Annotated in this window: 126 protein-coding genes, 1 tRNA gene and 1 pseudogene (2 of these 128 running past the window's edge); 102 read left to right on the top strand and 26 right to left on the bottom strand. The window is 71.2% G+C overall.

All coding sequences use genetic code 11. The features are described from left to right. The 42 genes from BAY60_RS26685 to BAY60_RS26485 all read left to right on the top strand — a co-directional run. Positions 1–600 carry the 3' portion of a VG15 protein gene (locus BAY60_RS26685; RefSeq protein ID WP_112284033.1) on the top strand. Its footprint begins 330 nt before the window's first position, so only the last 600 of its 930 coding nucleotides appear in the window; the start codon falls outside the window, past its left edge; it ends in the stop codon at positions 598–600. 45 nt (positions 601–645) lie between these two features. Then, positions 646–1,332: a phage scaffolding protein gene (locus tag BAY60_RS26680; RefSeq protein ID WP_112284031.1), complete on the top strand. Its 687-nt coding sequence runs from the start codon at positions 646–648 to the stop codon at positions 1,330–1,332. A gap of 58 nt (positions 1,333–1,390) precedes the next feature. Beyond that, positions 1,391–2,185: a major capsid protein gene (locus BAY60_RS26675; protein ID WP_245992824.1), complete on the top strand. Its 795-nt coding sequence runs from the start codon at positions 1,391–1,393 to the stop codon at positions 2,183–2,185. Positions 2,186–2,193: 8 nt separating this feature from the next. Then, complete coding sequence (locus tag BAY60_RS37350; RefSeq protein WP_170160567.1) at positions 2,194–2,454, top strand: hypothetical protein; 261 nt, start codon at positions 2,194–2,196, stop codon at positions 2,452–2,454. 15 nt (positions 2,455–2,469) lie between these two features. After that, the gene (locus BAY60_RS26665; protein ID WP_112284028.1) at positions 2,470–3,063 is read left to right on the top strand and encodes a hypothetical protein; all 594 of its coding nucleotides are present in this window, start codon (positions 2,470–2,472) and stop codon (positions 3,061–3,063) included. Next, a complete protein-coding gene (locus BAY60_RS26660; RefSeq protein WP_112284026.1) occupies positions 3,060–3,458 on the top strand; it encodes a DUF6093 family protein in 399 nt (132 codons plus the stop codon). The genes BAY60_RS26665 and BAY60_RS26660 overlap by 4 nt, the downstream gene beginning before the upstream one ends. After that, a complete protein-coding gene (locus BAY60_RS26655) occupies positions 3,458–3,829 on the top strand; it encodes a hypothetical protein (RefSeq protein ID WP_112284024.1) in 372 nt (123 codons plus the stop codon). Before BAY60_RS26660 ends, BAY60_RS26655 begins: the two co-directional genes overlap by 1 nt. After that, a complete protein-coding gene (gp17, locus tag BAY60_RS26650; RefSeq protein WP_112284023.1) occupies positions 3,826–4,239 on the top strand; it encodes a tail completion protein gp17 in 414 nt (137 codons plus the stop codon). The genes BAY60_RS26655 and gp17 overlap by 4 nt, the downstream gene beginning before the upstream one ends. A gap of 227 nt (positions 4,240–4,466) precedes the next feature. Beyond that, positions 4,467–4,955: a phage tail tube protein gene (locus BAY60_RS26645; protein ID WP_112284021.1), complete on the top strand. Its 489-nt coding sequence runs from the start codon at positions 4,467–4,469 to the stop codon at positions 4,953–4,955. A 90-nt stretch (positions 4,956–5,045) separates the two neighbouring features. Then, positions 5,046–5,648 (top strand): hypothetical protein, encoded by a 603-nt coding sequence (locus BAY60_RS26640; protein WP_112284019.1) that lies wholly within the window; start codon positions 5,046–5,048, stop codon positions 5,646–5,648. Positions 5,649–5,686: 38 nt separating this feature from the next. Continuing rightward, positions 5,687–5,938, top strand: a complete 252-nt coding sequence (locus tag BAY60_RS26635) for a hypothetical protein (protein ID WP_112284017.1) — start codon at positions 5,687–5,689, stop codon at positions 5,936–5,938. A gap of 9 nt (positions 5,939–5,947) precedes the next feature. Beyond that, positions 5,948–8,785, top strand: coding sequence for a hypothetical protein (locus tag BAY60_RS26630; protein ID WP_112284015.1), 2,838 nt, complete (start codon positions 5,948–5,950; stop codon positions 8,783–8,785). A gap of 2 nt (positions 8,786–8,787) precedes the next feature. Next, positions 8,788–11,589, top strand: a complete 2,802-nt coding sequence (locus BAY60_RS26625) for a hypothetical protein (protein WP_112284014.1) — start codon at positions 8,788–8,790, stop codon at positions 11,587–11,589. Next, positions 11,586–12,170, top strand: coding sequence for a hypothetical protein (locus BAY60_RS26620; protein WP_112284012.1), 585 nt, complete (start codon positions 11,586–11,588; stop codon positions 12,168–12,170). Before BAY60_RS26625 ends, BAY60_RS26620 begins: the two co-directional genes overlap by 4 nt. A 147-nt stretch (positions 12,171–12,317) precedes the next feature. Then, positions 12,318–12,857 (top strand): hypothetical protein, encoded by a 540-nt coding sequence (locus BAY60_RS26615; RefSeq protein WP_146771085.1) that lies wholly within the window; start codon positions 12,318–12,320, stop codon positions 12,855–12,857. 8 nt (positions 12,858–12,865) lie between these two features. Next, a complete protein-coding gene (locus BAY60_RS26610) occupies positions 12,866–13,249 on the top strand; it encodes a hypothetical protein (protein WP_112284009.1) in 384 nt (127 codons plus the stop codon). Positions 13,250–13,285: 36 nt separating this feature from the next. Beyond that, complete coding sequence (locus tag BAY60_RS26605) at positions 13,286–13,576, top strand: hypothetical protein (protein ID WP_112284007.1); 291 nt, start codon at positions 13,286–13,288, stop codon at positions 13,574–13,576. A gap of 340 nt (positions 13,577–13,916) precedes the next feature. Further along, a complete protein-coding gene (locus tag BAY60_RS26600; protein WP_245992823.1) occupies positions 13,917–14,585 on the top strand; it encodes a hypothetical protein in 669 nt (222 codons plus the stop codon). A 68-nt stretch (positions 14,586–14,653) separates the two neighbouring features. Beyond that, the gene (locus BAY60_RS37345; protein ID WP_170160566.1) at positions 14,654–14,821 is read left to right on the top strand and encodes a hypothetical protein; all 168 of its coding nucleotides are present in this window, start codon (positions 14,654–14,656) and stop codon (positions 14,819–14,821) included. Positions 14,822–15,038: 217 nt separating this feature from the next. Beyond that, a complete protein-coding gene (locus BAY60_RS26590) occupies positions 15,039–15,680 on the top strand; it encodes a deoxynucleotide monophosphate kinase family protein (protein ID WP_112284000.1) in 642 nt (213 codons plus the stop codon). A gap of 35 nt (positions 15,681–15,715) precedes the next feature. Next, complete coding sequence (locus BAY60_RS26585) at positions 15,716–16,273, top strand: hypothetical protein (protein WP_112283999.1); 558 nt, start codon at positions 15,716–15,718, stop codon at positions 16,271–16,273. 147 nt (positions 16,274–16,420) lie between these two features. Next, positions 16,421–17,221: a hypothetical protein gene (locus tag BAY60_RS26580; protein WP_112283997.1), complete on the top strand. Its 801-nt coding sequence runs from the start codon at positions 16,421–16,423 to the stop codon at positions 17,219–17,221. 60 nt (positions 17,222–17,281) lie between these two features. Next, the gene (locus BAY60_RS26575; protein WP_112283995.1) at positions 17,282–17,989 is read left to right on the top strand and encodes a recombination directionality factor; all 708 of its coding nucleotides are present in this window, start codon (positions 17,282–17,284) and stop codon (positions 17,987–17,989) included. A 9-nt stretch (positions 17,990–17,998) separates the two neighbouring features. Further along, positions 17,999–18,083: transfer RNA gene (locus BAY60_RS26570), tRNA-OTHER, on the top strand. A 73-nt stretch (positions 18,084–18,156) separates the two neighbouring features. Then, on the top strand, positions 18,157–18,321 hold the full coding sequence (locus BAY60_RS37340) for a hypothetical protein (protein WP_170160565.1): 165 nt from the start codon (positions 18,157–18,159) through the stop codon (positions 18,319–18,321). Continuing rightward, on the top strand, positions 18,318–18,503 hold the full coding sequence (locus BAY60_RS26565; protein WP_112283993.1) for a hypothetical protein: 186 nt from the start codon (positions 18,318–18,320) through the stop codon (positions 18,501–18,503). Before BAY60_RS37340 ends, BAY60_RS26565 begins: the two co-directional genes overlap by 4 nt. Continuing rightward, positions 18,500–18,802 carry a hypothetical protein gene (locus BAY60_RS26560; protein ID WP_112283992.1) on the top strand — a complete coding sequence of 101 codons (303 nt, stop codon included), beginning with the start codon at positions 18,500–18,502 and terminating at the stop codon, positions 18,800–18,802. Before BAY60_RS26565 ends, BAY60_RS26560 begins: the two co-directional genes overlap by 4 nt. A gap of 172 nt (positions 18,803–18,974) precedes the next feature. Then, positions 18,975–19,559: a PDDEXK family nuclease gene (locus tag BAY60_RS26550; protein WP_146771084.1), complete on the top strand. Its 585-nt coding sequence runs from the start codon at positions 18,975–18,977 to the stop codon at positions 19,557–19,559. A 31-nt stretch (positions 19,560–19,590) separates the two neighbouring features. Continuing rightward, positions 19,591–22,179 carry a phage/plasmid primase, P4 family gene (locus BAY60_RS26545; RefSeq protein WP_112283987.1) on the top strand — a complete coding sequence of 863 codons (2,589 nt, stop codon included), beginning with the start codon at positions 19,591–19,593 and terminating at the stop codon, positions 22,177–22,179. Between the two features lie 124 nt (positions 22,180–22,303). Then, positions 22,304–22,444: a hypothetical protein gene (locus tag BAY60_RS37335; protein ID WP_170160564.1), complete on the top strand. Its 141-nt coding sequence runs from the start codon at positions 22,304–22,306 to the stop codon at positions 22,442–22,444. After that, on the top strand, positions 22,445–24,274 hold the full coding sequence (locus tag BAY60_RS26540; RefSeq protein WP_112283985.1) for a DNA polymerase: 1,830 nt from the start codon (positions 22,445–22,447) through the stop codon (positions 24,272–24,274). Between the two features lie 14 nt (positions 24,275–24,288). After that, the gene (locus BAY60_RS26535; RefSeq protein ID WP_112283984.1) at positions 24,289–24,999 is read left to right on the top strand and encodes a hypothetical protein; all 711 of its coding nucleotides are present in this window, start codon (positions 24,289–24,291) and stop codon (positions 24,997–24,999) included. Next, the gene (locus tag BAY60_RS37330; RefSeq protein WP_170160563.1) at positions 24,996–25,151 is read left to right on the top strand and encodes a hypothetical protein; all 156 of its coding nucleotides are present in this window, start codon (positions 24,996–24,998) and stop codon (positions 25,149–25,151) included. Before BAY60_RS26535 ends, BAY60_RS37330 begins: the two co-directional genes overlap by 4 nt. 537 nt (positions 25,152–25,688) lie before the next feature. Next, the gene (locus BAY60_RS26530) at positions 25,689–26,093 is read left to right on the top strand and encodes an HNH endonuclease signature motif containing protein (RefSeq protein WP_146771083.1); all 405 of its coding nucleotides are present in this window, start codon (positions 25,689–25,691) and stop codon (positions 26,091–26,093) included. Between the two features lie 13 nt (positions 26,094–26,106). After that, a complete protein-coding gene (locus tag BAY60_RS26525) occupies positions 26,107–26,418 on the top strand; it encodes a hypothetical protein (RefSeq protein ID WP_112283980.1) in 312 nt (103 codons plus the stop codon). A 194-nt stretch (positions 26,419–26,612) separates the two neighbouring features. Then, positions 26,613–27,500 carry an RNA polymerase sigma factor gene (locus BAY60_RS26520; RefSeq protein ID WP_112283978.1) on the top strand — a complete coding sequence of 296 codons (888 nt, stop codon included), beginning with the start codon at positions 26,613–26,615 and terminating at the stop codon, positions 27,498–27,500. Between the two features lie 653 nt (positions 27,501–28,153). Beyond that, positions 28,154–28,405: a hypothetical protein gene (locus tag BAY60_RS26510; RefSeq protein ID WP_112283975.1), complete on the top strand. Its 252-nt coding sequence runs from the start codon at positions 28,154–28,156 to the stop codon at positions 28,403–28,405. Further along, the gene (locus BAY60_RS37625; protein ID WP_211330475.1) at positions 28,402–28,914 is read left to right on the top strand and encodes a DUF1353 domain-containing protein; all 513 of its coding nucleotides are present in this window, start codon (positions 28,402–28,404) and stop codon (positions 28,912–28,914) included. The genes BAY60_RS26510 and BAY60_RS37625 overlap by 4 nt, the downstream gene beginning before the upstream one ends. After that, positions 28,907–29,425, top strand: coding sequence for a 3'-5' exonuclease (locus BAY60_RS26500; protein WP_112283973.1), 519 nt, complete (start codon positions 28,907–28,909; stop codon positions 29,423–29,425). Before BAY60_RS37625 ends, BAY60_RS26500 begins: the two co-directional genes overlap by 8 nt. Next, positions 29,422–29,745, top strand: coding sequence for a hypothetical protein (locus BAY60_RS26495; RefSeq protein WP_112283971.1), 324 nt, complete (start codon positions 29,422–29,424; stop codon positions 29,743–29,745). Before BAY60_RS26500 ends, BAY60_RS26495 begins: the two co-directional genes overlap by 4 nt. After that, complete coding sequence (locus BAY60_RS26490; RefSeq protein WP_112283969.1) at positions 29,738–30,154, top strand: hypothetical protein; 417 nt, start codon at positions 29,738–29,740, stop codon at positions 30,152–30,154. Before BAY60_RS26495 ends, BAY60_RS26490 begins: the two co-directional genes overlap by 8 nt. Beyond that, positions 30,147–30,410, top strand: a complete 264-nt coding sequence (locus tag BAY60_RS26485; protein WP_112283967.1) for a hypothetical protein — start codon at positions 30,147–30,149, stop codon at positions 30,408–30,410. Before BAY60_RS26490 ends, BAY60_RS26485 begins: the two co-directional genes overlap by 8 nt. Here BAY60_RS26485 and BAY60_RS26480 read toward each other — a convergent pair. Beyond that, entirely contained in the window at positions 30,403–30,687 is a 285-nt protein-coding gene (locus BAY60_RS26480; RefSeq protein ID WP_112283966.1) for a hypothetical protein, read from the bottom strand. The two genes, BAY60_RS26485 and BAY60_RS26480, sit on opposite strands and share 8 nt — an antisense overlap. Before the next feature lie 114 nt (positions 30,688–30,801). On the opposite strand from BAY60_RS26480, the gene BAY60_RS26475 reads away from it, so the two are divergent. The 10 genes from BAY60_RS26475 to BAY60_RS37320 all read left to right on the top strand — a co-directional run bounded on the left by BAY60_RS26475 (position 30,802) and on the right by BAY60_RS37320 (position 34,697). Continuing rightward, positions 30,802–31,065, top strand: a complete 264-nt coding sequence (locus BAY60_RS26475; RefSeq protein ID WP_112283964.1) for a hypothetical protein — start codon at positions 30,802–30,804, stop codon at positions 31,063–31,065. A 56-nt stretch (positions 31,066–31,121) separates the two neighbouring features. Beyond that, on the top strand, positions 31,122–31,562 hold the full coding sequence (locus BAY60_RS26470; RefSeq protein WP_112283962.1) for a hypothetical protein: 441 nt from the start codon (positions 31,122–31,124) through the stop codon (positions 31,560–31,562). A gap of 48 nt (positions 31,563–31,610) precedes the next feature. Then, positions 31,611–31,991: a hypothetical protein gene (locus tag BAY60_RS26465; RefSeq protein WP_112283960.1), complete on the top strand. Its 381-nt coding sequence runs from the start codon at positions 31,611–31,613 to the stop codon at positions 31,989–31,991. A gap of 72 nt (positions 31,992–32,063) precedes the next feature. Further along, entirely contained in the window at positions 32,064–32,237 is a 174-nt protein-coding gene (locus BAY60_RS37325) for a hypothetical protein (protein WP_170160562.1), read from the top strand. A 31-nt stretch (positions 32,238–32,268) separates the two neighbouring features. Beyond that, positions 32,269–32,826 (top strand): hypothetical protein, encoded by a 558-nt coding sequence (locus tag BAY60_RS26455; RefSeq protein WP_112283957.1) that lies wholly within the window; start codon positions 32,269–32,271, stop codon positions 32,824–32,826. An 82-nt stretch (positions 32,827–32,908) separates the two neighbouring features. After that, positions 32,909–33,124, top strand: a complete 216-nt coding sequence (locus tag BAY60_RS26450; RefSeq protein ID WP_112283955.1) for a hypothetical protein — start codon at positions 32,909–32,911, stop codon at positions 33,122–33,124. Positions 33,125–33,176: 52 nt separating this feature from the next. Continuing rightward, on the top strand, positions 33,177–33,854 hold the full coding sequence (locus tag BAY60_RS26445) for a DUF2637 domain-containing protein (RefSeq protein WP_112283953.1): 678 nt from the start codon (positions 33,177–33,179) through the stop codon (positions 33,852–33,854). A gap of 98 nt (positions 33,855–33,952) precedes the next feature. Continuing rightward, complete coding sequence (locus BAY60_RS26440) at positions 33,953–34,297, top strand: hypothetical protein (RefSeq protein ID WP_147239499.1); 345 nt, start codon at positions 33,953–33,955, stop codon at positions 34,295–34,297. Continuing rightward, positions 34,294–34,473: a hypothetical protein gene (locus BAY60_RS26435; RefSeq protein ID WP_112283950.1), complete on the top strand. Its 180-nt coding sequence runs from the start codon at positions 34,294–34,296 to the stop codon at positions 34,471–34,473. Before BAY60_RS26440 ends, BAY60_RS26435 begins: the two co-directional genes overlap by 4 nt. A 59-nt stretch (positions 34,474–34,532) precedes the next feature. Beyond that, on the top strand, positions 34,533–34,697 hold the full coding sequence (locus tag BAY60_RS37320) for a hypothetical protein (RefSeq protein ID WP_170160561.1): 165 nt from the start codon (positions 34,533–34,535) through the stop codon (positions 34,695–34,697). A 61-nt stretch (positions 34,698–34,758) separates the two neighbouring features. Here the strand turns inward: BAY60_RS37320 and BAY60_RS37315 are convergent, their stop codons facing one another. Together BAY60_RS37315 and BAY60_RS26430 are read right to left on the bottom strand one after the other, a co-directional pair. After that, a complete protein-coding gene (locus tag BAY60_RS37315; protein ID WP_170160560.1) occupies positions 34,759–34,935 on the bottom strand; it encodes a hypothetical protein in 177 nt (58 codons plus the stop codon). Positions 34,936–35,431: 496 nt separating this feature from the next. After that, positions 35,432–35,632: a hypothetical protein gene (locus BAY60_RS26430; RefSeq protein ID WP_112283948.1), complete on the bottom strand. Its 201-nt coding sequence runs from the start codon at positions 35,630–35,632 to the stop codon at positions 35,432–35,434. A 37-nt stretch (positions 35,633–35,669) separates the two neighbouring features. On the opposite strand from BAY60_RS26430, the gene BAY60_RS26425 reads away from it, so the two are divergent. The 5 genes from BAY60_RS26425 to BAY60_RS26410 are packed head-to-tail and all read left to right on the top strand — an operon-like array spanning position 35,670 to position 39,367. Next, entirely contained in the window at positions 35,670–36,137 is a 468-nt protein-coding gene (locus BAY60_RS26425) for an NUDIX domain-containing protein (RefSeq protein WP_112283946.1), read from the top strand. A 10-nt stretch (positions 36,138–36,147) separates the two neighbouring features. Further along, on the top strand, positions 36,148–36,285 hold the full coding sequence (locus BAY60_RS37310) for a hypothetical protein (protein ID WP_170160550.1): 138 nt from the start codon (positions 36,148–36,150) through the stop codon (positions 36,283–36,285). Beyond that, the gene (locus BAY60_RS26420) at positions 36,282–37,541 is read left to right on the top strand and encodes a four-carbon acid sugar kinase family protein (RefSeq protein WP_245992822.1); all 1,260 of its coding nucleotides are present in this window, start codon (positions 36,282–36,284) and stop codon (positions 37,539–37,541) included. The genes BAY60_RS37310 and BAY60_RS26420 overlap by 4 nt, the downstream gene beginning before the upstream one ends. Continuing rightward, positions 37,538–38,581, top strand: a complete 1,044-nt coding sequence (gene pdxA, locus BAY60_RS26415; protein ID WP_112283945.1) for a 4-hydroxythreonine-4-phosphate dehydrogenase PdxA — start codon at positions 37,538–37,540, stop codon at positions 38,579–38,581. Before BAY60_RS26420 ends, pdxA begins: the two co-directional genes overlap by 4 nt. A gap of 9 nt (positions 38,582–38,590) precedes the next feature. After that, positions 38,591–39,367, top strand: a complete 777-nt coding sequence (locus tag BAY60_RS26410) for a DeoR/GlpR family DNA-binding transcription regulator (RefSeq protein ID WP_112283943.1) — start codon at positions 38,591–38,593, stop codon at positions 39,365–39,367. An 11-nt stretch (positions 39,368–39,378) separates the two neighbouring features. On the opposite strand, the gene BAY60_RS26405 is transcribed toward BAY60_RS26410, so the two are convergent. The 6 genes from BAY60_RS26405 to BAY60_RS26380 all read right to left on the bottom strand — a co-directional run bounded on the left by BAY60_RS26405 (position 39,379) and on the right by BAY60_RS26380 (position 47,161). After that, a complete protein-coding gene (locus tag BAY60_RS26405) occupies positions 39,379–40,908 on the bottom strand; it encodes a helix-turn-helix domain-containing protein (RefSeq protein ID WP_245992821.1) in 1,530 nt (509 codons plus the stop codon). Beyond that, positions 40,905–41,972 (bottom strand): S-methyl thiohydantoin desulfurase family protein, encoded by a 1,068-nt coding sequence (locus BAY60_RS26400; RefSeq protein ID WP_112283942.1) that lies wholly within the window; start codon positions 41,970–41,972, stop codon positions 40,905–40,907. Before BAY60_RS26400 ends, BAY60_RS26405 begins: the two co-directional genes overlap by 4 nt. 121 nt (positions 41,973–42,093) lie before the next feature. Beyond that, entirely contained in the window at positions 42,094–43,194 is a 1,101-nt protein-coding gene (locus BAY60_RS26395; RefSeq protein ID WP_112283940.1) for an S-methyl thiohydantoin desulfurase family protein, read from the bottom strand. Beyond that, positions 43,191–44,261 (bottom strand): S-methyl thiohydantoin desulfurase family protein, encoded by a 1,071-nt coding sequence (locus BAY60_RS26390; RefSeq protein WP_112283939.1) that lies wholly within the window; start codon positions 44,259–44,261, stop codon positions 43,191–43,193. Before BAY60_RS26390 ends, BAY60_RS26395 begins: the two co-directional genes overlap by 4 nt. A gap of 4 nt (positions 44,262–44,265) precedes the next feature. Then, entirely contained in the window at positions 44,266–45,816 is a 1,551-nt protein-coding gene (locus BAY60_RS26385; RefSeq protein WP_112283937.1) for a hydantoinase/oxoprolinase N-terminal domain-containing protein, read from the bottom strand. A 13-nt stretch (positions 45,817–45,829) separates the two neighbouring features. After that, on the bottom strand, positions 45,830–47,161 hold the full coding sequence (locus BAY60_RS26380) for a purine-cytosine permease family protein (RefSeq protein ID WP_112283935.1): 1,332 nt from the start codon (positions 47,159–47,161) through the stop codon (positions 45,830–45,832). Between the two features lie 152 nt (positions 47,162–47,313). On the opposite strand from BAY60_RS26380, the gene BAY60_RS26375 reads away from it, so the two are divergent. Continuing rightward, the gene (locus BAY60_RS26375; RefSeq protein WP_112283933.1) at positions 47,314–47,994 is read left to right on the top strand and encodes an acetate uptake transporter family protein; all 681 of its coding nucleotides are present in this window, start codon (positions 47,314–47,316) and stop codon (positions 47,992–47,994) included. 39 nt (positions 47,995–48,033) lie between these two features. On the opposite strand, the gene BAY60_RS26370 is transcribed toward BAY60_RS26375, so the two are convergent. Further along, positions 48,034–51,120, bottom strand: coding sequence for a glycosyl hydrolase 115 family protein (locus BAY60_RS26370; RefSeq protein WP_112283931.1), 3,087 nt, complete (start codon positions 51,118–51,120; stop codon positions 48,034–48,036). 194 nt (positions 51,121–51,314) lie between these two features. Between BAY60_RS26370 and BAY60_RS26365 the strand changes: the two genes are divergently transcribed. The 8 genes from BAY60_RS26365 to BAY60_RS26330 all read left to right on the top strand — a co-directional run bounded on the left by BAY60_RS26365 (position 51,315) and on the right by BAY60_RS26330 (position 57,286). Beyond that, positions 51,315–52,088, top strand: a complete 774-nt coding sequence (locus tag BAY60_RS26365; protein ID WP_170160559.1) for an SDR family oxidoreductase — start codon at positions 51,315–51,317, stop codon at positions 52,086–52,088. After that, complete coding sequence (locus BAY60_RS26360; RefSeq protein ID WP_112283930.1) at positions 52,085–52,993, top strand: SDR family oxidoreductase; 909 nt, start codon at positions 52,085–52,087, stop codon at positions 52,991–52,993. Before BAY60_RS26365 ends, BAY60_RS26360 begins: the two co-directional genes overlap by 4 nt. Then, on the top strand, positions 52,993–53,745 hold the full coding sequence (locus tag BAY60_RS26355; protein WP_112283928.1) for an enoyl-CoA hydratase family protein: 753 nt from the start codon (positions 52,993–52,995) through the stop codon (positions 53,743–53,745). Before BAY60_RS26360 ends, BAY60_RS26355 begins: the two co-directional genes overlap by 1 nt. Positions 53,746–53,750: 5 nt before the next feature. Further along, complete coding sequence (locus tag BAY60_RS26350; RefSeq protein ID WP_112283926.1) at positions 53,751–54,617, top strand: CoA transferase subunit A; 867 nt, start codon at positions 53,751–53,753, stop codon at positions 54,615–54,617. After that, positions 54,614–55,354: a CoA-transferase subunit beta gene (locus BAY60_RS26345; RefSeq protein ID WP_112283924.1), complete on the top strand. Its 741-nt coding sequence runs from the start codon at positions 54,614–54,616 to the stop codon at positions 55,352–55,354. The genes BAY60_RS26350 and BAY60_RS26345 overlap by 4 nt, the downstream gene beginning before the upstream one ends. An 8-nt stretch (positions 55,355–55,362) precedes the next feature. Continuing rightward, complete coding sequence (locus tag BAY60_RS26340) at positions 55,363–56,415, top strand: NAD(P)H-dependent flavin oxidoreductase (protein ID WP_112284625.1); 1,053 nt, start codon at positions 55,363–55,365, stop codon at positions 56,413–56,415. Positions 56,416–56,515: 100 nt separating this feature from the next. Continuing rightward, positions 56,516–56,821, top strand: a complete 306-nt coding sequence (locus BAY60_RS26335; RefSeq protein ID WP_112283922.1) for an imine reductase family protein — start codon at positions 56,516–56,518, stop codon at positions 56,819–56,821. Positions 56,822–56,854: 33 nt separating this feature from the next. After that, on the top strand, positions 56,855–57,286 hold the full coding sequence (locus tag BAY60_RS26330; protein ID WP_112283920.1) for a PPOX class F420-dependent oxidoreductase: 432 nt from the start codon (positions 56,855–56,857) through the stop codon (positions 57,284–57,286). Between the two features lie 79 nt (positions 57,287–57,365). Here BAY60_RS26330 and BAY60_RS26325 read toward each other — a convergent pair whose 3' ends face one another. From BAY60_RS26325 to BAY60_RS26315, 3 genes are read right to left on the bottom strand one after another with little or no spacing between them, the layout of a single operon-like run. Then, positions 57,366–58,517, bottom strand: coding sequence for an acetyl-CoA C-acetyltransferase (locus BAY60_RS26325; RefSeq protein ID WP_112283919.1), 1,152 nt, complete (start codon positions 58,515–58,517; stop codon positions 57,366–57,368). A 10-nt stretch (positions 58,518–58,527) separates the two neighbouring features. Next, positions 58,528–59,298, bottom strand: a complete 771-nt coding sequence (locus BAY60_RS26320) for an SDR family oxidoreductase (protein ID WP_112283918.1) — start codon at positions 59,296–59,298, stop codon at positions 58,528–58,530. Continuing rightward, positions 59,295–60,515: an acyl-CoA dehydrogenase family protein gene (locus BAY60_RS26315; RefSeq protein ID WP_112283916.1), complete on the bottom strand. Its 1,221-nt coding sequence runs from the start codon at positions 60,513–60,515 to the stop codon at positions 59,295–59,297. The genes BAY60_RS26320 and BAY60_RS26315 overlap by 4 nt, the downstream gene beginning before the upstream one ends. 72 nt (positions 60,516–60,587) lie before the next feature. Between BAY60_RS26315 and BAY60_RS26310 the strand changes: the two genes are divergently transcribed. Genes BAY60_RS26310 through BAY60_RS26285 form a run of 6 tightly spaced genes read left to right on the top strand, consistent with a single transcriptional unit; the run spans position 60,588 to position 66,921 of the window. Further along, complete coding sequence (locus BAY60_RS26310) at positions 60,588–62,144, top strand: FadD3 family acyl-CoA ligase (RefSeq protein WP_112283914.1); 1,557 nt, start codon at positions 60,588–60,590, stop codon at positions 62,142–62,144. Further along, on the top strand, positions 62,141–62,980 hold the full coding sequence (locus BAY60_RS26305) for an enoyl-CoA hydratase (protein ID WP_112283912.1): 840 nt from the start codon (positions 62,141–62,143) through the stop codon (positions 62,978–62,980). Before BAY60_RS26310 ends, BAY60_RS26305 begins: the two co-directional genes overlap by 4 nt. Then, the gene (locus BAY60_RS26300) at positions 62,980–64,113 is read left to right on the top strand and encodes an acyl-CoA dehydrogenase family protein (protein WP_112283910.1); all 1,134 of its coding nucleotides are present in this window, start codon (positions 62,980–62,982) and stop codon (positions 64,111–64,113) included. Before BAY60_RS26305 ends, BAY60_RS26300 begins: the two co-directional genes overlap by 1 nt. Then, positions 64,110–65,048, top strand: coding sequence for an acyl-CoA dehydrogenase family protein (locus BAY60_RS26295; RefSeq protein WP_112283908.1), 939 nt, complete (start codon positions 64,110–64,112; stop codon positions 65,046–65,048). Before BAY60_RS26300 ends, BAY60_RS26295 begins: the two co-directional genes overlap by 4 nt. A gap of 2 nt (positions 65,049–65,050) precedes the next feature. Continuing rightward, on the top strand, positions 65,051–66,145 hold the full coding sequence (locus BAY60_RS26290) for an acyl-CoA dehydrogenase family protein (RefSeq protein ID WP_112283906.1): 1,095 nt from the start codon (positions 65,051–65,053) through the stop codon (positions 66,143–66,145). Between the two features lie 50 nt (positions 66,146–66,195). Then, positions 66,196–66,921, top strand: coding sequence for a GAF and ANTAR domain-containing protein (locus BAY60_RS26285; RefSeq protein WP_112283904.1), 726 nt, complete (start codon positions 66,196–66,198; stop codon positions 66,919–66,921). 23 nt (positions 66,922–66,944) lie between these two features. Here BAY60_RS26285 and BAY60_RS26280 read toward each other — a convergent pair whose 3' ends face one another. From BAY60_RS26280 to BAY60_RS26270, 3 genes are read right to left on the bottom strand one after another with little or no spacing between them, the layout of a single operon-like run. Beyond that, the gene (locus BAY60_RS26280; protein ID WP_112283903.1) at positions 66,945–67,751 is read right to left on the bottom strand and encodes an ABC transporter ATP-binding protein; all 807 of its coding nucleotides are present in this window, start codon (positions 67,749–67,751) and stop codon (positions 66,945–66,947) included. Between the two features lie 25 nt (positions 67,752–67,776). Beyond that, on the bottom strand, positions 67,777–68,856 hold the full coding sequence (locus BAY60_RS26275) for a FecCD family ABC transporter permease (RefSeq protein ID WP_112283901.1): 1,080 nt from the start codon (positions 68,854–68,856) through the stop codon (positions 67,777–67,779). After that, positions 68,853–69,902, bottom strand: a complete 1,050-nt coding sequence (locus BAY60_RS26270) for a FecCD family ABC transporter permease (RefSeq protein ID WP_112283900.1) — start codon at positions 69,900–69,902, stop codon at positions 68,853–68,855. The genes BAY60_RS26275 and BAY60_RS26270 overlap by 4 nt, the downstream gene beginning before the upstream one ends. 104 nt (positions 69,903–70,006) lie before the next feature. Between BAY60_RS26270 and BAY60_RS26265 the strand changes: the two genes are divergently transcribed. Beyond that, entirely contained in the window at positions 70,007–71,008 is a 1,002-nt protein-coding gene (locus BAY60_RS26265) for an ABC transporter substrate-binding protein (protein WP_112283898.1), read from the top strand. A 22-nt stretch (positions 71,009–71,030) separates the two neighbouring features. Here BAY60_RS26265 and BAY60_RS26260 read toward each other — a convergent pair whose 3' ends face one another. After that, positions 71,031–71,864, bottom strand: a complete 834-nt coding sequence (locus tag BAY60_RS26260) for an aldo/keto reductase (RefSeq protein ID WP_112283896.1) — start codon at positions 71,862–71,864, stop codon at positions 71,031–71,033. Positions 71,865–72,123: 259 nt separating this feature from the next. On the opposite strand from BAY60_RS26260, the gene BAY60_RS26255 reads away from it, so the two are divergent. The 20 genes from BAY60_RS26255 to BAY60_RS26160 all read left to right on the top strand — a co-directional run bounded on the left by BAY60_RS26255 (position 72,124) and on the right by BAY60_RS26160 (position 92,723). Further along, positions 72,124–73,674, top strand: a complete 1,551-nt coding sequence (locus BAY60_RS26255; RefSeq protein WP_170160558.1) for a CHAD domain-containing protein — start codon at positions 72,124–72,126, stop codon at positions 73,672–73,674. Next, positions 73,671–74,429 (top strand): ParA family protein, encoded by a 759-nt coding sequence (locus BAY60_RS26250; RefSeq protein ID WP_112283892.1) that lies wholly within the window; start codon positions 73,671–73,673, stop codon positions 74,427–74,429. Before BAY60_RS26255 ends, BAY60_RS26250 begins: the two co-directional genes overlap by 4 nt. Before the next feature lie 51 nt (positions 74,430–74,480). Then, positions 74,481–75,875, top strand: a complete 1,395-nt coding sequence (locus BAY60_RS26245) for a protein kinase domain-containing protein (RefSeq protein ID WP_112283890.1) — start codon at positions 74,481–74,483, stop codon at positions 75,873–75,875. 140 nt (positions 75,876–76,015) lie between these two features. Continuing rightward, positions 76,016–77,917 (top strand): S9 family peptidase, encoded by a 1,902-nt coding sequence (locus BAY60_RS26240; protein WP_112283888.1) that lies wholly within the window; start codon positions 76,016–76,018, stop codon positions 77,915–77,917. Positions 77,918–78,109: 192 nt separating this feature from the next. After that, entirely contained in the window at positions 78,110–79,219 is a 1,110-nt protein-coding gene (locus tag BAY60_RS26235; protein WP_112283887.1) for an NDMA-dependent alcohol dehydrogenase, read from the top strand. Further along, positions 79,209–80,183, top strand: a complete 975-nt coding sequence (locus tag BAY60_RS26230; protein WP_112283885.1) for an LLM class F420-dependent oxidoreductase — start codon at positions 79,209–79,211, stop codon at positions 80,181–80,183. Before BAY60_RS26235 ends, BAY60_RS26230 begins: the two co-directional genes overlap by 11 nt. Continuing rightward, positions 80,180–81,298: an NDMA-dependent alcohol dehydrogenase gene (locus tag BAY60_RS26225; protein ID WP_112283883.1), complete on the top strand. Its 1,119-nt coding sequence runs from the start codon at positions 80,180–80,182 to the stop codon at positions 81,296–81,298. Before BAY60_RS26230 ends, BAY60_RS26225 begins: the two co-directional genes overlap by 4 nt. A gap of 185 nt (positions 81,299–81,483) precedes the next feature. After that, positions 81,484–83,082 (top strand): ABC transporter substrate-binding protein, encoded by a 1,599-nt coding sequence (locus BAY60_RS26220; RefSeq protein WP_112284624.1) that lies wholly within the window; start codon positions 81,484–81,486, stop codon positions 83,080–83,082. Next, positions 83,079–84,113 (top strand): ABC transporter permease, encoded by a 1,035-nt coding sequence (locus tag BAY60_RS26215; RefSeq protein WP_245992820.1) that lies wholly within the window; start codon positions 83,079–83,081, stop codon positions 84,111–84,113. The genes BAY60_RS26220 and BAY60_RS26215 overlap by 4 nt, the downstream gene beginning before the upstream one ends. Beyond that, entirely contained in the window at positions 84,100–84,975 is an 876-nt protein-coding gene (locus BAY60_RS26210) for an ABC transporter permease (protein WP_112283879.1), read from the top strand. Before BAY60_RS26215 ends, BAY60_RS26210 begins: the two co-directional genes overlap by 14 nt. Further along, positions 84,972–86,000, top strand: a complete 1,029-nt coding sequence (locus BAY60_RS26205; RefSeq protein ID WP_112284623.1) for an ABC transporter ATP-binding protein — start codon at positions 84,972–84,974, stop codon at positions 85,998–86,000. Before BAY60_RS26210 ends, BAY60_RS26205 begins: the two co-directional genes overlap by 4 nt. After that, positions 85,997–87,001 (top strand): ABC transporter ATP-binding protein, encoded by a 1,005-nt coding sequence (locus tag BAY60_RS26200; RefSeq protein ID WP_112283877.1) that lies wholly within the window; start codon positions 85,997–85,999, stop codon positions 86,999–87,001. The genes BAY60_RS26205 and BAY60_RS26200 overlap by 4 nt, the downstream gene beginning before the upstream one ends. Positions 87,002–87,097: 96 nt before the next feature. Beyond that, positions 87,098–87,652, top strand: coding sequence for a UGSC family (seleno)protein (locus BAY60_RS26195; RefSeq protein ID WP_112283875.1), 555 nt, complete (start codon positions 87,098–87,100; stop codon positions 87,650–87,652). Beyond that, the gene (locus tag BAY60_RS26190) at positions 87,649–88,692 is read left to right on the top strand and encodes an amidohydrolase family protein (RefSeq protein WP_112283873.1); all 1,044 of its coding nucleotides are present in this window, start codon (positions 87,649–87,651) and stop codon (positions 88,690–88,692) included. Before BAY60_RS26195 ends, BAY60_RS26190 begins: the two co-directional genes overlap by 4 nt. Before the next feature lie 3 nt (positions 88,693–88,695). After that, positions 88,696–89,463: an IclR family transcriptional regulator gene (locus BAY60_RS26185; RefSeq protein WP_112283871.1), complete on the top strand. Its 768-nt coding sequence runs from the start codon at positions 88,696–88,698 to the stop codon at positions 89,461–89,463. A gap of 12 nt (positions 89,464–89,475) precedes the next feature. Continuing rightward, entirely contained in the window at positions 89,476–90,156 is a 681-nt protein-coding gene (locus BAY60_RS26180; protein ID WP_112283869.1) for a response regulator, read from the top strand. Positions 90,157–90,231: 75 nt separating this feature from the next. Beyond that, positions 90,232–91,140: an SDR family NAD(P)-dependent oxidoreductase gene (locus BAY60_RS26175; RefSeq protein ID WP_112283867.1), complete on the top strand. Its 909-nt coding sequence runs from the start codon at positions 90,232–90,234 to the stop codon at positions 91,138–91,140. Beyond that, entirely contained in the window at positions 91,137–91,808 is a 672-nt protein-coding gene (locus BAY60_RS26170) for a 3-oxoacid CoA-transferase subunit A (RefSeq protein WP_211330474.1), read from the top strand. Before BAY60_RS26175 ends, BAY60_RS26170 begins: the two co-directional genes overlap by 4 nt. Then, positions 91,808–92,467, top strand: a complete 660-nt coding sequence (locus BAY60_RS26165; protein ID WP_211330473.1) for a 3-oxoacid CoA-transferase subunit B — start codon at positions 91,808–91,810, stop codon at positions 92,465–92,467. The genes BAY60_RS26170 and BAY60_RS26165 overlap by 1 nt, the downstream gene beginning before the upstream one ends. 4 nt (positions 92,468–92,471) lie before the next feature. Beyond that, on the top strand, positions 92,472–92,723 hold the full coding sequence (locus BAY60_RS26160; RefSeq protein WP_112283866.1) for a hypothetical protein: 252 nt from the start codon (positions 92,472–92,474) through the stop codon (positions 92,721–92,723). Here BAY60_RS26160 and BAY60_RS26155 read toward each other — a convergent pair. Then, positions 92,720–93,199, bottom strand: coding sequence for a MarR family winged helix-turn-helix transcriptional regulator (locus BAY60_RS26155; RefSeq protein ID WP_112283864.1), 480 nt, complete (start codon positions 93,197–93,199; stop codon positions 92,720–92,722). The genes BAY60_RS26160 and BAY60_RS26155 overlap by 4 nt on opposite strands. Before the next feature lie 81 nt (positions 93,200–93,280). Between BAY60_RS26155 and BAY60_RS26150 the strand changes: the two genes are divergently transcribed. The 4 genes and pseudogenes from BAY60_RS26150 to BAY60_RS26130 form a co-directional block, all read left to right on the top strand. Further along, positions 93,281–93,652, top strand: a complete 372-nt coding sequence (locus BAY60_RS26150) for a VOC family protein (RefSeq protein ID WP_112283863.1) — start codon at positions 93,281–93,283, stop codon at positions 93,650–93,652. A gap of 102 nt (positions 93,653–93,754) precedes the next feature. After that, a complete protein-coding gene (locus BAY60_RS26145; RefSeq protein WP_112283861.1) occupies positions 93,755–94,603 on the top strand; it encodes an SAM-dependent methyltransferase in 849 nt (282 codons plus the stop codon). A gap of 433 nt (positions 94,604–95,036) precedes the next feature. Next, on the top strand, positions 95,037–95,489 hold the full coding sequence (locus BAY60_RS26135; protein WP_170160557.1) for a response regulator: 453 nt from the start codon (positions 95,037–95,039) through the stop codon (positions 95,487–95,489). Positions 95,490–95,546: 57 nt separating this feature from the next. Next, positions 95,547–98,319, top strand: a pseudogene (locus tag BAY60_RS26130) (HAMP domain-containing protein); the annotation flags it as partial. Here BAY60_RS26130 and BAY60_RS26125 read toward each other — a convergent pair. Both BAY60_RS26125 and BAY60_RS26120 read right to left on the bottom strand, forming a co-directional pair. Beyond that, positions 98,302–100,239 (bottom strand): primary-amine oxidase, encoded by a 1,938-nt coding sequence (locus BAY60_RS26125; protein ID WP_112283855.1) that lies wholly within the window; start codon positions 100,237–100,239, stop codon positions 98,302–98,304. The pseudogene BAY60_RS26130 and the gene BAY60_RS26125 overlap by 18 nt on opposite strands. A 26-nt stretch (positions 100,240–100,265) precedes the next feature. After that, complete coding sequence (locus tag BAY60_RS26120) at positions 100,266–101,693, bottom strand: APC family permease (RefSeq protein ID WP_112283853.1); 1,428 nt, start codon at positions 101,691–101,693, stop codon at positions 100,266–100,268. 239 nt (positions 101,694–101,932) lie between these two features. Here BAY60_RS26120 and BAY60_RS26115 point away from each other — a divergent pair, with 239 nt between their 5' ends. Both BAY60_RS26115 and BAY60_RS26110 read left to right on the top strand, forming a co-directional pair. Then, on the top strand, positions 101,933–103,381 hold the full coding sequence (locus BAY60_RS26115; RefSeq protein ID WP_112283852.1) for an APC family permease: 1,449 nt from the start codon (positions 101,933–101,935) through the stop codon (positions 103,379–103,381). Next, positions 103,378–104,133, top strand: a complete 756-nt coding sequence (locus BAY60_RS26110) for an IclR family transcriptional regulator (protein ID WP_112283850.1) — start codon at positions 103,378–103,380, stop codon at positions 104,131–104,133. Before BAY60_RS26115 ends, BAY60_RS26110 begins: the two co-directional genes overlap by 4 nt. Positions 104,134–104,144: 11 nt before the next feature. Here BAY60_RS26110 and BAY60_RS26105 read toward each other — a convergent pair whose 3' ends face one another. Together BAY60_RS26105 and BAY60_RS26100 are read right to left on the bottom strand one after the other, a co-directional pair. Beyond that, complete coding sequence (locus BAY60_RS26105; protein ID WP_112283848.1) at positions 104,145–105,518, bottom strand: M14 family zinc carboxypeptidase; 1,374 nt, start codon at positions 105,516–105,518, stop codon at positions 104,145–104,147. A gap of 110 nt (positions 105,519–105,628) precedes the next feature. After that, a complete protein-coding gene (locus tag BAY60_RS26100) occupies positions 105,629–106,987 on the bottom strand; it encodes an MFS transporter (protein ID WP_281272769.1) in 1,359 nt (452 codons plus the stop codon). 210 nt (positions 106,988–107,197) lie between these two features. On the opposite strand from BAY60_RS26100, the gene BAY60_RS26095 reads away from it, so the two are divergent. From BAY60_RS26095 to BAY60_RS26085, 3 genes are all read left to right on the top strand, one after another. Next, positions 107,198–107,593 (top strand): MarR family winged helix-turn-helix transcriptional regulator, encoded by a 396-nt coding sequence (locus tag BAY60_RS26095; RefSeq protein ID WP_112284620.1) that lies wholly within the window; start codon positions 107,198–107,200, stop codon positions 107,591–107,593. A gap of 46 nt (positions 107,594–107,639) precedes the next feature. After that, positions 107,640–108,152, top strand: a complete 513-nt coding sequence (locus BAY60_RS26090; protein WP_112283845.1) for a pyridoxamine 5'-phosphate oxidase family protein — start codon at positions 107,640–107,642, stop codon at positions 108,150–108,152. Between the two features lie 86 nt (positions 108,153–108,238). Then, positions 108,239–109,450 carry a low temperature requirement protein A gene (locus BAY60_RS26085; protein ID WP_112284619.1) on the top strand — a complete coding sequence of 404 codons (1,212 nt, stop codon included), beginning with the start codon at positions 108,239–108,241 and terminating at the stop codon, positions 109,448–109,450. Between the two features lie 37 nt (positions 109,451–109,487). Here the strand turns inward: BAY60_RS26085 and BAY60_RS26080 are convergent, their stop codons facing one another. The 4 genes from BAY60_RS26080 to BAY60_RS26065 form a co-directional block, all read right to left on the bottom strand. Further along, a complete protein-coding gene (locus tag BAY60_RS26080; protein ID WP_112283843.1) occupies positions 109,488–109,850 on the bottom strand; it encodes a HepT-like ribonuclease domain-containing protein in 363 nt (120 codons plus the stop codon). A 1-nt stretch (position 109,851) separates the two neighbouring features. Beyond that, a complete protein-coding gene (locus BAY60_RS26075) occupies positions 109,852–110,385 on the bottom strand; it encodes a nucleotidyltransferase domain-containing protein (RefSeq protein ID WP_245992818.1) in 534 nt (177 codons plus the stop codon). Between the two features lie 69 nt (positions 110,386–110,454). Then, positions 110,455–111,453, bottom strand: a complete 999-nt coding sequence (locus BAY60_RS26070; protein ID WP_112283839.1) for a Gfo/Idh/MocA family protein — start codon at positions 111,451–111,453, stop codon at positions 110,455–110,457. Positions 111,454–111,493: 40 nt separating this feature from the next. Next, positions 111,494–111,704: the 3' end of a LacI family DNA-binding transcriptional regulator gene (locus tag BAY60_RS26065; protein WP_112284618.1), read on the bottom strand. 794 nt of this gene lie beyond the right edge of the window; the window shows 211 of its 1,005 coding nt (coding positions 795–1,005); its start codon lies off the right edge, out of view; the stop codon is at positions 111,494–111,496.

Here is a 111,704-nt window from a genome sequence, read left to right as displayed (position 1 = left end):
ACGTTCCGCGCGCTTGCCGGGGGCCAGCGTCTCCCGCAGGCGAAGGCCACAGGTCGCTACACCCTCGACCTGATCCTGCGTACGCAGGTCGAGGACGCGGGCCGGGTGGCCGACGGCGTGGCCGTGGCGGCAACCCCTGGCGCGGGCTACACGCGGTTCGTCAACCCGCCTGCCTGCTCCCGGTGCGCGATCCTGGCCGGGCGCTTCTACCGATGGAGCGCGGGCTTTCAGCGTCACCCCAACTGTGACTGTGTGCACGTGCCGACTCGCAACGAGGAGTCCGCGCTGTCTGAGGGCCTCATTCACGACCCCCGGTCGTATTTCGAGAGCTTGTCGGCCGAGCAGCAGGACAAAGTGTTCACAAAGGACGGAGCGAAGGCGATTCGCGACGGGGCAGACCCCGGGCAGGTCGTCAACGCTCGTCGCGGCATGGCGGTCTCCGCCGGTCGCACCGTAACGACCGAGGGCACGTCTCGACGTGGCTTCGCGCGCTCCCGCCTCGGGGGCGCCGTCCGGCTCATGCCGGAGCAGATCTACCGGGACGCGTCGTCCCGCGAGGAGGCCGTCCGCCTCCTCCGCCTTCACGGCTACCTCGTCTGAAGCTCGCCGCAACGGCGGGCCCGCCTACCCGCAACGGAGAAGCGAATGAACGACACCACCGCGAACGCCACCGCCGAGCCTGGCCAGAACGACGGCGGCGCGGGCTCCCCGAACCCTGACCCCGCCCACGGCGGCAAGCCTGCCGAGGGCGCCGAGGGCACGGAGGGCGCCGAAGGCGGTGAAGGTGGCGACGGGCCAGATTCCCTCGGAGACAAGGGAAAGAAGGCTCTCGACGCGATGAAGGCGAAGGAGCGCGCCGCGCGAGCGAAGGCCCGAGAGCTGGAGCAGCAGCTCGCCGAAATGAAGGCGCAGCTCGAGGGCAATGACAAGACACCCGACGAGCAGGCCCTCGAGGCCGCACGGCGGGAGGCCGCAACCGAGGCGGCCCGTAAGGCGAACGAGCGCATTCTCCGGAGTGAGATCCGCGCCGCCGCCGCGAAGCGCCTCGCCGACCCGGCCGACGCGCTCGTCCACCTGAACGTCGACGACTTCGAGGTCGGCGACGACGGCGAGGTGGACGGCGAGGAGATCTCGGACGCAATCACCGAGCTTCTGAAGAAAAAGCCGTACCTGGCCGCGCAAGGCGGCACCCCGAGTTTCGACTCCGCGCGTGGCAAGGGCACGCCGAAGGGTCAGCTCACCCGGGCGGATCTCAAGGGTATGTCCGCGAAGGAGATCAACGCCGCACGTAAGGCCGGACGGCTGGACGCCGTTCTCGGCAAGCTCAAGTAACGAGGAGTAGCGCCAGATGGCCGTTACCAACTTTATCCCCGAGATCTGGAATGCACAGATGCTCGAGGACTTCCGCGAGACGGCCGTGGCCGCATCGCTGGTGAACCGCGAGTACGAGGGCGACGCCACCCGAGGCAACACGGTACACATCACGTCCGCCGTGGACGTGGCGGTGAAGGACTACAAGGCCGCGGGCCGGACCACGGCCGCCGACGCCGTGTCCGACACGGGTCAGGACCTCTTGATCGACCAGGAAAAGTCGTTCGACTTCTACGTGGACGACATCGACCGTCGGCAGGCTGCCGGTTCGATGGACGCGTACACCCGCAGTGCCGCCGCGGGTCTGGCGGAGGACTCGGACAAGTTCATCCTCGCGACTGCCGTCACGGGCGCCGGTTCGACCACGACCGGCGATGGTGCGACCACTCCGGCCGCGGTCACGAACCCGGCGGACATCTTCCGTGTGCTTCGGGACCTGCGAAAGGTCCTGAACAAGGCGAAGGTCCCGCAGGGCGGTCGCGTTGCCCTCATCAACGCGGAGTTCGAGGCGATGCTGCTGGACGCCGACGCGAAGCTGACCAGCGTGGACGTCAGCGGTTCGCCCGCGGGTCTGCGTGAGGCGACGCTCGGCCGTCTGCTCGGCTTCGACCTTGTCACCACGGAGAACCTGCCCGTGGTCGACAAGGCGCAGGCGCTCGCGCTGTACCGCCCGTCGGTCGCCTACGTCTCGCAGATCACGGAGACGGAGGGTATGCGGGCTCAAGACAAGTTCGCCGACCGGCTCCGCGGTCTCCACGTCTACGGCGGAAAGGTCATTCGCCCGAAGGGCGTCGCGGTTTGGACCAACGCCTGATGCGGGTCGTGGGTCCTAACGGCCTCGAGGTCGACGTCCCGGAAACCATCGCTACCGGCCTGGTCGGCGATGGTTCCCGGGGCTACCGCTTCGTCGCCGTCGACGAGGACGAGAACAAGACCGAGACGGGCGTAACGCCCGAGTCCGAACCGGAGCCGGAGCCCGAACCCGAGGCCGAGCCGGAACCCGAGCAGGCCGAGGAGCCGAAGCCGAAGCCCCGCCGGACGCGCAAGCCGCGCACCGCGCCGGAGCCGGAGCCCGAGAGCTGACCCTAGGAGGCACCCATGGCCCTAGCTCCGCTGGCAACGGACGCCGACCTCCAGGCCCGCGGCGTCGACACGACTAACACGGCTCGTGTCGCCGCACTGCTCGCCGCCGCGTCTGCCGAGGTCCGGAGCGCCGCAGGGGTGCCCATCTCGAAGGCCACCGCCACCGTGTCGCTGCCGACGCCGGAGGGGCGCCGATTGGCGCTCCCCGGCCCGGTGCGGTCGGTGACCTCGGTGGCGATCGATGGGGAGCCGGTCGACGACTGGAAGCTTTCCGGTGGGGCGATCTGGCGCCCGCGCTGGCGGCGGGCGGGCGAGCTGCCCGGCGACGTCCACGTGACCTTGACATTCGGACTCGACGAGGTCCCGGCGGACGTCGTCGACCTGGTGTGCAACCTCGTGGGGGCTGGCCTCGAGCACGCCGACGCAGGGTACGCCGCGCGTTCCGGCGTCACGAGCGAACGGGAGCACGTCGACGACTACGACGTGTCGGTCCAGTACGCGCAGGGTGGCGCCGCCACCGCGACCCCGATGGAGCTACCCGACGCGACCCGGCGGCGTCTGCGCGCCCGTTTCGGCGGGGGCGCCGTCATGGTGGTGAGCCGCTCGTGAGCCGCGTTCTCCGCCTGGTCGAGAGGGGCCGCCGGGCCGCCGAGGCGCTCATGCTCGACTCCTGCCGGATCACGAAGGTAGACGGGTACACAGTGGACCCGGTTACCGCGGTCAACACGCCGAACGTGGTAATCACGTACGAAGGTCCGTGCAAGATCCAATCCCTTCGCGCGTATGAGTCCACGCCGACCGGCGGCGACCGTCAGTGGACCGTGTCCCCGCTCGAGCTGCATCTCCCCGTGACCGGCACCGCCGACGTAGGCACGGACCAGCGCGCGGAGATCTTGACGTCAGTCGACCCGGTGAACGTCGGCCGGGTACTCCGCATCCGCTCCGGCGACCGCAAGTCGTTACAGACCGCGCTCCGCCTGGCCGTAGACGAGGTGATCGACTAATGCGCGTCGAGGTGACCACGCAGGGCGTAGCGAAGCTAGCCGCCGACCTCGAGGACGTCCCGGACGAGAAGGGCCCGGAGTTGCGCCGGGTAGTGGCGCGGGGAGCGTTGAACGTCAAGGAGGAACTTCGCGACAACGCACGGAGCAGCGGAACCTACAAGCATTTCCATCGCTCCATCTCCTACGACATGGTCGGCGACCTGGAAGCCGAGATCGGGCCGGACAAGGGGCGCGTACAGGGTGCGCTCGGTAACCTGCTCTACTTCGGACGGCGCGACACCGCGCCAGTCCTGAACTTGACGGCGCCACTGCATAACGAGGCCCCGCGCTTCGAGCAGGCGCTCGCCGACGCCGCGGGTGATGTCCTGTGATCCGCGAGCACAAGGCCGCAGTACTGGCGCTGCTGGCAGACCTGCCGCCGCCCATGACGCTGTATCCCGACGGTGAGGTCCCCGAACGCCCGAGCTTCCCGTACGTGGTGTTCCACACGACGGCCCGAAACCGACGCGCCGTGAAGGTCACGAACGACTCCGACGAGTTCCGGCTTCAGTTTCAGCTCACCTGTGTAGGCCTAGGGGACGACGCCGCCGGGATCGTCGCGGACGCCGTGGCCGCGCGCCTCATCGACGCCCGCCCCGTGGTGGCCGGACGCACCTGTAAGCGAATCAAGCTCGACGTGACGCTCCCGATCGTGACGGACTCGACGTACACCGACCCGGACACGGGGCTCCACCTGTCGACCGCGCGCGACTCCTACCTACTCGAGTCGCGTCCCGCCTAACCGTCCACATCGGAGGACGTGTGTCTGACACCCATGTCCGCGCCCGCTGCGAGGCAACGGGGCACGTCGCGGCCCTGCCCGCCCACGCATTCCGCCTCGGGGTCTTCCCCGGGTGGGTGCTGGCGGAAGGGCCGGTGCCGACGCGCGCAAAAACCGCCGTGCGGCGCCGGAGATCGCGCCGCGACACTGCCGACGCCGCGTCGGCCGAGAACAACGAGGAGTGACGCATGGCCGACATGCTCAACGATGGCAATATCCGCCTGACCTACGTCCCCGCGATCGCGGACCCGGCGGCGCCGACCACTACCGAGCTGACCGCCGGTATCGACCTGGAGTGCTTGGTCACCGCGGACGGTCTGAACATCTCCGTGGACGAGGAGACCGTCAGCGTGCAGAAGCTCTGTGAGACGAGCAACTCGCAGGCGCCCGGCCGCTCCACGTACGGAATCACCCTGACGATCGTCCGGCAGGACGAGGAGACCGAGGACGTCGGTTGGACCACGCTCAAGCGCGGCACCGCCGGGTTCCTCGTCATGCGTTACGGCGTCGCGCACGACCAGGCGTGGGCGGCCTCGGACAAGGTCCAGGTGTTCCCCGGCAAGTGCGGCGAGCGGCGCCCGCAGCAGCCGGAGGCCAACGGCGCAACCCTGTTTCAGTCGCAGTGGTTCGTCGGCAAACAGCCGAGCCTGGACGGCGTCGTCGCCTCTGGCGTCTGATAGCCGCGGCTGACCGGCCGCCGTGCCCTAACCCGATCCGGGGTGCGGCGGCCTTTCTCCTCTCCAGGATCGGGGGATCGGGAGTACACAGTGGACCTCGCGGCGATTGACGCCCTGATCGAAAACGCGGAGATGCCGACCGCCTCCGTCGACCTGTGCCTGCGGGGTGACCTACAAGCGAAGTGGGAGGACCTGGAGCGACAGCTCAAGGCCGAGGTGTCGACCGGTCGGTCTTCCCTGGCTGGCACTGGCACGGGCAAGGCGGAGGAGCTGGCGCGCCAGATCCGGGAGCTTGAAACCGAGATGCAATCGTCGGTCCTGACGATGACGCTACGGGCGTTGCCCCGCACCGAGTGGCGCGAGCTGGAAGCGAAGCACCCGCCGCGCAAGGACAACGACGCCGACAGGCTGTACGGGTTCAATACCGACACGATCTTTGACGAGGCCCTCGCCCCGTCGCTGGTGAGCCCGGAGCTGGACGCGGCGCGCCTGGCGAAGATCGTCGACCGGCTGACCTCCGGTCAGTTCGAGCGCCTGGCGCTGGCCATGCTCGACCTGAACAGGCAGGCGTCCGACGTCCCTTTCTCGCAGGCCGCCTCGCTCGTCACGAAGGCTTCCGACGCGACGTCGAGGCGGCTATCCGGCTCGGCATCTCGCACAAGCGGTTCTCGGGCTGGGAGCCGCGGGAAGTAACGACGTACGTCTACGAGGGCGACCGGTTGGTCCAATCGGTGACGACGCGCGAGGTCGAATGGGACGACGACGAGCAGGCGAAGGTAATCGCATTCCTGGACTACGAGGACCAGCTTTGCCCGCACTGCTCAGGGTTCCTGCCGGACACGACGGACCCCGAGAAGTCGTGGCAAGCCGACGCTCCGTCGCGGTGTTACCGCTGTGACGTTGTGCTCCAGAAACAGGCGGACTACACCGAGCAACGCCGCCCCGAGGCCCTCGTTTCGTGGCCGGTGAAAGAGAAGGACTGAGGGCAGGGCATGGCAGAGCGCACGGTATCCGTTCGGCTGAAGGCCGAGGCCGGGCAGTACATGGCGACGATGCGCGCCGCCGGGGCCGCCACAAAGGACCTCGAGAAGGCCTCGCGCGTGCTGAGCACGGCCATGGACAACGAGGAGAACGCCGCCGGTCGGGTCCGCGTGGCCGAGGCACAGTTGCTCGAGCTGAAGAAGTCCGGGAAGACGACGGACCTCCAGCTCGCTCGCGCCCGCGAGACGCTGGCAATGGCCACCCGAAAGTACGCCGCAGCGCAGGAGCGCACCCGTGCCGCGACGGAGCAGTGGGTGGCCGCGCAGAAGCGCGCGAACGACGAGCAGCAGCGGACCGGCGAATCCCTGCGGGACGTCGAGAAGATCGCGAAACGCACTCAGTTTCAGTTCAAGGCCCTGGCCGCCGCGATCGCGGTCGGAGGACCAGCCGCCGCCGCAGCGGCCCTCGGCGTGGCGGCCGTCGGCGCTGTCGGGGCGTTCACGACGTTAGGCGCCGTCGCGCTCCGCAACAACGCCGAAGTGCGGCAGTCCTTCGCGGACCTGGCGTTCGAGGTACGTACAGGCATCACGCAGGACGCCGCTCCGATGGCGGACGCGTTCGTGGGCGCCGCCGACCAGATGCGCGGCGCATACCAGGGCCTCCGGCCCGAGCTGCGGGGCATCTTCGCCGACTCGGCGACCTACGTCGAGCCGCTCACGGATGGCGTGATCGACCTCGCGTATAACGCCATGCCGGGCTTGTCGCGCGCCGTTTCGGAGGCCGGGCCCATTGTGGACGGCTTCGGCGCGCTGCTCGGTGACGTTGGCTCCGGGCTCGGTAGCCTCATGGACGAGGCCGCGAGTCACACCGACGCCGTCGGCGAAGGACTCGAGCATCTCGGCTCGCTCGTCGACGGCACGCTAACTGAGACGGGCGACCTCCTCGGGCACCTGTCGGAGTTGTGGGCCGAGCACGGCGACGAGGTCGCCGACGTAGTGACCCGGATTATCGGCGTACTCGAAGGTCTGACCGGCTCCGCGCTGCCCGTCCTGTCCACCACCGCGGGCGCCGCGCTCAACGTCCTGTCCGGGCTTCTGTCGGCTATCGAGCCGATGGTGGACGTTCTCGGCCCTGCGATCGGGTGGTGGCTGTCGCTGGCCGGGGCGATTAAGGCCGTGAACGCCGTACAGGGTGTCGCGGCCAAGGTCGCCTCCGGCATGAGTGGTATCGGCGGCGCGATGGACAGGTCCGGCTCCCGCGCTGCGGCTTTCAAGTCCGCCGCACTCGGCGCCGCGCTGGTGCTCGGACAGCTCGCGCTACAGGCGCAGGCCATTAACCCCGACGTCGAGAAGCTCGGCGACTCAATGCTGAAGTGGGCCAGCACAGGCCGGATCGGCGGCGAGGCCGCCCGTGTCTTCGGGTCGAACCTCCAGGACCTCGACTACGCCGTTACAGCCGTCACCGACGGCGGCCTGACCCGTGGCGTCGCCGAGGTTGCCGAGTTCGCCGGGGGGCTAGTGGGGCTGAAGGGCCCGCTCTCGGAGGCCAAAGAGCAGATCGGCGGCCTGGACCAGGCGCTCGCCGAGATGGTCGACGACGAGGGCATCGGTGCCGCGCACCGGGTGGTCCAGCAGATCGCGGAGCAGACCGGCCGCTCGATTGACGAGGTTGTGGCGGCGCTGCCGAAGTATCAGGCGGCCGTCGACGCGGCCAAGGATCGTATGAAGCAGCTCGGCACGTCCGGGATGCAGGCGACGCCCGGTATCAAGGAGCTGGAGGAGTCGCTCGCGACCCTCGGCGACGAGACGGCCGCGGTCGAGGACCGCGTGGACGCGCTCAACTCGGCATGGCGCCGCCTGTTCGGCGTCGCCCTCACGATGGAGGAGGCGACGTCGGCGTTCGAGGGCGGCCTCGACGAGATCCGGACGTCGCTCGAGGGGGTCAAGGGCTCCTCGGCGAGCTGGCGCGCGGAGCTGCTGAACGCGAACGGCTCTATCAACCTCACGACGGAGGCCGGGCGGAATCTTTCGGAGCAGCTTATCCAGCAGGGCGAGGACTATCGAGCTCTGGCGATAACCGCTTACGACACCGCCCGTCAGCAGGGGCTCTCGCAGGAGCAGGCTACGGCCCGGGCCGTAGCGGCGACGAACAACCGTCGTCAGCAGTTCATCCGCGAAATGCGCCAGATGGGTCTCAACGCCGACCAGGCGCGCACGCTGGCTAATCGCTACTTCGGCATCCCCGAGGACGTGCTGACGTTCATCAAGCAGCACGGCATGGCGGCAGCGAGAGGGCACGCGCGCGGTTACAAGTCCGAATTGGACGCTATTCCGGAGCAGGTCACCACGACCTATACGAAGATCATGGAGACCATCGTCAGCCCGACGAAGGGCGGCGTACAGCCGCTCGAGATCTACGGCTGGAACCGCCGGGACGGCGGCATCGTCCCCGGGTTCGCCTCCGGTGGCTTGCCTCGCCCGCGGCCGGGCATGTTCCGCGGCGTCGGCGGCCCTCGCGAGGACGCCAACCTAGTTGCCATTTCGGACGGCGAGTTCATCACGAACGCCGCCGACACGATGCGCAACCGGGCCGCCCTGGAGGCCGGAAACCGGGGTGCGCGGCTGGTGGCCCTCGGACCCGGCGGCGTCGTGGCCGGTCTCGCGGGCGGCGGCGCCGTGCGACAGGCACCCCGGGCACTGTTGAGCGGCGGCCCGTCGGTCGTCGTCAACGTGAGCATCCCGAACTACGTCGGCAACCGCGCGGAGCTGACAAGGGCGCTCCGCCGGGAGATAGCCGACGGGTTCGGCGGAGACGTACAGAAGGCACTCGGCAAGGGCAAGGGACGGTAAACGTGTTCGATCCGGAGACCGGGCTACTCCCGTGGCACGTGGAGTTGTTCTACGACAACGCGTGGAACGACATTGTGGGTGACGTGAACGTGGGGGACGGTCTCCGGATCACCCGAGGACGTGACGACTACGAGTCGGAAATGCCTCCGTCCCGGTGCTCCCTGACTCTGGACAACTCCGAGGGCAAGTACTCGCCGAAGAACCCTCTTTCACCTCTGTACGGCAAGCTCGCTCGTAACACGCCGTTGCGTGTGCGGCTCGGCGACCCGGACGCCGTGATCGATTTTGGCAGCGCCCCCGCCGCCTACGTGTCCACCCCGGACCCCGGGAGTGAGCTGTCCCCCGCGGGTCGCTTCGAGGTGCGGGTGGAGCTTGGCCGGGACGTGGAGCCGACCGCCAATGAACGCGCGATCGCCGCGAAGGGCGACGACGCTACCGGGAGGTCGTGGGTACTCATCTTGCGGCCGGACGGAAGAATCCGGTTTCTGTGGAAGGCTGAGACGGACGGCTCGTTCCGTTGGGCCGAGAGCTTCGCAACTGTAGGTCCCCGCGTCCGAGCATTCCGTTTCGTCTTCTCCCCGGACGGGGACGACACCTGGTCCGAGTCAGCCGGACACCCCACTGTCGTGAAGTACCACGCCGAGACCCTCGACGACCCTTGGACTTACGGCAACACAACGGCCTGGCTTTCGATGCCCCCTACGTCAAACGTGTCGAGCACCGGACCCCTCGGTGTCGGCGCCGACGGAGGGGGCGGAAGGCCCTTCGGCGCCCCTTCGATCGACGGGACCGTGGAAAGCCTACAGGTGATCGGGCCTACCGAGGACGACGTCCGGGCCGATTCAGGGTTCCGGGGCGGTGAACAGGCGACGACCTGGACGGACGGAACGGGCCGGGAGTGGACCGTCCATGGGGACCCGGCGTGGACGGACCGCTCCGTCCGGTTCAACGGAGAAGTCCGGGCCTGGCCCCAACGCTGGGGCCAGCCGGACGGCTCGGACGCGGAGGTACGCCTCGAGGCGATCGGGCTCCGGTCGCGCATCTCGCGCACCACCGCGCCCCTCCGCTCCCCAATGTTCCGCGCCTCGACCAGCCCGGGCGAGATGCCGCGCACAATCGCATACTGGCCCATGGAGGAGCCGTCGGGGGCTACTGAGTTCGCGTCGGGCATCGGCGGCCCGCCGATGCTGATAGGCCGGATCCCCGGCTACCACGTGCGCGACATCCGCCCGGGGGCCTACGACGGGTTCCGAGGCAGTGAGGCGGTAGCCGAGTTCAACGTCACCTCCGCAGTCGCGAACGTGCCCCCGGTGCCGCCGACGGGCGAGCTACGCACCTTCTGCCTGGTCCACCTGCCGGAGAACGGCGTACCGCAGGTAAACGGAGCGGACGCCGTCGTTTCGCTGCTGAACCTTCGGACCACGGGCTCCGCGTCCGAGTGGTCCCTCCAGATCTCGTCTAACGGCGCAGCACGCGTCGTCGCGTGGAGTCGTACCGGAGCGACCCTGCTCGAAAGTGGGTGGGCATGGGCCGCGCCGGGGAGCACCTCGGCGAACGGCCGCCATCTACTGGGCGGGTTGTGGTTGCGCCAGGAGGGCGCCGACGTGCGGTGGCAGTGGTTTTTCTTTCACGAAGGGGGACAGGCTGCCGGGGTGGTCGACGGAGTCCTAACGGGACATTCATTTGGATCCGCCTCCTCCGTCGTAATAGGCGCGTCCGGGGACCTCGGTGGGACGGCAGTGGGACACCTCTCCGTCCACAACGTCAACACAGGCTCTCTGTGGGGAACCATCCTCGACGGATTCAACGCCAACGGGCCCGAGACCGCGACCGCTCGAATCGCCCGCCTGGCGAACGAGGAGGCGGTCCCGTTTATAGCGCCGACCGGGTCGGACGACTCCGAGCCCGTCGGTTACCAGAAGACGGGGGCCCTGCTCGACCTCATGGAGGAGGCCGCCGAGGCGGACCTCGGGCTGTTGCTCGAGGACCGCGGGACATCGGCGTTGCGGTACGTACCGCGCGCCCACCTCTACAACCGCGTCCCGCTGGTCATTGACTACCAGGACGTCGTGGCCCCGTTCGAGCCGACGGACGACGACGTCGCGATCGCCAACGACGTCACGGTGTCGCGTGAGGACGGCGCGTCGTTCCGTGCGGTGCTCGAAGACGGACCGCTGTCCGTCCAGGCACCGCCGGTCGGCATCGGCCGATACGACGACTCAGTCCAGCTCTCGCTATGGGAGGACCCGCAGGTGGTCCACCAAGCCGGGTGGAGGCTCCACCTTGGCACGGTCGACGAGACGCGGTACCCGCAGCTCTCCGTCGACCTCCACGGCGCGCCGCACCTCGTGGACACGGTGCCGCGGCTCGACGTCGCGTCGCGCGTACAGGTAACCAACCTTCCGAAGTGGTTGCCGCCGGACCGAGCAGACCTGCTCGTCCAGGGCTACACCGAGGAAACGGACGGTCTGACGTGGCGGCTCGTGTTCAACTGCACGCCCGCCTCCGCCTGGACGGTGGGCGTGGCCGACGACGCCACGTACGGCCGGGCGGACACCTCGGGTAGCGCGCTGCTCGAGCCCGCGAGCGCGGAGGACACACAGCTCGCGGTTCTAACGACCAACGGCCCTCGGTGGGTCCAGGACTCGGACCGGGCCGGTCAGTTCCCGCTCGACGTCAAGTTCGGCGGTGAGATCGCGACCGTGACGGGGATTCGCCCGCTGCTGTCGGACAGCTTCGCCCGCGGCGACGCCGGGTTGTGGGACGTCGACACGTGGGACGAGACATTCGTATGGGGTGAGTGAGTTTGGCTTTCCAACAGATGACCCGGGCCGTACCTGGTCTGCGTGCGTCGGCCGAGGACTATAACGTCGCCCTCGACAACCTCGACGACCACGAGACCCGCTTGTCGGCTGTCGAGGCCGGAGGTGCGGCTATCACGATGGCCGGGTTCCTCGACCTCGACCCGAACGTCTCCGGGTTCAAGCCTGCTGCGACCAACACCTACGAGGTGTACAGCACTGGGGGCGCGACCTACATTCGGTTCCCGAACCCGGGTCGCCAAGTCTCCGTTACCGGCGACGCGAAGGCCCATGCGTATGCGAACACGCAGGGCGCGGGAATCCGCGGCGGACTGAAGGTCGATATCAGTTTTGACAACGGGGCATCGTGGGAAACGTCGGCCGCCTCGCCTCTCGCCGGTACTGCTGGCGGTACCTCTGCCGCCGAGCGAACGTGCTTCGTCGCGGCGCAGTACTGCCGTAAGGGTGTGCCGACCGGGGACGTGCTGGTCCGCGTGCTCGGCTACCGGGAGGGTGACGCGAGCCTGTTCCGCGCCACCCTGTCCGCGATGATGCTCGGCGGCGACGGGACGACCACGGGGTGACGCATGACTGAACCAGTGAGCCCGTGGGGCTCTAACGCCGCGGGGCGGGCCTGGACGTGCGAGGGCGCGCCGCTGTCCGCGTTCGGGCCCGTCCCTGGCCGGGTCACGATCCCGGCCCCCGGATCCGCGGCAGAGGCGCACCTGCCCGTGGCCGTGACCGACATTGAGGCATCCGTCCTCGTGTCCACTAACCAGCTCGCGACTGGTGCGTGGCTCGTGCCGCAGGTGCGCGTCCGTCGACAGTCCTCATCGGACTACCTCGCGGTTTCGCTCGAGCTGAAGCCGGACGGCACACACGGAGTGGCCGCGTACGAGGTGGTGGGCGGCGTTGCGACGTGGCTCGGCGGCTCGGCGCAGGGCGCCTACGAGCCAGGCCAGTGGTACCGCCTGCGCCTCCAGGCATTCGGCGACACGGTCCGCGCGAAGGTGTGGGACGCCCGGGTACACGAGTACGACCACTGGCAGATCGTCTATCGAGTTTCGACGCCCCCCACGCCGGGAGGCGTGAGCCTCTGCGCGTCCTCGGAGCCGGGGAACACGAACGTGGACCCGGTAATCACGTTCCTGGACTTCGAGGTCCCGAACCCGCAGGCATTTACGGTGACCCGCTCGACGAACGGGGTCGTCAAGACGCACGCCGACGACACGGCCGTGAGCCTCGCTAACCCGTCCGTCCTCGCACTGTAGGAGTCGCCTTGCCGATCTACGCCGGGCAGATAATCCGGGCCGCCGACCTGGTCCCGACTGAGTGGCAGCCCGTGGCCTTCCAAAACGGTTGGCGCAACTACGGGAACGGGTGGTCGGACGTCCAGTTCCGATACCTGCCGTTGACCGACCAGGTCGAGATAAAGGGGACCATGATCTCCGGCACGGAGGCGGACAACACTGTCGTGTTCACGCTGCCCGAGGGGTACCGCCCCTCGTCCAACTGCTCGTTCCCTATCGGCCACGTGTCGACGCCGACAGACAGCGTCGCGCAGGTTCGTTTCTATTCGGACGGCACTGTCCGGATCTACGGCCTGGCCGCGATCAACATCGCCGCGATGGTGCTCGAGGGAATCCAGTTCTACCGGGGGTGACCCCGACCCGATCTCCGCCCGAGGAGGGCTTTTGTTGTGAGCGCTGAAATTCCCGGCGCCGTCGTGATAACTCTGCGCGAGATCTACGACGAGCAGAAGGGCACGCGCGAGGACGTGCAGAAGGTACTCGCACGCCTCGAGGACCAGAGCGCGTCCATTAAGGACCACGAGGACCGGATCCGCGAGCTAGAGAAGTCGAACCCGGCCGACCAGGAGGAGAGGCTGAAGGGTCTCGAGCGTTTCCGGTGGCTCTCCATGGGCGCCGCGACGCTGCTCGGCGGGGGCGGGGGCGCCTTCCTCTCGCAGATCGTCTCGAAGGGAGCGTGACGACGTGGACGCCTTGACATTGTCCAGCGCCATGGGTTGTTCGCTGTCCGTGGCGGAGCGGCACGTTAACGGCATGAATGCCGCCATGCGACAGGCCGGATGCACCACGGTAAACAGGGCTGCTATGTGGTGCGCTCAGATCGGGCACGAGTCCGTGGGGCTCCGATACTTCGAGGAAATTTGGGGCCCGACGGAGGCGCAGAGAGGGTACCAGGGCCGGTCCGACCTCGGGAACCTATACCCCGGAGACGGCTACCGATTCCGCGGTCGCGGCCCGATTCAGTTAACCGGCCGATACAACTACGGGTACTTTGGACAGTGGGCCAAGTCGCGCGGCCTGGTGTCTGACGCCGCGTACTTCCAGAAGCACCCGGACACCGTGGCGACGTCTTATTGGGGTTTCATGGCCGCCGCCTGGTACTGGACGGTGGCCCGGCCGATGAACACCTACGCCGATCGGGCCGACATCTACGGGGCCTCGCGCGCCGTGAACGGTGGCTACAACGGCATCGCCGACCGCATCCGTCGGTGGAACCACTGTCGCTCGCTGGGCGCAGCGCTGCTCCCCGCCGGGGGCGGGGCTGCCCCGCCCTCTGCGCCCGACAACAAGCCAAGCATTGCCATCTATCGCAGTAAGGAGTTTCCCATGCGGATGCCCAAGGGCGGAAAGCTCAAGAGGGGCGGGGCTACCCGGCTCGCCTATGAGTCGATCGCGATCGCGGGTGGTGCGCTCCGCGAGCACGACCTGGTCATTGCTGCGGGCATCGGCCCGAGGGCTGGTGTGCACATCGAGTCGATCAACACGTGGGGCTACATCACCCGGGACAAGGCACAGCGGCGTCTCGGTGCGACCGTTCACAACCCGGGCGGCCACGGTGCGCTCATGAAGAACGCGTGGGTGCACAGGCACGCGTCGTGCTCGCTCATCATCCCGAAGGGCGTCACCCGGATTGACGTCGCGTTCGCGTCGGACACGGAGTGGTCGCTCGACATCGAGGCGAGGGGCTGACCATGCTCGCGCGGTACCGAAAGGCAGTAGCCGCCCTCACGGGGGCGGCCACCCCCTCCGCTGGCCTCGTGGCCGCCCTGGAGGCCCTGGGCTTGGCGTACCCGTCGTGGCTCCCCGCCGCCGTCGCGGTCGTCGCCGGTGCCGTCACCACGGCCGTCTCGCGGGCGAACGAGGAGCCGGTCTCGCTCGTGGACCAGCCCCCCGCGCAGTACGTCGGCAAGCACCGCGAGGCCTGAAACCGCCCCTGACCTGCCGAAACCTCCGGTTCCTGGCAAGCCCGGCAAGGGGTCGGGGATTGTCCCCTCTGTGACTCACTCGAGGGACCCCGCCGAATCGGCGAGCCGATCCCCGCACCCCTTGCCACCCTTGCCAGGACTGGACCATTTCCGCAGGTTGGGGGCCGTTTCGTCGCACCCGGCTACACCCCGAGCCCGGCCGGGTCCTTGCGTGAGTATGAGACTCCCCTCTATCGGCCTCGTTGGCCGACGCCGCACCGGTAAGACCACCGTCGCCGACTACCTCGTCCAGCGCCACGGGTACGTCTCCGTTGCGTTCGCCGACCCGCTGAAGGCCGCCGCGCTCGCGCTGAACCCGATCGTCGAGGAGGTAGACCCGGACGGTGCTTCGTTCCGGCGCTACGACCGTCTTCGGGAGGAAGGGGCCGCCGATCGTAACGGGGTGGTCCGGCTGGCCCCCCTCGTGTCCGCGTACGGGTGGGAGCGAGCCAAGGACGAGTTCCCCGAGGTCCGCCCGCTGCTCCAGCGTCTCGGCGACGAGGCCGGACGTCAGATCCACGGTGAAGATGTGTGGATCCGCCGGGCGATGGAGGCCGCCGCGCGTCACCGTCTCGCGGGACGCCCGGTCGTGGTCCCGGACGTGCGCTATCGCAACGAGGCCGAGACACTACGGGACGCCGGTTTCGTCGTGATACGGCTCACCCGGGAGGGTATCGCCCGTGGTGCCGAGGACGAACACGCGTCGGAGACGGCCGTGGACGAGCTGCCGGTCCACGCGGAGATCGCGAACCGCGGTACGGTGGCCGCGCTGCTCGGTGAGGTGAGCCTAACCCTAGCGCTAGCCGCACCAGCGGTGTAACGTTAGGCCCCACACCCGACGGGGAGGGACACACCGTGAGCAACCTTGACGACGCGTTCGACCGTGCCCTTGACCTGGCCGAGCACTTAGAGGTTGGGAGCACGGATGCGGAGAAGCGATTAGCGGAGGCACTGGTCGACGTTCGGCAGGCCATCCGCACCGATGATGGAACCCCGGACTGGCTGGGCCTCACCCACGAGTACAGGTGGCGAGCGCAAACCATCTACTCGGCCGTCCCGGCGGGCGCGGGTGAGATGACGCGTCTCAAGAGCCGCCTCCGACAGCACAACTTGCGGATTGTCCGGGAACGTACACGGGAGTCCGAATTGACCGAAGCGCTCGCCCGCGCCGAAAACGCGCCGATCCCGCTCGACGGTGAGTTCTACGACAACATCGCCGTGTACGTCCGCGAGAACGGGCGAAAGTGCGTGAACGGCAACGAGGCACAGGTGCTCATCCTCGTGGCCGGACGCCTGCTGGCACTGCTCGACCCCGACGCGGTCGCCGGGCCGGAGCGCTCGACGGTAGCTATGGCCCTAGAGCAGGTGGTAGCCGAGCCAGCCCGCCAGCTCGCCACGCGCATGAGCGAGTAGCCGCACCACGCCGGGAGCCCCGGTCGACACCCTGTAGAGGGGTCGGCCGGGGCTTTTTCGTGTCCGCGAAATTCCTCCGCGCTTCGTGGCTACACCCCGGCGCCGCCCGGGTCCTTGGGTCCTTAGAGGCCGACAGAAAGGGCTCGCATGGCGAAACTCTCCACGATCAAACGAAACGACAGCCGTTTCTACGTCAACAAGGAAACGGGCGAGAAGGTCCCTGGTGTCACGTCCATTGTGGACATGATCCCGAAGCCCTTCCTCATGTACTGGGCCGCGAAGATGGCCGCGGAGTACACCGTCGACAACATCGGCTCGGTAGTCCAGCTCCTCCTCGACGGACAGCGGGACGTCGCGGTCGACGCTGTCAAGGGCGCGCCGAGGAGGTCCACGGGCGACGCGGCGAAGGTCGGGACCGCGGTTCACGACTACTTCGAGCAGTACGCCCGAGGCACCCCACCGAAGCGGGTGCCGCTCGACGTCCAGCCATTCGCCGACCACATCGCGGAATTCCACGACCGCTACCAGCCCGAGTATCTGTACCTGGAGCAAGCGGTATGGAGCGAGTCCCACAATTACGCGGGCTCATTCGACTGGATCGCGCGGATTGGCGACGAGATCGTCATTGGTGACACGAAGACCACCCGCTCCGGCGTCCACGCCGAGGTCGCACTCCAGCTCGCCGCCTACCGCCACGCCGACAAGATCGTGACGCAGGCCGGGGACGAGGAGCCGGTCCCGGCAATCAACGCGGGCGGAGTCTTCCACCTCCGCCCCGAGGGCTGGAAGCTCGTACCCGTTCGCACGGACCGCGTGGTGTTCGACCACTTCCTGTCCCTGCGCCACACGTTCGACTGGGTCAAGTCTTTGTCCGGGGATGTCCTCGGTGACCCCGACTACGACAGCACGGCCGAGCTGTCGACCGGCTCGCAGCGCCGGGCCAAGTAGGCCACCCCACCCCCACCGCACCCCTCACCCTCCACTCCGACCGAGAGGAACCCCTACTCAATGCTGGACATCTTCGACTACGACGACGCCCCGAAGGAACGCACGACCACGCAGCCGACGAGCGACATCGTCGGACGCATCAAGGGCGGGTATCAGGAGGATAACCGCCCCGTGGCCTCGACGACGCTCGTGTTCACCACCGACGACCCGACCGTAGCCTCCGCGATCGCGGAGCGCTTCGGCGGCGAGGTCGAGGAGCTGGAGGTCGACAAGGGCGACGACCACAGGATCGTTTCCGACACCTCGGAGGTCGAGCTGCTCGTCCACCAGGTGAGCGACCTTCGGGCGCGGTTCGCCTACTACGGACAGGGCGGCCTCGTCTACGCCACGGACGGCCGAAAGATCGTCGAGGGCAAGGACTTCACGGGCGCGACCGTCGGCGAGGACTGGCGCCAGCGTCCCGAGTCCATCGCCGAGTGGAAGAAGGACGCGCAGGCTGGCCGAGCCCCGAAGCCGGACATCAAGCTCCGCGCGCAGCTCGCCGCGATGCCGGAGTTGGGGACCCTCCAGTACTCCACCTCCGGATGGTCGCTCGTGTCGAGCCTCTCCGCAATCGAGCGGGAGCTGACGGAGGCCCTCGAGAAGGCCGACGGCGGCCCCGCCTCGGTGACGCTCACGTTCGACGAGCGCGAGATTAAGAAGGGCCCGAACACGGGGCGCACGTTCACCGTGCCGTCCCTGCGTGTGAACGGCCCGGCCTCCATCTGATGTAGGCCAGCGCGGTAGCTCAACGGTAGAGCCCCCGAATCCCGGTGACGGGGCGGTTCGGAGAGATCCGGGTTCGACCCCCGGCCGCGCACCAGCCCCACGCCCGGCGTCGAGCTTCGACTCCGCCCGGCGTGGGGCCTTCACGCGTACACAGAGAGGAACCCCGCATGACGCACCTCGTCCGCTCCGTGCTGTCCACGATGGACGCCGAAGCACGCCACGCCTTCGCGACCGCCTACGCGGCGCACGTCGACTCCACCCGGGCCGCCGGGCGGGAGCCCTTGACCGTCACGGCCGCGGCGCAGCGATGGCACACCGAGGGCGCACTGTGAAGGCGCGCCACGTCCTGAAGATCCACAACGAGTACACCGGACAGGACTACCTCGTCGAGGCGTACTCAGACCTCCCGTGCAGCGACGAAGCCCACCCGGACGTCGTCACCGACTGCGCCGCAGACGCCCACCACGAATGGCTCAAGGCCACCGTGTCCGACTACTTCGAGGTGATCGAATGACCGTGAACCCGCTCGCCGACCTGGTCCACATGACGTACTCGCTCACGGAGACGTCCGCCCGCCGGTTGATGGACGAGCCCGCCCCCGCGTCGAACCCTGAGAAACCCGAGGAGCCGCCGTCGTCCGAGTGCTTCGAGACGCACATGGCGGACACCCGACGGTACGCCTTCGCCTTCTCGACGTTCTCGCTCGCGAAGTTCGCTGACCACCTCGAGAAGGTCGGGCACTTCACCGCGGCCCGCGAGGCGCGCCACCTGGTCGCGCTCCACCAGCAGACCCTCCGGACCGGGCGCCCGTGACGGTCCTCATCTCGCACGACCGCGCGCCGTCCCCGGGAGATCTCCGACAGCTCGCCCGGGGCGACGTTGTCGAGCTGGCCCCGTCCGCCCCGGGGCGCCATGACTGGCCGTCCCTGCTGTCCGCGATCACGACCGCCGTCGCCCGCGGCGCCGACGTCGTGTGGAGGAGATCGTGAAGCACATCGAAACCGAGTACGACGGCTACCGGTTCCGCTCGCGCCTCGAAGCGCGGTGGGCCGTGTTCTTCGACAACGCCGGTATTGACTTTCGGTATGAGCCCGAGGGAATCCTTGTCCCGACATCGTTCATACCGGGGTGGGCGCCGCCACGGGCCCCGTACCTCCCGGATTTCTACCTCCCGGACCTAGGGCTCTACGTCGAGGTGAAGGGCGAGTGGAAGCCCGCCGAGAAGGCGAAGGCTTTAAACGCCGCAGCCTACCTATCCGGGCAAGGCCACGATGTCCTGCTGGCTCCCGACGTGTTCCGTCAACCCCGCGGGGGTTCGCGCCGACCGTGGCGTCTGTCCCTGGACGGCGACGCGCTCCACGCCTACCCGTGGCCGCTCGACCGAGCCCGGGACATCTTCACGGAGCAGGTGGAGACCGTCGCCGCCGCTGGGGACCCTGACGTCTACCGCGACGGCCCGGATCTCCTCCGCGGTTGCAAGACCGATTATCCCGCGCCGGACTGGTACGTGAAGGCAGCCCGCGCCGCGCAGCGCGCCCGCTTCGAGTTCGGCGAGCGACCCGGCGCCTGACACCGAACAACCACTCTGGAGGTTAACCCCGTTGGCGACCAACCAAAAGCGTCTGCTGGAGTACGGGCTCGAGTACGTCTCGAAGGGCTATTACGTCTTCCCGCTGACCGTCTCCTACGACGAGGAGAAGGGTAAGAAGCGCCTGACGATACCGTTCCCCCGCGCGGAGGGGTGGAACGAGGAGTCCACAGTCGACCCGGAGAAGGTCCGGGAGTGGTTCGCGACCCCGCGCCGCGGCATGAAGGGGATCGCGATCGACTGCGGAAAGTCCGGCGTCGTCGCGATCGATCTCGACACAGGCGAAGGGAAGAACGGCCTCGAGGAGTGGGAGAAGCTCCCGGAGCAGCAGGAAACCCCGATGATGGTCCGCACGCGCTCCGGCGGACTCCACCGCCTCTACCGCGACCCGACCGGACGAGTCCGAAACTCCGCCGGGGACGTCGCGCCCGGGATCGACATCCGCGGGAACGGCGGGCTCGTGATCGCACCGCCCACGCGCGTGTGGGGCTCCGAGGGTGTCTACACACTCGTGAACGAGATCGTGCCAGTGACGGATCTCCCCGAGCTGTCGCCCGGCATGGTCGAGATTATCGCCACGCGCCAGGAGACGGAGCGACCGAAGTTCGACCCCGCGATCCACGGGTCCTACAAGGTCTCGGCGACACAGGGCGAGGAGATCGTGGCCGAGCGCCTGGCCCGCCTCGAGTCGGGACGCGGGATGCGCGCGGGGATCTTCGGCTACGCCGTCGGCGTGGCGCAGCTCGAGGGCGCGAAGGCCGCCACCTCCCGTGACGGCGCCGAGCCGGACCCGGACGCACTGGCCGAGCACATCGGCGAGCAAGTCCTGTCCGTGGTCGATTGGGACGTCCTAGACGACGAAGACCGCCAGTGGATCGCGGACGGCGTCACAAAGGGTCTCGCCCACCCGTGGGAGCTGGTCCCGGAGGAGGACGTCCTCCCGGCCGTCGACCCGGACACCCCTCTCGACGACCTCCTACTCCGCAAGGCGCCACGCCTGCCCGGCCACCCCTCGACGGCTCACGCCCTGTGCGCGCCGGTCGTGGTGGACGGGCTCGTCGGCCGGTACCTCTACGTGGACGGCATCGGGTGGCACGAGTGGGTCGGCGACCGTTGGTCCCCGGACCCGCGCACGCCGGTGCGGCACGCGGTCCGGCGCATGATCGCGCGCAACCGTGCCGAAGCCCGGCGGATGGTCGACGCGCTGAAGGACAACGAGGAGGCGCAGCAGCTCGAGGAGGAGCTGGTGGCGCTCAAAGAGGACCGCGGGAGCGGACCCGTAGGCCAGCGCGAGCGCGAGCTTCAGAAGCGCGCCGACGAGGTCAACGAGTGGCGGGAGGAATGGGACCGTGCCGCCGGGTGGTGGTACGCACTGGCCAACGGCCGGGACCACGACCTCGTGATGCGCTACGTCGAGGCCGACCCGGGCCGGATCTACGTCCGGGCCTCCGACCTCGACGCCGACCCGCACCTCCTGAACACGCCGTCCGGGACGGTCGACCTGCGCACCGCCGAGATCCGACGGCACGACCCGGCCGACTACATCACGAAGACGACGCACGTTCCGTACGTGCCCGGAGCCCACCACGACCTGTGGAACCGCGCCCGGGAATCCTTCGCCCCCGGGGTCGAGGAGTGGCTCCAGCTCAAGGCCGGGGAGGGTGCCTACGGGTTCCCGACCAACGACGACACGATGATGTTCTGTTTCGGCGGCGGCTCGAACGGAAAGTCCACCCTCACCGACGCACTGCTGAACGGGCTCGGAGACTACGCGGTATTCCTCCACGACAAGGCCGTCCTCGGCGGGAAGGACGACCACGGCACCGAGAAGATGGTGTTTCGCGGCGCCCGCTGGGCCGTGCTTGAGGAGCTGCCGGAGGCGCAGGTCCTCCGCCCGGCGACGATTAAGAAGCTCGTGGGCACGTCGAAGATCACGGCCCGACTCATGCGTCAGAACAACGTCACGTTCGACGCCTCGCACTCGATCGTCGTCAACGCCAACCACCGACCGCAGGTGCTTGAGAACGACCGGGGTACCTGGCGCCGACTGATCGCGGTCCCGTGGCCGTACACCTACAAGTTCGAGGGTGAGCCACTCGAGGACGAGACGGAGCGTCGCGCGGACCCGGTGGTGAAGCACGCGCTCTCGCGCGACATCGAAGTGCAGAAGGCCGCCCTCGCGTGGATCGTCGAGGGGGCCCGGCTGTATTGGGAACGGGGGCAGAAGTGCGGCGCTCTGCCGGAGTCCGTGGCCCGCGAAACGGAGTCATGGCGGCTGGAGTCGGACGTGTTCGGGTCGTTCTTCGCGCAGGAGATGGAGGCAAAACGCGGCTACGCCGTGTCGTCGGCCGAGCTGCTCGAGGTCTATAACGAGCACCTCGAGTCCCTCGGCAAGCAGCCTGTCTCGGACCAGTACGTCGCGACCCGTCTTGCGACTCTGCCGGGCTGTCGCAACGTGCGTAAGAAGCTCACCCGGCGAAACGAGAAGGCCGTCACGGTTTCCTCGCGCGGACCGGTGACGTCCCTCCCCACCCGCTTCACTGCGTGGGTGGGTCTGCGGTGGCTAACCGAGGAGGAGAAGGCGGCGGAGCCGAAGGCCTAGCCGAGTCCGGGGCGCCGTGCGTTTCGCGCGACGCCCCGGAATTCCTCGCCGGTCGGGCTACACCCGGCGCGCTCCCGGGTCCTTACCTACTCAGACACCGAGAACACGAACCACGGGAGCAACCATGCCGAACGCCGACGCCCTCATGTCCGGGTCCCGCCTCGAGCGCCTGCTGGCCGACGTCGACACCTGGTCGTCGCCGCTGTACGGGCACCGCGTCGAGGTGGTCGAGGACATCTACGCCCGCGCCAACGAGGAGGGCTGAATGCCGCGCCAACGCGCGCTGTTCTTCGACATCGAAACGGACTCCGTCGACCTAAAGTGGACACTTACGCCCGAGAAGATGTTCCGCCTAGGTGGCTATGCGTGGGGGCAGGACGGGGACGTCGTCTTGACCGACGACCTCGAGGAGATGCGCGAGCGCATCCGCTCGGCGGACGTCGTCGTCGGACACAACATTCACCAGTTCGACCTAACGGTCATATTCGGCAAAGACTCCATAGAGCCGCTGGAGATGGCCCTCGAGGGCCGGGTGCTGGACACGTGGACTCACGCCACGCTCCACCACCCGGCCCCGTACTCCTACGTGAACCGCTTCGGCAAACTCGCATACGCGCGCAAGCCCGCCGAGGCGAAACTCTGGTTCAAGCTGGACGAGCAGGCGTACCAACTCGGAGTCCCTGGCAAGTCCGCGGATCTCGCTGCGCTCGCCGAGAAGTACGGTGGGTTCGGGCAGATCCCGGTCGACGACCCCGAGTATCGCGACTACCTCGTCCACGACGTCCTCGCCTCGCGCAACGTCGCCCGCCGTCTGCTCCAGCTCGGCCCCGCCGGGGACTACGAGATGCGCGAGCAGATCAACGCCGCGATCGACGCGCAGAACGAGCGCAACGGCGTACGCCTGGGCGTCGACGCCGCCCGCGCTCGGGCGGAGGAGATGGAGCGAAAGGCCGCCGAGTACAAGGAATTCCTCTCGGACCGCTACGGCCTGCCGAAGACGGGGAAGAAGCCGCTCGCCACGAAGGCCGGGAAAGAGGCCCTCGCCCGCGCCCTCGAGGACGTCGGGATCTCCCTGGACGAGCTACCGCGGACGAAGGGCAAGGATGGCAAGCCGACCGACCGCCCCTCGTTCGGCGGTAAAGGCATCCTGGAGGCCGCGGAGGACAAGTCGGAGGAGGCACTCGAGCTGGCCCGCGCCGTGTCGGCTCTCGGCGGGCTCCGGCCGCTGGCTCAGTCTGCCCTCGACTGCGTCCAGCCCGACGGATTTGTCCACCCGGAGATTTCGACCCTCCAGCGTTCCGGCCGGAAGTCCACGACGAACCCGGGCCTGACCGTGTGGACCTCCCGCGGCGCGGGAGCGGTGGAGAAGGCGTATTACCTCCCGGACCACGAGGACCACGTCCTCGTCGAGCTGGACCTGTCGCAGGCGGACGCCCGCATCGTGGCCGCCTACTCGGGAGACGCGGCTTTCGCCGAGCGGTTCGCCCCCGGCGCTGACGCGCACCTCATCACCGCGTGGATCGTGTGGGGCCGAGAGTTCGTCGGCGAGGATAAGAACGACCCGCACACCGCCCACTACCGCCAACTGGCGAAGGCGCAGAACCACGCCTACTCGTACAACGCAGGCCCCCGCACGCTGGCCGCGAACGCGAAAGTGGATATCTCCGTCTCGGAGCGGTTCGTCAACGCGATGCGCTCCGAGTACCGACAGGTCGAGAAGTGGAAAAAGCGGGTGATCCGCGAGGGTCGTCGCGGCTACGTGACGAACGCGTGGGGTCGACGGATGGTCGTCGACAAGGACAAGGAATTCACGCAGGCGCCCGCGCTCTACGGCCAATCGGGAACACGGGAGATCATTGTGGACGGTCTAATCCGCATGGCACGGACGGACCTTCGCCTAATCCGAATGCTGAAGATCCAAGTTCACGACGCGTTGGTCTTCAGCGTGCCCGCCGCGGAGGTCGACTACTGGGTCCCGCTCATCAAACGGTGCATGGAGACCACGTGGCAGCCGCCCGACGGATCGGGGATGGCTGTGCATTTCCCCGTCGACGGCGGCAAGCCGGGGCGCAACTGGCAAGAGGCCGGACACTGAGAGAGGAAACCACTGTGACGGACAACGTGATCGGACCGAAGCCCGCCGACGCGAAGTGGAAGCTAGGCGGAGTCGAGTACGCCACCGAGGCCGAAGCGGAAGCCGCCCGGGAGACCCTCGCGCGTCACGGCGTCCACGGCAGGCGAGTGGAGGCGCCCGCCCCTGGGCCGACGTGCCCGACGCCGTGGGCGGTCGACCGGCAGGCGGTACGGGACGCGGACGGTCGGTACCTGTTCCGGGTCGACGGAGAGGCCACCCTGTCCACGGCCGTCGACGCGGCAGTGGCCGCCGCAATCGTCGCCGCGGTGAACGAGAAGTTCGGCACACCCGCCGAGCCGACCCGGTACAAGTGGGTCAACGCGACGACGCCGGGCGGCGCCTACTTCGAGGTGGGCGACGGAACCCGGGCCGTGTACGCCCAGACCCGCGCGGCGGCCGAGTCGAAGCTCCGCCGAGGCGTGCCGTCCCGCCGGGTGTCCGAACTGCCCGGCACCGGTTGGCGCCGAGTCGCCGAGGAGCCCGCCCGGAGCGAGCCGCGCACGTTCGACGTCGGAGCCGTCCGCCACCTGCCCACCGAAGTGTGGATGTTCCGTACGGCGGACGGCGACCTGTGCGACCGGGTCTCGGAGACGCGGGCCGTGTATCGGTCGGGTGATTACAGGGGCGGCGAGGTAGACCTTTTCGCCTCCTGCGAGCGCCCGGTGACGGAGGTCCTCGACTCGTGATCGTCGCTGCCGTCGCGGCCGTCCTCTTTGCGGGGGCGGCCGTGTCCGCCTACCGCGCCCGGTTGCGCGGGCTGGCCTTGTGCATGGCCGCAACCGCCGCCGTCGAGGCGGCCCTGTTCATCCTGTCCCTGGTCTTCCCGGAGGGGCTATGAGAAAGACCTGTCGAACCTGCGGCGGTTCCAAGCCGCTGAACGCCTTCCGCCACGATGCCCGTCGCGACGACGGCCGGGCCACGCAGTGCCGGGCCTGCGCGCAGGCGGACGGGGCGGCCTACCGAGAGGCGAACCTCGAACGTGTCCGCGAGCGCGAGCGCGTCAACGCGGCGGCGTACCGCGCGAACCACCCGAACCGCCGCCGGATGATTGCGCGGGAGTCGGCCCGCCGGATGCGCCGGAAGCGTGCCGCCTTGGCACGGCGCGGGGTTGCCTGAGCGCCAGCGGTGCCCGCGCTGTGAGTTGACTAAACCGGACACGGAGTTCCGCCCCCGTTCGAGCGACTGCCGGGAGTGCGAGGAGTCCCTCGCCCGAGCCCGGCGCGTGGTGTGCGCCGTCGACTTCTGCACGACGACGGCCCGACTCGGCGACTACTGCCGACGGCACGCTACAGACCTCGAGCGGGGGCGCCCGTTTCGCCTGCCGGTCCTGACCCCGGACCCGGAGGAGTTGGCGGCCCTCGAGGGCCAACGGCTCGTGAACTACCTAATGCGGTTCACGGTCAAGGCCGGGAACGGCTGCCGACTCTGGCGGGGCGCCTCGGACGGCGCGGGCTACGCCTGCGTAACGATGCCCGGCGGATCCGTCCAGCGGACCTACCGCGTCGTCGTCGAGGCCGTCACGGGGCCGATCCCGCCCGGCTACACGGTTCACCACAAGTGCGCGGCGCGCCGCTGTGTCAACCCCGATCACCTGGAGCGTTCCGACGCCCGCGCGAACATCGGCGAGATGCTCGCCCGGCGCGGGTTCCTCCGCTACATCGGCGAGCTTCGAGACGCGCTCGCCGAGCACGACCCCGATCACTGGCTACTCGCGAGCCGCGTCCGCGTCGACACGTTCGACGGCACCCCGGACTCACCTCGTGAGCCTAGCGTTACTTGAGAGGAACCACTCCGTGACCTACACGAACGACGTCACGCCCGTGTGCGCGCGGGCCCGGGACGCGCTGACCGTCGCGACACATCTCGCGGGTATCGCGGACGAGATCGTGACCATGGCACCCCTCGGATACACACCGGAGCCGTCCCACGACGGCGTCTCCCGGCCCGTGGAAAACGCGGCCGTGGCCCTCGACGAGCGCGGAGTCACGCCGCGGGTGGCCGCCGCCCGCCTGAAGATCACAGCCGCCGCGATCCAGCTCGAGGACGCCGCGCGTGAGCTGGACCACGCCGTGTCCGCTTGGGAGCGGTCCGCTACTAAACCGTGACCTAACGCTAGTCTGCGAAAGTTTGCCCTGGTCAAGTGTTGCATCTTCACCCAACTGGTGTAGCTGCGACAACTTGGCCAGGGAAATTTTTGCGTAGACCCGTAACACCTAACGGTCGCCTAACGCTAACGTGAGTGAAGCACCGCCCCGGGCCCTCCGCCCGGAATGAACGGACAGAGAGGACCCGACCGAAAATGACCGTCGACGCCGCCGCCCCCGCCCCGGTCCGCACGGACGCCGCCCTCGCGGTGGCGGCCCTCGAAGGGGACGCGGTCGCCGCGCTGGAGCTGTTCTCGCGCTTCGGGGGGCTGGTGCATAAGCTCGCCGCCCGATTCGGGACGCAGCACACCTACGACTATGACGACGCCCGGCAGGATTGTTTTCTGGCGCTGCTCGAGGCGGCCGACGACGTCCGCCACGACGGCCGGGAGTTCGGCTTGGCGTTCAACAACCGGGCCACGCAGAACCTCAAGCGGGAGTCCTCCGCCGCCCGTCCCGGCCTGACGCTCCCGTTCCACACCTTCCAGCGGGTCTACAACGCGGTCCGCCGGTTCGACTACAACCTGCCCGCCGCCCGCGACTACCTGGCCAACGAGGCGCCCCTCGGCGAGCGGGTCGACCCGAACACGTTTACGGACGTCTGGTTCGCCGCCTTTGGTGTGACCCTCGAGTGGAACGACTCCGCGGCGCTGGACGGCGAGGGCGCCACGGTGGCCGAGACGGTCGCCGACCGCACGGCCGAGACCCGGCTCCGCTCCGTCGAGGACCTCGACGCCGCCGAGCAGCTCCTCGGCACCCTGTCCCCGCAGTGGCGGGAGGTCCTCGAGCGAACCTACGGCCTCGGCGGCTACGAGCCGCAGGACGCGACTGTGATCGCCGCCGCCATGGGAATGCACAGGGCAGCTATCCGCAAGATCCGGTCCAAGGCGCTGGCCCGACTCCAGATCTCGAGCGACCTTCCCGCGCACTACACCCCGACCGAGCGTGGCAGGACCCCGCTCCGCTCAACCGTTCACCAGGCCGAGTCCCGGCGCCCGTCCCGCCGTGACTTCCCCGTGACCACGCGACGTATCGAGAGGTGATCCATGGGAGTAGAGAACACATGCCGGAGCTGTAACGGGTCCGGCGTCGTCTACGACGGAACGGACGAGAGGGGTCGCCCGCGCGAGACGACGTGCGGGAACTGTGGGGGAGACGGCTCCATCGGCTGAGGCGTACCCACACCGTGTGATAGGGTGTATCTACACCTGCGAAGGGGGAGCCATGCGAGAGTTCATCCGCCGCCCGTCTGCCCGCCAGCGGCGCACGGGCCGCCAGGCCCTCGCCCGCCTGATTTTGCTCCCCGTGGTCGCCGCAGCCATGGCCGCGACCGCTCTCGGTTTCGCCCACCCCGAGGCTTACAACACCTCGGTCCCGGGCCCTGGCACCGCGCCCACCGTAGACATTACCTGGCGCCGCTGACCGCCTTCACCTGAAACCGCCCCTGACCTGCCGAAACCTCCGGTTCCTGGCAAGCCCGGCAAGGGGTCGGGGAATGACGCCCTTATGACGCACTCGAGGGCCTAGCCGATCCCGGCGACTGTTTCCCCGCGCCCCTTGCCACGCTTGCCAGGTCCGCCCGGTTAACGCAGGCCAGGGGCGGTTTTCGCTGCGCGCCATTTCTGACCAACTGTCCACAGCGGACGGAGCCACGCCGTGCTCCGCCCGCGGTTTCCCCATGTCAAGAGAGGAAAGCGTGAGCAAGCTAGAGATCGTCCAGTCCGCCGACGAGCCCGGCTCCACCCGCGTGTTCGTGGACGGACACGACATTAGCGCGTCGGTAGCGAGCCTGGACCTGGCACTCGCCCCGGACCACGCCGAGGTAACGATGCGGATGTTCGTCCGGGAAGGGGACTTCCGACACGACTCGGTAACCACCTACGTCGACCAGGCGACCGCGGAGTCCCTCGTCGCCCTCGGCTGGACCCCGCCGGGGGTGACCGAGTGACCTTCGTCGACCCGCACGTCTCCGTGACACAGACCGACGACTACCTGTGGCGTCTGGACCGGCACTTGTTCTACGACGACCCGGACGACGGCCGCATGGGCGTTCGGCGGGGCTACGTGACCGACTTCGCAAGCGTGCCGCGCGCGATCTGGTGGTTAGTACCGACATACGGCAACTACACCCCCGCCGCCGTGCTTCACGATTTCCTCATCACTCACATGATTCCCGCCGGGGCCTTCTCGTCCCGCCGCGTGGATCGCATTTTCCGTGAGGCCATGCGTTCCCTCGGCGTGTCGTTCCCGCGCCGCTGGCTCATGTGGGCCGGGGTCCGCTGGGGCGCATTGCTCAACCCAACCCGCCGACGGGGCTCGCTCGCCACGCTGCCCGGCGTCCTGCTCGTCTCCCTGCTCGCGCTCCCGCTCGTGCTGCCTGCCCTCGCGGTGCTGCCGTCGCTGCTCGTCTTCGCGCTCCTCGAGCGCCTGCTCCCTGGAAGGACTGCCCGTGACTGACGTCGTGTTCCTGGACACCGAGACGACCGGCCTCGACCCGCTCCGCCACGAGGTGTGGGAGGTGGCCTACGCCGTGAACGACGGCCCGATCGTCACGGCCTACCTGCCGCACTCGCTCCGTACCGCGGACCCTGCGGCCCTCGAGATGAACGGCTACTGGGACCGCGCCCCGGTGGGTATGTCGCCCTGCTTCGGTGCGCTCGCCGACGTCGAGCTACGGCGGGCCCTCACAGGCGTGACGGTCGTCGGCTCGAACCCCGCGTTCGACACGGCTTTCCTCCGCGCCCGCTGGGGTGTAGCCCCGTGGCATTACCGCCTGCTCGACGTCGCGACCTACGCCATGCCTGTGCTCGGCTACGACCGACCGGCGAGCCTGAAGACCGTCACCGACGCCGTACGCGCGAACGGCTTCGAGGTCCCGGAGCCCGACCACTCCGCCGCCGGGGACGTCGAGACGCTCCGCGCGGTGTACTCCGCACTCGCCGAGCTTGCCGGGAGGCGCCGCCGATGACCACGACGAACGAAGGCCCCACCCCTACGCCCGTGCCGACCGCCGCCGTCGAGGCGGCGCGCGCGCAATTCCAGTTCGTTGATGAGGCGACGAGGTACTGCGTCGACCGGGCCCTCGGTGCCGCCGCCCCGCACGTCCGAGCTGCCGAGGACGAGGCGGAGGCCGAGCGCGCGGAGCGGTTGGCCGCCGATTACCGGGCCACGGCCTCGACGTTGTCCGGCCGCCACGACTTCCTCGACGGCTATCTGACCGCGCTAGAGGACTTCGCCGAAGGACTGCGCAAGCGTGCCGAGGAGTACCGGGAGGCCGCCCGTGGCTGACAAGTCGTTCCACGTAGTCCCGACGACCGAGGAGGCGCCCGGGTACCGCGACGCCTTCCCGCTCACCGTCGTGGACGAGTTCGGAAAGATCCACGGCCGCGCCCGGGACCGCGAGGAGGCGGAGGCCCGACGGGCCGTGGTCGAGTGGGAGCACTCGCTCCCCGTGGGGCAGCGGACGACTAGCCTACTGTCCGAGGTCCGCGCGGTTCACTCGAAGGCCCGCACGACGATCCAATGCGCGGAGCGACGGGGCGACCCCGACAACCCGTACGGCGTCGACCCGCTCGACTTCGAGGACCGCGAGATCCTCGCCGACCTACGCAGTGTCGTGAACCTCCTCGACCGTTGGAAGCGCACGGGCCGTCCGCCGAGGATGCCCGCCCACCTGAAGGGAGCCCCGCGTGACTAGGCCCCCACGAATCTGTCCGCTGTGCTCGGGCCCGGTCGCGGTTGAGAGGGTCCACGTCGGAGACCTCGACGACCCGTACCGCACAGTCCCCGGCCGGGTTCACTGCCTCGACCGGTGCGAGACCTGGTCGCCCGCCGAGCGTGCGCAGGTCCGCGAGCAGGCCGCGCTCCGCCGGTCCGTCGAGCGTCTCGTGGAGTTGCTCGAGCCGCTGGCGGTGCCGCAGCGGATCGTGTTCGGCCCTCCGGGCGTCACTTAATCCGGGACTTGGCCACCGCCGTGGCCCGCTGGAATTCCTGGTATGCCCGGTCTATCTCCTCGAGCGCCCGTCGGGCCCCGGCCGACTCTCCGTCACCGCCGGGCCCGCCGGGCCGCTCGGGGAGTTCGGCCCCGGGCCGCCGGACGTACCAACGCAGGAACGCGCGCACGGCGGAGGACCGGTCGGTCCCCATAGCCTCGGCGACCTCCCGTGCTTCCCGCCAGAGGTCCTCGTCCACGCGGATGTTCTGCGTCGGCGTGCGCGGTGCGTTCGGCATGACCCGAGGCTAGCACGGTGTCACTACACCCGGGAAGGTCCGGGGTTGCGGTGTAGATACACCCACTGCTACGGTGTATCTACACCAACCACCCACACCACCTAGGAGGTCCAAATGGCCACCATCTCCCTTCCCGCCGCCCCCGCCCTCGGCTCGACCGTCGAGGTGGACGGGCTCACCGTCGCCTATGGCGCCACCGCGCAGATGTGGCGCGTGTGGGACGTGCTCGCCGACGGCGCACGGGTCGGGCGTCTCTTCGAGGTGGCCGACGGTTCATTCCAGGTGGTCCCCGAGGGGGCCCCGCGGGTCCGCTGGTCGGACCGCTGGAACCGGCGGACCCTGCGGGGTGCGCTGCGCCTCCTCCGCCGGTCGCGCTGACCGGCCCGGGGCCCCGGCACCGACGACCGGGGCCCCCGTCGTTTCGAGAGGGTCACATGGACAAGGACTATCGAGCTGTCGCCCTGGCGCAGGCCGACGAGATGGAGCGCCAGGCGCGGCGAATCCGCGAGCTGATCCGCGAGCGGAACGACGCGACGTCGAATGCCGAGGCCGCCTATGACCTGGCAGAGCGGTACGCGCGCAAGGTTGGTGTGGACATCGCGCGCGACGACGTCCTCCGCTACGTCGAGCACTACTGGCAGCAGCGCGGCGGGCTGGAGCGGCGTCTACACCAGCACGACACTTTCCACTGGGACGTCCTCCGGATCCGCCACGAGCTGTCGAGGGCTACCGCCGCGCAGGTCGCGGCGACCCCGACGGCCGACCTCGTGGCCGCGCTCATCCGCCGGATCGACGCGGTGAATCCGCTCGGCCCGGCGCGCAAGTCGAGCGCGGAGCTGTTCCGACGGCCGGAGGCGCCGGGGCTTGTGGTGTAGATACACCCGATGATACGGTGTATCTACACCACGAACGAGGAGGACAGAGTGAACGCCTACCGGGTCAACGGAACCACCGCCGACGTCACCGAGTGCGAGCTTTGCGGCCGGGTCGAGCTGAAGGGGACCGTTGTCCTGGAGGCGCTCGACGTCGAGGGCATCGGAACCGGGGAGGTCGTCTACTTCGGCGCGCAGTGTGCCGCCCGCGCGGCCGGTTGGACTGTCCGGGAGGTCCGCAAGGCCGCGAAGTCAGCCGACGACCTCCGCCGCCGCGAGTTCGCCGCCCGGTTCCGTGCGTGGGCCCGCGACACCCTCGCCCTGGACGTGACCCGCCCGTACGCCCTCGCGGACTACCGCCACGCCACGGGGAAGACCCTCGGGGACCTCAAGGCGGAGTTCGCGGACGCGTCCGGCCTCCTCCCCGTCTGACGGGGCGCCCCTTGTGGTGTAGATACACCCATGCTACGGTGTACCTACACCACAGAGAGAACGGAGCCCGACATGATCCGCGCCCCCTTCCGCATCCGCCCCCGCGACTTCGACGCCCTCGAGGCGTTCGCCGCCGCGGAGCCCGCCCTCGCCGAGGCGGCGGAGGGCCTGGCGTGGCAGGGCGACCGCTTCTCGTGGGGCGCCTTCTTCGCCGCCCTCCGCGAGTTCCGCGCCCTGTACGCCTGACCGCCCGGGGCCCCCACCACCTGGAGGAACCATGCCCGCCAGCCCCGCCGCCTTCGTGACCGACACCGTCGAGGGCACCCTGTTCAACCTCCCCACCGAGGGGACCGTCCACAAGCGCAACCGCGAGATGCCGCGCGACCTCGAGCTTGCCCTCGAGCGCGGGGACGCCACACCGCGGGAGCGGCGCGAGATCGCGACGTACTACACCCCAGCCGCCGACGAGCGCGAGCGCATCCTCGCCGCCGCCCGCGCGGTGAAGCCGTTCCGCCCCGCGGCGCGACCCCGGGCCCCGCGCGCCCCGAAGCCGGGGGACGGCACGTTCTCGCCGAAGCCGGGCGCCCCGGGTTCCGCGGTGCGGGTGCTCGTGGTCGACGCGGACCACACGGTGCCGTCCTTCGTTGCCACGGGGTGCGTCATGTTCCCGGCCCCGGGCGGCCCCCGCGACGTGTGGGTCTCGCTGTGGGACGGCCGTACGCCGGTCGGCGTCCGTCTGACCCGGGACCTTGACGCGACCGAGGACGTCGTCCGCCTGCCCCGCGAGCGCGTCGAGGAGCTGCGGGAGATCCACGAGCGCGTCGCCGCCGCGTGACCAACCGCCCCGCGTGGCGCACGAGCCTAACTGCCCGTGCCCCGCGCGATCCGTTCAGCCTTCACCGCCCCCGGAGGACACCGTGAACCTAAAGCAGAAGCGAGCAGCCGCGTCCCTCCTCATCCGCGCCGCGGCCGAGGCCGCCGCGATGTACGGCGACGACCCCGAGAACTTTCCCGAGTGGGAAGACCTCCAGGGCGTGTCTGAAGGAGAGGTGGCCGAACAGTTCGCGCGATGGCTGCGCGGACTGCCCGGCGACGCCTGGGACGCCCGACTCCCGATGCCGGGCAAGCGGTGACCCGCCGACCCGGGGGAGCCGACCGCCCCGCGATCGAGGAGGCCCGCCACCCATGACCGCCAACCCCCGAGCCGCCGTCACGTGGTCGGGCTTCGCCGCCGTCGCCCTGGCCGCCGCCGTCTGGTCCTTCGCCAGCCTCCGGGCCCTGGCGGTCCGGTGTGGCACGCCCGCCGAGCTGGCGTGGCTGTTCCCGCTGGCGCTCGACGCAGCCGCCGCGGTCGCCACGCTGGTGTGGCTGGACGTGCGCCAGCCGACCCGCCCCCGCCACTTCGCCCGCGCGCTCGCGCTCGTGACTCTGGCGCTGTCGGTGGCGGGCAACGCGGCGGACCACGCCCTCGCGGCCTACCACCTGGCGCCGCCGTGGTGGGGCGTGGTGACGGTGGCCGCGATCCCGCCCGCTGTCCTCGGCGCAGTCGCCCACCTGGCGGCCCTGGCGACCGCCCGCCCGGCGCCCGCCCGGTCCGATCCGCCGCCCGCACCGCCTCACCCGGCGCCAGCGCCAGCACCCGAGCCGCCAGCGCCAGCGCCCGCGCCAGTCCGCCCGGCACCCGCCCGCCCGGCGCCAGCGACCGACCTCCTCGAGCGCGCCCGCCAGCTACGGGCCGCCACGCCGACGATCGGGCGGGGCCGCCTGGCGTCCGAGTTGGGCGTGTCGACGCACACCGCCCGCCAGCTTCTCGCCACCCTCGACCAGGAGCGCCAACCGGCGCCGGAAACGGAGTCAGCGTGACCGACGTCGAGCCTTGGACCGCCTGCCCGCGATGCGGCGTCGAGCGCTTCCACCTGTTCGGGCGCCGCCGACTCGTAGCGACCGGTCGCCGAGTCAGTATGGCCGTGCCGCCGCCCTTCCCGACCGCGTCGAGGTACTCGCCGGACGAGCTGCCCGTGGACGTGCCAGGCTTCCGCGAGGTCCCGGCCGCCGAGCTGGTGGAGGAGATCGCTCGGGAGTGCCGGGGGTGTGGGGCCACGTGGCAGGAACGCACCGGGCACCGCTCGGCCCGTCCGTTCCCCTCCTCGAGCCCGTGCGAGCCCTCGTGCGTGCTCTCCCTCGCCGACGAGGTGTGCGGCCGGTGCGGCACCGAGCGCGAGCCGGGGAGTCTGGCCCGCGACCTGGACCGGCCGATGCTTTGGTGGGCCGCGGGTGGCGCCGTGCACCTGCGGGGCCGCCCGTGAGTGAATGGGCCTTCGACGTCGGCGTGTCCAGCCACGAGCTACTCCGCGAGGGGGTGACCGTGGGACAGTGGGTGCGCGTCGAGGTGGCCGCGGAGTCCTATCTCGAGGCCGCGGAGGTCGCTATCCAGATGGCCGGGGTAGTCGGGTACGCGACGGATTGCCTGTACGTCGAGTGACGGTTGTGGTGTGGTGTCACCTGGTGCTAAGGTGTACCTACACCACGAGAGGGGTCACCATGCAACTGTTCACCCTCCTGGCGCTGCTGTTCGTCGCGACTGTGCGCGGCGTGCTGTTCATTGCCGCCGGGCTGGTCTACGCCGCGTGGTGCCTCCTGTGGGCGCTGGCGATTCTGGTCCGGGACGCCGCGCTCGAGGTGCGCGACGCGGCGCGCCGCCGCTGAGCACACGAGAAGCCCCACCCTGGTATCCCCGGGGTGGGGCTTTTCGCGTTTCTGGTCCCGTTTACTGCCTGCGCCTCATCACGAGCACCCACAGGATGCCCGCGAGCAGGAGCACGACGGCGAGCGCCGGTTGGTTCAGCGCCAGCAGCACGAGCAGTACGGCGTAGACGCCGATGAACGCGCCGTTCGCGGCGATGCTGGCCGCCGCCCGCCCTTTCGACGGGGGTCTGTCCGGCATGGTCCCCTCCTCGGGGTCGTCGTCCGGGATAAGCGACCCCGACTCATCGTAGAGGTCTTCGGACCCGTCCGGGCGAACGCGCCAGCTCAAGGCGAACCACCCCCTCGGGCCCCCACGAGATCCCCGAGGGCGAGCCACACCTCCGCGCGGTGCTGGGCGTGCTTCGCCCCGCGTGCTCGGAGGGGTTGCGTGGTCCCCTGCGGGCCGGAGAGGCACCACGGGTACTTGTCCTCGGGTGTCTCCCGCAGCTCCCACGCCGTTTCGCCCCACACCACGCGAAAGCGCGAGGGGGATAGCGGCGTCCAGGTCTTCCCGCTCATGACTCAGCCCGCCCGAGCCGGGGCTGTATCGCTTGGCCCCTGGCCCTGGCGGGCTGAGAGTCAAGCGACCTTCTCAGCGCGTACGCGCTGTCCGCGTGGGTGTTCATTCTGTTGTCCTATGTCCGGCCCCCGGCCTCCACACGCGCGGGGGCGTGTGTGACCAGGGTAACGCAGGCCTAGGCGGACGTCACGATGTAGTGCGTGTGTCCGACCCTCACGGACGGGGCCTGGAGCTGGAGCGACTCAACGCCCGCCACGGCCTGCTCGTAGAGGTAGTCCTTCCCGAAGTGCTGCCACCCTTCGGCCACTCGGAGAAGCTCCTGGATTAGCTCGGCGCGTGTGCCGCGGACCTCCGGTGCGGCTCGTGTCTGCTCCACGCCGCCCACGGTACCGAACCGCGCCTAGGCTGTCGGCGTGCACATCGGCGCCCGCGTACTGCTGCTCGACCCGGACGACCGGGTCCTGTTACTGCTCTCCGTCGACCCTGACGAGCCCCGGCGGAGGTGGTGGGACCTGCCCGGCGGGAAGCGGGAGGGCCGGGAGGACCTGGCCGACACGGCACGCCGTGAGCTGGTCGAGGAGACCGGGCTGGAGCCCGACACCCTCGAGCGCGTCCTGTGGGAGCGCGAGGCGCGGTACCGCTTCCGCGGCCAGCGCTGGCACCGCCGGGACACGACGTTCCTCGGGCGCCTGGCGGCGCCTGCACCCGCGAAGGTCCGCGAACGGTCGAACCTGCTCGACGCGCGGTGGTGGACGCTCGAGGAGGTGCGGCGGAGCGCGGAGAAGTTCCTGCCGCCGGAGCTGCCTCGTCTACTCGCCGAGGTGCTCGACGGAGGCCTGCGCGACCCCGTCGTCCTGGAGTGGGGTTTAGATGTGTCATAGCTGTAAGTACGTGGACTCGTATTTCTGGGTGGTCACGCGGTTCACTGGACTGGACGGCGTGGCGGCGATCCGCGGCTGGTCGGGCATCACCACCGTGGTGTGGCTGGGCTCGCTGCCCCTGGTGCTGCTTGCTGGAGCTGTTCTGTGACGAAGGCACACGTGCTGGTCATCGGCGACGATCTGACCGGAAGCAACGCGACCGGTGCGCGGTTCGCGCGCGCCGGCCTGCGCACGGTGTCGGTCAGCGGCGTCGACCGGGTGGTGTGCGCCGACGGCGCGGACGTCGTCGTGCTCAACCTGGGCACGCGGCACCGCGACGCCACCACCGCCAGGGCGCTCGTGCAGGAGGCCGTCAAGGCCGTGGCGCCCGTCGAGCTGCTCGCCAAGCGGGTCGACACCACCCTCCGCGGCAACGTGGGCGCCGAGGTGGATGCCGTGCTCGACGTGGCCGAGCCCGGCACGCGTGCGCTCGTCGTGCCCGCCTTCCCCGAGGCCGGGCGCACCACCGTCGGCGGGCTGCACCTCGTCGACGGCGTTCCGCTCGCCGAGACCTCCGCCGCGCGCGACCCGCTGACCCCGGTCGCGCACTCGCGGGTGGCGACGATCCTGCGCCAGGGCACGCGACGCGACATCGCGGAGGTGCCGCTCGACGTCGTCCAGTCCGGTGTGGACGCCGTCGCCGACCGCCTTGCCGCCATCCGGGCGCCGATCGTCGTGTGCGACGCGACGATCAACGCGCACCTCGGCGTCATCGCCGAGGCCGCGGCCGCGGTGCGGCGCCGGCAGGCGATCCGGTGGGTCTCCGTCGACAGTGGACCGTTCGCGGTGCTGCTGGCCACGGCGCTGGGCATCGGGCCGGGCGTGAGCCCGCTGCCGCCGGTGCTCGCGGTGGTCGGCAGCATCACCGGCACCACCGGCGACCAGGTGCGGGAGCTGGAGCAGGTGATGCGCGCGCGGTTCGTCGAGGTCGGCCTGGAACGACTCGACGCCCGTGCCGTCGCGACGGAGGCGGCCGCACTGCTCACCCCCGGGGCCAGGGTGGTCGGCATCCGCACCCGCCCGCCCGCGCCGGGGGAGCGGGTCGACCACGACACGGCCGCGCGCATTCCGCGGGTGCTGGCCGAGGCGGCCGCGATCCTGCTCGCCGAGCACCGCTTCGGCGGGCTCTACGCGACCGGCGGCGACATCGCCGAGGCCACCACCGCCGCGCTCGCCAGCGACGGGTTCGCCATCGACACCGAGGTGCTGCCGCTGGCGGTGGCCGGCAGCCTCGTCGGCGGCCCGCACGACGGCCTGCCGTTCGCCACGAAGGGCGGGCTCATCGGCGACCGCAACGCCGCCGTCGCCTGTGTGGAGCACCTGATCAGCGTCATCGCGCAACGCGAGAGAGGAAGGTCGCAGTGACCAGCACCGAACGCCCGATCCTGGCCGTCACCCTCGGAGATCCCGTCGGGATCGGGCCGGAGATCACCGCCCGCACGCTGTCCGAGCCCGCCGCCACCGAGCAGGCGCGCCCGCTGGCCGTCGGCGACGCCGCGGTGCTGCGGCGCGCGGTCGAGGTGTGCAAGCTCGACGCCGAGGTCAACGCCGTGGGTTCGGTGAGCGAGGCGCGGTTCGAACCCGGCGTGATCGACGTGCTCGACCTCGGCATCGCGCCCGCCGACCTGCCGTGGGGCGTGGTCGACGGCACCGCGGGCCGCTCGGCCGTCGCCGCCATCGAGGCCGCCACCAGGGCCGCGCTCGCGCGCGAGGTCGACGCCGTCGTCACCTCGCCCATCAACAAGGAGGCGATCTGGGCCGCCGGGTCGCAGCACCTCGGGCACACCGAGATGCTGGGCGAGCTCACCGGCTCCACCCGGTTCAACACCATGTTCTGGGTGCGGGGCCTGAAGATCTTCTTCGCCACCCGGCACCTGTCGCTGCGCGAGGCGCTGGACGCGATGACCAAGCCGAACATCGAGCACTCGATCCGCGAGGCCTACACGGCACTGCAGGTGTTCGGCACCAGCGAGCCGAGGCTGGCCGTCGCCGCGCTCAACCCGCACGGCGGCGAGAACGGCAAGTTCGGCGACGAGGAGATCGTGGCCATCGCGCCGGCCGTGGAGGCCGCCAGGGCCGCCGGGCTGAACGTCACCGGCCCCGTGCCCGCCGACTCGGTGTTCCACCAGGGCCTCGAGGGCCGCTATGACGGCGTGCTCTCGCTGTACCACGACCAGGGCCACATCGCCTCGAAGACCGTCGACTTCCACGGCACGGTGTCGGTGACCGTCGGGCTGCCGATCCTGCGCACGTCGGTGGACCACGGCACCGCGTTCGACATCGCGGGCACCGGCAAGGCCGACGCGGGCACGATGCGCGCGGCGTTCCGGGCCGCCGTGGAGCTGGCGCCGTTCGCGGGCAAGCTGCGCGAGGTGTACCCGCCGTCGGCGCCCGTGCGGTCGTAGGGTGCGCTGGTGACCGTTCCCCGCGAGTCCACGACGCAGCGCCGGTCGATGCTGCTGGCCGCCGTCCGCGGCGGTGACCGCAGCATCCAGCAGCTCGCCGAGCAGTTCGGCGTGTCGCCGTCGACCATCCGGCGCGACCTCACCGAGCTGGCGCGCGAGGGGCACGTCGTGCGGACCTACGGCGGGGCGCTGGACACCGGGCACAGCGTGGAGCGGACGCTGCGGGAGAAGGACGCCAGCCACGCCGAGGAGAAGAACGCCGTGGCCAGGGCGGCGGCCGAGCTGGTGCGCGACGGTGACGTGGTGCTGCTCGACGCGGGCACCACCACCGGACGGCTCGCGCACCATCTTGCGGGCCGCTCGGGCCTGACGGTGGTGACCAACGGCGTCACCGTGCTGCTGGCGCTGGCCGACAGCCCGGACATCGAGGTCGTGGTGCTCGGCGGGCGGCTGCGCCATCCCAACGAGGCCATTCTCGGTGCGACGGTGGAGCAGCAACTGCGCCACATCACGCCGGACAGGGTGTTCCTCGGCGCCGACGGGCTCACCGCCGAGCGCGGCCTGTGCTGCCCGACGCTGGAGCAGTCCCAGCTCAAGCACACCATGCTGCACGCGGGACGCGAGGCGTTCGTGCTCGTGGACCATTCCAAGCTGGGCAGCGAGCCGTTCTCCTACTGGGCGCCGATGGACGCCGAGCACACGGTCGTCGTCGACGACACCGACCCGGAGGCGCTGCGGCCGTTCGAGTCGGTGCCCGGCTGCACGCTGCTGCCCGTGCACGCCTGACCCGCCGGGCGTCAGCCGTGTTCGTCGGCGAGGATCACCGTCCGGCAGGCCAGATGCAGGGCCAGGCGTTCGTCACGTCGCCGGAGGTCGACACCCAGCACGCGCTCGATGCGCTGCACCCTGGCGGCCACGGTGTTGCGGTGCACGCCGAGCACGGCGGCCGTCTCGGCCAGCGACGACTCGGCGTCGAGGTAGGCGGCCAGCGTGCGCACCAGATCGCCGGGCAGCTCGCGCAGCGGCGCCAGCAACGCCCGCGCGGCGGGCTCGAAGGTGTCCGTGCGGGTCCACTCCAGCAGCAACTGCGCCATGCCCAGCTGATCGACGTGCAGGAAGTGACCGGTCTCCGGGCGGGTCGCCGCCAGCCGGGCGGCGTCGCCCGCCTCGGCGATGGTCGCGGCCAGCCCCTCGGGCCGTGGGTGCGGCCTTCCGACGCCCATGTGCGCGCCCACGCTGCGGCCCAGCTCCCGGTGCGCCGCCCGCAGCCGCGCCGCCAGGTCCCGCACCTGACCGGCCACCGGCTCCTGGGCGAACGTCGTCCACGCCGTCCAGCCGTCACCGTGCTCCACGACCACGGCGTCGATCCCCTCGCCCCGCAGCGCCCGCGCCACGTCGGCGCCGCGCGCCACGTTGTCCACCGACGCCGGGGTGCCGATCCGGATGCCGACGTGCCAGCCGCCGAGCCGCCAGCCCGCGTCGGCGGCCCGCCTGCGCAGGTCGGCGTCCGGTTCGGCGTCCAGCCGCAGCAGGTCGCCCAGCAACGCCGACCGGGAGCGGGCGTCCCGCTCCAGCTCCAGGCGGTGGGCCAGCAGCCAGCGCTGCACGGCGCCCGCCGCCACGGCCAGCGCGGGCGGCACCACGCCGGCGCGGGCGGCGGCCGTGCCGTGCAGCCGGACCGCCAGCCACAGCGCGGGACGGGAGGCCGAGGGCAGCAGCGCCGGATGCGCGAGCAGCACACCGTCGGACAGCTCGATCCGCTGCGGCACGGGCTCGCCCGGTCGCAGGAGCCCGGCAGCCCCGGACTCACCCGCCAGCACGCCGCCCTGGTCGTCCAGTAGCGCCACCGGCGCCCGCAGCAGCCCGCTCAACACGGCCACGATCTCCTCGGGCGGGCGCAGCCGGTCGGTCAGCGCCTCGTGCGTGGCGAGCAGCAGCTCGGCCCGGTCCAGTTCCGGCTCCGCGAGCGCCAGCCGCGCCGCCACCAGCCTCTCCAGTGGCGCCTCGGCCGTGACCAGCACCGGAACACCGAGCCGGTCACCGAGCCTGCGCGTGCCCTCCAGCAGGTCGTCCACCGGCAGCAGCACCCCGGCGCCACCGCCGTCGGCGACGCGGCGCAGCAGCGCGTCGATCCGCCAGTCTCCCGGCCGCATCGGGCCCGCGACCACCACCAGTTCGCCCTGCGTGACGGGATGATCGGGTGCCGGGCCGGGCGAGGGGCGCACGTCGCGCACCTCCCGGCCGAGCCCGGCCGTTCCGGCCAGCACCCGCACGCTCTGCGCCCACTCCGGCAGTGCCAGCAGCGCGCGCAGCGTCACCGCCGTCATGACAGCACCGGGTCGCAGTCGATGCCGAACGCCCTCGGCGCCAGCACCGGCAGCCGCGCGGGGTGGGTCCAGAACGGGGCGGCGGCCAGCCGGAGCACCGCCACCTCCACCCCGTGCCGCACGGCGTCGCACAGGATCGGCGCGCCGGTGCGCCGGTCGAGCACCGCGAGAACGTCCGGAGTGGACGCCACGGGCCGGCCGTCGCGCAGTGCCAGCAGGTACTCGTTCTCCATCTCCAGGCGCAGCAACGACTTCGTGGCGTGGTCGGAGACGGCGACGCTGCCGCGCCCGAACCCGGCCCTGCCGTGCCGGGCGGGCCCCTGCCAGCGGGACACCTCGATCACCCGGCCCAGCGCGAGCACCTCCCCGCCCGTCGCCCGTGCGAGCCGCTCGCGGTCCGGGCTGTCCCCGACCGCCAGCGCACGCGAGCCGAGCGCGAGCGCGGCGCTCGTCGTGGCGGGCATCGCACAGCCGGCCAGCTCACCGGCCGGGATGGGTGCCAGCGCGAGCACGGCCCAGCCGCCGCCACTGGTGATGAACGCCCGTGCCGTGCGTTCCACGTCGGCCGCCGTGCCCGTGGTGAGCACCAGCACCTGCCCGCTCGACTCGGCCAGCGCGGCGGGCGTGAGCCCCCGCCCCACGGCGGCCAGCGACAGCTGGTCGAGCCGTGGCAGGCCGCGCCCGGAAAGGTCGGCGTCCACATACGACAGACCGAGTTCGGCCGCCGCGACCAGCGGCAGCAGCCCGTTCAGCCCACCGACCTCGATGGACATCAGCGCGTCCGCCCGCTCGCCCGTCCACCGCTCGATGGCGGCCACCGCGGCGCGGAACTCGCCGCCACCGGCCAGCTTCTCGTCGAACACGGCGGTGGCGCCGACCAGGCCCACCGGCACCACCCGCGCCCCGGCAGGCAGGTCCCCGGCCGGGGTCAGCGTGACCTCGCCGCCCGCCGCCAGCCGGGCGCGCAGCAGCATGGCCCCGGTGACCGTCTCGCCGCCGCCACCGGAGCCGAGCAGGGCGACGCCGCGTTCCAGTGCGGGCACGTCGGCGGGATCGATGCGCATGCGGACAGTGTGCACGGCTTCAGCGGGGTCAGGTCACAGGTTGGCACCCGCAGGTCGCCCGGCGGCGAGCCGAAGGGCACCGTGGGTACACGATGCGTGCCCACGGTGCCCTTCGGCTCGTCTACGCGGTGACCAGATCCTCGACGGGACGGAAGGCGTACGGCAGCCCGAACGCGCCGGGCCCGAACACCGCCAGCGCCTCGGGCGTGCGCATCAGCTCCGGTGTGGAGATGCCCACGACCGTCACCCGCTGGCCGTAGCGCAGCCCCTCGGTGGTGATCGGTTCCGCCTTCTCCGCGTCGAGCACGCACACCAGGTCCGGCACCACACAGCGCGGCTCACCGTCCACCAGCGCCACCAGGTTCTCGTTCTGGAACTCCAGCTCGAGCACATGGTCACCGTCGAACGAGCGCGCCGCGGCCCTGCCTCGCGCGAAGCCGGCCTCGGTACGGCGCTGGACATCGGTCAGCTTGCCGCGGAACAGCACGCGCAGATGCCCGTACAGCGTCGCCGACAGCACCTCCGCCAGGTGCGGCACCGGGTCGGTGTTGCGCTGCCTGGCCTCACGGATCGCGCGGCCCACCGTCAGCGCCAGCGTCAGCGTCCGCGGCACGGCGGTGCGCTTGACGTCGGCGCCCCGCATCGCGTACTCGGCGATGTGCGCGACCCCGCCCAGCCGGATGGTGACGCCGCGCGCAAGCCACTCCATCCTGCGGTTGTCCGGCCCGGTGTCGATCACGGTGGTCTCGCCGCGTTCCCCGGCGACCGCCATCGGCGAGCCGGGAACGCCGTAGACGCCGAAGGTCTCCATCTGCAGTTCCGGAAACGCCCTGCCCATCCCGTCGGCGTCCACCACCGGCAGCCCGGTGCGCGCCGCCACCAGCAGCGGGATCATCGAGTTGATGCCGCCGCACTCGATGGGCATGGTGGCCGTCGCCTTGCGGCCCAGGTGCGTCTCCAGCGCGTGCAGCGCCGCGACCGCCTCCGTGCCGCGCGGCAGCTTCTCGAACACCACCGTCGGCGCGCCCATCTGTGCCGTGGGGATCACCAGGGCGTCGTCGGCGACCTCCTCCGGGTCGAGCACCGTCACCGGGCCGTACTCGCGGATGGCCTCGCGCACCAGCAGCCTGCCCACGTACGGGTCGCCCCCGCCGCCGGTGCCGAGCACGGCGGCACCCCTGGCGAGATCGGTCAGGTGCTTCTCCGTCAGCAGCCAGCTCACCGCGCCAGCACCACCGGATCGAGGTCGTAGCCGAAGTAGCGCGGGCCCGCCAGCTCCACCCCGCCGGGCGAGTGCCAGCGCGGGTCGGCGGGCGCGGCGATCACCGTGAGCCGCTGCCCGAACCGCAGCCCCTCGGTGGTCACCGCCTCGCCGGACTCGCGATCCAGCGTGCAGATGAGGTCGGGCACCGACGCGACGGCCGCGCCGTCGCGCTCCGCGACCAGGTGCTCGTTCTGGAAGCGCAGCACCAGCTCGGAGCCCGCGTCACCGTCCGTTCCGGCCAGCCGGGCCTCGCCGCGCGCGAACCCGGTGACGGTGCGCCGCGCGACGTCCACGACCTTGCCGGTGAACAGCCGCTGCCCGGCCAGCCGGTCCACCACGGCGGCCACCGGGTCGGCGTGCCCGGCGCGAGCCGTGCGCGCCAGCGCGCCCAGCTCCGCGCACAGGGTCAGCGTTCCCGGCACCAGCGCATCGCGCGCCTGCCGCCCGGACATCGCGTAGGTGCTGATCATCGCCGAGCAGCCCATGTCGATGGTCGCGCTGCGGGCCAGCCGCTCCGCCCAGTGGTTGTCCACGGTGTCCAGCACGCCGCGGTTGCCCTTCTCGTCGGCGATCGACATGGGCGTGGCGCGCACGCCGTAGAGCGTCGGCAGCACCATCTGGATCTCCGGGAACGCCCTTCCCATGCCGTCGGCGTCCACGAGCGGCAGTCCCAGCTGCGCGGCGGCCGCCACCGGGATCAGCGAGTTGACGCCGCCGGCCTCGGCGCAGGCGATGTGCGTCAGCTCGCGGCCGAGGTAGGTGGCGAGCGTGGTGGCGGCCAGCCCCACCTGCTCGGCCGACGGCAGCTTCTCGACCATCACCGTGGGCGCGCCCATCATGGCCACGGGCAGCACCACCGCGTCACCGTCCACCTCGTCCAGCGAGACGAGCGGCACGGGGCCGTGCGTGCGCAGCGCCGAGGTGGCCAGCAGCCTGCCGATGTAGGGATCGCCACCGCCTCCGGTGCCGAGGACCGCGGCACCGGAGGCGATGTCGCCCAGGTCGTCCAGCGTGATCTCGCGCATGTGCTCAGTCCCCCAGCTGCAGGTCGCCGACGGCCTTGGCCCTGATCCGGGTCGCGTTGCCCGGCAGGTAAGGAATCGGCACCTCGTCGAAGTCCACGATGTCCACACTGGACGGGCTCGCCCCTGCCGCGATGGCGCGGTCCAGCGCCTCCTGCTTGGCCTCGTCCACGACGGCGTCGCGGCGGCCGGGCTCGATCGCGTACACCCGGTCGACCTCGCCGCCGATCTGTGCGATGGCCGCGCCGATCGCGTTGGCCACCGCGTAGTGCTCGGGCCGGTGCACCCCGCCGACACCGGCCAGTGTGTCCGGCAGCAGGATGGAGCCGCCGCCGACGGCCACCACCGGCAGCGGCTCCGCCGACGTGCGCATGCGGTCGACGGACTCCGCGGCGTCGGCCGCGATGCGGTCCAGCGCCGCGCGGACGAGCTCCCGGTCCAGGTGGGCGACCCGGGAGGGATCGCCGATCTCGGCGCGGCCCGCGGCCACCGCGATGTCGGTGGCCGTCAGGGTGTCGCCGCCGAACACCAGCGCCTTCGCCGTGAGCTCGTAGCCGACCGAGTCGGGGCCCACCGTGACGTCACCCGTGCCACCGCGTACCCGGCTGCCGCCCCCGATGCCGATGGAGAGCACGTCCGGCATCCGGAAGTTGGTGCGGATGCCGGCAACGCTCACGTCGGTGGTGGCCTCGCGCGGGAAACCGTTGCCCAGAACGCCGACGTCACTGGTCGTGCCGCCGACGTCGACCACGGCGCAGGTGTCCACACCGGACAGGACGGCGGCGCCACGCATGGAGTTGGTCGGCCCGGACGCGAACGTGGCCACCGGGTAGCGGCGCGCGAAGTCGACGTCCATGAGCGTGCCGTCGTTCTGGCTGAGGTACAGCGGCGCGGTGATGCCCGCACCGCTCACCGATGTCGCGAGCCCGTCCACGATGTGCGCGGCCAGCTCACGCAGCGCCGCGTTGATGATCGTCGCGTTCTCCCGCTCCAGCAGGCCGATCCGGCCGATCTCGTGCGAAAGGGAGATGGCCACCTCCGGCAGCTCGGCGGCGATCACCTCCGCGGCCCGCGTCTCGAACTCGGCGTTGACCGGCGAGAACACCGAGCTGATCGCGACGCTGCGCACCCCGGCGCGGCCCATCTCGTCGGCGGCCTTGCGCAGCTCCGCCTCGTCCAGCTCGGCGATGTGCCTGCCGTCGAACTCGTGGCCGCCGTGGCACAGGTAGGAGCGCCCCGAGATGGCGTCCACCAGCCGGGCAGGCCAGTCGACCATCGGCGGCAGCGACGCGCCCGCGGGCAGGCTCAGCCGCACCGCGGCGGTGGGCGCGAGCCTGCGCGCCTCGACGAGGGCGTTGATGAAGTGGGTGGTCCCGATCATCACCGCCCGTACCTGCGCCGGGTCGAACGCCCGCTGCGCCTGCAGGCCGTCGATGGCGGCCACGATGCCGGACGTGACGTCCTGCGTGGTGCTCGTCTTGACCGCGGCGAGCACCTGACGGCCGTCGAGCAGGACCGCGTCGGTGTTGGTGCCGCCGACGTCGATGCCGATACGCACTACTGGGTTCTCCTTACCGGGTGACGGGTGCGGACTGCTGTGCCTGCTCGGTGCGGCCGGAGCCGACCCCGCGGACGAGGCCGAGCTTGCCCGCCACGACGTAGAGCACGAACGCGACCACCAGCGAGTTGATGCTGGGCAGCCCCGCCTCGACGTAGCGGCCGACGAGCGCGGCGACGAGCCAGATGAGCAGGGTCGCGGGCACCCAGTTGGGCGCGCTGGCCGGGACGGCGCCCGCGGCCTTGGCCGCCTCCAGCTCGCCGCGCCAGCGGCGCACGATGAAGTACTCGGCCACCATGATCCCCGCGATCGGCGGGAACGCCACACCGAGAACGATGAGGAACTCGGTGAACGCGTCGAGGATGCCCGCGGCGGCGAGCACGCTGCCGAGAACGCCGATGACACCGGTGACGACGCCCCGGTGCAGGCGCTTGCCGAACACGGTGCCCGCGAAGTTCACCACGCCCAGCCCCGAGGAGTACAGGTTCCAGTCGTTGATCTTCACCGTGCCCGCGATGATGACGAGGATGCCGACCCAGCCGACCGACGAGGTGACGATCGCGGTGATGTCGGCGGTGCGCACGGCGTGGGCGAGCAGCACCCCGGCCAGGCCGATGACGTACTCACCGACGGTGATGCCGACCAGCGTCTGCTTCACCACGTCGCCGACCGAGCGGTTGAACCGGGTCATGTCCGGGGTGATCACCGCGCCGACGATGAACCCGCCCGCCACCAGCGTGGTGCCCTGCAACAGGGTCAGCTGCGGCCCGGCCGGGGCGGAGGACACCAGTTCGCCGACGTCGTGGCGCGCGAGCTCGGAGGTGATCGACCAGCCGACGAGGATCAGGAACGCGGGCACGGTGACGTAGGCCGTCCAGGCCATCGAGTGGAAGCCGCGCAGCACGATGGCGGTGACGATCAGGCCGAACACCAGTGCCCACGCCCACTCGGGCAGCCCGCCGACGAGCGCGACGAGGCCCTGGGCGGACACGGCCGACTGGATGCCGAACCAGCCGATGAGGCTGATGCCGATGACCAGGCCGATGAGGGCCGACCCGGCCCGGCCGAAGCCGGTCCAGCGGGCGAGCATCGACGTCGAAAGGCCCTCGCGGACCCCGATGACGCCGACGAAGATGGCGACGACCTCCAGGATCACCGCGCCGAGGGTGAGGGCGAGGAAGGCGCTCCAGAAGCTCATGCCGAAGCCGAGCGTCGCGCCGAGCAGGAACTGGCTCAGCGCCGAGACCTGGCCGAAGCGCTGCACGGCGACCGACCACCACGAGTAGCGTGCGCTGGCGGGGACCCTGGTCAGGGCGTAGTCGTCAACACCGACGGACGAGGCCATGCCGACCTCCTTTGCGACGGGGGAGTGTTGAGCGGTAACCGTAAGGTGTGCTCGCCGGGCCGTCAGTGTGCGAAATGCACACCTGCTGGGTGACGACTGTGCGAATCGCACGACGGTTCACGTGGGCGTCACACGGGTAGCCGCGAGAGATCATGGATGCCGACACCAAGCGCATCGACGAGGCCACCCGGATCACCCTGCGGCCGATCGCGAGCCCGCTGCCGCTGGGCTTCCTCGCCTTCGCGATGGGTTCCGGGCTGCTCAGCATGGAGCAGTTCGGGTTCTTCGGGACAGGTCAGGAGCACAACACCATGCTGCTGCTGGCCGTGTTCATCTTCCCGATGCAGCTGCTGGCGAGCGTCTTCGCCTTCCTCGGCAGGGAGCCGGTGGCCGCGACCGCGCTGGGCGTGATCGCGTTCTCCTGGCCCGCGACGGCGCTGGTGACCGTGCTCGCGGACCAGGGCGCGACGAACCCGCTGGCAGGCGGGCTCAGCGCGGTGATCGCCCTCGTGCTGGCACTGCTCGCCGCGCCGGGGCTGCAGGGCAAGCCCGTCGTCGGGACCGTGGTGACGCTCGGCGCGGCCCGCTACACGCTCAACGCCGTGTTCGACTTCACCGGCAGCCACGCGGTGGAACTGGCGTCGGCCTCGGTGGGTGCGGTGATCCTGCTGCTCGGCGTCTACGGCGGGCTGGCGCTGGTGCTGGAGGACACCGCCCACCGCACCGTGCTGCCGTTTCCCCGGCTCGGTGAGGCCCGCCGGGCGCTGGAGACCGACCTCACCGACCAGGCGTCGACGGTCACCCGCGAGGCAGGGGTGCGCCGCCAGCTCTGAGCAGCGCACCCCGGCACCCGGCGACGCCGGCGGCCGCGGCTACCTGCCGACGCGGGTGCTCTCCGGCGGACCGAGATAGCTCGGCTTCAGGCCACCCGTGTCCACCACCAGCTTCTGCACCACCACCGTCGGGTCGACCATCCAGATCTTCACCGTGTGCACGCCCGGCCGGTCGAGCACGTGCGTCGTGACCGTGCGGTTGACGTTGTCGGAGGTGTTGCGCTCCCACTGCTTGTTCATCGCCGTGTCGTCGGCGCCGGTCTGGGCCGTGATGTTGACGATCCGCGGCGGCTGGTCGTCCACCGAGATCGCGTAGCGCAGGCCCTCCGGAGACAGCACCGGGTTGCGCGGCGAGAGGTGCGCCCAGATGTCCACCGGCCCGCTGCTGAACGTCGTCATCGTGTACTCCAGGTGCGGGCTGCCCGGCTTGGGGGTCCTGCTGTCGGCCGTGACGGGGAAGGGCTCCATGCCGTCACCGGTGCGGCCGATGTCCGGGATGCGTTTCCACCACACGCCCTGGCCGTCCACCGCACGCGTGTGGTGCGCGGCCTCCATGGACACGTAACCGTTCGCCTCCACGAATCCCCGTAGCCGGTGCGGGGGCGTCGCCGGCTTGTGCACCACCGCGTCGACCCGCACGCTGCGCCCGGCCCCGGTGATCGTGAGGGGCACGGTGGTCCTGCCCTGCGGTGCCCGCGCCCAGTCGATGCGGACCTCCGCCCGCACCTGCTTGTCCACGGTCCCGCGCGCCTTGCCGAGATGCACCCACGGCGCGCCGGCCTCGATGCGGTAGCCGAACGGCACCGAGCCCCGGTTGAACACCTCGACGTACTGCCGGGGCTGGCTCTGGTACGGGCTGAACTCGGGCAGCACCGCCCGCCCGCTCGCCCGCGGCCACCACTGCGCCGAGCCGTCGATCGCCACGCCCAGCTCGGCGCGCTCCGGCAGATCGATACGCTTGACCTCGGGGAACACCTTGTCCGGCAACGCGACGTGGTCCGGGGTCTGCGGCTGCTGCCACGGCGCGTCCGGCCCGTAGCGCTCCACGTCGCCGTAGCCGATCTTCGGCTGCGTCTGAAAACCGTTCCACTTCCCGCCCGCCAGTTCGGTGTTGTAGTAGTCCGACATGGCCTGGTCCTCGGCGAACCGGGCCGCCGTCTCGTCGGCGAGGTCGTTGGTCGCCGCGCGGCCCTGCTCGGCGTAGAGCAGGTTGGTGAACTCCGCGAGCCGCAGCTCGTAGAGGTTCGCCGTCGCCTTCACCTGGTACAGCACCAGCTGGTAGTAGGCATCCGCGTACCGCGGCGGCAGCAGGCGCCCGATCCGCTCGGCCCTGGCGGCAAGCCGAGTCCACTCCTCGGTCACCCGCTCGATCTCGCGGTAGTCGGTGAGGCTGAACGGGCTGGCCTTGTCGTCGTAGGTGACCTGCTTTGTCTCCCGGTCGAAGCTGATGCGCCGGTTCAGCAGCTCCGGCTTGCGCCGCGACTGCAGGGTCGCGTACTCGTGCAGCACCTCGGCGATGGGTCGGGACAGCTCGGGGCCGAAGTTCTGCGCGGCGTACTGCCGTTCCCACTCGTCCAGCCGCTCGAACGGCCAGCGGTCGGGGTTCCACGCGTAGTCGAGGAAGAACTGCAGGGGCAGCTCCTCGTTCTTCATGTCGCCCACATTGACCACCCACAGCCGGTCCACACCGTAGCTGTAGGCCTGGTTGAGCTGGTCGGCGATGTTCGGCAGCAGGTTCGTGTCCACCCACTTGTAGTTGCGCCCGCCGCCGACGTAGTCGTAGTGGTAGTACAGCCCGTATCCGCCGCTGCGCTCGGGCAGGTCCTTGCCGGGCAGCTTGCGCATGTTGCCCCAGTTGTCGTCACAGAACACCACGGTGACGTCGTCGGGAGGGCGCAGGCCCTTGTCCCAGTACCGCTGCACCTCCTTGTACAGCGTCTGCACCTGCGGGATCTTCGTGATGTCCTGCTTGGACACCTCGGCGAGGATCCTGCGCTGGGTGGCGATGATCTCCTGCATCAGCTCGATGCCGTCGCCGTCGGGAAGGCTGACGTCGCCGTTGCCGCGCATGCCCAGCGTCACCACGCCCTCGAAGTCCTCGCCCATCATGCGGCGGATGCCATCGGCCCAGTACTTCTTGATGGCCTCGGCGTTGCGCCGGAAGCTCCACTCGCCGTTGCCGCCGTAGGGGTCGGTGCCCTCTCCCGCGTGCCGGTTCCACTCCTCGATGCCGCGCATCATCGGCGCCTCGTGCGAGGTGCCCATGACGATGCCGTACTCCTTGGCCGTCTTGTGGTTCTCCGGGTCGTCCTCGGCGAAGGCCCTGCCCCACACCGCGGGCCACAGGTAGTTGGCCTTCAGCCGCAGCATGGTCTCGAAGACCTTGGCGTAGAAGTCGCTGTTGAAGCCGTTCGGGTGGCCGGGCGCCTTGCCGGGCCCGAAGTACCGGGGCGCCCAGGTGCCCAGCTGCGGGTTCTCGTCGTTGATGAAGAAACCGCGGTACTTCACGGCGGGCGTGCCCTGGCTGTGCCTGCCCGGAAGCACGTACAGCTCGTCGTGTTGCCTGGGCGGCACGTCGTCCCACCAGTACCACGGCGACACGCCGATGTTCCTGGACACGTCGTAGGCGCCGAAGATCGTGCCCCGCTGGTCGCTGCCCGCGATGACGAGCGCGCGGTCGATGCCGGGCAGGGGGTGGTGCACGACCTGCTGCAGCGACGTCTCCCACCTGCCCGCGACACCGCGCACGTCGAGCTTGCCGTCACGGACGAGCCGGTCGATGAGCGGGCTGTGGCCGAGGGTGCCGACCAGCACCGGGTGGGAGTCCTCGGGCACGGTGCCGGTCGCGACGGCGGGCCGCACCCCCGTGACGCGCTCGACGTCCTCGGCGAGGTCGCCCGCGACCCGCACGACCCCGGGGTAGTCGTGGTCGCTGACCACGATCGGCGCTGCCTCGCCGCCGGCCACGAGCGGGAACCGGCCGGGTCCGGGGTCGGTGGTGACGTAACCGCCCGGCCCCGGTGAGCGGCTCGCGCTCGCGGTCTCGGTCGCGGCGGCGGGAAGGGCGGTGACCGCGCCGGCGAGGATCAGCAGCGCCAGGAGGAGCCGCAGGGGTGAGCTCTTCATCGTCGAAGTCTCCGTACACGTCGGTAGCGTCGAAACTTTTCGGAAACACCGCGGTCGTGCACGAGCCAGTGTGGCGGAATGTGGGGAGGAATCAAGCCTCTTTTGGGGTTCGAAACTTTTCGGCACGACGCGGCTGCTTGTTCCTGACGAGAACGTGTTCTAGTTTTGTGGCAGTCGAGGAGCGGAGGTGCTCGGTGCCAGGCCGGGAGCTGCGGCAGGACGGGAGCGTCGTGCTCGTCACGGGCGGGGTCAGGGGCGTCGGCGCCGGAATCGCCCGTGCCTTCCTGGATCGCGGCGCCACCGTGGTGACCTGCGCGCGCACCGAGCCCGCCGAGGTGCCCGGTGAGTTCGTGGCCTGTGACGTCCGCGAGCCCACTCAGGTGGCCGCGCTGATGAAACGTGTTCTTGATCGGCACGGGCGGCTCGACGTGCTCGTCAACAACGCGGGCGGAGCACCGTACGCGCGGGCCGCGGAGGCGTCGGCCCGCTTTCACGAGAAGGTCGTCGGGCTCAACCTGCTCGCGCCACTGCTGGTGGCACAGCACGCGAACGCCGTGATGCAGCGGCAGGACACCGGCGGGTCGATCGTCATGGTGAGCAGCGTCAGCGCCCGGCGGCCGTCGCCGGGCACCGCCGCCTACGGCGCGGCCAAGGCGGGGCTGGACAACCTCACCGCGAGCCTCGCCGTGGAGTGGGCGCCGAAGGTGCGGGTCAACGCGCTCGACGTCGGCATGGTGCGCACCGAGCGGGCCGCGCTGCACTACGGCAGCGAGGCCGGGGTCGAGGCCGTGGGCAAGACGGTGCCGCTGGGCAGGCTCGCCGAACCGGCCGAGGTCGGCGACTGCGCCGTGTTCCTCGCCTCGCCGCTGGCCTCGTACGTCACCGGCGCCACGTTGCTCGTGCACGGCGGCGGCGAGGTGCCTGCGTTTCTCGCCGCGGCGGACGTCAACCAGGAGGAGGGTTCGTGACCGGGGTGTGCCAGGACCGCGTGGTCGTCGTGACCGGCGCGGGGCGCGGGATCGGGCGGGCGCACGCGCTCGCGTTCGCCGCCGAGGGCGCGCGGGTGGTGGTCAACGACGTCGGCGTGGCGCTCGACGGATCCACGACCGGCGAGGGGCCCGCCGCCGACGTGGTGGCCGAGATCGAGGCCCTCGGCGGCGAGGCGGTCGCCAGCACCCACGACGTGGCCGACTTCGCGGAAGCCCGTGCGCTGGTCGGCACGGCCCTCGAGCGGTTCGGGCGGCTCGACGTGCTGGTCAACAACGCGGGGTTCGTGCGCGACCGGATGCTCGTCAACCTCGGCGAGGACGAGTGGGACGCGGTGATCCGCGTGCACCTCAAGGGCCACTTCGCGCCGCTGCGGCACGCCGCCGAGCACTGGCGGGCCGAGACCAAGGCAGGACGCACGCCCAGCGCGAGGGTCGTCAACACCAGTTCCGGCGCGGGGCTGCTGGGCAGCGTGGGCCAGGCCAACTACTCGGCAGCCAAGGCCGGCATCGCCGGGCTCACCGTGGTGGCCGCCGCCGAGCTGGCCCGCTACGGGGTCACCGTCAACGCCATCGCGCCCGCGGCCCGCACACGCATGACCGAGGAGGTCTTCGCCGCCGACATGGCGCGCCCGGAGTCCGGGTTCGACGCGATGGCGCCGGAGAACACCTCGCCGCTGGTGGTGTGGCTGGGCAGCGAGGCGTCGGCGCACGTCACCGGCCGGGTGTTCGAGGTCGAGGGCGGCCGGGTGTCGCTGGCACAGGGCTGGCGGCACGGCCCCGCGGTGGACAAGGGAGCCCGCTGGGAGCCCGGCGAGCTGGGGCCGGTGGTGGCCGAGCTGCTGGAGAAGGCCCCCGAGCCCGAACCGGTCTACGGAGCGTCGTGATGGGCATCGTCAGCGAGCGGACCGAAAGCCACATCCAGGTGGTCACCGTCGACTACCCGCCGGTGAACGCGTTGCCCGTGCGGGGCTGGTTCGAGCTCGCCGAGGCGGTGACCCGAGCCGGGCAGGACCCGGACGTGCACGTGGTGGTGCTGCGCGCGGCGGGGCGCGGGTTCAACGCCGGGGTGGACATCAAGGAGATCCAGCGCAGCGCGGGCTACGAGGCGCTGGTGGGCGCCAACCGGGGCTGCCATGCCGCGTTCGGCGCGGTGTACGACTGCGCGGTGCCGGTGGTGGCGGCGGTGCACGGGTTCTGCCTCGGTGGCGGCGTGGGCCTGGTGGGCAACGCCGACGTGGTGGTGGCGGCCGACGACGCGACGTTCGGGGTGCCGGAGGTGGAGCGGGGTGCGCTCGGCGCGGCCACGCACCTGGCGCGGCTGGTGCCGCAGCACCTGATGCGCGCGCTGTACTTCACGGCGCGCACCGTCACCGCCGCGGAGCTGCACGAGTTCGGGTCGGTGTACCGGGTGGTGCCGCGCGCGGAGCTGGACGAGGCCGCGGTGGACGTCGCGCGCGACATCGCCGCCAAGGACCCGCGGGTGATCCGCGCGGCCAAGGAGGCGCTCAACGGCATCGACACCCAGCACGTGCACCGCAGCTACCGCTTCGAGCAGGGGTTCACGTTCGAGCTGAACCTGCTGGGCGCTTCCGACGAGGCACGGCAGGCGTTCCTGGACGGGAAGGCGACAGGGTGACGGGGATGAGGACGGACAAGACCGCCACCGCCGACGAGGTCGTGGCCGAGCTGGCGGATGGCATGACGATCGGCATCGGCGGCTGGGGCTCGCGGCGCAAACCGATGGCGCTGGTGCGCGCGATCCTGCGCTCGCCGGTCAGGGACCTCACCGTGGTCTCCTACGGCGGGCCGGACGTGGGGCTGCTCGTCGCGGCGGGCAAGGTGCGCCGGGTGGTGTTCGGGTTCGTCACGCTCGACACCATCCCGTACGACCCGTGGTTCGGCCGGGCCCGGCAGGAGGGCTCGATCGAGGTCACCGAGTACGACGAGGGCATGTTCGCCGCCGCGCTGTCGGCGGCGGCGCAGCGGCTGCCGTTCCTGCCCACGCGCGCGGGGCTGGGGTCCGACGTGCTGCGGGTGAACCCGCGGCTGCGCACGGTCCGCTCGCCCTACGCCGACGGCGAGGAGCTGGTGGCCGTGCCCGCGCAGCGGCTCGACGTCGCCTTCGTGCACCTCAACCGCGCAGACCCGCACGGAAACGCCCAGTACCTCGGGCCGGACCCGTACTTCGACGACCTGTTCTGCCTCGCGGCCACGCGGCGGTTCGTCTCCGTGGAGAAGGTCGTGGACACGGCCACCCTCACCGAGGAGGGGCCGGTGCAGTCGCTGCTGCTCAACCGCTCCACTGTGGACGCCGTCGTCGAGTCGCCGCACGGCGCGCACTTCACCACGGCCGTGCCCGACTACGGCCGCGACGAGCGCTTCCAGCGTCACTACGCCGAGTGCGCCAAGGATCCCGGCCGCTGGCCGGAGTTCGCCGACCGCTTCCTGGCCGGCGACGAGAAGGCCTACCAGCACGAGGTGACGAGGTTCACGGAGGAGAGCCGATGAGCGGCGGCGAGGCGAGCAGGGCCGAGGTGGCGGTGGTGGCCGTCGCGGAGCTATTCCGCGGTGACGGAGACACGCTCGTGAGCCCGATGGGCCTGATTCCGTCGCTGGGCGCGAAACTGGCGCGGCTGACGTTCGCGCCGGACCTGCTGCTGTCGGACGGCGAGGCGCTGCTGGTGACGGCGGACGGCGAGGTGGAGGGCTGGCAGCCGTTCCGCAAGATGCTGGAGCTGATCGTGCCGCACGGCCGCAGGCACGTGCTGATGGGCGCCAACCAGATCGACCGCTACGGCAACCAGAACATCTCCGCCATCGGTGACCACGCCAAGCCGGCCAAGCAGCTGCTCGGCGTGCGGGGTGCGCCCGGCAACACCGTCAACCACCGCACCAGCTACTGGGTGCCGCGGCACAGCAGGCGCGTGTTCGTCGAGTCCGTCGACGTCGTGTCCGGGGTCGGCTACGACAACGCCGCCAAGGTGGGTTACTCGGCGCGGCGGTTCCACGACGTCTACCGCGTGGTGACCAACCTCGGCGTGTTCGACTTCGCGACGCCGGACAACCGGATGCGGCTGCTGTCGGCCCATCCGGGCGTGACGGTGGAGCAGATTCGCGATGCGACGTCGTTCGACGTGGACACCGAGGGCGCCGGGACGAGCCGGGAGCCGACCGCCGATGAGCTGCGGCTGATCCGCGAGGTGCTCGACCCGGAGGCGTTGCGGGAGAAGGAAGTGCCGTCGTGACACCGGTGCTGGACACGGCGCTCACCCGGCTCACCGGCGTGGCGCACCCGGTCGTGCAGACGGGGATGGGCTGGGTCGCGGGCCCGCGCCTGGTGTCGGCGACCGCCGAGGCGGGCGGGCTCGGCATTCTCGCCTCGGCCACCATGACCTTCGACGAGCTCGCCGCCGCCGTCGCCGAGACCAAGCGGCGCACGGGCAAGCCGTTCGGCGTCAACCTGCGGGCCGACGCCGACGACGCGGCCGAGCGGGTGCGGCTGCTCATCGCCGAGGGGGTGCGGGTGGCGTCGTTCGCGCTCGCCCCGCGCCGCGAGCTGATCGCCGAGCTCAAGGACAACGGCGTGGTGGTGATCCCGTCGGTGGGCGCGGCCCGGCACGCCGAGAAGGTGGCGGGCTGGGGTGCCGACGCGGTGATCGTGCAGGGCGGCGAGGGCGGCGGGCACACCGGCGGTGTGGCGACCACGCTGCTGCTGCCGTCGGTGCTCGACGCGGTGGACATCCCGGTGGTCGCGGCGGGCGGGTTCTTCGACGGCCGCGGGCTCGCGGCGGCACTGGCCTACGGTGCGGCGGGCGTCGCGATGGGCACCCGGTTCCTGCTCACCAAGGAGAGCACGGTGCCCGACGCGGTGAAGGAGTTCTACCTCGCCCAGTCGCTCGGCGGCACCGTCGTGACGACCAAAGTGGACGGTTTGCCGCACAGGGTGCTGCGCACCGATCTGGTGGAGCGGCTGGAGCGGGCGGGCCGGGTGCGCGGTGTCGTGCAGGCGGCACGCAACGCGCTGCGTTTCCGGGCACTGACCGGGCTGTCGCTGCCCGCCATGGTCCGCGAGGGGCTGGCGATGAAACACGGCAACGACCTGACGTGGAGCCAGCTCGTGATGGCCGCCAACACGCCGATGCTGCTGCGTTCCGGTCTGGTCGAGGGCCGCACCGACGCCGGCGTCCTCGCCTCCGGCCAGGTCGTGGGCATGCTCGACGACCTGCCCACCGTCGCCGAACTGATCGACCGCGTGGTCACCGACGCCGCCGACACCCTCCGCCGCCTGCCGGCCCTGCTGACCTGACCCGCGAGTCCTGCACTCAGGCCCGCGAGTCCTGCGTTCAGGCCCGCGAGTTCTGCGTTCAGGCCCGCGAGTTCTGCGTTCACGGCAGCAGGACCGCGTGATGTGGAACATTCTCAACGGCTTCCTGCACGGCGCCGCGCTGCTCGGCGCGGCGAGGATCAGTGCCTCGGCGTTCCTGCCGTTCGCGACCAGGGCGGTCGAGACGGTGTCCGGCTGGCTGCCCGGATACGCGCGGCAGATGGACGACGGCACCTACCCGGCGCTGGACGCCACCGTCGGCACGCACCTGGCCGCGATGCGCAACCTGGTCACCGAAAGTGAGGCGTCGGCTTGGGCACGGAGTTGCCGAGGCTCGCCGGGCGCGCCCTCGCCGACGGGCACGGCGGCGAGGGCTACGCTGCGCTGATCGAACAGTTCCGCAAACCCCGGGGGAACGCGCATGACCGACGCGGCATTCGACCCACGCGCCCTGCTCGCCGACAGCAGGCTCGGCGTCCTCGCGACCATCAAGGCGAACGGGATGCCCCAGCTGTCTCCAGTCACGCCGTGCTATGACCGGGACGCCGGCGTCATCTACGTGTCCATGACGGAGGGCCGCGCGAAGACGAACAACCTGCGCCGGGATCCCCGCGCCGCGCTCCAGGTCACCAGCGCCGACGGCTGGGCGTGGGCCACGGCCGAAGGCCCGGTGACGTTGACCGGGCCGGGCACCGATCCGCACGGCCCGGAGGTCGAGGCGCTGGTGCGTTACTACCGCATCGCCGCGGGCGAGCATCCGGACTGGGCCGAGTACCGGTCGGTGATGGTCTCCGACCGCAGGGTGCTCATGACGATGACGGTCGAGCACGTGTACGGCGACAAGCTGCGCTGAGCGCAGAACTCGCGGGCTTGAACGCAGGACTCGCGGGCCTGAGTGCAGGACTCGCGGGTTTGAGTGCAGGACTCGCGGGTCAGAGGCGTTCGATGATGGTGACGTTGGCGGTTCCGCCGCCCTCGCACATCGTCTGCAGGCCGTAGCGGCCGCCGCGGCGCTCCAGTTCGTGCAGCAGCGTGGCGAGCAGCTTGGTTCCGGTGGCGCCGATGGGATGGCCCAGCGCGATACCGCCGCCGTTGACGTTCACGCGCTCCGGGTCGGCCCCGGTCTCGTCCAGCCAGGCGAGCACCACGCTGGCGAAGGCCTCGTTCACCTCGAACAGGTCGATGTCGGCCACGGTCAGCCCGGCCTTGCGCAACGCATGGGACGTCGCCGGGATCGGCCCGGTGAGCATCCACACCGGGTCCGCTGCCCGCACCGACAGGTGGTGGATGCGGGCTCGCGGCGTCAGCCCGTGCTCGCGCACGAACGCCTCGGACGCGACGACGGCCGCGCTGGCGGCGTCGGAGATCTGGCTGGCGACGGCGGCGGTCAGCCGGGAACCCTCCGACAACGGCGCCAGCGCGGCCATCCGCTCGAGGCTGGTGTCACGGCGTGGCCCCTCGTCCTGCGCGAGGCCGTGGAAGGAAACGATCTCGGCGTCGAACCGGCCCTCGTCGATCGCGGTCACCGCCCGCTGGTGGCTGCGGTAGGCGTAGGCCTCCATCGCCTCCCTGCCGATGTCCCAGTGCTCGGCGATCATGTCGGCACTGCGGAACTGGGAGATCTCGGCGCTGCCGTAGCGTTCCTGCCAGCCCTTGGAGCCGGAGAACGGGTCGTCGAAGCCGTACTCCCGCCCGGCGAGCATCGCCGCGCTGATCGGGATCTGGCTCATGTTCTGCACGCCGCCCGCAACGACGAGATCCATCGTGCCCGACAGCACGGCCTGCGCGGCGAAGTGCACGGCCTGCTGGCTGGAGCCGCACTGCCGGTCGACGGTCACCCCCGGCACGTGGTCGGGCAGCCCCGCGGCCAGCCACGCCGTGCGCGCGATGTTGCCCGCCTGCGAGCCCAGCGTGTCGGTGCAGCCGAGGATGACGTCGTCCACGAGCGCCGGGTCGACGCCGGTGCGCTCCACCACCGCGCGCAGGATGTGCGCGGCCAGGTCGGCGGAGTGCACAGTGGACAGCGCGCCACCGCGCTTGCCGACCGGCGTGCGCGCCGCGTCGAGCAGGTATGCCTCGGTCACGAATGTCCTCCTACGGATGCTGGCTGGAGACGGAGACGACCTCACCGGTCAGGTAGCTGGCGTAGTCGCTGGCGAGGAACACCATCACGTTGGCGACCTCCCACGGCTCGGCGGCGCGGCCGAACGCCTCCTGCCGCTCCAGCTCGTCCAGCAGTTCCTCACTGGTCACCTTCGCCAGGAACGGGTGCTTGGCCAGGCTCGGCGCGACGGCGTTGACGCGCACGCCGTGCTCGGCGGCGTCCAGCGCGGAGCAGCGGGTCAGTGCCATCACCCCGGCCTTGGCCGCCGCGTAGTGCGCCTGCCCGGCCTGCGCCCGCCACCCGACCACCGAGGCGTTGTTGACGATCACCCCGCCGCCGCCCTGCTCGACGAACCGGCGCAGCGCGGCCCGCGTGCAGCGGAACGTGCCGGTCAGGGTCACGTCCAGCACCCGCGACCACTGCTCGTCGGTCATGTCCAGCACCGACGCCGTACCGCCGAGCCCGGCGTTGTTCACCAGCACGTCCAGGCGGCCGAACTGCTCGACCGTGCCCGCGACGAGACGCTGGACCTGCTCCTCGGCGGTGACGTCGCACGGGATCGCGTGCACCTTGCCCAGTGCGCTCAGCTCGGCGGCCTTCTCGGCGAGCCGCCGCTCGTGGTGGTCGCTCACCACCACCACCGCGCCCTCCTCGAGGCAGCGGCGGGCCACGGCCGCGCCGATGCCGGTGCCCGCGGCGGCGGTGACGACGACGACCTTGCCCGCGAGCAGATCCCGGCCCCGCGGGTACTCGGGGATCACGCCCTGACCTCCTTTGTTCTGCGGGACACCCGCACCCGGTCGGCCAGGGCGGACGGGGCTTCGCCAGTGTCGCCCGCCCTGCCCTCCTTCGGCAGGCCGAGCACCCGCTCGGCGATGATGTTGCGCTCGATCTCGTCCGAGCCGCCGTAGATGGTGTCGGCGCGGGAGAACAGGTACAGCCGCTGCCACTCGTCGAGATCGCCGTCGTGGACCATCGACCGCGCGCCGCGGGCTCGCATCGCCAGCTCGCCGAGCCCGCGATGCCACTGCGCCCACAGCAGCTTGCCCACCGCCACGTCGGGGCCCGGCTCGCGCTCCAGCGTGCGCAGCGCGTGCGCGCGCAGCACCCGCAGCCCGATCCAGGCCCGCGTGAGGTCGGCTCGCAGCACGGGATCGTCGATCGTGCCGGTGCGGCGGGCCTGCTCGATGATGCCCTCCAGCTCCCGGCGGAAGCCGATCTGCTGGCCGAGGGTCGACACGCCGCGCTCGAACCCGAGCGTGGCCATCGCCACCGTCCACCCGTCGCCGGGCGCGCCGACCACCAGGTCGGCGGGCGTGCGCGCGCCGTCGAAGAACACCTCGTTGAACTCCGAGGTGCCGGTGAGCTGCCGGATCGGCCGCACGGTCACGCCGTCCTGGCGCAGCGGCACCAGCAGGTAGGACAGCCCGGCGTGCCGCGTGGAGCCCGGTTCCGTGCGCGCCAGCACGAAACACCAGTCCGCCACGTGCGCCAGTGACGTCCAGATCTTCTGGCCCGTGATCACCCAGTGGTCACCGTCGCGGCGGGCCGAGGTGGACACGGCGGCCAGGTCCGAGCCCGCACCCGGTTCCGAGTAGCCCTGGCACCACAGCTCCTCCACCGCCACGATCCTCGGCAGGAAGCGCCGCTGCTGCTCGGGCGTGCCGAAGGCGATGAGCGTCGGGCCCAGCAGCTGCTCGCCGAGGTGGCCGACCCTGGCCGGGGCACCGGAGGCCGCGTACTCCTCGTGGAAGATCACCTGCTCGGCCAGCGAGAGCCCGCGCCCGCCGAACTCCCGTGGCCAGCCCACGCACGTCCAGCCCGCCGACGCCAGGTGCCGCTCCCAGGCCAGCCGTTTCTCGAACGCCTCGTGCTCGCGTCCGGGGCCGCCCAGCCCGCGCAGCTCGGCGAACTCTCCGGTGAGGTTCGCGGCCAGCCAGTCCGCGATCTCCCGCCGGAATCGTGCGTGGTCTTCCACCCGTGCCTCCTGCTACCGTGCGCTAGCATAATGAGAACACGTTCTAGATTTGGCGTCCAGCGAGGGAGCGAGATGGCCGCTGAGCAGCTGCCCGGTTCGATCCCCGAGGCCGTGCGGCGTGCGGCCGAGCGGTTCGGTTCCCGCGAGGCCGTGGTGGACGGTGACGTGCGGCTGACGTACGCCGACTTGCTAGAACGCGTTCGCACGGTGGCGCGGTTCCTCGTCGCCGAGGGCGTCCGGCCCGGCGACCGGGTGGCCGTCAACTCGCCCAACACGCACCATTGGCTCGCCGCCGCCCTCGGCGCCCAGTACGCCGGGGCGAGCCTGGTGCCGGTCAACACCCGGTTCACCGGCCCGGAGACCGTGGACCTGCTGCGCCGCAGCGGCGCCCGTGCCCTCGTCGTGGCGGGCGACTTCCTCGGCGCCGACCGGCTCGCCGCGATCCGCGAGGCGGCGGGCCCCGACGGGCTGCCCGCGCTGCGCACGATCGTGCGCGTGCCGCTGCCGGGGCCGCTCGAACCCGCCGAGGGCGTCCACGACTGGCCGGACCTCGACCGCGTCGCCGCGCGCGTCCCGCTCGCCGAGGTGGAGGCCAGGGCCGACGCGGTCGGCGCGGACGACGTCAGCGACATCCTCTACACCTCCGGCACCACCGGCCGCAGCAAGGGCGTGCTGTCGGCACACCGGCAGGCGCTCGCGGTCGCCGCCGCGTGGGCAGGGTGCGGCGAGGTCGCCGCCGAGGACCGCTACCTCGTCGTCAACCCGTTCTTCCACAGCTTCGGCTACAAGGCCGGCATCCTCGTGTGCCTGCTCACCGGCGCGACCCTGCTGCCGCAGGCCGTGTTCGACGCCGCCCGCACGCTGGAGCTGATCGAACGCGAGCGCGTCTCCGTGCTGCCCGGCGCGCCGACCATCTTCCAGACGCTGCTGCACGAGCCTGCCCGGCGCGACCGCGACACCGCGTCATTGCGTCTTGCCGTCACCGGCGCGGCCACCGTGCCGCAGGTGCTCGTGGAGCGCCTGCGTTCCGACCTCGGCTTCGAGACCGTGCTCACCGCCTACGGGCTCACCGAGGCGGTCGTGGCCACCATGTGCCGTCCCGGCGACGACGCGGCGGTCGTGTCGCGCACGTCCGGCCGCGCGGCCGCCGGGTTCGAGGTCGCGATCGGCGCCGACGGCGAGGTGCTGCTGCGCGGGCCCAACGTCATGCTCGGCTACCTCGACGACCCCGAGGCCACCACGAAGGCGATCGACGCCGACGGCTGGCTGCACACCGGCGACGTCGGCGTGCTCGACGACGCGGGCAACCTCAGCATCACCGACCGCCTCAAGGACATGTACGTCTGCGGCGGGTTCAACGTGTACCCGGCCGAGGTCGAGCAGGTGCTCGCCAGGCTGGACGGCGTGCGCGACGTCGCCGTGGTGGGCGTGCCGGACGAGCGGCTCGGCGAGGTCGGCAAGGCGTTCGTCGTCGCCGACGGCGAGCTGACCGAGGACGCGGTGCTTGGCCACTGCGCGCCGAGGCTGGCCAACTACAAGCGGCCCCGCTCGGTCGCGTTCGTGCCCGAACTGCCCCGCAACGCGTCGGGGAAGGTGCTCAAGCGACTGCTCGGCAAGGAGAAGGTATGAGTGAGGACGTCGTCCGCTACGAGCGCCGCGGCGCGGTCGCGGTGGTGACGATGAACCGCCCGGAATACCGCAACGCGCAGAACTCCGCGATGACCTACGCGCTGGACGACGCGTTCGCCCGCGCCGTGAACGACCCGGACGTGACGGTGATCGTGCTCGCGGGCGAGGGCAAGCACTTCTCGGCGGGGCACGACATCGGCTCGCCGGAGCGCGACGCGGACCAGCCGTTCGACCGCAGGGCCGTGCTGTGGTGGGACCACACCGAGCGTGACGGCGGCGACCGGCGGTTCGCCAGGGAGTCCGAGGTGTATCTCGGGATGTGCCGCCGGTGGCGCGAGATCCCCAAGCCGATGATCGCGTCGGTCCAGGGGGCGTGCATCGCGGGCGGGCTCATGCTCGCGTGGGTGTGCGACCTGATCGTGGCCGCCGACGACGCGTTCTTCGCCGACCCGGTGGTCCGCATGGGCATCCCGGGTGTGGAGTACTTCGCGCACCCCTGGGTGCTGGGCCCGCGCGCGGCCAAGGAGGTGCTGTTCACCGGCGAGCGCTTCGACGTCCACCGGGCCAGGGAGTGGGGCATGGTCAGCAGGGTCGTGCCCCGGGCCGACCTGGAGCAGCACACCATGGAGCTGGCCGAGACCATCGCCGGCATGCCGCAGTTCGGCCTGGCGCTGGCGAAGAAGGCGGTGAACCAGGCCGAGGACCTGATGGGCCTGCGGTCGGGAATGGACTCGGTGTTCGGGCTGCACCACTTCGCCCACGCCCACAACGCCGAGACCTCCGCCGACTCGCTGGGCGGGCAGACGGCGCGTTCGATGCGGGACGGAAACCGCTGATGGACCTCGACCTGGACGCCGCCACGCTGGACTTTCGCGGCGAGGTGCGCGGCTGGCTCGCCGAGCACGTGCCGCGGCCCGGCCTGCCGTCGATGGACACCGCAGAGGGCTTCGCCGCGCACCGCGAGTGGGAGGCGACGCTGGCGCGGGCGCGGCTGTCGGTGGTCACCTGGCCCCGCGAGTACACCGGGCGCGAGGCGTCGCTGGTGCAGTGGCTGGTGTTCGAGGAGGAGTACTACGCCGCGGGGGCCCCGGGCAGGGTGAGCCAGAACGGGATCTTCATGCTCGCGCCCACCCTGTTCGCCCACGGCACCGCCGAGCAGCGCGACCGCATCCTGCCCGCGATGGCCCGCGGCGAGCAGGTGTGGGCGCAGGCGTGGTCGGAACCGGAGGCGGGCAGCGACATCGCCGCCCTGCGCAGCCGGGCCGAGCGCACGGACGGCGGCTGGCTGCTCTCGGGGCAGAAGACGTGGAGCTCGCGCGCCGCGTTCGCCGACCGCGCCTTCGGCCTGTTCCGCTCCGATCCCTCCTCCAGCCGCCACCACGGCCTGACGTACTTCATGATCGACCTGCGCGCCGACGGCGTCACCGTGCGGCCGATCCCGCAGCTCGACGGCGAGCCGGGCTTCGCCGAGATCTTCCTCGACGAGGTGTTCGTCCCCGACGCCGACGTGATCGGCGAGCCGGGCAACGGCTGGCGGGTCGCCATGACCACCGCCAACAACGAGCGTGGCCTTTCGCTGCGCAGCCCGGGGCGGTTCCTCGCCGCCGCCGACCGGCTCGTGGACCTGTGGCGGCAGCGGGGCGAGCCGGAGTGGGCGGCGGAGCGGGTGGCCGACGCCTGGATCGGCGCCCGTGCCTACCAGCTCTACACCTACGGCACCGCCACCCGGCTGGCCGAGGGCGGGCAGCTCGGCCCCGAGTCCAGCGTGAACAAGCTGTACTGGTCGCACCTCGACCTCGGACTGCACGAGACCGCGCTCGACCTGCTCGGCGCCGACGGCGAACTCGCCGGGCCGTGGACCGACGGCTACCTGTTCGCGCTGGCAGGCCCGATCTACGGCGGCACCGACCAGATCCAGCGCAACACGATCGCCGAACGCCTGCTCGGCCTGCCCCGGGAGGCGCGATGAGGTTCACGCCGTCGCCCGAGCAGCGACAGTTCGCGGCCAGCCTGCACGACCTGCTGTCCGGCGCCGACACGCCCGGCGCCGTCCGCGCGTGGGCCGAGGGCCGTCCCGAGCCGGGGCTCAAGCTCTGGCGCGACCTCGCCGACCTCGGCGTGACGGCGCTGCGGGTGCCCGAGGAGTGCGACGGTCTCGGTGCCGGGCTCACCGATCTCGTGATCGCCTTCGAGGTGCTCGGCTATCACGCCGTGCCGGGGCCGCTGGCCGAGTCGGTCGCCGTCGCGCCCGCCCTGCTCGGCGACGGCGAGCGGCTGCGTGCGCTGGCCGCGGGGCGGCTGCTGGCCACGGTCGCCCTGCCGCCGCACGTGCCGTACGCGCTGGACGCCGATGTCGCCGGGCTCGTGCTGCTCGTGGAGAACGGCGCCGTGTACCGCGGGGAGCCGGAGACCGAGCCCGTGCGTTCGGTGGACGCCGCGCGGCGGCTGTTCCGGGTCGCGGGCACGGGCGGCGCGCTGGGCGCCACCGACGGTTCGGCGTTCGAGGCAGGCGTGCTGGCGGTGGCCGCGGAGCTGCTCGGCGCGGGGCAGCGGCTGCTCGACGAGGCGGCCGCCTACGCCCGGCAGCGCCACCAGTACGGCAGGCCCATCGGCTCCTACCAGGCGCTCAAGCACCTGCTCGCCGACGTGGTGACCCGGCTGGAGCTGGCGAGGCCGCTCGTGCACGGCGCCGCCGTCACCGCGACCGCCCGCGACGTCTCCGCGGCCAAGGCCGCCGCGGGCGAGGCCGCCTACCTCGCCGCCCGCGCCGCGCTGCAGGTCCACGGCGCCATCGGCTACACCGCCGAGCACCACCTCGGCCTCTGGCTCACGAGGGTGCGCGCGCTCACCGGGGCGTGGGGCGGCGGCGCCTACCACCGGGCCCGCGTCCTGGCGGGAGCGTGACCATGGATCCCACGACCAGTGACGAGGCCAGGGCACTGCGCGAGGCCGTGCGGGCGCTGCTGGCCAGGCATTCCGACCCGCGCACGGCCGCCGAGGCCCCGCACGGCTACGACGACAAGCTGTGGTCGCTGCTGTGCGAGCAGATCGGCGTGGCCGGGCTGGCCATCCCTGAACGGCACGGCGGCGCGGGCGCCACGCTGGCCGAGGTCTGCGTCGTGCTGCACGAACTCGGCCGCACGCTCACCCCCAGCCCGCTGCTCGGCTCGGCCGTGCTGGCGGCGACCGCGCTGCAGGCCACCGGCGACGAGCGGGTCTGCGCCCGGCTGCTGCCGGCCATCGCCGACGGCGGCAGCGTCGCGGCGCTCGCCTGGAGTGGCCCCGACGGCGGCCTCTCGCCCGAGGCGCCGGCGGTCACGGCCGAGGACTCCGCGCTGGACGGCACGGCACACTACGTGCTCGACGGCGACAGCGCCGACATGCTCCTCGTCGCCGCCCGCACCCCCGACGGCACGGGGCTGTTCGAGGTGGAGCCCGGCGCCGCGGGGCTGCGCCGGGCGCACACTCCGGCGCTGGATCCGACGCGCAGGCTCGCCACCGTCACGTTCCGCCGGACGCCCGCGCGGCGCGTCGGGAACGGCGACGCCACGGCGGCGTTGCGCCTGGTGCGGGATCTCGCGCTGGTGGCGCTGGCCGCCGAGCAGACCGGCGTCGCCGAGCGCGCGCTGGAGCTGACCGTCGAGTACACCGCCCAGCGCAGGCAGTTCGGCAGGCCCATCGGCTCGTTCCAGGCGCTCAAGCATCGCATGGCCGACGCCTTCGTCGAGCTGGAGGCCGCCCGCTCCGCCGTGCACGCCGCTCTGCTGTCGGCGCTGGCCGATTCCGCCGAGCTGCCCCTGGACGCCGCGGTGGCCGCCGTGTGCTGCGCGCGGGCCGCGCAGCACGTCACCGCGGAGATGATCCAGCTCCACGGCGGCATCGCGATCACGTGGGAGCATGACGCGCATCTCTTTTTCAAGCGGGCGCACGGTGGCGCCCAGCTGTTCGGCCAGCCAGACCGCCACGTCGCGGAACTCGGTGCGGCGGCGGGCATCGAGTGAGCAGGAGCTGCAACTTGCGCCTCGGTGGCGGTTCGGTGTGAGATGCAGGCATGGTTGCCCCCGACCCGACCGACGCCGCGCCCTCCACACCCGACCCGGTGGACCTGGCGACGGTGCTGAGCGAGATCGCGCGGACGCTGGAACCCGAGCCCGACGTCGAGCGGATGGTGAGCAACATCGTCGCCGCCGCGGCGGCGACCGTCCCCAGCGCCGACCAGGCCGGGGTGTCCCTGCTGGAGCGCGGTGAGATGCGCTCGGTGGCGCCGTCCAGCGACGTGGTCGCCAAGCTCGACCGCCTGCAGCACGACATCGGCGAGGGCCCGTGCGTGGACGCGGTGTTCACCCGCCCCATCTACCGCACCGGCGACATCGCCAACGACCGCCGGTGGCCGCGCTTCGGCACGGCGGCTGCCGGCGCCGGGGTGGCGTCGATGCTGGCGTTCCGCCTGTTCACCAGCACCACGGTGGTGGGTGCGCTGAACCTGTACTCGGCGAAGCCGGACGCCTTCGACGAGGAGGCCGAGCGGGTCGGTGAGCTGTTCGCCGCGCACGCGGCCGTGGCGCTGGCCGGGTCGCGCGGACAGGCGCAGCTGCACAGCGCGCTGCAGACGCGCGACGTGATCGGCATGGCCAAGGGCATCCTGATGCAGCGCCACGGACTGACACCGGACCAGACCTTCGAGATGCTCGTCGAGGCCTCCCAGCACGCCAACGTCAAGCTGCGCGACGCGGCCGAGTGGCTCGTCGGCGAGACCGCGCGCCTGGATCCGAGCTAGGGCCGCCGCGCGGCGGCAGTCGCTCAGCCGTGGTCGGGGCGCAGGTGCGCGCTGACGGGTACCACCAGCGGCGTCCCGGCGACCGGATCGGGCAGCACCTTGGCGTCGAGGTCGAACACCTCCGAGAGCAGCTGCTCGGACAGCACCTCGCCGGGCGCGCCCTGGGCCACGATGCGGCCGTCGCGCATGGCGACCAGCGTGTCGGCGTAGCGGGCGGCCAGGTTCAGGTCGTGCAACACCATCACCACGGTGGTGCCGCGTTCGGTGTGCAACCTGCGCACGAGGTCGAGCACGTCCACCTGGTGGGCCAGGTCGAGGTAGGTGATCGGCTCGTCGAGCAGAAGCAGCGACGTGTCCTGGGCGAGCGTCATCGAGATCCACGCACGCTGGCGCTGCCCGCCGGACAGTTCGTCCACCAGCCGCTCGGCGTGGACCTCCATGCCGGTGACCGCGAGCGCGCGGGCCACGGCCTCGTCGTCGCCGCCGGACCACTGCCGGTACCAGCTCTGGTGCGGGTGCCTGCCGCGGGCGACGAGGTCGGCCACGGTCAGCCCCTCCGGTGCGCTCGGCGACTGCGGCAGCAGGCCGACGACCTTCGCGACCTCCCTCGTCGGCTGCCGGTCGATGCGCTTGCCGTCGAGCAGTACCGCGCCCGACCTCGGCCGCAGCAGCCTGCCGAGCGCCCGCAGCAGTGTCGACTTGCCGCAGCCGTTGGGCCCGATCACGACCGTGATGGAGCCGTCGACGACGTCGAGGTCCAGCCCAGTGACGACGACGCGCTCGCCGTACCCGAGGCGGACCTGCTCGGCCCGCAACCGTGCGCCGTTCATGCGCGCGCCCCTTTCCGCTCTCCGTTCATGCGCGCGTCCTCTGCCTCGATCGGACGAACAGGTAGATCAGATAGGGCGCGCCGAGGATCGCCGTCAGCACACCCACCGGCAGGTTCGGCGCCGCCAGCCGCACCGCGAGGTCCGCGCTCACCGTCAGCAGTGCGCCCAGCACGAGCGAGCCCGCTAGCGGCGGCTGCGGCGTGCGAGCCAGCCGGAGCGCGATCTGCGGGGTCGCCAGCGCGACGAACGTGATGGGTCCCGCCGCGGCGGTTGCCACGGCAGCCAGTGCCGCCGCGAGCAGCAGCAACCCGCCGCGGGCCGCGTCGACACGGATGCCGAGGCCCCTGGCGGTGTCGTCGCCGAACTGCAGCCCGCCCAGTGTGTGTGCGTAGATCAGCGTCGCCGGCACGAGTACGGCCAGCGCGATGGCGACCGGCGTCACCGATTCCCAGCCGACATCGGCGAGGTTGCCGACGAGCCACGTGGTCGCACGCGTGGCGTCGTCCACGTCGCCGACGGTCAGCAGCCAGTACACGACGTTGTAGCCGATGGCCGACAGGCCGATGCCCACCAGCACCATCCGGTAGCCGTCGATGCCGCTGCGCCACGACAGTGCGTACAGCAGCAGCCCGGCCAGCACGCCGCAGCCAAGCGCCGCGAGCGGGATACCGAACTCGGCCACAGCACCGCTGACCTGGCCGCGGGTGCCCCCGAGGACGATCATGCCCACCGCGCCGACGCCCGCGCCCCACGTGACGCCCAGGATGTCCGGGCTGGCCAGCGGGTTGCGCGCGATCGTCTGGAACACCGCTCCTGCCAGGCCGAACGCCGCGCCCACCAGCACGCCGGCGAGCGTGCGCGGCAGCCGCAGGTCGAAGATGATGCCGTTCTCCCTGCGGTCGCCGCCGCCGAACAGCGTGCGCAGCACGTCGAGTACCTCGATGTGCGAACTGCCCTGGCCGATGTTGACGGCGGCGACCAGCAGGAGCAAGACCGCGCCCACCGCGGGCACGAGCACGGTCCTCGGGCGGAACGTCCACGCCACCGGCCCCGCCCGCAGCACCCTGCGGCCCGGCACCGAGCGGGTCTCGCGCACGGCGCTCATATCCGGGCCAGCCCTTTCCTGCGCACCAGGTGGATGAACACGGGCGCGCCGACGACGGCGAGCATGATGCCCACCTCCAGCCGGTCGCCGGAGACAAGCCTGCCCAGCACGTCGGCGGCGAGCACGAGGACGGCGCCGATCAGCCCGGCGAACGGCACCAGCCAGCGGTAGTCCGGCCCGGCGAGTGCGCGGGCGACGTGCGGCACGATCAGCCCGACGAAGGCGATCGGCCCGCACGCCGACACCGCGGCACCGACGAGCAGGGTGATCGCGAGGACCCCGAGCACACGGGTGCGACGGACGTCGCGGCCGAGCGCGGTCGCCATGTCGTCGCCGAGCGCGAGCGTGTTCAGGCCCGGAGTGTTCGCCAGCGCGAGCAGCAGTCCCACCACCACGAACGGGGCGATCTGGCCCGCCACGGTGAAGTCGCGGCCCGCGATGGAGCCGACGTGCCAGAACCGGTATGCCTCCATGCCCTGCCGGTCGGCGAGCACGACGGCCGAGATCAGCCCGTACAGCAGGGCGCTCACGGCGGCACCCGCCAGCGCGAGCGTCACCGGAGTCGAACCCCGGCCGCCGACCGCGCCGAGCAGGAACACCACGACGGCCGCCACCAGCGCTCCCGCGAAGCCGAACCAGATGAAGCCGTGCAGGCCGGTGACCTCGAACACGACGACACCGACCACGATGGCGAACGCCGCGCCCTGGTTGACGCCGAGCAGGCCCGGGTCGGCGATCGGGTTGCGCGTGTGGCCCTGCATCAGCGCGCCGCCCACGCCGAGCGCGATCCCGGCCAGCACGCCGATCAGCGTCCGGGGGCCCCGCAGTGAGCGCACGATGATGTCGTCCTCGCTGCCGGTGGGCTGCGTGAGCGCCCGCCAGACGGAACCGAGCGGAACCGGATGGGCACCGTAGGCGATGCTCAGCGCGGCCATCACCAGCAGCGCGGCGCCGAGCGCGGCGAGTACGAGCAGGCGCCGCCTGCGGGAGCGGGCACCCGCACGGTCGCGGGCGGTGTCCGTCCGCGCCGTGAGGCTCCCTGCCATGTACCCGCTCCTGTCATCCACATTACGAAGACTTTGCCGAGGCGGCGGTGTCCTTTATCGTCCAGTGGCCGTTAGGAAAGCCTAACCGAATGTGAAGGTGACTTATGATCCGCCTGTCCCGTACGTGGCGTACCGCCCTCGTCGCCGTGGGCGTCGCGGGCCTCGCACTGACCGCGTGCTCGCCGTCCAACGAGGAGCCGGCAGAGTCGGGCGCGGGCAACGCCGCCGAGCAGGGCGGGTATCCCCGCACCATCGGCCATGCCATGGGCGAGACGACGATCGAGAACAAGCCGCGCACGGTGGCGGCACTGGACTCCAGCTACGTCGACGCCGCGCTGGCACTGGAGACCGAGGTCGTCGCCTACACCAAGTACCCGTCCTACGAGCAGCTTCCCGGCTACCTCGGCGACGACGCCCGCTATGGACGGCAGGCCAAGGTCATCGGTGAGCTGTCCAGCCCCGACGTCGAGCAGCTCTACGACATCGCGCCGGACCTGATCGTGTCGGCCAAGATCCGGCACGAGGAGCTCTACGACGAGCTGTCCAATGTGGCACCCACGGTGTTCAGCGAGACCACGGGCGCCACCTGGAAGGACAACATCCGGCTGCTTGCCAAGGCGCTCGGGAAGGAGCAGTTGGCCGAGCGCAAGATCGGCGCGTACGAGGAACGGGCCCGCTCGATCGGCGAGGCGATCAAGGCCAAGCTCGGCCGCACCCCGACGTACTCGCTGGTGCGCTTCGTCGAGGGCGAGCCCACCGTCCGGCTCTACAGCGACCAGTCCTTCCCCGGCATCGTCATGTCCGACGTCGGACTCGCGAGCCCGCAGGGCCAGCCGGACGCCAAGGATTCCATCGCCACCGACCTCAGCCAGGAGGACATCGGCAAGCTCGACGCCGACCGGATCTACGTCTCGAGCTACGTCGACTCCACCCAGGAGGCGGAGGACCCCAAGGCGAAGTTCCAGTCGAACCCGCTGTGGGGCACGCTCGCGGGCAAGATCGCCGAGGTGGACGACAACACGTGGTACACCTCGGTGAGCCTGCAGGGCGCCCACGCCATGCTCGACGACATCGCCAGGCAGTTCGGCGTGGACCCGAACGCCTGAGCCGAGGCGGGCCCGGCCCGGTTCAGCGGGCGTTGAAGGTGTCCGGGTCCGGGCCCGTGCGCTCGCCGCGCTCCAGCGGAGCCAGCCTGGCCAGGTCGTCGCCGTCGAGCGAGAAGCCGAACAGGTCGAGGTTCTCGCGCATCCGCGACGGCGTCACCGACTTCGGGATGACCACGTTGCCGAGTTCGAGGTGCCAGCGCAGCACCACCTGGGCGGGCGTCCGGCCGTGCTTGCCGGCCACGGCGGTCACCGCCGGGTCGGCGAGCAGGTCGCCACCCTTGGCCAGCGGGCTCCACGCCTCGGTGACGATGCCGTGCTCGGCGTGGTAGGCGCGCGCCTGCTCCTGCTGCAGATAGGGGTGCAGCTCGATCTGGTTCACCGCGGGCACCAGGTCGCTCTCGCGGGCAAGGCGCTCGAGGTGGTGCGGCTGGAAGTTCGACACGCCGATCGCCCTGGCCCGCCCGTCGGCGTAGATCTTCTCGAACGCGCGCCACGTGTCGACATAGCGGTCGTACTCCGGAACGGGCCAGTGGATCAGGTACAGGTCCACGTGGTCCAGGCCGAGCTCGCCGAGGCTGGCGTCGAAGGCGCGCAGGGTCTCGTCGTAGCCATGGCTGGCGTTCCACAGCTTGGTGGTGACGAACAGCTCGTCGCGGGCCAGGCCCGACCGCGCGATCGCCTGGCCGACGCCGGCCTCGTTGCGATAGGCGGCGGCGGTGTCGATGCTGCGGTACCCGGCCTGGAGCGCCGCGTCCACCGCGGCGGCCGTCTCGTCCGTGGGCACCTGGAACACGCCGAAGCCGACCTGCGGCATCTCGACGCCGTTGTTCAGGGTGATCGTGGGAATGCCGGTCATCCGCCCTCTTCCTTCCGGGCCCGTGGCCGTCTCGGCCGTGCGGGCCTACGACCTCCTCCGTACGCTCCGTCCGTTGTACCAGCGGTGGCGGCCGGACGGCCGCATCCCTCGGCCGGGGGAGCGTGCGGAAAAGATCACGGCGAGGTCACCGGAAGGTGAACTCCGATGTTCGGCCGGTGAACTATACTCGGCGGCGCCCTTGCCCTCGCCGACGTCTGGGGATCTCGCCACCGTGCCACGCCAAGCGCCCTCGTTGACCATGCTCTGGACAGGGCAGCCGACCCGCGGTGAGGTACAGGCGGTGCTCGGCGCGCTGAACCCCGCCGCAGGCACGCGCTACACGCTCTCGGCAGGACAGGCCACGACCCGCACCGTGACCTATCTGGACACAGTGGACTGGCGGCTGCGCCGCAAGGGACTGGTGCTGCGGCACGAGCGCGCAACGTCCGAGGCGGGCACGCTCCGCCTGGACGGCACCGGCGACGCCGTGTCGGCCACCCTGCCCTCACCGGTCGCGTGGCCTGCGCGGATCGAGCACCTGCCGGACGGCGAGCTGCGCGACGGCCTCGCCGACGCGATGTGGGTCCGGGCCGTCGCCCCCGTGGCCAAGGGCAGGCTGGTGACCCGCGAGGCCGCCGTGCTCAACGAGGACGGCAAGATCGTCGTGCGCCTGGACTGGGCGGAGCTCACCGGCAGCGAGCCGGTGCGGACGGAGCCGCTCGTGCGGGTCACCGTGCGGCCGCTGCTCGGCTACCGGCGCGACGCCGAGCGCGTGACCCGGGCACTGCGGGACAGCGAGGGCTTCGAGCCCGCCGAGGACACGCTCTACCAGGCGCTGCTCGCCGCCGTCGGCAGCACCGCCGAGGCCATCGCACGGCCCGCGATCAGCGCGGACATGCCCGCCGACGTCGCCGTGGCCACCGCGCTGCTGGGCTTCGCCGACACCATCGTCGACAACGTGGACGGTGTGGTCGACGACGTCGACACCGAGTTCCTGCACGACCTGCGCGTCGCGGTGCGGCGCAGCCGGTCGCTGATCAAGCTGGCCGGTGACGTGCTGCCGGAACGGCTGGTCGCGCGGCACGCGCCCGGCTTCAAATGGCTGGGGGACGTCACCACGCCCACCCGCGACCTCGACGTCTACCTGCTGGAACTGGAGGAGCTGGCGGCGGGCCTCGTGGCGGGCGAACGGCAGGACCTCGAGCCGTTCGCCGAGCACCTCGACCGGGAGCGGCGGAAGGCTCGGCGAGCCCTCGTCCGGGCACTGCGCAGCCAGCGGTTCACCCGGCTGCTCGACGGCTGGCGTTCCGGTCTCGCCGGAATCGCCGAGCGCGAAGAGTCCGAAAAGGACAGCGAACGCGGGCTCGCGGCGAGGGAGCTCGTGGCCGGCCGCCTGCGCCGGATGGTCAAGAAGGTGACGCGCCGCGCGCAGGCGATCACCCCGGACTCGCCGTCGGAGGATGTGCACGACCTGCGTAAACGCTGCAAGGAGCTGCGTTACCTGCTGGAGTTCGCCAAGCCGCTGTGCGACGAGTCCGCGTTCCGCGCCGCGCTGAAGGACCTCAAGAAACTGCAGGACATCCTCGGCGACTTCCAGGACGGCGAGGTGCAGAGTGCCGCGCTGCGCGTGTTCGCCGAGCGGATGCAGGAGGACCCCAGCAGGCCACCCGCCGCGACCCTGCTCGCGATGGGCGAGCTGTCGGCCCGGTTCGTCACCCTCCAGCGGCAGGCCAGGCACGATCTCACCGCCGCGCTGGAGCGGTTCCTCGGCCCGGACACCCAGGTGCGCAGCGAGGCGTTGCTGCCGTGAGGATCGTCGCGTCCTACAACGTCAAGGGCGGCGTCGGCAAGACCACCGCCGCGGTGAACCTCGCCTACCTCAGCGCGCGCGAGGGCAGGCGCACGCTGCTGTGGGACCTCGACCCGCAGGGCGCCGCGACGTTCCTGTTCCGGGTGAAGCCGCGGGTCAAGGGCGGCGGCGGGCGGCTCGTGCGGCGCGAACGGCCGATCGGCGCCGCGCTGAAGGCCACCGACTTCACCGGACTCGACCTGCTTCCCGCCGACGTCACGTACCGGAACCTGGACCTGGACCTGGCCGGGGCGCACGGCCGCTCGACGAAGGCGTCCCGGGCGCTGGGGCGACTCCTGGGCGAGCTCGCCGACGACTACGACGTGGTCTTCCTCGACACGCCGCCGAGCCTGTCGCTGGTGTCGGAGAACGCGCTGCGCGCCTCCGACGTCGTGCTGGTGCCGATCATCCCCACCGTGCTCGCGCTGCGCACGTACGACCAGCTCGCCGAGTTCGTGGACGGCTTCGACGGGCGGAGGCCGCGGCTGCACGCCTTCTTCTCGATGGCCGACCGCCGCAAGTCGCTGCACCGGGAGATCATCGCGAGCCTGCCCGGGGAGCGCGACGGCATCAGCCCCACCGCGGTCCCGGCGCTGTCGCAGGTCGAGCAGATGGCGGTGCACCGTGCCCCGCTGCCCGTCTACGCGCCGGACAGCCCCGCCACGCGGGCCTACCACTCGCTGTGGACCGAGCTCGCGGGCCTCGCGGGCGCCTGAAAATCCCTAGAATGGTCGCCGGGTGGGGCGTACCGGCACCGGAGGGTCGTCGTGACCGACGAGGGTGAGCTGATCGCGGGACGCTACCGCCTCCTGTCTCCCGTGGGGCAGGGCGGCATGGGGGTCGTCTGGCGGGCGCGCGACGAGCGGCTCGACCGCACGGTCGCGGTGAAGCGGCTGCGGCTCGACCCTGGCGCCGGTGAGCAGGCCACGGAGGAGGCCCGGCAGCGCGCGATGCGCGAGGCCAGGGTGGCGGCCCGGCTCCGGCATCCGCAGGCCATCAGCGTGCACGACGTGGTGGAGCACGACGGCACGCCGTGCCTGGTGCTGGAGTTCCTGCCCTCGCGCAGCCTCTCCGCGGTGCTCGCCGAGCGCGGCCCGCTGCCGGTGGCCGAGGTCGCCGCCATCGGCGCTCAGGTCGCGTCGGCGCTGGCGGCCGCACACGCGGAGGGCATCGTGCACCGCGACGTCAAACCGGGCAACGTGCTGCTCACCGACGACGGCACGGCCAAGATCGCCGACTTCGGCATCTCCCGCGCCGTGGGCGAGGCTACGGTGACCGGGGACGGCGTGCTCGCGGGCACGCCCGCCTACGTCTCGCCCGAGGTCGCGGAGGGCGGCGAGGCCGGGCCCGCCTCGGACGTCTTCTCCCTCGGCGCCACCCTCTACGCGGCCACCGAGGGCACCCCGCCGTGCGGCGAGGCGGAGCACCCGGTGGCGTTGCTGCGGCGGATCGCCGCGGGGGAGCTGGTCCCGCCCCGCCGTTCCGGGGCGCTCACCGGCGTGCTGGCCGGGATGCTGCGGCCCGCGCGCTCGGAGCGGCCCACGATGGAGCAGGCGCGCGACGCGCTGGAGGCGGTCGCCGCCGGGCGGCCCGCGGAGCTGCCACCGCCACCCCGGGATCCGACGTTGCTCCTGCCGGGCGGCGCCGGTGGCCCGCCCCGCCGTCCGGGCAGGCGCGCGGTCCTGCTGGGCGGGGTGGCCACGGTCCTGGTGGCGGCCGGGGTGCTGCTCGGCGTGCTCATCACGCCGGGGCGGACCACGGGCCAGACGGCCAGTCCGCCGTCTGGTTCGTCGTCGGAGCCCGGACCGCAGCGGTCGACCGGCGCCGTGGCGCCGTCGTCCTCGGCGGGCGCGCCCGACCTGGCCTGCTCGGCGCGGTATCGGGTGACCAACGCCTGGCCGGGCGGCTACCAGGCGGAGGTCACCGTGCGCAACGACGGCGACGACACGCTCACCGGGTGGGCCGTGAGCTGGGAGCTGCCCGGCGGGCACACCGTCGACAACGTGTGGAACGGCGAGGTGAGCCGGGACGGATCCACGGTGACGGTCACCAGCGCCGACTGGAACGTCACCGTGCCCGCAGGCGGTGCCACCACCTTCGGCTTCACCGGCAGCCTCACCGGCGACCCCGAGGAACCCGCCCCGACCTGCACCCCCACCTGACCCCGCGAGTCCTGCGTTCCAGCCCGCGAGTCCTGCGTTCGGGCCCGCGAGTTCTGCGTTCGGGCCCGCGAGTTCTGCGCCCACGCTGGCCTGGCGCGCCATCGGGGTCGTCGCGCGGTCGATGTTGACAGACTGACCGGGTGACAGGTCTGACCGCCGAGCTCGTCGTCGACGGCCGCGCACCGCAGACGCCGGCCCTCGCCCCCAACGGGCGCCTGCTCTGCTACGTCCTCGCTCCCGCCAGCCGGACCGGGGACCACCTCGACACCGAACTCTGGCTCGCCGACACCGAACGTGCCGTCGCGCCGCGCCGGGTGACGGCCGATATCTCGACGGAGTCTCGACCACGCTGGTCCGCGGACTCCGGCGCGGTGTTCTTCTTGTCCGACCGTACCGATCGCGGTACCCCGCAGGTGCACAGGCTCGCCCTTGCCGACGGCACGGTGAGCAGCGTGACCAGCTGGCGCGCCGGCGTGATCGACCACCTGCCGCTCGCCGACCCCAGCCTGGTCGCTCTGCTCGCCCAGGACGAACCCACCGAAGAGGACACGCGCCGCGCCCAGGACCGCGACGACGCCATCGTCGTCGGCGAGCGCGAACCGCATGCCCGGTTGCGTCTGCTCCACCTGCGGACCGGCCTGGTCACCACCCCGGCCGTGTTCGGCGACCGGCACGTCGTGGAGCTGCGGCAACGACCCGACGGCGGCCCGCTCGCCGTGCTCACCCAGGCCGGCAGCGACAACGACTACGGCCCCCGCACCGGCCGCCTGCACCTGTTCGACCCGTCGACCGGGGCCACGGTGGAGCTCGGACCGGCCGGGGCAGGCGCACGTTCGCTGGCCTGGTGGCCAGGCGAGGACGGCTGGCACCTCGGGTACCTGGCACTCACCCCGCCGCTTCTGCAAGCAGGCACCGCCGTGTTCGACCTGGCCGTGGACAGCCGGGTCCTGCGTAACCGGACGTCCGGCATCCCGATGTGCCCCACCGAACTGCACCAGACCGATGCCGCCCCCCTGATTGTGTTCGCCGACGGCCTCAACACGACCCTGGCCCGGCTCGACCCCACCGGCCCCACGACCTTGTCGCGACACCGCGGACGCCTCGACGACCTCACCACCACACCCACCGGCGAGAAGATCGCGGTACTGACCGGCACCCGATACGAGCCCGCGAACGTTCATGCCGGGCCACCGGCCGGGCCGCTGCGAAGGATCACCAACACCCGTCCGGAACTGAACGGCATCGCGCTCGGGACCCAGCAACCGCTGGCCTACCGTGCCGCCGACGGTCTCGATCTGGACGGCCTGCTGGTACTGCCGGTCGGAAAGGCCGCGTCGGACGGCCCGTTTCCTCTGGTCACGATCGTGCACGGAGGTCCGTACGACCGCTACGCCGATCGTTTTCAGTTGTTCTGGTTCCCCAGCGCGCAGTGGCTGGCCACCGCCGGCTACGCGGTGTTCCTGCCCAACCCCCGCGGGGGCCAGGGCCACGGCCACCAGTTCGCCGTCAGCGTGGCCGGCCGGGTCGGACAGGAGGAGTGGACCGACATCCTGACCGGCATCGACCTGCTCGTCGGCGAAGGCGTGGCCGATCCGGATCGGCTGGGCATCGCCGGCGGAAGCCACGGCGGGTTCCTGTCCGCGTGGGCGGTTGGCCAGACCGACCGTTTCCGCGCCGCACTGGTCCTCGCGGGCGTCATCGATTGGGGCATGCTCGCCGCGACCGGCGAGCACGGCCAGTTCGAAGCTGCGCTCGGCGGCAGCACCGGCTGGTCCGGCGTCGGCCCGCATCCGCACGACGCGGTCAGCCCGATCTCCTTCGCCGGCCGCATCCAGACTCCGGTGCTCATCCTGCACGGCGCCGAGGACACCAACGTGCCCCTCGGTCAGTCCGTGTACCTGCACCGGGCGCTGCGCCATTTCGGCGTCGAGCACGAGTTCGTGATCTATCCGCGAGAGGGCCACTCGATCCGGGAACGCCGGCACCAGCTGGACCTCCTGCGCCGGACCCGCACCTGGTTCGACCGTTGGCTCGGGCCTTGACCACGGCGCGTGGGGTTCTGCTGGCCGGAGTCCGCCCGAGCCCGAGCGCAGAACTCGCGGGCCCGAACGCAGAACTCGCGGGTCTGGGTGCAGGACTCGCGGGCCTGAACGCAGGACTCGCGGGTGGCGCACCTCTTCCGTGACGCGAAAGGCCGGTAGCCGCCGCACAGTGCGCGGGGCATGGTGACGAGCATGACCATCACCACGCGTGCCGCGATCTGCCGCGAACCCGGGCGGCCCTGGGAGATCGCCGACATCGAGCTCGACGAACCGCAGCCCAACGAGGTCCGGATCAAGTTCTTCGCGGCGGGCCTGTGCCATTCCGACGACCACATCCAGAAGGGCGACGCGCAGATGCGCTTCCCTGTGGTCGGCGGGCACGAGGGCGCCGGTGTGGTGGACGCGGTGGGCGCCGACGTGACGCGGGTGAACGTCGGCGACCACGTCGTCTGCTCGTTCATCCCGGCCTGCGGCAAGTGCCGGTACTGCTCCACGGGGCACCAGAACATGTGCGACGAGGGCAAGAACGCCTCCACCGGCATGTTCGCCGACGGCACGTTCCGCTTCCATCTCGACGGCGAGGACCTCGGCGGGCTCTGCGTGCTGGGCACGTTCTCGCAGTACGCGGTGGTGTCGGAATGGTCGTGCATCCCCATCCCCGAGGACATCCCGTTCGACATCGCCGCGCTCGTCGGCTGCGGTGTGCCCACCGGCTGGGGCACCGCGGTGTACGCCGGGGGTGTCCGGGCTGGACAGACGGTGGTCGTCTACGGCGCGGGCGGCGTGGGCAGCAACGCCGTGCAGGGCGCCCGGTACGCGGGTGCACAGAACGTGGTCGTGGTGGATCCGGTGCCCTTCAAGCGGGAGATGGCGAAGGTCTTCGGCGCCACGCACACTTTCGCCGACGCCAAGTCCGCGCACGACTTCGTCGTCGAGACCACGTGGGGCCAGCTCGCCGACCACGCCCTGATCACCGTGGGCGTGCTCGACGACGAGGTGATCGACGCCGCCATCCAGGTGGTCGGCAAGAGCGGCAAGGTCACGATCACCGCGGTCGGCAACGGCTCGGTCAACCACAACGCGGGCATGCTCATCGGCTACCAGCGGCGCGTCCAGGGCGCGGTGTTCGGCGCCTGCAACCCGCTCTACGACGTACCCAGGCTGCTCAGCCTGTACCGCACCGGCGACCTCAAGCTGGACGAGCTGGTCACGCGCCGCTACTCGCTGGAGCAGGTCAACGACGGCTATGCGGACATGTTGTCCGGCAAGAACATCCGGGGCGTGATCATGCATGAGCACTAGCCGCGGCCCGCGCCTGCGGATCCTGATGGAACCCCGGCACGGCGCCACCTACGCACAGATCCTCACCCTCGCCAGGGCCACCGAGGACGCCGGTTTCGACGCGTTCTTCCGCTCCGATCACCTGATGGGCGTGGACCCGAACGACGCCACCTACCGGCCCACCGACTGCTGGACGACACTGGCGGGCCTGGCCCGCGACACCAGCCGGGTCCGGCTCGGCGCGCTCGTCGGCGCCGCCACGTTCCGCTCGCCGGGCATCCTGGCCAACATCGTCGCCTCGGTCGACGAGATGAGCGGCGGCCGGGTGGAGCTGGGCCTCGGCACCGGCTGGTACGAGCGCGAGCACGCCGCGTTCGGGGTGCCGTTTCCCCCGGTCAGGGAGCGCTTCGACCGGCTGGAGGAGCAGCTGGAGATCATCACCGGTCTCTGGCGCACGGAACCGGGCGGCGACTCCGGGTTTTCCTTCACCGGCAAGCACTTCGGCATCGACGGCAACCGCACGCCGCCGCGAACGGCCCAGTCGCCGCACCCGCCGGTCATCATCGGCGGCTCCGGCCCGCGCCGCACCCCGGCCATCGCCGCCCGCTTCGCCGACGAGTTCAACGGCGCGCTCGGCGGCGATCTGCGCGAGCGGTTCGGCGTGTTCGACGCCGCGTGCGAGGCGATCGGCCGTGACCCCGCCACCGCGCGGCACTCCGCCGTGCTGCCCGTCGCCTGCGGGCGGAGCCAGTCCGAAGTAGACCGAAGGGCGGCGGTGATCGGCTCCGAGTTCATCCGCGAGCACGCCGCCATCGGCACGCCCGGCCTGGTCACCGAGCGCCTTGGCGAGCTGGCCGAGGCGGGCGCCGACACCGTCTACTTCCACATCTACGACATCGACGACCTGGACCACATCGCCGTGCTGGCCGGGGACGTGCTCCCGCACGCGGGCCTGCCCGGCACCGTCGGAGGGAGAACCGCGTGAGCATCACGACCCGTGCCGCCATCACCCGGCGCGCGCACACCCCGTGGGAGATCACCGAGCTGCAGCTGGACGAACCGAAGGCCCACGAGGTGCGGGTGAGGTTCCACGCGGCGGGCATGTGCCACTCCGACGACCACATCACGCGCGGCGACGCCCCGGTGCGGATGCCGGTGGTGGGCGGCCACGAGGGCGCGGGCGTGGTCGAGTCGGTCGGTCCGCATGTCGGCAGGGTCAAGCCCGGCGACCGGATCGTCTGCTCCTACATCCCCGCCTGCGGCAAGTGCAGGCCGTGCTCCACCGGGCACCAGAACATGTGCGACGAGGGCAAGAACGCCTCCACCGGAATGTTTCCCGACGGCACGTTCCGCTTCCATCTCGACGGCGAGGACCTCGGCGGCTTCTGCACCCTGGGCACGTTCTCCCAGTACGCCGTCGTGTCGGAGTGGGCGTGCGTGCCGCTGCCCGACGACATCCCGTTCGAGATCGGCGCGCTCGTCGGCTGCGGCGTGCCCACCGGCTGGGGATCCGCGGTGCACGCCGCCGAGGTCCGAGCCGGGCAGACGGTGGTGATCTACGGCGCGGGCGGCGTCGGCAGCAACGCGGTGCAGGGCGCGCGGTACGCGGGCGCCAAGTTCGTCGTGGTGGTCGACCCCGTGGAGTTCAAGCGCGACATGGCGAAGGTCTTCGGGGCCACGCACACCTTCGCTGACGCCAAGTCCGCGCACGACTTCGTGGTGGAGGCGACGTGGGGCCAGCTGGCCGACCACGCCATCTGCACGCCCGGCGTGCTCACCGAGGACATCGTCAACTCGGCCGTGCAGATCACCGGCAAGACCGGCAAGGTGACCATCACGGCCGTCGGCAAGATCGACGAGAAGGCCGTGCACGTCCATGCCGGGATGCTCATCGGCTACCAGCGGCAGCTCCGCGGCGCGCTCTTCGGGGACAGCAACCCGCTCTACGACATCCCCATGCTGCTGGGGCTCTACCGCGCCGGTGATCTCAAACTCGAGGAGCTCATCACCAACCGGTACTCGCTGGAGCAGGTCAACGACGGGTACCAGGACATGCTCGACGGCAAGAACATCCGCGGCGTGATCATCCACGAACACTGAGCGCCCGGGGCCGGGCTTTCCCGCCCCCGGGACAAATGACGTAGCCGCGCTACGTCCGGTGCAGGTTCCCCCGAACTTCTCTTCCACCTCGCGAAATCTCGCCGCACCCGGCTTCGGTGAGTAGGGAACCTGTAGCCGCATCGCAAGACCCCGGTCTCAATGACGCAACCGAAGCGGAGATGCACGTGAAAACCAAGATCCGGCAATTCATCGCGTTACTGGGGGTGATGGTCGTCGCCGCCGCGTGTGGGGGCAGCCCGGCGGACACGGCCGGCGGAGCCGAGGGCCCGCCACAGCGGGGCGGCAGCCTCACGGTGCTGCTCAGCTCCGGGTTCGCGGGCTCGTGGCCGAGTGGGCTCGACCCGGCCACGAACACCACCGGGGGCGCGAACCTGACCCACATGAACGCCATCTTCAGCGGCCTGTTCAAGCTCGTCGCCGACGAGGACGGCAGCAACGCCAGGGTCGAGCCCGAGATCGCCAAGGACTACGACTTCGCCGACGGCGGCAAGACCGTGCGCATCACGCTCCGCGACGGTGTCGAGTTCAGCGACGGCACGCCGCTCAACGCCGAGGCCGTGGCCTGGAACTGGAAGCGCGACCTCGAGTCGACGTGCACCTGCGCGCCGAACTGGCCCGTCGTCGAGAAGGATCCCATCACGGTCGAGGGCAACACCGTGGTGCTGAAGTTCACCCAGCCCTACGCGGCCGTGATCAACTCGCTGGTGGTCTCCAACGCCAACTGGATCGCCTCGCCCACCGCATACGAGAAGATGGGCGCCGAGCAGTTCAAGATCAAGCCGGTCGGCGCGGGACCGTTCAAGGTCGTCAGCAACCGGCTCAGCTCCGAGCTGAAGCTCACCCGCAACGAGAACTACTGGAAGGAGAACCGGCCCTACCTCGACAACCTGACCATCAAGTCGGTCGGCGGCGACCAGCCCGCCTACCAGGCGATCCTCGCCGGTCAGGCGCACGTCTACGAGGGCATGGTCACCACGCCGCTCATCAACCAGGCCAAGGACAACCCGCAGGTGACGGTGACACAGCAGCCCGCCACCTCGCCGTACCTGATCCAGCTCAACACGAGCAAGGCGCCGTTCAACAACAAGAAGGCCCGCGAGGCCATCTACTACGCCACGAACGTCGACGCGATCCGCAAGGGCCTGTTCCAGAACCAGTACCCGGCCGCGCAGACGTTCACCGGCCCAGGCGGGCTGTTCCACCAGGAGAAGGTCCCCGGCTACCGCACGTACGACCCGGACAAGGCACGTCAGCTGGTCAAGGAGCTCGGTGGGCTCACCGTCCACTTGGGAACGATCAAGCAGTACGTCGCCGAACAGGTGAACACGGCGCTGCAGAGCCAGTGGGAGGAGGTGGGCATCAAGACCACCATCGAGTCACACGAGCTGAACTCGCTGATCGGTGAGTTCAACTCCGGCAACTGGCAGGCGATGCTGCAGACCGCGGGAGCCTGGGACCCGGCGGCCGGTGTCGGGGTCGCGTTCCGTTTCGACTCGCAGTTCCCGTTCAGTGGTGTCAAGGATCCCCAGCTGGACAAGCTGCTCGACGACGCGGCGGCCACGATCGACGAGGCGAAGCGCGCCGAGTTGTACGAGCAGGCCGGAAAGCTGATCAGTGACAACGCCTACGCACCATTCATCCTGGCGTTCGCGCCGGCCAACGTGGCCGCCAGCAACGTCCACGGCCCCGGCGTCACCACGAAGATCCCGCCGGTGCTGGTCAACACCGGAATCATCTGGGACGAGGTCTGGATGAGCCAGTGACGGTCACCGATCCGGCGCTCGGCGACGCCCGGGAGACAGCCGCCCCGGGCGTCGCCACCCGAATCCTGCGCTCCCCGAGCCTGCGGCTGATCGTCAGGCGGCTGCTCGCGGCCATCCCGATCATCATCGGGGTCAGCCTGCTCACCTTCATCGTGCTGAGCCTCATTCCGGGCAACGCGGCGCAGTTGCTGCTCGGTCCCGAGGCGACGCCGGAGCAGGTCGAGGCGATGACCCGGCAGATGGGCCTCGACCAGCCGCCGGTGCAGCGTTACCTCGATTGGCTGGGTGGTGCCCTCACCGGCGACCTCGGTACCTCGCTGGTGAGCCAGCAGCCGGTGACCAGCGAGCTGGGCGTGCGGCTCGGCGTCACCGGTGAGCTCGTGGGCCTGGCGTTTCTGATGTCGCTCGGCTTCGCGATCCCGGTGGCGCTGCTGGCCGCCTACAGGCCGAACCGGCTGTTCGACCGCGTGAGCATGCTCGTGAGCATCACCGGCCTCGCCGTGGCGAACTACGTCATCGCGCTGCTGCTGGTGCTGGTGTTCGCGGTGCAGTTCACGTTCTTCCCCGCGATCGGCTACGTGCCGCTCAGTCAGGGACTCGGCGAGAACCTCCGGTCGATGCTGCTGCCCGCCGTGTCGATCGCGTTCCCGTTGTTCTGCTTCTACACCCGATTCCTGCGCGGCGATCTCGTCGACCAGCTGCAGGGCGAGGACTACATCACGACGGCCCGGGCGAAGGGGATCGGGCCGTGGCAGGTGCTGCTGCGGCACGCGTTCCGCAACTCCTCGTTCGGCCTGCTGACGGTGGTCGGGCTCAACCTGGGCACGCTCATCGGCGCCACCGTGATCATCGAGCAGATCTTCGCCCTGCCCGGCATCGGCCAGCTCATGCTGCAGGCCATCAACACCAGGGACTTCGTCGTGGTGCAGGCGTGCGTCGTGGTGTTCGCGGTGGTCGCCGTGCTGGCCAACCTGGTGACCGACCTGCTCTACGCCGTGCTCGACCCGAGGATCCGCTATGGCAATCGTTGAGGCGTCCGCGTCGCCTGCGCTGCTGGAGGAGGCCGGGCAGGGCCGCGTCCGGGGCTGGCTGCGGCACCTGGAGCTGGCCTTCCCCATCGGCCTGCTCACCCTGATCATCGGTGCCTGCTTCTTCTGGCCGATGATCGCGGCCGTACCGCAGCCGGTGGGCGGCGACGTGCTGGAGTCGAACCTGCCCGCGTTCTCGCCGGGGCACCTGCTGGGCACCGACCCGAACGGCAACGACGTGTTCTCGCGCATCCTCTACGGCGGCCGGTCGTCGCTCGTCGTCGGTGTCGCGGTGAACGTGCTCGGACTGCTCGTCGGTGGCACGCTCGGCGCCGTCAGCGCCTACGCGGGCGGCAAGATCGACGCGGTGATCATGCGGCTGCTCGACGTGCTCATCGCGTTCCCTTCGCTGGTGCTGACGCTGGCGGTGGCGCAGAGCCTCGGCCCCAGCCAGCTGAACACGATCTTCGCGCTGGCGTTCTTCTCGGTGCCCGCGTTCGCGCGGGTCTCGCGGGCGGCGACGCTGCGGCTGCGCGAGCAGCCGTTCATGATGGCCGCGCAGCTGTGCGGCACGAGCACGTGGCGGATGCTGTTCCGGCACATCGCGCCGAACATCACGCCGCAGCTCGTGACGTTCTCGATGCTCGGCATGGGCATCATCATCGTGATCGAGGGCGCGTTGAGCTTCCTCGGTCTCGGCATCCCGCCACCCGCGCCCAGCTGGGGCAACATGATCTCGCAGGGTCAGCAGGCCCTGTCGGCGACGCCGATGCTCGTGGTCTGGCCGTGTGTGGTCCTGTTCCTGACGGTGCTGGCGTTCAACCTGCTGGGGGAGACGCTGCGTGGGCGGTGGAGCGGCCGATGAGTATCGAGGAAATGGCGGAGCGGACGGCGATCGTGGCTGATGGCGGCGGGCAGCCGCTGCTGGAGGTCGAGGACCTCAGGGTGCGGTTCGAGTCCAGGGGCAGGCGCGTCAACGCGGTGAACGGGCTGAGCTACCGGCTGTACGAGGGCCGGATGCTGGCGATCATCGGTGAGTCGGGCTCGGGCAAGAGCGTCAGCTCCCGCGCGCTGATGGGCCTGCTGCCCGGCAGCGCGCGGATCAGCGGCTCGGCGCGGTTCCAGGGCAGGCAGCTGCTGGGCCTTCCGGACAGGGAGATGCGCAGGCACCGCGGCGCCGACATCGCGATGGTGTTCCAGGACCCGGCGCGCTCGCTGAACCCGACGATGCGGATCGGTGCGCAGATCACCGAGGCGGTGCGCGCGCACGGCGACGTGGACAAGCGCGCGGCGTACGAGCGGGCGATGGAGCTGCTGCAGCTGGTGCGGCTGCCCGCGCCGGAGCGGCGGTTCCACGAGTACCCGCACCAGCTCTCCGGCGGCATGCGGCAGCGTGTGATGATCGCGATCGCGCTGGCGGCGGATCCGAAGCTGCTGATCGCCGACGAGGCCACCACCGCGCTCGACGTCACCACCCAGGCCCAGATCATGGAGCTGCTGCTGGAGCTGCAGGAGCGGCTCGGCATGGCGATCATCCTGATCAGCCACGACCTGGGCCTTGCGGCGACCTACGCGCACGACGTGATCGTGATGTACGCGGGCAGGGCCGTGGAGTACGCGCCCGCGAGCACGTTGTTCGCCGCGGTGCGGATGCCCTACACGGAGGCGCTGCTGGGGGCGATTCCGAGACTGGAGCGCCCGCCACACTCGCCACTGCCGGTGACCCCGGGCCAGCCGCCGGATCTGACGGCGTTGCCTGCGGGCTGCCCGTTCGAGCCGCGCTGTCCACGCGCCCAGGACGACTGCCGCACCGAGGCGCCGCCGTTCACCGAGCACGAGCCCGGCCACTGGTGGGCGTGCTACCACCCGTGTGAAGGGAGTTCTTCGTGACCACTGTGGAGGAACGGCCCACCGTCCTGAGCGCCCGCAACCTGGTGCAGGAGTTCACCGTGCGCGGCCGCGGCGGCATCAAGGGCGGTGTGGTGCACGCGGTGTCCGATGTGTCCTTCGACATCGCCGAGGGCGAGACGCTGGGCGTGGTCGGCGAGACGGGCTCCGGAAAGTCGACGCTCGCCCGCTCCGTCATGCAGGCGCCCCGGCCGAAGTCGGGGGAGGTGGTGCTGCGTGGCGTCAACCTCACCACGTGCAAGCGCGCGCAGCTCACCGAGGCGCGGCGGCACGTCCAGATGGTCTTCCAGGACCCGTTCGGCTCGCTCAACCCGCGCTGGCGGGTGTCGGACATCGTGGCCGAGCCGCTCGTCGGCTACGGCGTCGGCAGCGGTGCCGAGCGGGAGCGCCGGGTCCGGGAGCTGCTCGACCTGGTGGGGCTCAACCCGGACACGTTCGGCAGGCGCAGGCCACACGAGCTCTCCGGCGGCCAGTGCCAGCGTGTGGCCATCGCCAGGGCCATCGCGCTCGACCCGGCGCTGATCGTGTGCGACGAGGCCGTGTCCTCCCTCGACGTGCTCATCCAGGCACAGGTGCTCAACCTGTTCGAGCAACTGCGTACGGAGCTGGGCCTTTCATACCTGTTCATCTCGCACGACCTGGCGCTGGTGAAGCAGGTCAGCGACCGGGTGGCGGTGATGCATCTCGGGCAGCTGTGCGAGGTGGGCCCCGCCGAGGCGCTGTACCGCGCGCCGCTGCACCCGTACACGGTGGCGCTGCTGGCGTCCATTCCGGAGCCCGACCCGGAGTCGGCGCGCAGACGCAGGCCACTGGCGATTCGCGGCGAGCCGCCGTCGCCGATCTCGCCGCCCAGCGGTTGCCGGTTCCGCACCCGCTGCCCCCGCGCCGAAACCCGTTGTGCCGAGGAGGTTCCGGTCCTGCGGGAACTGGCGCCCGGCCACAGCGTCGCCTGTCATTTCCCGGAGCACGACGGCACCCCGTGAGCCGCCCCGCGTTTCCATGGCGTGGAAAGCGCATGGCGGCGCGAAGGGCGGCGATCGTACCGTCGAGGCAGGCTGGTCCCACGAAGGAGTGTCGCCATGTTCGATGCCATGATCGACCCGACCGCCAACCCGGCCGAGGCCGTGCGGGCAACGCCACCGGCACCGAGACCGGACCGCCTGCGCGGGCTGACCGTCGGGCTGCTCGCCAACACCAAAGCCAACGCCGAGGACCTGCTGGAGCGGGTGGGCGAGCTGCTCGCCACGCGGGAGGGCATCGCGGGCGTCGTGCGGCGCAAGAAGCTCAGCATCACCGACCCGGTTCCCGCCGACGTCCTCGCCGATCTCGCCAGGCAGTGCGACGTGGTGGTGGTCGGCGTCGGCGACTGTGGCTCCTGCAGCGCCTCGGCCATCGCAGACGGCCTCGCGCTCGAGGCCGAGGGCATCCCGGCCGTGGTCATCTGCACCGAGGCGTTCAGCGCCGCCGCCGACGCCATGGCCGAGCTGCAGGGCAGCCCCGGCTACGAATACGTGCGGATCCCGCATCCGCTCGCGCTGCTCGACGCCGAGGGCGTGCGGGCCCGCGCCGAGCAGGTGCTCCCCGCGATCGTCGGCGGCGTCACCACCGCCTCCTCGGCCACGGCGGCCGCATGACCGCCACCGCCGGGCACGAGCTGCTCGACTACGCCAGAAGCGCCATCGAGCACGCCTACGAGCGTGGCTGGACCGACGGGCTGCCGGTCGTGCCCGTCACCGCGCCGATGGTCGAGGAGTTCCTGGCGCACACGCCCAGACCACGCGACGAGGTGATCGCCTCGCTGCCCCATCTGAAGCGGCGGTGCACGGTCGAGCAGGCCGCGGTCAACGCCGCGCTGGCGGGCTGCAGGCCCGAGTACCTGCCCGTCGTGCTCGCGGCGTGGGACGCACTGCGCCGCGACCGCGTCAGCACCGCCGCGTGGCAGAGCACCAGCGGCCCCGCGCCGCTGCTCATCGTCAACGGGCCGATCCGCCACGAGCTGGGCATCAACTGCACCGGCGGCGTGTTCGGCCCCGGCTTCCGCGCCAACGCGACCATCGCCCGCGCCGTCGGGCTCATCGTGCGCAACGTGCTGGGCGTGCGGCCGCACGAGCTCGAGCAGGCGACCCAGGGCATCCCCGGCCGGTTCTCGCTGTGCATCGGCGAGAACGAGGAGGAGAGCCCGTGGGAGTCGCTGGCGAGTGAGCTGGGCCTGCCGGAGGGCACCGACGCGGTGACGGCGCTGCTGCTGCGCACCTGCGAGTTCGTCGACAACAGGCACACCCGCGACGCCGAGGAGGTGCTGTGGGACATCGCCGACACGATCTCGCGCACCGGCGCCGCCATCGGCAGGCACTCCTCGGCGGGGCTGGTGCTCAGTGTCGAGCACGCGCAGCAGCTCGCCGCCGCCGGGTTCGGCAAGGCCGACGTGCAGCGCTGGCTGTACGAGCACTGCGTGCGCAGCCATGCCGACCTCGAACGCGCGGGCAAGGGCCTGCGGGGACTGGAAGGGCCCGGCATCGATGAGCACGGCCTGCACATGCTCCCCTCGCCGGAGCAGCTGCTGGTGACCGTCGCCGGGGCGCGCAACGCGGCGATCTCGATGGTCGTGCGGCCCTTCGGGTTCGCGGGCTGGTCGCGGGTCGCCCAGCCGATCCAGCGGGCCGGGTCGGAGTAGGCCATGCGGGAGTCGCCGGCGCGCCGCCTGCTGCGGGTGTTCGAGGCGTTCTCGGCGCACCACCCGGAGCTCAACCTCACCGAGATCAGCCAGCGCTGCGGGCTGCCGATCTCCACGACGCACCGGCTGGTGGGCGAGCTGCTCCGCTGGGGTGCGCTGGAACGCGGCCCCGGCGGCTACCGGATCGGCCTGCGGCTGTGGGAGGTGGCCACCCTCGCGCCGCGGGGGCTCGGGCTGCGCGACGTCGCGTGGCCGTTCCTGGAGGACCTCTACCTCGCCACGCGCGAGAACGTGCTGCTGGCCGTGCGGGACGGCACGGAGATCGTGTTCGTGGAGCGGCTGTCCGGGCCCGGGGCCATCACCGTGCTGACGACACTGGGCAGGCGCCGCTCGCTGCACGCGAGCAGCGCCGGGCTGACGCTGCTCGCCCACGCGCCGTGCGAGGTACAGGAGGCGGTGCTCGCCTCGCCGCTGCGCCGCTACACCGCGAAGACCATCGCCGATCCGGTGCGGCTGCGCCGGACGCTCGCCGAGATCCGGCACAACGGGTTCGCGGTGTGCGACGGCCACATGAAGCTCGACGCCGTGTCGGTGGCTGCACCCATCGAGGACGGCAGCGGAGCGGTCACGGCGGCACTGTCCGTTGTGGTCAGTGCGAGCACGGATCACCGGCGCCTTGTTCCCGCCGTCGTCACCGCGGCGAGGGGAGTGTCGCGCGCGCTGGGCGCGCCCCACGGCAAGCGCGGGCGGCGGCAGGGGCTGGCGGGGTAGCGGGAGGCGACGATGCAGGGTCAGACGGTACCGGTTCGGCAGCGCTCCATCACGGTGTTCCTTGTCGACGACCACGCCGTGGTGCGCCGTGGTCTCGCGGCGTATCTGGAGCTGACCGCCGACCTGCGGGTGGTGGGCGAGGCGGGGGGCGGCGACGCCGCGCTGCGGAGGCTGGCCGCGTCGCGGGAGCCGCCCGACGTCGTGCTGATGGACCTGCTGATGCCCGGTCGCGACGGCATCGAGACCACGGCGGCGATCGTGCGTAGGCACCCGGACGTCGCGGTGGTGGTGCTGAGCAGCTTCGGAGAGGGCGAGCGGGTACGCGCGGCGCTGGAGGCGGGCGCGAGCGGCTACCTGCTCAAGGACGCCGACCCGGACGAGATCGCCGACGCCGTGCGCGCGGCCGCCCGCGGCGAGACGCACCTGTCCGGGCGCGTCGCGCGCTGCCTGACCCGCGAGCTGACCGCCCCGCACTCGGGCCTCTCGGCGCTGACGGCACGGGAACGCGACATTCTCAAGCTCGTGGCGCGGGGCCATTCCAACCGCGAGATCGCCAACCAGCTGACGATCAGCGAGCGCACCGCGCGCACCCACGTCAGCAACGTGCTGGCCAAACTGAGCCTGGCTTCCCGCACCCAGGCCGCGCTGCTGGCGATCAGGGAGGGCCTGGTCGCGCCTCCCGGGCGCTGGTGAGGAGTCGAATGACGTAGGCACGGTTCCGTCATTGAGTCGAAGCCCTTGTGTGTCAACGGATTCTAAGGTGGACAGGTGGAGATATCGTTAGCGGGCAAGGTCGCCCTCGTCACCGGCGCAGGCCCCAACATCGGCAGCGGCATCGCACTGGCACTGGCCAGGTACGGCGCGACAGTGGCGTGCAACGACCTCGACGCGGACGCGGCGAAGGCCTCGGTCGAGCGCATCGAGCGCAACGGTGGCACGGCCATCGCGGTGCCCGGCGACGTCACCGACGAGGAGCAGGTCCTCGGCTACGTCCGGACTGTCATCGACACGTTCGGCAAGATCGACATCCTGGTGAACAACGCCGCCGTCCTCGGCGGGCGGGGCGTGCTCGACGAGAGCGCGGAGTTCTTCTCCCGCGCCGTGCAGGTGTCGGCGATGGGGCACTTCCTCAACACCAAGCACGTCGGGCGGCACATGGCCGAGCGCGGCATCCGCGGCTCCATCGTCGCCATCTCCTCGTCCAACGGCTGGTCCGGCACGGCGGGGGTCATCGCCTACGCCTTCCACAAGGGCGGGGTGAACAACTTCGTCCGCGCCGCCGCGATGGATCTGGCACCCTACGGCATCCGGGTGAACAGCTTCACCCCCACCGCGCCGACGCCGGACAACCCCGACCTGATCGCCGAGCGGGGGGCCGGCGGCGTCCTCGACAATCCGAGGGCACACGGGCTCGGCGGGGCCACGGGCGACGAGCCGTGGCGGCGGCCGTCGCGCTGGTCCGGTCAGCGGATGCCGCTGGTGCCGATGGGCACCACGGGCACGCCGACCGACATCGGGCACTGCGTCGCCTGGATGTGCTCCGACTACGCGCGGCTGATCACCGGCTGCGACTTCGTGGTGGACGGCGGTGCGCGGGCCAAGAACTTCGCCTACGCACCGGCGGCGCCCGACGAGCTGGCCGGCCCGCTGCCCGTGATCCCGCTGGAGTCGCCGTGAGCGCGTTGACGAAGCCGGTGCTCACGGCCAAGGAAGCGGTCTCCGATGTGCACGACCACAGTGTCCTGCTGGCAGGCGGGTTCGGCGGGGCGGGCTACCCGCTCGAGCTGTTCGAGGCGCTCGCCGACCGCGGCGTGCGCGGGCTGACACTGGTGTGCCTCAACGGCGGGCAGGGCGAGGTCGGTGCGGCGAGGCTCATCATCGACGGCGCGATCGAGAAGCTCGTGTGCAGCTACCCGCTCGGGCCCGACGACAGGGCGATCCGGGAGGCCGTCGAGTCCGGCAGGCTCGACATGGAGCTGATGCCGCAGGGCACGCTCGCCGAGGCGGTCCGCGCGGGCGGCGCGGGACTCGGCGGGGTGCTGACGAGGACGGGCCTGGGCACCGTGTTCGCCCGGGGCCGCGAGGTCGTCACCGTGGGCGGCACCGACTACCTGCTGGAACCCCCGATCCGGGGGCAGGTGGCGTTCGTGCGGGCGCACGAGGCCGATCGGTGGGGCAACCTGCGGTACCGGTTCTCGCAACAGAACTTCAACCCGCTGATGGCGATGGCGGCCGACGTCACGATCGCCTATGTCGACCAGATCGTCCACTCCGGACTCGATCCGGAAGCCGTGCACACGCCGGGTGTGTTCGTCGACCGGCTCGTCGTGGCGGGAGGTGCCTGATGATACGGCTGGATCGGCCCCAGATCGCCGCGAGGGTGGCCAGGGATCTGCAGCCGGGATGGTACGTCAATCTCGGTGTCGGCATTCCGCTGCTGCTGGCGAACGCGCTCGCCCGGTCGGAGGACTTCGCACTGCACAGCGAGAACGGCATCCTGGGGCTCGGCCCGGAACCCTCCGAGGATGCGTGCGACCCTGATCTGGTGGACGCGGGCGGGCGGCACACCAGTGTCGCCGAGGGTGCGAGCTTCTTCGACTCGGCGCTGTCGTTCGCGATGCTGCGCGGCGGGCACATCAACGCCTCGGTGATCGGCGCGTACCAGGTGTCGGCGACCGGCGACGTGGCCAACTGGAACGTGCCGGGCAGGCGGTTCGGCGGCATCGGCGGGGCCGCGGACATCGGCGCCTCGGTGCCGAACCTGTTCGTCACGATGACCCACACCTCCCGCGACGGCGAGCCGAAGATCGTGCGGGAGTGCACCTACCCGCTGACGGCGGTGCGCGCGGCGAGCCGGATCTACACGGACCTGGCGGTGATCACGGTGACGCCCGAGGGCCTGCGGCTGGATGAGGTGGTCGACGGTCTCACCCCGCAGGACGTGCAGGCGGTCACGGACGCGCCGCTGCACTGGGACGACACCGTGCGCACGCTGACTGTGTAGTGCCGTGCGGACCCGGCGCGACCGCCGCGAGGCGGACGCCGTCCGTGCCGTGGTGGCCGGCCTGGCCCGGTTGGTCGCCGCCGACGGCGGCAGCCTGCGGTTGCGTGACTACGACGCCGAGCGGCGGGCGCTCGACGTGGTGCTGGCCGGGACGCCCGGGTGCGCGGTGGACGCCTCGCTCGTCACCGACTTTCTCACCGAGGCGTTGTGCCTGCACGGCATCCGGCTTTCGCGGCTGCGGGTCCAGGCGGTCTAACCGTCGTTTCCGGACTCGTCGCCGAGGGCGTCGGCCATGCGGTCGAGGTCGGCGAGCAGCGCGGCGAGGCGTCGCGGCGGGATCGCCTCGACCATGCGGCGTTCGATCGCGTAGACGGCCGAGCGGGCGCCGGCGAGGCGCCTGCTGCCCTCGTCGGTGAGGTGCGCGGGCAGTGCGCGGCCGTGCTCGGTGGTGGCGGGCCTACGGATCAGCCCGGCGTCCTGGAGGCCGCGCAGGACGACGTTCATCGATTGCCGGGTGACGAACGCGCCGCGGGCGAGGTCGGCGTTGGACAGTCCTGGCCGTTCGTCGAGCAGTTCGAGGCAGGCGTACTGCGGCACCGTCAGGCCGTGCCCGCGCAGCGCCTTGTCCATCGCGCCGCGCAACGCCGCGGCGGATCGCTTGAGCCGGTAGCCCACGTGCTCGGTGATGTCCTGCGCGGGATGGGGCGGGACCACGGGTTCCGGGTGTGACATGTCAGAAGTTTGACATACCCGGCTCGGTCTGCGTATCGTCTCCTATGTCAAAGTCCTGACATAGAGAAGCGAGGAGCAGCCATGTCCGTCACCGTGGAAGGTCCCGATTTCATTGCCCTGCAGGTGCGCGGTGTCGAGGAGGCGGCCACGTTCTGCGAGCGGCATCTCGGGCTGCGGCGGGCACCGGCGTCGCCGCCCGGCGCGGTGCTGTTCGCCACCGAGCCGATCCCGTTCGCCGTCCGCGAGCCGCTGCCCGGGACCGACCTCGACGGCGGGGCGCGGCCTGGCGCCGGGGTGGCGCTGTGGTTCCGCACGACCGACGCGCAGGCGCTGCACGACCGGCTCGGTACCGAGGGGGTGCCGATTCTGAGCCCGCTCCGGGAGGGTCCGTTCGGCCGCACGTTCACCTTCGCCGGCCCCGAGGGGTACGCCATCACGGTGCACGACGGCTGAGCCCGGCTCGCGACGCCGTTGCTCCGAATGGCGGGCAGGGCGGGCCCTCCGCGGGAATCGCTAGGGTGGGGCCAAGGGATCCCCCAGCGGTGAGGAGTGCTCATGGCGCCGAGTGACGGCGGACAGGTGCCCGAGGGTGTCGACCTCGACCGGCCGAACCCGGCCCGGATCTACGACTGGTACCTCGGCGGCACCACCAACTGGGCAATCGACCGCGAGTTCGGCGCCAAGGCGGTGGAGACGTTCCCGATGGTCCGGACCTTGGCGAAGGTGGGCCGCGAGTTCCTCGGCCGCGGCGTGCAGTACCTGGCAAGGCAGGGCGTCCGGCAGTTCCTCGACCTCGGATCCGGGGTGCCGACCGTGGGCAACGTGCACGAGATCGCCGACTCGGTGAATCCCGACAGCCGGTGTGTCTATGTCGACAACGAACCGGTCGCCGTGGCGCACTCCCGCGTGCTGCTGGAGAAGGAAGGCGACCCGAACCGGCACGCCGTGCTGCACGGCGACCTGCGCCACGCCGAGGAGATCTGGGAACGCGCGCTCGACACGGGCGTGCTCGACCCGCGCGAGCCGATCGGGCTGATCGTGGTGGGGGTGCTGTACTTCTTCGGCCCCGACGACGATCCGCACGGCATCATCGCCCGCTACCGGGACATGCTGCCCTCCGGCTCGTACTTCCTGTCCTCGCACATGACCGTCGACGGCGTGCCCGTCGAGGGTGAGGCGCAGCGGGCGGAGGTGCGCAAGCAGTACGAACGGTCCAGTTCGCGGCTGTTCGTGCGCAGCAGGGAGGAGTTCGCCCGCTTCTTCGACGGTTTCGAGCTGGTGGAGCCGGGTGTCGTCTGGATCCCGGAGTGGCGGCCCGACGAGCGCCCGTCGCCCGCCAACGAGGAGTACCGGGACAAGCCGGCGGCCAGCAGCGCCTTCGCGGGCCTCGGCTACAAGCCCTGACCGCGAGTCCTGCGTCCAGACCCGCGAGTCCTGCGTCCAGACCCGCGAGTCCTGCGTCCAGACCCGCGAGTCCTGCGTCCAGACCCGCGAGTCCTGCGTCCAGACCCGCGAGTCCTGCGTTCACGCCGGCGAGTCCTGCGATCACGCCCCCGAGTCCTGCGTTCACGCCGGCGAGTTGCGCACTGCGGCGAGGCGATCCGGTTGTCGGCGGCTTCCCCAAATGTGGCATTCGTAGCGTTCAACTTCCCCAATGCGGCATTCGCTCCATCCAGTGGAGCGAATGCCGCATTGGGGAGCTTTGGGGGTGACGGAAGTGCAGAACTCGCGGGCATGAGTGCAGGACTCGCGGCATGTAGGCGGCCGCCGGTCACAGGCTCGCCTTGCGCGGGGCGTTCGGCATAGACTCCGCTGAGCAGCCGGGGAGGTGATGCGTGTGCCAACGCCGTCGCCGGCCGGTCAGCCGCCCGCCATGGGGGCCGGAGAGATCCGGCTGCTGCTCGTCGAGGACCACTCGATGGTGGCGATGGCGCTGACCTCGGCCTTCGAGGTCGTCGACGACATCGTCCTCGTCGGAGAAGCCGCCTCCATCGCCGAGGCGCTCGAGGCCGTCGAACGCGAACGTCCCGACATCGTGCTCCTGGACCGGCGGCTGCCCGACGGTGACGGGCTCGACGCGATCGCGCCACTGCGGCTGCGCTCGCCCGGCAGCAGGGTGCTCGTTTTCACCGGCGTGGCCGACGCCGCCGACGCGGCGAGGGCCGCCGAGGCGGGCGGAGCCGGGCTGGTGCTCAAGGCCGGGAAGCTGGACGACCTGCTGGAGACCATCCGGCGGGTCGCCGCCGGGCAGGACGCCTTCGACACCGACGGCAGGCCACCCGGCCCCTAGGCCCTCCGAAGGAGGCACCGCATGGCCGACGAACCGATCCCGTCCGCCTCGCGCGACGATCGGCTGGAGCAGCTGCTGGCGGGCCTCAAGGCCGTGCGCGACGGCGACATCGGCATCCGGCTTCCGCGCGTGCGCGACGACGCCCTGCTCGACGAGATCTCCACGGTGTTCAACGGCATGGCCGACCAGTTGGCACTGGTCAGCTCCGAGGTGACGCGGGTCGCGCGCGAGGTCGGCACCGAGGGCGTCCTCGGCGGCCAGGCGCAGGTGCCGGGAGCCGCGGGCACCTGGCGCGAGCTCACCGCGTCGGTCAACGTCATGGCGCGCAACCTCACCGACCAGGTGCGCTCCATCGCGCAGGTCTCCACCGCCGTCGCCAGGGGCGACCTCTCGCAGCACGTCACCATCGACGCCAGGGGCGAGGTCGCCGCACTCGCGCAGACGATCAACACCATGGTGGGCACCCTGTCGGCCTTCGCCGACGAGGTGACGCGGGTCGCGCGCGAGGTCGGCACCGAGGGCATCCTCGGCGGGCAGGCGCGCGTGTCGAACGTCGCGGGCACGTGGCGCGACCTCACCGACAACGTCAACTCGATGGCCGACAACCTCACCGCACAGGTGCGCTCGATCGCGCAGGTCACCACGGCCGTCGCCAGGGGCGATCTGTCCCAGAAGATCGACGTGGCCGCGCGGGGCGAGATCCTGGAGCTCAAGACCACGATCAACACGATGGTCGAGCAGCTCTCGGCGTTCGCCGCCGAGGTCACCAGGGTGGCCAAGGAGGTCGGCAAGGAGGGCAGGCTCGGCGGGCAGGCCGAGGTCGAGGGCGTCTCCGGGACGTGGAAACGGCTGACCGAGAGCGTCAATGAGCTCGCGGGCAACCTCACCAGGCAGGTCCGCGCGATCGCCGGGGTGACGAGCGCGGTCACCACCGGCGACCTGACCCGTTCCATCACGGTGGAGGCCGACGGCGAGGTCGCCGAGCTCAAGGACAACATCAACGCGATGGTGCGCTCGTTGCGCGAGACCACGCGCGCCAACGAGGAGCAGGCGTGGCTCAACGCCAACCTCGCCCGTCTCTCCGGCCTGTTGCAGGGCATCCGTGACCTGCGAGCCGCCACCCAGCTCATCGTCAACGAACTGGCCCCGCTCGTCGGTGCGCAGTACGGCACGTTCTTCCTGCGGGAGCGCAGCGCCGAGCGCAGCTGGCTGCGGCTCGTCGCCAGCTACGGCAGGGCCCAGCACGGCGCGGTGGCGCAGGCCTTCGAGTTCGGTGAGTCGCTCGTCGGCCAGGCCGCCGCCACGCGCAAGCCGATCCTGGTGGACCACACGCCGTCCGGCTACGTCCTCATCTCCTCCAGCCTGGGCTCGGCGCCGCCCGCGCAGCTGATCGTGCTCCCGGTGCTGTTCGAGGGCGACGTGCTGGGGGTGATCGAGCTGGCGTCGTTCTCCCTGTTCAGCCCCGTGCAGCGGGACTTCCTCGAACAGCTCGTGGAGAGCCTGGGCGTCAACCTCAGCACCATCATCGCCAACGAGCGCACCGAGGCCCTGCTGGCGGAGTCGCAGCGGCTCGCCGAGCAGCTGCGCCGGTCCAACGCGGGCATCGAGCAGGCCAGGCAGGAACTCGAGGAACGCGCCGAGCAGCTCGCGCTCACCTCGCGGTACAAGTCGGAGTTCCTCGCCAACATGTCCCACGAGCTGCGCACGCCGCTCACCAGCCTGCTCATCCTGGCAGGCGTCCTCGCGAAGAACCCGACGCACAACCTGACGCCGAAGCAGGTCGAGTTCGCCAAGGTGATCGAGTCGGCGGGAACCGACCTGCTGCAGCTCATCAACGACATCCTCGACCTGTCCAAGGTGGAGGCGGGCAGGATGGACGTGCACCCTGAGCCGGTGGCCGTGGACGACCTGCTCGAGTACGTGCGCACGACGTTCCAGCCGCTCACCGTCGACAAGGGACTGGACTTCCAGGTGGTGGTGCACCCCGACGTGCCGGAGCGGATCGACACCGACTCCCAGCGGCTGCGCCAGGTGCTGCGGAACCTGCTGTCCAACGCCGTGAAGTTCACCGAACGCGGCACCGTCGGGCTGCGGATCGCGCTCACGGACGACCGCACGGCCGTGGAGTTCTCGGTGACCGACACCGGCATCGGGATCGCCGAGGAGCACCTGGAGACGATCTTCGGCGCGTTCCGGCAGGCCGACGGCACCACGAGCAGGCGGTACGGCGGCACCGGGCTCGGGTTGTCGATCAGCAGCCAGATCGCCACCCTGCTCGGCGGGCGGTTGCGAGCGGAGAGCACGCTCGGCGAGGGCAGCACGTTCACCCTCGTGCTGCCTGCCGGGCCGGAGAGCGGATCCGCCGCGGTGCCGAAGCGCCCGCCGCTGCGGACGGCCGCGCGCGGCGAGCCGTCGGAGGTCCCCGGCAGCCTGGACGGCCACACCGCGCTGCTCGTGGACGACGACGACCGCACCGTGCTCGCCATCGCGGAGGTCCTCAAGGCCCAGGGCATGTCGGTGCTGCAGGCGAGCAACGGGCGCGACGGCATCGAGGTGCTGCGCCACACGCCGGGTGTCGACCTGGTGCTGATGGACGTGATGATGCCGGGGCTCGACGGCTACGCCACGACGGCCGCGATCCGCGAGCTGCCGGGCCTCGCCGGCCTGCCGGTCATCATGCTCACCGCGAAGGCGATGGCGGGCGACGAGGAGAAGAGCCTGGCCGCGGGCGCCGACGACCACGTGACCAAGCCCGTGGACGCCGGCGAACTGCTCGCGGTCATCCGCCGCCGCCTGCGCTGACCGAGCGGCGTCACGTTCCGCCGTGGCAGTGGCCTCCGGAGGCACTCGGCGGCACGTCCAGCGTCGGGTTGCGGTCGAAGAACCCGAACGGCTTGAGCGTGAAACCCGCGTAGTCCACCGGCATCACCGGCCAGTCCTCGGGGCGCGGGAAGTGCGTGAGCCCGAAGGTGTGCCACAGCACGATGTCCTCGCCGTCGATGCCGCGGTCGGCCGCCGTCCACGCCGGGAGCCCCGCGCCACCGGGGTGCTGGTTCACCTTCTCGCCCGCCGGGTACCGCTGTGCCGGGTCGTACCGGGTGACCCACAGATGCTTCGTGGCGAAGGTGGCGCGGGCGTGGATCGACGAGGCGTCGTCGGCCAGCAGCGTCGGCTGGCCCTCCGGGTGCAGCACGTAGCCGACCTCGCGGCCGAACCGGTTGCGGCTGTCCGGGTTGACGACGTGCCACACCCGCGCGCGGCCGTTGTCGGCCACCCGCTTCGCCTGCGACTCGGTGCCCAGCCGCGTGCGCCCCTCGCGGAACGCGTTGCCGTACGGGTTGGTCTCGCTCACCGGCAGCCGCACGGCCTCCACCTCGTCGACGGCGTTGCGCGGCCCGTCGACGGTCATGTCGAGCCGGGCGCAGAACAGGTGCTGGTGATACGGCGCCCCCAGCCCGGGTGCGACCTCGGTGGCGTGGTCGTGGCCCTCCGGAGGGTAGGCCGAGGTGAACGTGACGCCGGTGGCCTTGGCCTCCAGCTGGATCGTCCCGTCGAGGTAGAGGTACCAGTAGAAGCCGTAGTCGTAGTTGCCGATCGTGGTGAAGAACGAGATCACCAGCCGTCGCTGCCTGCGCGTCTCGTGCGAGCCCGCGAAGATGTCGGTGTGCTTCCACAGCACCCCGTAGTCCTCCTCGTGCATGCAGATGGCGTTGCGGATGGTGCGGGGCTCGCCGAGGTCGTCGGCGACGACGGCGTCGAAGTAGCGGATCTCGCCGAGGCAGTCGCAGCCCAGCTCCAGCGAGTTGGTGTAGCGGGCGAACATGTACTCACCGCAGTCGAAGTAGTTCTGCCAGAACCGCACCGGTGACGGGTCGGCGTAGGGCACCACCATCTCGGCGATCGACGCGCGGTACAGCACCGGCCTTTCGTGGAAGGACAGCTGGTGCAGCGTGAGCCCCTCGCGCTCGTTGAACCCGATGCGCAGGTCCCAGTTCTGCCAGCGGACGCGGCTGCCCTCGACGGTGAAGCTCGGGCCCTGCGGCTGGGTGATCTCGATCGGGCGCAGGTCCTGGCGCGGCGGCCCGGTCACCTCGGGGTCGTCGAAGTTGCCCGGCTCCTGCGGTACCGGATGCCTGCGGTGGTCGATCACCTTCGTCACCGTCCGGCTGGTCAGGTCGACGTAGGCGACGAGGCCGTCCACCGGGTGCGCCCACGGATGGTCCTTCTCGTGCAGCTGCTGGAACCCGAGCGAGCGCACGACCCGCCTGCCGCGTTCGCCCGGCTCGTCGTAGTGGCCCGCCGACAGCGGGACGGCCCGCACGGTGGCCGGGTCCAGCTCCCGCGCGGCCAGCGCGGCAAGCCACTGCTCGTCGGCGTTGAGGATCTGCTCGATCAGCTCGAACTCGGTGTCGATGATCGGCGGCTGCCCCGAGGTCGCCGGGTCCACCTCCGTCACCGAGTCCACGGCGGACCGCGTCACCGACACCACGACGTCGCGCGAGGCGCCGGTGGCCAGATCGAGCAGCAGGGCGCGGAACCGGCGGTCTGGCGTGTCCGCGGAGCCGAACGCGAGCACGGCCTCCTTCTCCGGTTCCTCCAGCCCGAGGAAGGCGAAGCGCACGGTGTCTCCGAGCAGGCCCTCCGCGCGCAGGATGTCGCGCACCGCACGCACCTCGTCCTCGCTCATCGGGTCCAGCGGGTGGGCGGCGGCCGTGGTGGCGGTGGACGGCTGTTCTTCGGCGATGGTCATCTCGACTCCACTTCGTGAGAGGACGGTCAGGCGGCCTCGGTCACGGCCGGGCCGGGTGCGGCGGCCGCCGAGGGACGAAGGACGGTGGACAGCGCGATGCCGAGCACGAACGATCCTGCGAGGATCGCACCGATCACGGCGGCAAGGCCAGGGGAGCCGCCGATGAGGGTGGAGAAGTTCGCGACGGTCAGCGCGAGGCAGGTGAGCAGCCCGGCGAGCCCGAGCAGCGGCGCGACGAGTGTGTGCCACACCCGCCGGTCGACGTCGCTCTTGCGGAAGAACGCCACCACGGCCAGGCAGGTCAGCGTCATCAGCGCGAGCACGCCGAGCGTGGCCGTGCCCGACATCCAGGCGAACACCTGGGCCACCGGGTCGAGACCGGTGGCGGCGAAGAGCACCACGAGCGCCAGCGCGCTCGTCGTCTGCGCCAGCGACGCGAGGTGCGGCGAGCCATGCCGGGGGTGGCTGCGCCCGCAGAACGACGGCAGCGCGCCCGCGTTGCCGAGCGAGAAGACGTAGCGCGCGATGACGTTGTGGAAGGCGAGCACGGCGGCGAACAGGCTCGTCACCAGCAGCACCTCCGCCACGTCGGCGCCCGCCGTGCCGAGGTAGCCGCCGATGCTGTTCAGCAGCAGCCCACCGGGGTCGGCGCCCGCCTGCCGCACCGCGGCGGTGTCGCCCCACGCGGAGATCACGGCCCAGCTGGACAGCGCGTAGAAGACGGCGATGAGCAGCAGCGCGGCGTAGGTGGCGCGGGGGATCGTGCGGGCGGGGTCGCGGGCCTCGTCGCGGAAGATGGCCGTGGCCTCGAAGCCGATGAAGCTCGCGATGGCGAACATGATCGCGATGCCGAGTGCGCCCGAGCCGACCTCGTTGGGCAGCAGGAACGCCGTCGACAGCCCGGTTTCGCCGCCGCCGCGGGCCACCACCACCGCGTCGAACACGAGCACGATCCCGACCTCGCACAGCAGCAGCACACCCAGCACTCGGCTGCTGAGCTCGATGTGCCGGTAGCCGAGGACCGCCACCACGACGAGCGCGACGATCGTCCACGACCACCACGGCAGCGAGGGGCCGCCGTAGTGCTCGACGAGCCCGCCGAGTGCGACGCCCAGGTAGGCGTAGACGGCGACCTGCACCGCCGTGTACGTCACCAGCGCGAGGAACGCCGTGCCGAGTCCCGGCGCCCGGCCGAGGCCGCGCCAGACGTAGGAGTAGAAGGCACCCGAGGCGGGCAGGTGCCTGCTCATCGCGCAGAATCCGACGGCGAAGAGCAGCAGCACGGCGCAGCACAGGACGAAGGTGGCCGGGAACCCGGCGCCGTTACCGAGCGCGATGCCCAGCGGGACGGCACCGGCCACGACCGTGAGCGGAGCGGCGGCGGCGACGACCATGAACACGATCGACCCGACGCCGAGCGAACCGGACAGTGAGCGAGACGCGGACGTGTCCATCCGGACCTCCGTGGTTGCGGGTGGGAACCGACCGCTGCAGCGTTGGCCAGCACCGTTGCCCACGCGTCAGCGGCGGGTCAAACCCCCGTCTCCGTGGCCGGGAACACTCGCGGGCGCATTCTCACAACCCGGGAACGCGGGCCCGGGGATTCTCATTCGACGTGCGCACGGCGGTGCTCATCGGTGATCCCGGGGTTACAGTCCACGACTAACCGCCCGGCCTGTCGGAAAGGAGACGCATGGCGCACCCACCGGGAGCCCTGCCGGTGCCGCTGCGTGCCGAGTCGCCGATGGCCGGGCTCGACCGGCGCAACCTCGGCCCGCTGCAGGTGTTCGCGCAGTCGGTGTCCGGTGCGGCGCCGTCGGCGGCGATGGCGGCGGCCCCTGCCGTCGCGGCGGTCACGGCCGGCCAGGCCGTGCTGTGGTCGTTCGTCGTGGCGACCTGCCTTGCTCTGCTCATCGGGCTGTGCATCGGTCAGTTCACCCGGCGCATGGCGGCCGCGGGCTCGCTGTACAGCCTGACGGCGAAGGGCCTCGGCCCGGTGCCCGCGTTCATGTGCGGGTGGGCGCTGCTGACCGGCTACGGGCTGCTGGCCATGGCCGCGCTGGTTGGCGCGGGCAGTTACCTGCAGGACCTGCTGCGCCGCGTGGGCGTACCGCCCGGCTGGCCGTTGCTGGCCGGCCTCGTGCTGCTGCTGGGTCTGCTCGCGACGGTGCTGGTGCTGCGCGGTGTGCGGCTGTCGGCGCAGGTGGTGCTGGTCGTCGAGGCCGTGGCGATCACCCTGCTGCTGGTGGTGTTCGGGCTGCTGCTCGCCCGGATCGGGCCGTGGGCAGGGTCGGCGCCGTTCGCGCCGGACGAGGGGATTGGCGGCATCGCGGCGGGGGTGCTGCCCGCCATCGGCGGGTTCGTCGGCTTCGAGGCGGCGGCGTCGTTCGGGGTCGAGGCACGCAGGCCGTTCCAGACGGTGCCGCGCGCCGTGCAGTGGACGGCGGGCTTGTGCGGTGTGCTCTACCTCGTCGCGGCGTACACGCAGGTGATCGGGCTGCAGGGGTTGCCGGGCAAGCTCGCGGGCCAGCCGGAGCCGGTCAGCACGCTGGCCCAGCTGCAGCGGATGCCGTGGCTTTCGGTGCTGCTGGACGTCGGGATCGCCGCGTCGTTCTTCGCGTGCACGATGGCCACCGGCGGGGCACTGGTGCGGGTGCTGCTGTCGATGGGGCGCGAGGGCATCGTGCCGCGCCGGTTCGGCGCGACACACCCGCGGTACCGCACGCCACACGTGGCGATCCTCGTGGCGTTGCCCGTCGCGACCCTCGTGCCGGTGGTGCTGCTGGCCGCGGGCGTGCCGTGGACGCGGCTGTTCGTGGTACTGCTCAACGTCGCGGTGTTCGGCTACCTCATCGCCTACCTGCTGGTGTGCGTGGCGGCGCCGGTGTTCCTGCACCGCATCGGCGAGTTGACGAGGGGCGCGGTCGCCGCGTCGGCCGTCAGCGTGCCCGTGCTGCTGGTCGCCGTGGTGGCGTTCACGGTGTCGGGCTCCGGCGACGGCTATCCGCTGATGTTCGCGCTGCTCGCGGCGGCGGGCCTCGTGTGGTTCGCCTGGGTGCGCCTGCGGCGGGCCGACCGGCTGCCGGCCATCGGCATCTACGACGAGACCTCCGCGGCCGACCTGTTCGACGGGCACCGATGAGCCCGCCCGCCGAGTCCGCCCCGCTCTCCGGCCGCCAGCCGAAGGCGGTCCGCAACGCGCTGGCCGTGCTGGAGGAGGTGATCGCCGCGGGACCCGGTGTGACGGCCAAGGAGATCTCCGCCGCGCTGAAGCTGCCGCCCGCGACCACTTACCGGCTGCTGAACCTGCTCGTGGCGGAGGGGTATCTGGTGCGCCTTCCCGACCTGCGCGGTTTCGCCCTCGGGCGCAGGGCAGGGCGGCTGACGGTGCCCGCGGCGGCGCGCCCGCCCGCGGCCGCCAGGGCAGTGGTGGAGCGGCTGCGCCAGCGGGTGCGCTGGGGTGTGCACCTGGCCTCCTACCACAGCGGCAGGCTCACGATGATCGACACCGACCCGGATCACCCGCCGACCGGTGCCGCGGTGCTCGCGCGTTTCCCGCACGCCTCGGCGCTGGGCAAGCTGCTGCTGGCCGACCAGCCGGACTGGCGGGCCGCGGTGCCGGAGCTGCGCCGGTTCACCGTGCACACCGTCACCGATCCCGCGCGGCTGGCCCGCGAGGTGGCCGACGTCGCGCAGCGGCAGCTCGCCCGGCAGTGCGGCGAGCTGCACCCCGACCGGGGCTGCCTCGCGGTGCCGATCCACGACGTGGCCTCGGGGGCGCTGGTCGCCGGCCTCGCGGTGAGCGGGCCCGCCGAGCGGGTGGCCGGGCCCAACGTGGAGCTGGTCGAGCTGCTCACCGAGCACGCGGGCCAGCTGGCACCCCTGCTGGCGTGACGGGCGACGCCTCATGCGCCGTCGGCGGCCAGGTGGCTTGCCGCGGCGAGGATGGCCCCGTACTGGTTGGCCACGAGTAGCCGGATGGGGATCGTCGTGTAGTCGCCATCCTCGGCGTCCTCGGCGAGCCAGCCCTCGTAGCGTTGCGCCACGGCCGCCCGTGCGGCACGCACCGCGACGTGCGTGTTGCCGACGGCCAGCTCACCGTCGAGCGCGCGCAGCAGGATGCCCGCGTAACGCAGCCGGAAGCTGTGCACGTCGGCGCGCAGGGTCGCCGCCTCGGCGACGGTGGCCTCGCGCGCCGACGACGGCAGCTCGCTGCGGGAGCGCGTGCAGCTGGCCGTGGAGGCCAGGTATGTCGCGAAGAACCGCGTCGCCCGCCAGTACGGCGAGTCCGGGGCCAGCAGCAACCCCGCCACCGACGCGAGCGTGCGGTCGAGCAGCTCGCCCAGCTCGGCCAGTTCCCACGCCTGGCGGGCGAGCGCGCCCGCGTAGCCGGTGCCCGAAGGGCTGCCGTCGCCGGAGGCCGGGGTCGCCCAGTACGGCAGCTCGCTCACGAGGGTCAGGGCGCCGTAGGTGTTGGCGTAGGAGACGGTGTTGTCGCCGGAGCCGCCCACCCACGGCTCGCCGAGCCCCGCACGGTAGTCGTACCCGTCGCGGATGGACGAGGCGAGGAAGATCCCCTCGGCCAGCGGCACCAGATACGGCACCTCGGGTTCGCCGCGGTGCAGCGGAAGCCCCAGCCGCTCCGGCAGCTGCTGCAACGCCGTGTGCAGGGCGGGCTCGGCGCGGCTGAGGTAGTAGTAGACGCCGCCGCGCTCGCCGTTGTGCAGCGAGCACACCAGGCTCGGCCGGTGCGCGTCGATGAGCCGCATCAGCGCCCGCGTCTCGGGAAGGGCGGCGTCGAAGTGGGCGTCCTTGTAGTCCAGGGGAAAGGTCCACTCCACCTGGTCGGAGGCCGCGGGCCGGTAGAAGTGCCGTGCGTAGTGCGCCCTGGTGAACGGCCCTGCGAGCCAGCCCTCGTTGAGCCGCAGCCCGTCGGGGTCGATGCAGGTGATGATCCGCCAGTCGTGCCCGAGCCGCGCGCGCAGCGCGGGATCGGTGCACAGGCGCTCGGCCAGGTGCAGTGCGGTCAGCCCGCCGATCGGCTCGTTCGGATGGGGGAGGCCGAACACGAGCGCCGCGGGCCGGGGCGGGCCCGCGTCCTCGATGGCCAGGCACAGCAGCGGCTCACCCTGCCGCGATGTGCCCGCGGTCTCCAGCGTCGCCACATCCGGGTGGTTCTGCGCGAGCGCGCGCAGCCGGGCGTGCAGTTCGTCGACGCCGGCGAAGCGATCATGGCCGGGCACGGCGTCGATCTCCTCGGTCAGCCACTCGGGCAGCACGGCGGCCCCCTCCCTCGTCGGTGTCCCCGCCGAGAGGAAGTCTGGCCGGTCGGCCGTCCTGTGGGACAGGGCCGGGCGGGCCAACTCGTGCCCGCCCGGCCCCCCGGCGTTCAGCGGGTGAGTGCCCGGTACCGGCGCGCCAGCGGCACGACGTTGAGCACCAGCCCGGCGAGCGCGATCCAGGTCACCAGGTTGACTCCCGGGTCGAACTGGCTGAAGTCCCCGGCACCTTCGCCCACCGCCCCGGCCGACACGAGCGCGGTGACGACGGCCAGCACCAGCGCGGCCCCGACCTGGCCGGACGTCTGGACCAGCCCGGAGGCCAGGCCCTGCTCGGAGTCGTCGATGCCGTCGGTGGCCTGAGCCATGATCGAGCTGAAGCCGAACGCGAAGCCCCCGCCGAGCAGCAGCATCGTGGGCAGCACCGTGACCACGTAGTCCGGCGTGGCTCCCGCGGTGAAGACGAACCACAGGTAGCCCAGGCTCAGCGACAGCATCGACGCGAGGATGAGCCGCGCCGTGCCGTAGCGGTCGATCAGCCTGCCCATGAATGGCGAGCCGACGGCCACCAGCACACCGGCGGGCAGCAGCGCGAGCGCCATCTGCAGCGGCGACCAGCCCAGCACGTCCTGCAGGTACAGGGTCATGACGAACTGGAAGCTGAGGTACGAGCCGAAGAGGGCCACCAGGCTCAGGTTGGCTCGCACGACCTTGCCGATGCGCAGGATGCCGAGCCGGATCAGCGGGTGCGCGACCCGGTTCTCGGTGACGACGAACGCGGTCAGCAGCGCCGCCGCGAGCACGACCGAGCCAAGCGTGAGCGGGTGCAGCCAGCCACGCTCCGGTGCCGACACGACGGTGTAGACGGCGAGCAGCATGCCCGCGGTGAGGGTGGCGGCGCCGATCAGGTCGTGCCCGCCCTCGGCGCGTTGCCGGTCCTTCGGGATGAGGACGAGCCCGGCGATCAGCGCGCCGAGCGCGAGCGGGACCGGGGTCAGGAACGTCCACCGCCAGCCCGCGCTGGTGAGCAGGCCGCCGAGGACGAGGCCGGAGGAGTAGCCGCTCGCGCCGAACACCGTGAAGATCGACAGTGCCCGGTTGCGCGCGGGTCCCTCCGCGAACGTGGTGGTGAGGATGGACATCGCCGTGGGTGCGGTGAACGCGGCGGCGAGTCCCTTGACGAAGCGCGTCACGATGAGCAGCGCGCCGTTGTCGACGAGACCGCCCACCAGCGAGGCGGCCGCGAACACGGCCAGTGCGATCAGGAAGACCCGGCGCCTGCCGAGCAGGTCGGCGGTGCGGCCGCCGAGCAGCAGCAGCCCGCCGTAGCCGAGGACGTAGCCGTTGACGATCCACTGCAGCGCAGTGGTGGACAGCCCCAGTTCGGCGCCGATGGACGGCAACGCGACGCCCACCATCGAGACGTCGAGGCCGTCCAGGAACAGCACGATGCACAGCACCGCCAGCACGCCCCACAGCCGGGGTGTCCAGCGCTGCGCCCCGTGGGCGGGGCCTGCCTGCTGTCGAGTGCCGGCGGTGAGCCCGCCGGGTGGAGTGGAGATATCGGTGAGTGCCACGAGCCAGGAAGTTACATGCACGCGCATACGATGCGCAAACATAAAATGTTCAAGCATTTAATGTGTTCGCATAAGATGCGACTGCATGCTAGGATGGCCGCCATGCGTTCGGAGTCGAGCCTGATCGAGCGGTGGCGGGGGTTGCTGACCAGCTACAACGAGATCGCGTGCCGTCTCGATCGGGACCTGCACGAGGCACACGAGCTGAGCATGAGTGAGTACGAGGCGCTCGACCGGCTCGTCGAGCGGGACTGTGACTCGTGCCGCATGCAGGACCTGTCCGCGGGCATGTACCTCAGTCAGAGTGCCCTGTCCCGCACGGTGGCCAGGCTCGAGCGCGCCGGGCTCGTCGTGCGCGCGCTGTGCGAGTCCGACCGGCGCGGCGTGTTCGTCAAGATCACCGACGAGGGCCGCAGGCGGCACGCCGAGGCGCGGGCGACGCACCTGGCCGTCCTCGCCGAGTTCCTCGATCCGGCCGCGGAGTCCGTCCGGGCCTGAGTCGGAGCTCTGGCGCGAAAACGAGAACGTGTTCTAGTCTGGCCGTGTGGGAGTCAACCAGCGGGCACAGATCACCATGACCGACGCCGAGGTCGACGCGCTGCTCGACCGCAGCCGCACGGCGGTGCTCGGCACCGTGGGCCGCGACGGAACGCCGCACCTGGCGGCCATGTGGTACGCCTACCTGGACGGCGCGCTGTACGTGGAGACGAAGGCGAAGTCGCAGAAGGCGGTCAATCTCCGGCGCAATCCGGCCTGCACCGTGCTCGTCGAGGCGGGCGACACCTACGACCAGCTGCGCGGCGTCGCCATCGACGGCAGGGCGACGATCATCGACGACAACGGCAGCGACGAGTACTGGCGGGCCGCCGTGAACGTGCACGAGCGCTACACCGGTGAGTACGACGAGGCGGCGCGCCCGGTGGTCGAGATGATGATGCACAAGCGGGTCGTCGTGCGGATCGACCCGCTGCGGACGCGCTCGTGGGACCACCGCAAGCTCGGCCTGCCCGCGCTGCCGCTGGCCGGCCGGACCGCGGCCACGTTCCGCGACCCGTAGCCCGCCGCGCGAAAAGGCGGGGACAAGCCCGCGGTTCTGTGCTTTGCTCCTCTCCATCGCGACACGTGGCGGCGGGAGTGGTGGCGATGGCTGACGTGGACGACGTGCGCCGGGCGTGGGGCAGGACACGGCCCACCGGCGAGGGCCATCGGGTGACGACGTTCGAGCTGTTCTTCGATCTGGTCTACGTCTTCGCCATCACCCAGGTCACCGGGCACCTGGCCCACGAGCACAGCCTGCACGGCATCGTGCAGGGGCTGCTCATGCTCGCGCTGCTGTGGTGGACGTGGGCCGGATACACCTGGCTGGGCAACCAGGCGCGCGCCGACGAGGGGCTGCTCCGCGCCGGGATGGCCATCGCGATGGCCGCCATGTTCGTCGTCTCGCTGACGATTCCCGAGGCATGGCACGACATGCCGGGCGGGCTCGAAGGGCCGGTCGTGTTCGTCGGAGCCTACTTCCTGGTCCGCGCCATCCACCTGGCCGTCTACACCGTCGCGGCGGCCGAGGCACACGACAGCGGGCTGCGGCACCAGCTCGCGATCACCTGGGTGCCCACCCTGACGGGCACCGCGCTCCTGCTGGTGGGTGCGCTGCTGGGCGGGTGGGCGCAGACGGCCCTGTTCGCCGCCGCGTTGCTCGCCGAGGCGGGCGGCACGTACCTCACGTCCCGGCGCGGGAGCTGGCGGTTGCGGAGTGCGGGCCACTGGGTCGAGCGGCATGGCCTGTTCCTCATCCTTGCCATCGGCGAGTCGGTGGTGGCCATCGGTGTCGGTGCCGCCGAACAGCCGATCAGCGGGCCGCTGCTGCTTGCCTCGTTCCTGGGTGTGGCCGTCGCGGTCTGCCTGTGGTGGCTGTACTTCGACCTCGTGTCGCTCGCCGCCGAGCATCGGCTGCTCGAACTGGACGGCCAGGCCAGGGTCAAGCTGGTCATCGACGCCTATTCCTACGGCCACTTCCCGATCATCGCCGGTGTCGTGCTCACCGCGCTGGGACTGGAGGGCGTGCTCGCCCACGCCGCCGGCACCGAGGGACTCGGGGGGTTCTACGCCCCGGCTCTGTTCGGCGGGCTGGCGCTGTACCTGGCCGGGCATCTGCTGTTCAAACGCCTCGTGCACCGCACCGTCAACGTCCCCAGGGCCGTGACCGTGCTGGTGCTGCTCGCGGTGTTGCCCGGCGCCGTGTTCCTGCCGCCGCTGGCCGCTCTGGCGGCGGCCATCGTGGTGCTCGGTGTGCTGGTGGCCGTGGAGACGGCCCTGCACGCGCCCGTGAGACGCGCGCTGCGCGAGGCCGGCTAGCGGGCCGCGCGCCGCGTCACCTTTCCACCTTCGGCTGTCATCCGTCGCGAGCTTCCAACACTGCCCGCGCCGAGGCGATCTCCTGGGCCAGCTCGCGATGAAGCTGACGCGCATGCTGATCGACGACCGCCCAGACGATGTCGTCGTCTATCGTCCAGTAGTTGTGCGCGACGCGGTTGCGCATTCCTTTGATGAGCCGCCACGGCACCGCAGGGTGGGTGGCGAGCCAGGTGTCGCCAAGGCGCTCGAGGTCGGCGGCCAAGCGAATGACGTTGTACTGGCATGCCCGGGCGACCGCGATGTCGGTGTCGTAAGCAGCGCGGCCTCGTTCCGCCAGCTCCACCATCTCGGTCAACGTGGCATCGACATAAAGCAAGTGTTCGGCAGCACGCTCGTCCATGTCAGGCCGCGAGGGTGAGCTGATGGCGATGCCGGTTGACCCCACGCCGGAGCAGATCGTTCGATTCGAGTTCGGTGGTGGTCACGACGTCGACGGGGCAACCGAGCACAGCCGACAGCTCCTCGTCGAGCCCGATGATGTCGACGACCGAAGCAGCCGGCCTCAGCTCGACGAGAAGGTCCAGATCGGAATCAGGGCCGTCGTCACCTCGGGCGACGGAGCCGAAGACCCACACCCGGTCGACCGGATAGCGGACGACGATGGCGGCGACATCGGCGTGGTACCGCTCCAGCAACCGCGAGGGGCGAACTGTGTTCGCCAGGCGGGTCTGAAGCCGGAAGCCTGCGGCGGCCAGCAACCGCTCCAGCATGGCCACCGACGGCTGCCGCCGGCCCGACTCGACCGTCGCCACGGTCGACTGCGGCACGTTGGCCGCCCGCGCGAGGTCACGCTGAGACATGCCACGCCTGCCACGCGCGGCGGCCACCAATTCCGCTGCCGTGTGTGACTTTTCCTCGGGCCTGCCCTCGCTCACCTTCATTCTCCTCATGATAGCGAATACGCTATCGATCACCAAGTTTGCCACGCCTGCCACGCGCGGCGGTCAACGGACCTCGGCGATCTTCACCGGGCGCCGCTGCCTGCGTGAGATCTCGCAGGCCTCCGCCACGTAGAACGCCTCCAGCGCGTCCTCCGGGGTGCACGGGCTCGGCTCCCGGCCCGCGGCGACCGCGGTGAACGTCGCGAGCTCCCGTTCGTAGGCCACGCGGAAGCGGTCCATGAAATGCGGGTACGGCGGTCCCTTCGGCGTGCCGGCACCGGGCTCCGCCGAGGTGAGCGGCGTGCGCTCGTCCACGCCCACGGCGATGCTGTCCCGCGAGCCGAACAGCTCCATCCGCACGTCGTAACCCGCGCCGTTGTACCGCGTCGCCGACACCAGTGCGATCGTGTCGTCGTCGAGCGTCAGCATCGCGGCCGCCGTGTCCACGTCGCCCGCCTCGGCGAAGAACGCCTCGCCCCGGTTGGTGCCCAGCGCGTACACCTCGACGACCTCGCGGCCGGTGACCCAGCGGATCGCGTCGAAGTCGTGCACGCTGCAGTCGCGGAACAACCCGCCCGAGCGCGGGATGTACTCCGCGGGCGGGGGAGCGGGGTCCAGCGTCGTGGAGCGGATCGTGTGCACCCGGCCCAGTTCACCCGCCGCGACGGCCTCGCGGGCCCGCGCGTGCCCGGGGTCGAACCGCCGCTGGAAGCCGATCTGCACCGGCACCCCGCAAGTCCTGGTCCGTTCGATGACCCGCAGCGTTCCCGCGACGTCGGCGGCGACCGGCTTCTCGCAGAACACGGGAATCCCGGCCTCCGCGGCACGCACGATCAGCTCCGGGTGCGCGTCGGTGGCCGCGGTGATCACCAGCCCGTCGAGCCCCGCCGAGAACAGCTCGTCGATGCCGGGCACATGCTCCACGCCGAGCCCGGCCGCCGCGGCCTCGGCCCTGCCCCGGTCCACATCCGCGACGAGCACGGACTCCACATCGGGGAGCGTGCCGAGTATCGCGGCGTGGGCGGTGCCGATCCGGCCGGTGCCTGCGAGTCCCACGCGCATGGGCGCTACCTCCTTGAACGTCGTTGTCGCCGGGAAGGAATCAGGACGCGGGCGGGCTCGTGGTGCCGCGCACGACAAGCGAGGGGTGCAGCAGGTGCCGTGCCGGTGCCGACCGTTCGCCGCGCACGCGTTCGAGCAGCGCCTCGACGGCGAGCCTGCCCATCTCCATCCGGGGCTGGTCGACCGTGGTCAGCGAGACGCGCTTGAGCGCGGCCAGCGACGTGTTGTCGTAGCCGACCACCGAGATGTCC

The sequence above is a fragment of the Prauserella muralis genome (genome assembly GCF_003202285.1).
GTDB classification, from domain to species: Bacteria; Actinomycetota; Actinomycetes; order Mycobacteriales; family Pseudonocardiaceae; genus Prauserella_B; species Prauserella_B muralis.
Note: the sequence above shows the minus strand (reverse complement) of the source record. Positions and strands in the feature narration are given on the sequence as shown.

Excerpts from the sequence above, each read along its gene's own strand:
- BAY60_RS26680 (WP_112284031.1), top strand. The coding sequence starts at position 646 with ATGAACGACACCACCGCGAACGCCACCGCCGAGCCTGGCCAGAACGAC.
- BAY60_RS26675 (WP_245992824.1), top strand. The coding sequence starts at position 1,391 with ATGCTCGAGGACTTCCGCGAGACGGCCGTGGCCGCATCGCTGGTGAAC.
- BAY60_RS26665 (WP_112284028.1), top strand. The coding sequence starts at position 2,470 with ATGGCCCTAGCTCCGCTGGCAACGGACGCCGACCTCCAGGCCCGCGGC.
- BAY60_RS26655 (WP_112284024.1), top strand. The coding sequence starts at position 3,458 with ATGCGCGTCGAGGTGACCACGCAGGGCGTAGCGAAGCTAGCCGCCGAC.
- BAY60_RS26645 (WP_112284021.1), top strand. The coding sequence starts at position 4,467 with ATGGCCGACATGCTCAACGATGGCAATATCCGCCTGACCTACGTCCCC.
- BAY60_RS26630 (WP_112284015.1), top strand. The coding sequence starts at position 5,948 with ATGGCAGAGCGCACGGTATCCGTTCGGCTGAAGGCCGAGGCCGGGCAG.
- BAY60_RS26590 (WP_112284000.1), top strand. The coding sequence starts at position 15,039 with ATGAGACTCCCCTCTATCGGCCTCGTTGGCCGACGCCGCACCGGTAAG.
- BAY60_RS26580 (WP_112283997.1), top strand. The coding sequence starts at position 16,421 with ATGGCGAAACTCTCCACGATCAAACGAAACGACAGCCGTTTCTACGTC.
- BAY60_RS26575 (WP_112283995.1), top strand. The coding sequence starts at position 17,282 with ATGCTGGACATCTTCGACTACGACGACGCCCCGAAGGAACGCACGACC.
- BAY60_RS37340 (WP_170160565.1), top strand. The coding sequence starts at position 18,157 with ATGACGCACCTCGTCCGCTCCGTGCTGTCCACGATGGACGCCGAAGCA.
- BAY60_RS26560 (WP_112283992.1), top strand. The coding sequence starts at position 18,500 with ATGACCGTGAACCCGCTCGCCGACCTGGTCCACATGACGTACTCGCTC.
- BAY60_RS37335 (WP_170160564.1), top strand. The coding sequence starts at position 22,304 with ATGCCGAACGCCGACGCCCTCATGTCCGGGTCCCGCCTCGAGCGCCTG.
- BAY60_RS26540 (WP_112283985.1), top strand. The coding sequence starts at position 22,445 with ATGCCGCGCCAACGCGCGCTGTTCTTCGACATCGAAACGGACTCCGTC.
- BAY60_RS26520 (WP_112283978.1), top strand. The coding sequence starts at position 26,613 with ATGACCGTCGACGCCGCCGCCCCCGCCCCGGTCCGCACGGACGCCGCC.
- BAY60_RS26495 (WP_112283971.1), top strand. The coding sequence starts at position 29,422 with ATGACCACGACGAACGAAGGCCCCACCCCTACGCCCGTGCCGACCGCC.
- BAY60_RS26480 (WP_112283966.1), bottom strand. The coding sequence starts at position 30,687 with ATGCCGAACGCACCGCGCACGCCGACGCAGAACATCCGCGTGGACGAG.
- BAY60_RS26475 (WP_112283964.1), top strand. The coding sequence starts at position 30,802 with ATGGCCACCATCTCCCTTCCCGCCGCCCCCGCCCTCGGCTCGACCGTC.
- BAY60_RS26470 (WP_112283962.1), top strand. The coding sequence starts at position 31,122 with ATGGACAAGGACTATCGAGCTGTCGCCCTGGCGCAGGCCGACGAGATG.
- BAY60_RS37325 (WP_170160562.1), top strand. The coding sequence starts at position 32,064 with ATGATCCGCGCCCCCTTCCGCATCCGCCCCCGCGACTTCGACGCCCTC.
- BAY60_RS26455 (WP_112283957.1), top strand. The coding sequence starts at position 32,269 with ATGCCCGCCAGCCCCGCCGCCTTCGTGACCGACACCGTCGAGGGCACC.
- BAY60_RS26445 (WP_112283953.1), top strand. The coding sequence starts at position 33,177 with ATGACCGCCAACCCCCGAGCCGCCGTCACGTGGTCGGGCTTCGCCGCC.
- BAY60_RS26440 (WP_147239499.1), top strand. The coding sequence starts at position 33,953 with ATGGCCGTGCCGCCGCCCTTCCCGACCGCGTCGAGGTACTCGCCGGAC.
- BAY60_RS37320 (WP_170160561.1), top strand. The coding sequence starts at position 34,533 with ATGCAACTGTTCACCCTCCTGGCGCTGCTGTTCGTCGCGACTGTGCGC.
- BAY60_RS37315 (WP_170160560.1), bottom strand. The coding sequence starts at position 34,935 with ATGCCGGACAGACCCCCGTCGAAAGGGCGGGCGGCGGCCAGCATCGCC.
- BAY60_RS26405 (WP_245992821.1), bottom strand. The coding sequence starts at position 40,908 with ATGACGGCGGTGACGCTGCGCGCGCTGCTGGCACTGCCGGAGTGGGCG.
- BAY60_RS26400 (WP_112283942.1), bottom strand. The coding sequence starts at position 41,972 with ATGCGCATCGATCCCGCCGACGTGCCCGCACTGGAACGCGGCGTCGCC.
- BAY60_RS26390 (WP_112283939.1), bottom strand. The coding sequence starts at position 44,261 with ATGCGCGAGATCACGCTGGACGACCTGGGCGACATCGCCTCCGGTGCC.
- BAY60_RS26380 (WP_112283935.1), bottom strand. The coding sequence starts at position 47,161 with ATGGCCTCGTCCGTCGGTGTTGACGACTACGCCCTGACCAGGGTCCCC.
- BAY60_RS26375 (WP_112283933.1), top strand. The coding sequence starts at position 47,314 with ATGGATGCCGACACCAAGCGCATCGACGAGGCCACCCGGATCACCCTG.
- BAY60_RS26370 (WP_112283931.1), bottom strand. The coding sequence starts at position 51,120 with ATGAAGAGCTCACCCCTGCGGCTCCTCCTGGCGCTGCTGATCCTCGCC.
- BAY60_RS26355 (WP_112283928.1), top strand. The coding sequence starts at position 52,993 with ATGGGCATCGTCAGCGAGCGGACCGAAAGCCACATCCAGGTGGTCACC.
- BAY60_RS26350 (WP_112283926.1), top strand. The coding sequence starts at position 53,751 with ATGAGGACGGACAAGACCGCCACCGCCGACGAGGTCGTGGCCGAGCTG.
- BAY60_RS26345 (WP_112283924.1), top strand. The coding sequence starts at position 54,614 with ATGAGCGGCGGCGAGGCGAGCAGGGCCGAGGTGGCGGTGGTGGCCGTC.
- BAY60_RS26335 (WP_112283922.1), top strand. The coding sequence starts at position 56,516 with ATGTGGAACATTCTCAACGGCTTCCTGCACGGCGCCGCGCTGCTCGGC.
- BAY60_RS26330 (WP_112283920.1), top strand. The coding sequence starts at position 56,855 with ATGACCGACGCGGCATTCGACCCACGCGCCCTGCTCGCCGACAGCAGG.
- BAY60_RS26310 (WP_112283914.1), top strand. The coding sequence starts at position 60,588 with ATGGCCGCTGAGCAGCTGCCCGGTTCGATCCCCGAGGCCGTGCGGCGT.
- BAY60_RS26305 (WP_112283912.1), top strand. The coding sequence starts at position 62,141 with ATGAGTGAGGACGTCGTCCGCTACGAGCGCCGCGGCGCGGTCGCGGTG.
- BAY60_RS26300 (WP_112283910.1), top strand. The coding sequence starts at position 62,980 with ATGGACCTCGACCTGGACGCCGCCACGCTGGACTTTCGCGGCGAGGTG.
- BAY60_RS26295 (WP_112283908.1), top strand. The coding sequence starts at position 64,110 with ATGAGGTTCACGCCGTCGCCCGAGCAGCGACAGTTCGCGGCCAGCCTG.
- BAY60_RS26290 (WP_112283906.1), top strand. The coding sequence starts at position 65,051 with ATGGATCCCACGACCAGTGACGAGGCCAGGGCACTGCGCGAGGCCGTG.
- BAY60_RS26285 (WP_112283904.1), top strand. The coding sequence starts at position 66,196 with ATGGTTGCCCCCGACCCGACCGACGCCGCGCCCTCCACACCCGACCCG.
- BAY60_RS26280 (WP_112283903.1), bottom strand. The coding sequence starts at position 67,751 with ATGAACGGCGCACGGTTGCGGGCCGAGCAGGTCCGCCTCGGGTACGGC.
- BAY60_RS26275 (WP_112283901.1), bottom strand. The coding sequence starts at position 68,856 with ATGAGCGCCGTGCGCGAGACCCGCTCGGTGCCGGGCCGCAGGGTGCTG.
- BAY60_RS26270 (WP_112283900.1), bottom strand. The coding sequence starts at position 69,902 with ATGGCAGGGAGCCTCACGGCGCGGACGGACACCGCCCGCGACCGTGCG.
- BAY60_RS26265 (WP_112283898.1), top strand. The coding sequence starts at position 70,007 with ATGATCCGCCTGTCCCGTACGTGGCGTACCGCCCTCGTCGCCGTGGGC.
- BAY60_RS26260 (WP_112283896.1), bottom strand. The coding sequence starts at position 71,864 with ATGACCGGCATTCCCACGATCACCCTGAACAACGGCGTCGAGATGCCG.
- BAY60_RS26255 (WP_170160558.1), top strand. The coding sequence starts at position 72,124 with ATGCTCTGGACAGGGCAGCCGACCCGCGGTGAGGTACAGGCGGTGCTC.
- BAY60_RS26235 (WP_112283887.1), top strand. The coding sequence starts at position 78,110 with ATGACCATCACCACGCGTGCCGCGATCTGCCGCGAACCCGGGCGGCCC.
- BAY60_RS26230 (WP_112283885.1), top strand. The coding sequence starts at position 79,209 with ATGAGCACTAGCCGCGGCCCGCGCCTGCGGATCCTGATGGAACCCCGG.
- BAY60_RS26210 (WP_112283879.1), top strand. The coding sequence starts at position 84,100 with ATGGCAATCGTTGAGGCGTCCGCGTCGCCTGCGCTGCTGGAGGAGGCC.
- BAY60_RS26205 (WP_112284623.1), top strand. The coding sequence starts at position 84,972 with ATGAGTATCGAGGAAATGGCGGAGCGGACGGCGATCGTGGCTGATGGC.
- BAY60_RS26195 (WP_112283875.1), top strand. The coding sequence starts at position 87,098 with ATGTTCGATGCCATGATCGACCCGACCGCCAACCCGGCCGAGGCCGTG.
- BAY60_RS26190 (WP_112283873.1), top strand. The coding sequence starts at position 87,649 with ATGACCGCCACCGCCGGGCACGAGCTGCTCGACTACGCCAGAAGCGCC.
- BAY60_RS26185 (WP_112283871.1), top strand. The coding sequence starts at position 88,696 with ATGCGGGAGTCGCCGGCGCGCCGCCTGCTGCGGGTGTTCGAGGCGTTC.
- BAY60_RS26180 (WP_112283869.1), top strand. The coding sequence starts at position 89,476 with ATGCAGGGTCAGACGGTACCGGTTCGGCAGCGCTCCATCACGGTGTTC.
- BAY60_RS26165 (WP_211330473.1), top strand. The coding sequence starts at position 91,808 with ATGATACGGCTGGATCGGCCCCAGATCGCCGCGAGGGTGGCCAGGGAT.
- BAY60_RS26155 (WP_112283864.1), bottom strand. The coding sequence starts at position 93,199 with ATGTCACACCCGGAACCCGTGGTCCCGCCCCATCCCGCGCAGGACATC.
- BAY60_RS26150 (WP_112283863.1), top strand. The coding sequence starts at position 93,281 with ATGTCCGTCACCGTGGAAGGTCCCGATTTCATTGCCCTGCAGGTGCGC.
- BAY60_RS26145 (WP_112283861.1), top strand. The coding sequence starts at position 93,755 with ATGGCGCCGAGTGACGGCGGACAGGTGCCCGAGGGTGTCGACCTCGAC.
- BAY60_RS26125 (WP_112283855.1), bottom strand. The coding sequence starts at position 100,239 with ATGACCATCGCCGAAGAACAGCCGTCCACCGCCACCACGGCCGCCGCC.
- BAY60_RS26120 (WP_112283853.1), bottom strand. The coding sequence starts at position 101,693 with ATGGACACGTCCGCGTCTCGCTCACTGTCCGGTTCGCTCGGCGTCGGG.
- BAY60_RS26115 (WP_112283852.1), top strand. The coding sequence starts at position 101,933 with ATGGCGCACCCACCGGGAGCCCTGCCGGTGCCGCTGCGTGCCGAGTCG.
- BAY60_RS26110 (WP_112283850.1), top strand. The coding sequence starts at position 103,378 with ATGAGCCCGCCCGCCGAGTCCGCCCCGCTCTCCGGCCGCCAGCCGAAG.
- BAY60_RS26095 (WP_112284620.1), top strand. The coding sequence starts at position 107,198 with ATGCGTTCGGAGTCGAGCCTGATCGAGCGGTGGCGGGGGTTGCTGACC.
- BAY60_RS26085 (WP_112284619.1), top strand. The coding sequence starts at position 108,239 with ATGGCTGACGTGGACGACGTGCGCCGGGCGTGGGGCAGGACACGGCCC.
- BAY60_RS26080 (WP_112283843.1), bottom strand. The coding sequence starts at position 109,850 with ATGGACGAGCGTGCTGCCGAACACTTGCTTTATGTCGATGCCACGTTG.
- BAY60_RS26070 (WP_112283839.1), bottom strand. The coding sequence starts at position 111,453 with ATGCGCGTGGGACTCGCAGGCACCGGCCGGATCGGCACCGCCCACGCC.